Origin of the sequence: Caballeronia eucalypticola (genome assembly GCF_047608185.1) — a bacterium.
GTDB lineage: Bacteria > Pseudomonadota > Gammaproteobacteria > Burkholderiales > Burkholderiaceae > Caballeronia.
Window position 1 is genome coordinate 115,344 of sequence record NZ_JBLKRU010000012.1, and the last position, 87,884, is coordinate 203,227.

Annotated in this window: 78 protein-coding genes, 4 tRNA genes and 1 pseudogene (1 of these 83 only partly in view); 38 read left to right on the plus strand and 45 right to left on the minus strand. The window is 60.8% G+C overall.

The annotated features are described in order from the left end of the window. The 3 genes in view from cobT to cobC are tightly spaced (at most 7 nt apart) and all read left to right on the plus strand, a layout consistent with a single transcriptional unit that may run on beyond the window. A protein-coding gene (cobT, locus tag ACMX25_RS16360; protein WP_414951038.1) for a nicotinate-nucleotide--dimethylbenzimidazole phosphoribosyltransferase crosses the window boundary here: on the plus strand, window positions 1-725 show its 3' portion. It extends 331 nt beyond the left edge of the window; the window shows 725 of its 1,056 coding nt (coding positions 332-1,056); the start codon falls outside the window, past its left edge; its stop codon occupies window positions 723-725. Window positions 726-732: 7 nt separating this feature from the next. Next, window positions 733-1,494 carry an adenosylcobinamide-GDP ribazoletransferase gene (locus ACMX25_RS16365; protein ID WP_414951039.1) on the plus strand — a complete coding sequence of 254 codons (762 nt, stop codon included), beginning with the start codon at window positions 733-735 and terminating at the stop codon, window positions 1,492-1,494. Continuing rightward, the gene (cobC, locus tag ACMX25_RS16370) at window positions 1,479-2,051 is read left to right on the plus strand and encodes an alpha-ribazole phosphatase family protein (RefSeq protein WP_414951040.1); all 573 of its coding nucleotides are present in this window, start codon (window positions 1,479-1,481) and stop codon (window positions 2,049-2,051) included. The genes ACMX25_RS16365 and cobC overlap by 16 nt, the downstream gene beginning before the upstream one ends. A 4-nt stretch (window positions 2,052-2,055) precedes the next feature. Here cobC and ACMX25_RS16375 read toward each other — a convergent pair whose 3' ends face one another. The 4 genes from ACMX25_RS16375 to cobU are packed head-to-tail and all read right to left on the minus strand — an operon-like array spanning window position 2,056 to window position 5,482. Further along, window positions 2,056-2,994 (minus strand): cobalamin-binding protein, encoded by a 939-nt coding sequence (locus ACMX25_RS16375; RefSeq protein WP_414951041.1) that lies wholly within the window; start codon window positions 2,992-2,994, stop codon window positions 2,056-2,058. Between the two features lie 8 nt (window positions 2,995-3,002). Then, window positions 3,003-4,010: a threonine-phosphate decarboxylase CobD gene (gene cobD / locus ACMX25_RS16380; protein ID WP_414951042.1), complete on the minus strand. Its 1,008-nt coding sequence runs from the start codon at window positions 4,008-4,010 to the stop codon at window positions 3,003-3,005. Then, window positions 4,003-4,944: an adenosylcobinamide-phosphate synthase CbiB gene (cbiB, locus tag ACMX25_RS16385; protein ID WP_414951044.1), complete on the minus strand. Its 942-nt coding sequence runs from the start codon at window positions 4,942-4,944 to the stop codon at window positions 4,003-4,005. The genes cobD and cbiB overlap by 8 nt, the downstream gene beginning before the upstream one ends. A gap of 1 nt (window position 4,945) precedes the next feature. Then, a complete protein-coding gene (gene cobU / locus ACMX25_RS16390; RefSeq protein ID WP_414951045.1) occupies window positions 4,946-5,482 on the minus strand; it encodes a bifunctional adenosylcobinamide kinase/adenosylcobinamide-phosphate guanylyltransferase in 537 nt (178 codons plus the stop codon). Between the two features lie 76 nt (window positions 5,483-5,558). On the opposite strand from cobU, the gene ACMX25_RS16395 reads away from it, so the two are divergent. Then, window positions 5,559-7,043, plus strand: coding sequence for a cobyric acid synthase (locus ACMX25_RS16395; RefSeq protein WP_414951046.1), 1,485 nt, complete (start codon window positions 5,559-5,561; stop codon window positions 7,041-7,043). A gap of 35 nt (window positions 7,044-7,078) precedes the next feature. Here ACMX25_RS16395 and ACMX25_RS16400 read toward each other — a convergent pair whose 3' ends face one another. After that, entirely contained in the window at window positions 7,079-7,498 is a 420-nt protein-coding gene (locus ACMX25_RS16400; RefSeq protein ID WP_414951047.1) for a PaaI family thioesterase, read from the minus strand. Window positions 7,499-7,659: 161 nt separating this feature from the next. Here ACMX25_RS16400 and ACMX25_RS16405 point away from each other — a divergent pair, with 161 nt between their 5' ends. Beyond that, entirely contained in the window at window positions 7,660-8,286 is a 627-nt protein-coding gene (locus tag ACMX25_RS16405) for a ParA family protein (RefSeq protein WP_414951048.1), read from the plus strand. 96 nt (window positions 8,287-8,382) lie between these two features. On the opposite strand, the gene panD is transcribed toward ACMX25_RS16405, so the two are convergent. The 4 genes from panD to ACMX25_RS16425 all read right to left on the minus strand — a co-directional run bounded on the left by panD (window position 8,383) and on the right by ACMX25_RS16425 (window position 10,840). Then, complete coding sequence (gene panD, locus ACMX25_RS16410) at window positions 8,383-8,769, minus strand: aspartate 1-decarboxylase (protein WP_047896052.1); 387 nt, start codon at window positions 8,767-8,769, stop codon at window positions 8,383-8,385. 22 nt (window positions 8,770-8,791) lie between these two features. Beyond that, window positions 8,792-9,625, minus strand: coding sequence for a pantoate--beta-alanine ligase (panC, locus tag ACMX25_RS16415; RefSeq protein WP_414951049.1), 834 nt, complete (start codon window positions 9,623-9,625; stop codon window positions 8,792-8,794). A 118-nt stretch (window positions 9,626-9,743) separates the two neighbouring features. After that, window positions 9,744-10,649 carry a segregation and condensation protein A gene (locus ACMX25_RS16420; RefSeq protein WP_414951050.1) on the minus strand — a complete coding sequence of 302 codons (906 nt, stop codon included), beginning with the start codon at window positions 10,647-10,649 and terminating at the stop codon, window positions 9,744-9,746. Between the two features lie 2 nt (window positions 10,650-10,651). Further along, on the minus strand, window positions 10,652-10,840 hold the full coding sequence (locus tag ACMX25_RS16425) for a DUF3460 family protein (protein ID WP_414951109.1): 189 nt from the start codon (window positions 10,838-10,840) through the stop codon (window positions 10,652-10,654). Between the two features lie 613 nt (window positions 10,841-11,453). On the opposite strand from ACMX25_RS16425, the gene ACMX25_RS16430 reads away from it, so the two are divergent. Together ACMX25_RS16430 and ACMX25_RS16435 are read left to right on the plus strand one after the other, a co-directional pair. After that, complete coding sequence (locus ACMX25_RS16430) at window positions 11,454-13,187, plus strand: autotransporter assembly complex protein TamA (protein WP_414951110.1); 1,734 nt, start codon at window positions 11,454-11,456, stop codon at window positions 13,185-13,187. Between the two features lie 37 nt (window positions 13,188-13,224). Further along, entirely contained in the window at window positions 13,225-17,295 is a 4,071-nt protein-coding gene (locus ACMX25_RS16435; RefSeq protein ID WP_414951051.1) for a translocation/assembly module TamB domain-containing protein, read from the plus strand. 89 nt (window positions 17,296-17,384) lie between these two features. On the opposite strand, the gene metG is transcribed toward ACMX25_RS16435, so the two are convergent. Together metG and ACMX25_RS16445 are read right to left on the minus strand one after the other, a co-directional pair. After that, window positions 17,385-19,526, minus strand: a complete 2,142-nt coding sequence (metG, locus tag ACMX25_RS16440; protein WP_414951052.1) for a methionine--tRNA ligase — start codon at window positions 19,524-19,526, stop codon at window positions 17,385-17,387. A 398-nt stretch (window positions 19,527-19,924) separates the two neighbouring features. Then, window positions 19,925-20,581, minus strand: coding sequence for an OmpA family protein (locus ACMX25_RS16445; protein WP_414951054.1), 657 nt, complete (start codon window positions 20,579-20,581; stop codon window positions 19,925-19,927). Between the two features lie 271 nt (window positions 20,582-20,852). Here ACMX25_RS16445 and apbC point away from each other — a divergent pair, with 271 nt between their 5' ends. The 4 genes from apbC to ACMX25_RS16465 all read left to right on the plus strand — a co-directional run bounded on the left by apbC (window position 20,853) and on the right by ACMX25_RS16465 (window position 25,829). Beyond that, a complete protein-coding gene (apbC, locus tag ACMX25_RS16450; protein WP_414951055.1) occupies window positions 20,853-21,941 on the plus strand; it encodes an iron-sulfur cluster carrier protein ApbC in 1,089 nt (362 codons plus the stop codon). 234 nt (window positions 21,942-22,175) lie between these two features. Further along, on the plus strand, window positions 22,176-22,649 hold the full coding sequence (locus ACMX25_RS16455) for a superoxide dismutase family protein (protein WP_414951111.1): 474 nt from the start codon (window positions 22,176-22,178) through the stop codon (window positions 22,647-22,649). 211 nt (window positions 22,650-22,860) lie between these two features. Continuing rightward, window positions 22,861-23,430: a dCTP deaminase gene (gene dcd / locus ACMX25_RS16460; protein WP_414951056.1), complete on the plus strand. Its 570-nt coding sequence runs from the start codon at window positions 22,861-22,863 to the stop codon at window positions 23,428-23,430. 104 nt (window positions 23,431-23,534) lie between these two features. Continuing rightward, window positions 23,535-25,829, plus strand: coding sequence for an Orn/Lys/Arg family decarboxylase (locus ACMX25_RS16465; RefSeq protein ID WP_414951057.1), 2,295 nt, complete (start codon window positions 23,535-23,537; stop codon window positions 25,827-25,829). A gap of 72 nt (window positions 25,830-25,901) precedes the next feature. Here ACMX25_RS16465 and ACMX25_RS16470 read toward each other — a convergent pair whose 3' ends face one another. The 6 genes from ACMX25_RS16470 to ppc all read right to left on the minus strand — a co-directional run bounded on the left by ACMX25_RS16470 (window position 25,902) and on the right by ppc (window position 34,373). After that, on the minus strand, window positions 25,902-26,843 hold the full coding sequence (locus ACMX25_RS16470) for a bestrophin family protein (RefSeq protein WP_414951058.1): 942 nt from the start codon (window positions 26,841-26,843) through the stop codon (window positions 25,902-25,904). 130 nt (window positions 26,844-26,973) lie between these two features. Beyond that, window positions 26,974-28,380, minus strand: coding sequence for an argininosuccinate lyase (gene argH / locus ACMX25_RS16475; protein WP_414951059.1), 1,407 nt, complete (start codon window positions 28,378-28,380; stop codon window positions 26,974-26,976). 212 nt (window positions 28,381-28,592) lie between these two features. Then, window positions 28,593-29,360: an anti-sigma factor gene (locus ACMX25_RS16480; protein ID WP_414951060.1), complete on the minus strand. Its 768-nt coding sequence runs from the start codon at window positions 29,358-29,360 to the stop codon at window positions 28,593-28,595. After that, window positions 29,360-30,109: a sigma-70 family RNA polymerase sigma factor gene (locus ACMX25_RS16485; protein ID WP_414951061.1), complete on the minus strand. Its 750-nt coding sequence runs from the start codon at window positions 30,107-30,109 to the stop codon at window positions 29,360-29,362. The genes ACMX25_RS16480 and ACMX25_RS16485 overlap by 1 nt, the downstream gene beginning before the upstream one ends. A gap of 128 nt (window positions 30,110-30,237) precedes the next feature. Next, on the minus strand, window positions 30,238-31,083 hold the full coding sequence (locus ACMX25_RS16490; protein WP_414951062.1) for a helix-turn-helix transcriptional regulator: 846 nt from the start codon (window positions 31,081-31,083) through the stop codon (window positions 30,238-30,240). A 233-nt stretch (window positions 31,084-31,316) separates the two neighbouring features. After that, entirely contained in the window at window positions 31,317-34,373 is a 3,057-nt protein-coding gene (gene ppc, locus ACMX25_RS16495; RefSeq protein WP_414951063.1) for a phosphoenolpyruvate carboxylase, read from the minus strand. A gap of 347 nt (window positions 34,374-34,720) precedes the next feature. On the opposite strand from ppc, the gene hemC reads away from it, so the two are divergent. From hemC to ACMX25_RS16510, 3 genes are read left to right on the plus strand one after another with little or no spacing between them, the layout of a single operon-like run. After that, window positions 34,721-35,722 carry a hydroxymethylbilane synthase gene (hemC, locus tag ACMX25_RS16500; RefSeq protein ID WP_414951064.1) on the plus strand — a complete coding sequence of 334 codons (1,002 nt, stop codon included), beginning with the start codon at window positions 34,721-34,723 and terminating at the stop codon, window positions 35,720-35,722. Beyond that, complete coding sequence (gene hemDX / locus ACMX25_RS16505) at window positions 35,722-37,914, plus strand: fused uroporphyrinogen-III synthase HemD/membrane protein HemX (protein ID WP_414951065.1); 2,193 nt, start codon at window positions 35,722-35,724, stop codon at window positions 37,912-37,914. The genes hemC and hemDX overlap by 1 nt, the downstream gene beginning before the upstream one ends. Then, complete coding sequence (locus ACMX25_RS16510; RefSeq protein ID WP_414951112.1) at window positions 37,914-39,107, plus strand: heme biosynthesis protein HemY; 1,194 nt, start codon at window positions 37,914-37,916, stop codon at window positions 39,105-39,107. The genes hemDX and ACMX25_RS16510 overlap by 1 nt, the downstream gene beginning before the upstream one ends. Window positions 39,108-39,164: 57 nt before the next feature. Here ACMX25_RS16510 and ACMX25_RS16515 read toward each other — a convergent pair whose 3' ends face one another. The 6 genes from ACMX25_RS16515 to trxB form a co-directional block, all read right to left on the minus strand. After that, window positions 39,165-40,676, minus strand: coding sequence for a TolC family outer membrane protein (locus ACMX25_RS16515; protein WP_414951066.1), 1,512 nt, complete (start codon window positions 40,674-40,676; stop codon window positions 39,165-39,167). A gap of 66 nt (window positions 40,677-40,742) precedes the next feature. Further along, window positions 40,743-41,066, minus strand: a complete 324-nt coding sequence (locus ACMX25_RS16520; RefSeq protein ID WP_414951067.1) for a rhodanese-like domain-containing protein — start codon at window positions 41,064-41,066, stop codon at window positions 40,743-40,745. 156 nt (window positions 41,067-41,222) lie between these two features. Continuing rightward, the gene (locus tag ACMX25_RS16525) at window positions 41,223-41,876 is read right to left on the minus strand and encodes a protein-L-isoaspartate O-methyltransferase family protein (RefSeq protein ID WP_414951069.1); all 654 of its coding nucleotides are present in this window, start codon (window positions 41,874-41,876) and stop codon (window positions 41,223-41,225) included. A gap of 192 nt (window positions 41,877-42,068) precedes the next feature. Next, window positions 42,069-42,689: a trimeric intracellular cation channel family protein gene (locus tag ACMX25_RS16530; RefSeq protein WP_414951113.1), complete on the minus strand. Its 621-nt coding sequence runs from the start codon at window positions 42,687-42,689 to the stop codon at window positions 42,069-42,071. A gap of 2 nt (window positions 42,690-42,691) precedes the next feature. After that, window positions 42,692-43,558 (minus strand): Smr/MutS family protein, encoded by an 867-nt coding sequence (locus ACMX25_RS16535; RefSeq protein ID WP_414951114.1) that lies wholly within the window; start codon window positions 43,556-43,558, stop codon window positions 42,692-42,694. 235 nt (window positions 43,559-43,793) lie between these two features. Continuing rightward, a complete protein-coding gene (gene trxB / locus ACMX25_RS16540) occupies window positions 43,794-44,789 on the minus strand; it encodes a thioredoxin-disulfide reductase (RefSeq protein WP_414951070.1) in 996 nt (331 codons plus the stop codon). A gap of 368 nt (window positions 44,790-45,157) precedes the next feature. On the opposite strand from trxB, the gene ACMX25_RS16545 reads away from it, so the two are divergent. After that, a complete protein-coding gene (locus ACMX25_RS16545; protein WP_414951071.1) occupies window positions 45,158-47,479 on the plus strand; it encodes a DNA translocase FtsK in 2,322 nt (773 codons plus the stop codon). Window positions 47,480-47,501: 22 nt separating this feature from the next. Continuing rightward, window positions 47,502-48,170 (plus strand): outer membrane lipoprotein chaperone LolA, encoded by a 669-nt coding sequence (lolA, locus tag ACMX25_RS16550; protein WP_414951072.1) that lies wholly within the window; start codon window positions 47,502-47,504, stop codon window positions 48,168-48,170. A gap of 68 nt (window positions 48,171-48,238) precedes the next feature. On the opposite strand, the gene cytX is transcribed toward lolA, so the two are convergent. Next, window positions 48,239-49,591: a putative hydroxymethylpyrimidine transporter CytX gene (gene cytX, locus ACMX25_RS16555; protein WP_414951073.1), complete on the minus strand. Its 1,353-nt coding sequence runs from the start codon at window positions 49,589-49,591 to the stop codon at window positions 48,239-48,241. Between the two features lie 239 nt (window positions 49,592-49,830). On the opposite strand from cytX, the gene ACMX25_RS16560 reads away from it, so the two are divergent. The 5 genes from ACMX25_RS16560 to ACMX25_RS16580 all read left to right on the plus strand — a co-directional run bounded on the left by ACMX25_RS16560 (window position 49,831) and on the right by ACMX25_RS16580 (window position 54,305). Then, window positions 49,831-51,144 (plus strand): replication-associated recombination protein A, encoded by a 1,314-nt coding sequence (locus ACMX25_RS16560; RefSeq protein WP_414951074.1) that lies wholly within the window; start codon window positions 49,831-49,833, stop codon window positions 51,142-51,144. 185 nt (window positions 51,145-51,329) lie between these two features. Then, window positions 51,330-52,628 carry a serine--tRNA ligase gene (serS, locus tag ACMX25_RS16565; RefSeq protein WP_414951075.1) on the plus strand — a complete coding sequence of 433 codons (1,299 nt, stop codon included), beginning with the start codon at window positions 51,330-51,332 and terminating at the stop codon, window positions 52,626-52,628. Between the two features lie 155 nt (window positions 52,629-52,783). Continuing rightward, a tRNA-Ser gene (locus tag ACMX25_RS16570) sits at window positions 52,784-52,873 on the plus strand. A 141-nt stretch (window positions 52,874-53,014) separates the two neighbouring features. Then, window positions 53,015-53,341, plus strand: coding sequence for a hypothetical protein (locus tag ACMX25_RS16575; RefSeq protein WP_414951076.1), 327 nt, complete (start codon window positions 53,015-53,017; stop codon window positions 53,339-53,341). 469 nt (window positions 53,342-53,810) lie between these two features. Continuing rightward, complete coding sequence (locus ACMX25_RS16580) at window positions 53,811-54,305, plus strand: outer membrane beta-barrel protein (RefSeq protein WP_414951077.1); 495 nt, start codon at window positions 53,811-53,813, stop codon at window positions 54,303-54,305. A gap of 100 nt (window positions 54,306-54,405) precedes the next feature. Here the strand turns inward: ACMX25_RS16580 and ACMX25_RS16585 are convergent, their stop codons facing one another. Then, complete coding sequence (locus ACMX25_RS16585; protein ID WP_414951078.1) at window positions 54,406-54,642, minus strand: hypothetical protein; 237 nt, start codon at window positions 54,640-54,642, stop codon at window positions 54,406-54,408. Between the two features lie 402 nt (window positions 54,643-55,044). Here ACMX25_RS16585 and map point away from each other — a divergent pair, with 402 nt between their 5' ends. The 6 genes from map (at window position 55,045) to ACMX25_RS16615 (ending at window position 59,256) form a co-directional block, all read left to right on the plus strand. After that, on the plus strand, window positions 55,045-55,827 hold the full coding sequence (gene map, locus ACMX25_RS16590; protein ID WP_414951079.1) for a type I methionyl aminopeptidase: 783 nt from the start codon (window positions 55,045-55,047) through the stop codon (window positions 55,825-55,827). 211 nt (window positions 55,828-56,038) lie between these two features. Next, window positions 56,039-56,560, plus strand: a complete 522-nt coding sequence (locus ACMX25_RS16595) for a GNAT family N-acetyltransferase (RefSeq protein WP_414951080.1) — start codon at window positions 56,039-56,041, stop codon at window positions 56,558-56,560. A gap of 211 nt (window positions 56,561-56,771) precedes the next feature. After that, complete coding sequence (gene minC / locus ACMX25_RS16600; protein WP_414951081.1) at window positions 56,772-57,527, plus strand: septum site-determining protein MinC; 756 nt, start codon at window positions 56,772-56,774, stop codon at window positions 57,525-57,527. Between the two features lie 96 nt (window positions 57,528-57,623). Then, window positions 57,624-58,439 carry a septum site-determining protein MinD gene (gene minD, locus ACMX25_RS16605; RefSeq protein WP_031359135.1) on the plus strand — a complete coding sequence of 272 codons (816 nt, stop codon included), beginning with the start codon at window positions 57,624-57,626 and terminating at the stop codon, window positions 58,437-58,439. 9 nt (window positions 58,440-58,448) lie between these two features. Next, the gene (gene minE / locus ACMX25_RS16610) at window positions 58,449-58,703 is read left to right on the plus strand and encodes a cell division topological specificity factor MinE (RefSeq protein ID WP_031359136.1); all 255 of its coding nucleotides are present in this window, start codon (window positions 58,449-58,451) and stop codon (window positions 58,701-58,703) included. 286 nt (window positions 58,704-58,989) lie between these two features. Then, entirely contained in the window at window positions 58,990-59,256 is a 267-nt protein-coding gene (locus tag ACMX25_RS16615) for a YXWGXW repeat-containing protein (RefSeq protein ID WP_414951115.1), read from the plus strand. 205 nt (window positions 59,257-59,461) lie between these two features. On the opposite strand, the gene ACMX25_RS16620 is transcribed toward ACMX25_RS16615, so the two are convergent. Together ACMX25_RS16620 and ACMX25_RS16625 are read right to left on the minus strand one after the other, a co-directional pair. Continuing rightward, window positions 59,462-60,832 (minus strand): chloride channel protein, encoded by a 1,371-nt coding sequence (locus tag ACMX25_RS16620; protein ID WP_414951082.1) that lies wholly within the window; start codon window positions 60,830-60,832, stop codon window positions 59,462-59,464. Window positions 60,833-61,177: 345 nt separating this feature from the next. Next, window positions 61,178-61,357 (minus strand): hypothetical protein, encoded by a 180-nt coding sequence (locus ACMX25_RS16625; RefSeq protein WP_414951084.1) that lies wholly within the window; start codon window positions 61,355-61,357, stop codon window positions 61,178-61,180. A gap of 209 nt (window positions 61,358-61,566) precedes the next feature. On the opposite strand from ACMX25_RS16625, the gene ACMX25_RS16630 reads away from it, so the two are divergent. Next, complete coding sequence (locus ACMX25_RS16630; protein ID WP_414951085.1) at window positions 61,567-62,700, plus strand: OpgC domain-containing protein; 1,134 nt, start codon at window positions 61,567-61,569, stop codon at window positions 62,698-62,700. A 59-nt stretch (window positions 62,701-62,759) separates the two neighbouring features. Here ACMX25_RS16630 and ACMX25_RS16635 read toward each other — a convergent pair whose 3' ends face one another. Together ACMX25_RS16635 and ACMX25_RS16640 are read right to left on the minus strand one after the other, a co-directional pair. Next, window positions 62,760-64,076 carry an MFS transporter gene (locus ACMX25_RS16635; RefSeq protein ID WP_414951086.1) on the minus strand — a complete coding sequence of 439 codons (1,317 nt, stop codon included), beginning with the start codon at window positions 64,074-64,076 and terminating at the stop codon, window positions 62,760-62,762. A gap of 293 nt (window positions 64,077-64,369) precedes the next feature. Then, on the minus strand, window positions 64,370-64,849 hold the full coding sequence (locus ACMX25_RS16640; RefSeq protein WP_414951087.1) for a TonB family protein: 480 nt from the start codon (window positions 64,847-64,849) through the stop codon (window positions 64,370-64,372). A gap of 114 nt (window positions 64,850-64,963) precedes the next feature. On the opposite strand from ACMX25_RS16640, the gene ACMX25_RS16645 reads away from it, so the two are divergent. The 3 genes from ACMX25_RS16645 (at window position 64,964) to ACMX25_RS16655 (ending at window position 65,760) form a co-directional block, all read left to right on the plus strand. Continuing rightward, window positions 64,964-65,122, plus strand: coding sequence for a hypothetical protein (locus ACMX25_RS16645; RefSeq protein ID WP_414951088.1), 159 nt, complete (start codon window positions 64,964-64,966; stop codon window positions 65,120-65,122). A 217-nt stretch (window positions 65,123-65,339) separates the two neighbouring features. Further along, window positions 65,340-65,522 (plus strand): BrnT family toxin, encoded by a 183-nt coding sequence (locus ACMX25_RS16650; RefSeq protein ID WP_414951089.1) that lies wholly within the window; start codon window positions 65,340-65,342, stop codon window positions 65,520-65,522. Then, window positions 65,482-65,760, plus strand: a complete 279-nt coding sequence (locus ACMX25_RS16655; protein WP_414951090.1) for a BrnA antitoxin family protein — start codon at window positions 65,482-65,484, stop codon at window positions 65,758-65,760. The genes ACMX25_RS16650 and ACMX25_RS16655 overlap by 41 nt, the downstream gene beginning before the upstream one ends. Window positions 65,761-65,829: 69 nt before the next feature. Here the strand turns inward: ACMX25_RS16655 and ACMX25_RS16660 are convergent. The 5 genes from ACMX25_RS16660 to rph form a co-directional block, all read right to left on the minus strand. After that, a tRNA-Ser gene (locus ACMX25_RS16660) sits at window positions 65,830-65,919 on the minus strand. 126 nt (window positions 65,920-66,045) lie between these two features. Continuing rightward, a complete protein-coding gene (locus ACMX25_RS16665) occupies window positions 66,046-67,236 on the minus strand; it encodes an MFS transporter (protein WP_414951091.1) in 1,191 nt (396 codons plus the stop codon). Between the two features lie 40 nt (window positions 67,237-67,276). Then, on the minus strand, window positions 67,277-68,524 hold the full coding sequence (hemW, locus tag ACMX25_RS16670) for a radical SAM family heme chaperone HemW (RefSeq protein WP_414951092.1): 1,248 nt from the start codon (window positions 68,522-68,524) through the stop codon (window positions 67,277-67,279). Then, window positions 68,521-69,150 carry an RdgB/HAM1 family non-canonical purine NTP pyrophosphatase gene (gene rdgB, locus ACMX25_RS16675; protein ID WP_414951093.1) on the minus strand — a complete coding sequence of 210 codons (630 nt, stop codon included), beginning with the start codon at window positions 69,148-69,150 and terminating at the stop codon, window positions 68,521-68,523. Before rdgB ends, hemW begins: the two co-directional genes overlap by 4 nt. After that, a complete protein-coding gene (gene rph / locus ACMX25_RS16680) occupies window positions 69,143-69,904 on the minus strand; it encodes a ribonuclease PH (RefSeq protein WP_414951094.1) in 762 nt (253 codons plus the stop codon). Before rph ends, rdgB begins: the two co-directional genes overlap by 8 nt. A 328-nt stretch (window positions 69,905-70,232) precedes the next feature. Here rph and ACMX25_RS16685 point away from each other — a divergent pair, with 328 nt between their 5' ends. The 5 genes from ACMX25_RS16685 (at window position 70,233) to ACMX25_RS16705 (ending at window position 75,195) form a co-directional block, all read left to right on the plus strand. Further along, entirely contained in the window at window positions 70,233-71,165 is a 933-nt protein-coding gene (locus ACMX25_RS16685; protein ID WP_414951116.1) for a YicC/YloC family endoribonuclease, read from the plus strand. 7 nt (window positions 71,166-71,172) lie between these two features. Beyond that, window positions 71,173-71,838, plus strand: coding sequence for a guanylate kinase (gene gmk / locus ACMX25_RS16690; protein ID WP_414951095.1), 666 nt, complete (start codon window positions 71,173-71,175; stop codon window positions 71,836-71,838). Window positions 71,839-71,895: 57 nt separating this feature from the next. Then, window positions 71,896-72,099: a DNA-directed RNA polymerase subunit omega gene (gene rpoZ, locus ACMX25_RS16695; RefSeq protein ID WP_031359151.1), complete on the plus strand. Its 204-nt coding sequence runs from the start codon at window positions 71,896-71,898 to the stop codon at window positions 72,097-72,099. Window positions 72,100-72,161: 62 nt separating this feature from the next. Then, window positions 72,162-74,582 carry a RelA/SpoT family protein gene (locus tag ACMX25_RS16700; protein WP_299715770.1) on the plus strand — a complete coding sequence of 807 codons (2,421 nt, stop codon included), beginning with the start codon at window positions 72,162-72,164 and terminating at the stop codon, window positions 74,580-74,582. A gap of 121 nt (window positions 74,583-74,703) precedes the next feature. Continuing rightward, window positions 74,704-75,195, plus strand: coding sequence for a phage protein NinX family protein (locus ACMX25_RS16705; protein ID WP_414951096.1), 492 nt, complete (start codon window positions 74,704-74,706; stop codon window positions 75,193-75,195). 135 nt (window positions 75,196-75,330) lie between these two features. On the opposite strand, the gene ACMX25_RS16710 is transcribed toward ACMX25_RS16705, so the two are convergent. Next, window positions 75,331-75,407: transfer RNA gene (locus ACMX25_RS16710), tRNA-Arg, on the minus strand. 78 nt (window positions 75,408-75,485) lie between these two features. Beyond that, window positions 75,486-75,562: transfer RNA gene (locus tag ACMX25_RS16715), tRNA-Arg, on the minus strand. Between the two features lie 139 nt (window positions 75,563-75,701). Between ACMX25_RS16715 and greB the strand changes: the two genes are divergently transcribed. After that, window positions 75,702-76,262: a transcription elongation factor GreB gene (greB, locus tag ACMX25_RS16720; RefSeq protein ID WP_414951098.1), complete on the plus strand. Its 561-nt coding sequence runs from the start codon at window positions 75,702-75,704 to the stop codon at window positions 76,260-76,262. A 98-nt stretch (window positions 76,263-76,360) separates the two neighbouring features. Here the strand turns inward: greB and ACMX25_RS16725 are convergent, their stop codons facing one another. Both ACMX25_RS16725 and ACMX25_RS16730 read right to left on the minus strand, forming a co-directional pair. After that, on the minus strand, window positions 76,361-77,512 hold the full coding sequence (locus ACMX25_RS16725; protein WP_414951099.1) for a porin: 1,152 nt from the start codon (window positions 77,510-77,512) through the stop codon (window positions 76,361-76,363). Window positions 77,513-78,060: 548 nt separating this feature from the next. Beyond that, the gene (locus tag ACMX25_RS16730; protein WP_414951100.1) at window positions 78,061-78,339 is read right to left on the minus strand and encodes a hypothetical protein; all 279 of its coding nucleotides are present in this window, start codon (window positions 78,337-78,339) and stop codon (window positions 78,061-78,063) included. Window positions 78,340-78,730: 391 nt separating this feature from the next. On the opposite strand from ACMX25_RS16730, the gene ACMX25_RS16735 reads away from it, so the two are divergent. Further along, the gene (locus tag ACMX25_RS16735) at window positions 78,731-79,837 is read left to right on the plus strand and encodes an exonuclease domain-containing protein (RefSeq protein WP_414951101.1); all 1,107 of its coding nucleotides are present in this window, start codon (window positions 78,731-78,733) and stop codon (window positions 79,835-79,837) included. Here the strand turns inward: ACMX25_RS16735 and ACMX25_RS16740 are convergent. From ACMX25_RS16740 to ACMX25_RS16770, 7 genes and pseudogenes are all read right to left on the minus strand, one after another. Continuing rightward, entirely contained in the window at window positions 79,834-80,397 is a 564-nt protein-coding gene (locus ACMX25_RS16740; protein WP_414951117.1) for a chorismate mutase, read from the minus strand. The genes ACMX25_RS16735 and ACMX25_RS16740 overlap by 4 nt on opposite strands. A 314-nt stretch (window positions 80,398-80,711) precedes the next feature. Then, on the minus strand, window positions 80,712-80,858 hold the full coding sequence (locus ACMX25_RS16745) for a hypothetical protein (protein ID WP_414951102.1): 147 nt from the start codon (window positions 80,856-80,858) through the stop codon (window positions 80,712-80,714). Window positions 80,859-81,484: 626 nt separating this feature from the next. After that, window positions 81,485-83,038 carry a TolC family protein gene (locus ACMX25_RS16750; RefSeq protein ID WP_414951103.1) on the minus strand — a complete coding sequence of 518 codons (1,554 nt, stop codon included), beginning with the start codon at window positions 83,036-83,038 and terminating at the stop codon, window positions 81,485-81,487. Continuing rightward, window positions 83,025-85,054, minus strand: a pseudogene (locus ACMX25_RS16755) (FUSC family protein). The gene ACMX25_RS16750 and the pseudogene ACMX25_RS16755 overlap by 14 nt, the downstream one beginning before the upstream one ends. Continuing rightward, window positions 85,035-86,084, minus strand: a complete 1,050-nt coding sequence (gene mdtN, locus ACMX25_RS16760) for a multidrug transporter subunit MdtN (protein ID WP_414951104.1) — start codon at window positions 86,082-86,084, stop codon at window positions 85,035-85,037. Before mdtN ends, ACMX25_RS16755 begins: the two are co-directional and overlap by 20 nt. Then, the gene (locus ACMX25_RS16765) at window positions 86,081-86,350 is read right to left on the minus strand and encodes a hypothetical protein (protein WP_414951105.1); all 270 of its coding nucleotides are present in this window, start codon (window positions 86,348-86,350) and stop codon (window positions 86,081-86,083) included. The genes mdtN and ACMX25_RS16765 overlap by 4 nt, the downstream gene beginning before the upstream one ends. A 75-nt stretch (window positions 86,351-86,425) precedes the next feature. Further along, on the minus strand, window positions 86,426-87,784 hold the full coding sequence (locus ACMX25_RS16770; RefSeq protein ID WP_462686295.1) for an IS4 family transposase: 1,359 nt from the start codon (window positions 87,782-87,784) through the stop codon (window positions 86,426-86,428). Between the last annotated feature and the right edge of the window lie 100 nt (window positions 87,785-87,884).

The window sequence follows — 87,884 nt, forward strand, 5'->3', positions numbered from 1 at the left end:
TGGATGCGGGTGTGGCGAGTGCGTCGCCACCAGCGGCTGGTTTCGTCGATGCAGCGATCCGGCGTGGCGGTACGCGCAACTTCGCACACGAACCGGCGATGACGCGCGACGAAGTGTTGCAAGCCATCGAGCACGGCGCCGCGCGCGTGCGTTTTCACGCGGCGCTCGGGACCAATGTGATCGGCTTCGGCGAGATGGGGATCGCGAATACTTCGGCTGCAGCGTGTTTGATGAGCCGGATCTGCAACGTCGAGATCGATGCCTGCGTGGGTCGCGGCACCGGCCTCGACGACGCCGGCCTGAAGCACAAGCGCGATGTGCTTGCTGCGGCTTTGGAGAAACACGCGGCATCGACCAATCCGCTCGATACGCTGGCCACTTTCGGCGGCTTTGAAATCGCGATGATCGTGGGTGCATTCCTCGCGGCGGCTGAAGCGCGCATGACGATTCTCGTCGATGGTTTTATCGTGACGTCGGCATTGCTTGTGGCTCATGCGCTAAACCCCGCCGTGCTCGACTACTGCGTGTTTGCGCATGCATCGGATGAGATGGGGCACCGGCGCATGCTGGAGCATTGCAACGCTGCGCCTTTGTTGCAACTTGGGCTTCGTCTCGGCGAAGGCACGGGCGCCGCGCTTGCATTGCCTTTGTTGCGCGCGGCCGTGGCGTTCATCAACGAAATGGCGAGCTTCGAATCGGCTGGTGTCTCCGACAAGGCCGTGTGATTCCGTCATGAACCGGCCATCGCAGGAACTCCGCTATTTCTTCACGGCGCTCGGGTATTTCACCCGCGTGCCGGTACCGCGTTGGGTCGGTTTCGAAGCGCATTATCTGAACGCGGCGGCTCGCTATTTTCCGTTGATCGGCGCGCTGGTCGGCGGCCTCGGCGCGATCGTTTATCTCGCTGCGATTCAGGTGTTTCCGGCGGGAGTGGCCGTGTTGTTGTCGATGGCGGCAACGCTGCTGGTCACCGGCGCGTTTCACGAAGATGGCCTCGCCGATAGCGCCGATGCCTTCGGCGGCGCCTACACGCGCGAGGACGTGTTGCGCATCATGCACGACTCGCGGATCGGCGCATTCGGCGCGATTGCGTTGATCGTCGCGCTGGCGCTGAAATGGCAGACATTGGCCACGATGTTGCCGCTGCGCACCGCATGGATGATCGTCGCGGCGCATGCGGCAAGCCGCACGTTTGCGATCAGCTATCTCTGCACCCTCGACTATGTACGCGCCGAAGGCAAGGCAAAACCTGTCGCGCAGAAGATGAGCGCGAGCGCGTTCCTGTTAGCCGCTTTATTCGGATTGCCGTGGCTTTTCTGGCCTGACTGGCGGCTTGGATGCGTGATGATCGTGGCGCTTGGTGTGCTGCGTTTTGCCATGGGACGTTACTTCGTCAAGCGCATCGGCGGTTATACCGGCGATTGCCTCGGCTTTGCGCAGCAGATCTTTGAACTCGCTATCTACCTCATTGGACTCGGATGGATCTCGTCCTGATTCGCCATCCTGCTGTTGGTATCGACACCGGGATTTGTTATGGCCGCACCGATGTCCCGCTTCTAGCCGATGCGGCCGTTTCCGCGCGCGTGCTCAGTGACAAGTTGGCGCTGCTGAAAGTGCCTGCGGTTGAGGGCTTTTGGCACACAAGTCCGTTAAGCCGATGCCGCTTGCTTGCCGAAGCGCTCAGTCCCATTCAAGCCGATCCACGTTTGCAGGAACTCGATTTCGGCGCTTGGGAAGGGCAGCGCTGGGACGGCCTCGATCGGGCGATGCTCGATGCCTGGGCAGCGGATCTTGAACACGCGCGCGAGCATGGCGGCGAGAGCGTCGCGCAGTTCGCCGCGCGGGTGATTGCCTGGTTCGATTCCGTTTGTTGTGCCGATTCCACCGCCCCAATTCACGCCGTAACGCATGCCGGCGTCATACGTGTACTAACTGGCCATCTACTCGGCGTCCCGCGCGCGAACGCAATTCAATGGCCGCTGGATTTCGGTGCGATCGTCTGGTTGAAACGCGTGCGCAATGAATGGCTGCTGGTGCGCTGGAACGCCTGACGCGTTACTTCGGGCGTCGTGTTCTGGCGACTTCGAGGTCTTCGCATAACGCAGTCGCGCCGAGCGCGAGACGCGGTGTCGGCCGGTTGATCAGGTCACCATCGATACCGAACAAATTGTTGCGCGCGACGGCTTTGATCGATGGCCATTTGCGCCACGCATCCAGCGACGGCAACGCATGTTCCGAGCTTGTCGCGCCCGGCGTGGCCGTCACAATCGCTTCGGGATTAGCTGCCAGCACGGCTTCAGTCGAGATGGTCGGCACCAGCGGTTTAAGATCGTTGAACACGTTGTGGCCGCCGCATAAATCGATCACTTCACTAATGATGTGCGTCCCGTTGAGCGTCATCAGCGGGTCGTCCCAGACCTGATAAAACACGCTCACCGGCGGGCGATTTGCGTAACGCGTCCGCAAGCCGGCGATGTTGTCGCGGAACGCTTTCGACGCCTTATTCGCCTCCGCCGATGTCCCCAGCAGAACGCCGAGTTTATCGATGGTGACGGGGATATCGTCGAGCTTGTGCGGCTCGCTGAAAAACAGCGGCACATGCAGTTCGCGCAATCTGTCGATCTGGCGCATTGCGTTGCCGTGACGCCAGACGACGATCAGGTCGGCCTTCATCGCGACGATGCGTTCGAGATCGAGCGATTTGTTATCACCGACACGCGGGATGGTTTTGGCTTGCGGAGGATAGTCGCTATAGCTGACCGCACCGACTACGCGCGCGCCGCCGCCTGCCGCGAACAGGAGTTCGGTGACGTGCGGTGCAAGGCTCACGATGCGCTGTGCGGGGGCGGTGAGGGTGACGGTGGCGCCGGAGTCGTCGGTGACAGTGAGAGCTTCGGCTTTTGCTTGGGCCGATGCAAATATCGCAGCAATGGTGAAGGTCAGCGTGAGGAAGTGGCGCAAAGTCATTGAGGTGGGTTGGTTTGGATGCGTCATTCAATCGCTCAGCGGATCGTTGCAACGGAAGCCTTAAACGCCTCCTCAAACCTCGCCCATTCCTCTTGAGATCCCGTCAACCCGATTCGCAAACTCGGCAGCGCGCCACGCTCGAAGAGCCGCGTCCAGATTCCGCGCGTGGCCAAAGCGTGCTGCAACGCCGCCGCTTGATCGGTCTCGAACCAAACAAAAAGCGGCGTCGCGTGAGAATCGAAACCTTGATTGCGGACTAACGTTGCCAGCCTTGCGCTATCGCGAGCCAGCGTAGAGCGAGTCTCCGCTTGCCATGAAAGATCAGCGAACGCGGCCTGCACCGCGTGTCGCGCCGGACCGCTTACTGTCCACGCACCGAGCGTTTCTGAAAGCGCATCGCGCAAGGGGGCCGCCGCGAGGACAAACCCCGCGCGAATCCCGGCCAACCCATAAAACTTGCCGACCGAGCGCAGCACGACCAGCCCCTCCCGCCCACTCTCCGATGCCAACGACGTGGCTGCATCGCCGTAGGCATCGGCGAATGCTTCGTCAACGATCAGCGTGCCGCCGCGCGCCGCCAATTGCTTGTGCCAATGAAGCAGAACATCGCGGGCAATCAGGTCGGTCGCAGGATTGTTAGGATTCGCAACGATCACATAATCGATATCGTCGTTCAGCTTTGATGATGCGGCGTCAAGGCCGACGATTCGATGCCCGGCGCGTTCGAACGCAGGCGCGTATTCGCTATAAGTCAACGGCGCGACCGCCGCAACGCCAGGCTGGAACAAGCCCGGCAACGCACGAATCGCAGCTTGGCTACCCGCAACCGGCAGCGCCGCCGGTGCGCCGTAGTGGCGCGCGGCAAGCTCGGCGAGACCATCGCCGTCTTCGGGCAAACGGCGCCATGCGTCCATTGGCACAGGCGGAACCGGATACGCACGCGGATTAATCCCCGTCGATAAATCCAGCCAGTCGCCCAGCGCAATGTCGTACCGATGCGCAGCTTCCCGTAGATTCCCGCCATGCCGGATAGGTTCAGCCATGGACCCCCACGCCCGTGAAAGCCAACACTAGAAGTATCGCGAGCCAGAGCAGCGTCGTGCGTTCAACCAGCCGAAGCGCCGCCACCACATGCACTGGTGCGGCGGTCATGCCGAAACCAAGTACGGGCCGCGTTTCCAGCGTGCCGTGGTAGATCGCCGAACCGCCGAGCAGCACGTTCAGGCTCCCCGCGCCGGCCGCCATCACCGGCCCCGCGTTCGGGCTGTCCCACAGCGGCGCTTGCGTGCGCCAGCAGCGCCACGCCGTGCGGGTGTCGCCCATCAGGGCATAGCTCGCCGCCGTGAGCCGCGCGGGCACGAAGTTGAGGACATCGTCGAAACGGGCGGCGGCCCAACCGAAACGCAAGTAACGCGGCGTCCGATAACCCCACATCGCGTCGAGCGTGTTGGCAAGGCGGAACATCAGCGCGCCCGGTCCGCCTGCGATCACGAACCAGAACAGCGCGCCGAAAATTGCATCGTTGCCGTTCTCCAGCGCCGATTCCACGGCGGCGCGGGACAGCGCGGCTTCATCGGCATTCGTGGTGTCGCGCGAGACGATCCGCGCCGTCAGCTTTCGCGCGGCGGCCAAGTCGCCAAGCCCGAGCGCGCGGGCGATGGGCGCGATGTGATCGCGCAAGCTCTTCGCGCCGAGCGAGAACCACAGCAGCGCGACATGCACGGCGCACGCGGCGGCGAACGGCAGCGCGCTCACGAGAATCCAGCTCACCAGCACCGGCGGCACGACGGCCAGCAACCACGCGAGAATGCCCGCCGGCCGTGCCCGGAAACCCGTATTCATCTTTGCTTCGATGCGCGTAGCAAGCCGCCCGAACGCAACCAGCGGATGCCGCGTAGCCGGTTCGCCGAAAATCCGGTCGATCACGACGCCGGCAATGGCGAGCATCGCCGTGACGTAGAAGGAGAGCAGCAGCATGTCAGCCTTTGAGCACGAGCGGCAGGCCGGCGACCATCATGGTCACGTGCGTGCTCGCGGCGGCGACGCGCTGGTTGAGCCGGCCGAGTTCATCGACGTAAAGGCGCGTCACCGACCCCATGGGCACCACGCCCAGGCCGATCTCGTTGCTCACCACGATCACCTTGCCGCGCACTTGCGATAGCGTCGCGTCGAAGTCGCTGAATGCTTGCAACGGCGGGCCGTCGGGCGTGCTTCCGTCGGCTGGGAACAATAGATTGGCGAGCCACAACGTCAGGCAGTCGATCAGCACCACATGACCTTCGCGATCCAATTCGCGCAACACGCCGCCCAGATCGAGCGGCGCTTCGACCAGCGCCCAATGCGCCGGCCGGCGTTCGCGATGCTGTTCCACGCGCGCGGCAAATTCGGCATCGCCAATCCGCGCCGTTGCCACGTAGGTAACGGGCAAACCGCTGTCGGCGGCGAGCCGCTCGGCGTAAGCGCTCTTGCCCGAGCGCGCGCCGCCGAGAATGAAAGTAAGGTCGGGTGAAGTCATCGCAATATTGTACCGGCGGGCGCTACCATAGCGGCTTCCCGCAGAACCAATGAATCCGATGACGACGGACACCCCCATGCAATTCGCACCGCGCGGCACGCTGATGATCCAGGGCACGACCTCCGATGCCGGCAAGAGCACGCTGGTCGCGGGCCTGTGCCGGCTCGCGCGGCGCGGCGGCATGCGGGTCGCGCCGTTCAAGCCGCAGAACATGGCGCTGAACAGCGCGGTGACCGTGGACGGCGGGGAGATTGGCCGCGCTCAGGCGCTGCAGGCGATCGCGGCGGGCGTCGATGCGGAAATCGACTTCAATCCCGTGCTGCTCAAGCCGACCAGCGATCGCGGCGCTCAGGTGATCATCCACGGCCACGCGCACGCGAATCTGGATGCCCGGGCGTATCACGAGTACAAAACCATCGCCTTCGATGCCGTTCTCGCCTCGTACGCCCGGCTTCAGCAGCGTTTTGACGCGATCATCGTGGAAGGCGCGGGAAGCCCGGCCGAGGTGAACTTGCGAGACCGCGATATCGCCAACATGGGGTTTGCCGAGCGCGTGGATTGCCCGGTGGTGCTGGTGGCGGATATCGACCGCGGCGGCGTGTTCGCGCATTTGCTGGGGACGCTCGCGTGTTTATCGGAGACGGAAAGGGCGCGGATTCGCGGTTTCGTGATCAACCGTTTTCGTGGCGATATCAGCCTGTTGCAGCCCGGTCTCGACTGGCTTGAAGTGCAGACCGGCAAGCCGGTGCTGGGCGTGGTGCCTTATCTGCATGGCCTGACGCTGGATGCAGAAGACATGTTGCCGAGCCAGTTGCGCACGCGGGGCGATGCCGGCGGCGAAGTGTTGAAGGTGATCGTGCCCGCGTTGCCGCGCATCAGCAATCACACGGACTTCGACGCCTTGCGCGCGCACCCGCAGGTCGATTTCTCCTACGTTCGTGCGGGGACAGCGCCGCCATCGGCTGATCTGATCGTGCTGCCGGGGTCAAAAAGCGTGCAGCGTGACCTGGCGTGGCTGCGTGAAAACGGCTGGGATCGCGCGATCGAGCGGCATCTTCGATACGGCGGCAAGGTCTTGGGCATCTGCGGCGGCATGCAGATGCTGGGTCGCACGGTGGATGATCCGCAGGGGTTCGAAGGACCAGCAGGCCGAGCGAACGGGCTGGGCTTGCTGGAACTCGACACCACGCTGACGGCGGACAAGCTGCTGGACAACGTTACCGGCCGGTTGACCTTAAGCGCTGGCGCTACTCCAGCGCCCGTGCGAGGCTACGAGATTCATATGGGCCGCACGACGGGCGCAGCGCTCGCCCGGCCTGCCGTCATGCTCGACGGCGAGCGTCCGGACGGCGCGATTTCCGCCGATAACCAGATCGCCGCAACTTATCTGCACGGCATCTTCGACACGCCCGAAGCCTGCGCGGCGCTGCTCGCATGGGCGGGTCTGCGCAATGCCGAGGCGCTCGACTACCCGGCGCTGCGAGAGGCATCGCTTGACCGTCTGGCCGATACGCTCGGTCAATCGCTGGATCTTGACGCTATCGGCGCGATGTTCGCCTGAACGACGCGCGCGATCTCGCTTGCCGCGGCGCCAGGTCAATACAAGATCATCTGCGTGCATCGAAATAACGCGATGGTCTTGCCCTCGCCGTTCGTCACGATCGCGTCCCACACATGCGTGCTGCGGCCCAGGTGAACGGCTGTCGCCTTTGCCGTGATGACGCCGTCGCGCGCTGTCCCCACGTGATTGCTCTTCAGTTCGACGGTTGTAAAATTCTTCGCGCCCTCGGGCAAATGGGCGATGCAGGCGTAGCCGCAGCAGGTATCGGCGAGCCCGATCACCGTCGCTGCGTGCAGGAAGCCGTTCGGCGCAAGCAATTCGGGGCGGACGGTCAGTTTGCCGGTGAGCGTGCCGCTTTCCAGCGATACCACTTCCACGCCGAGCAGATCCGGCAGGCAACCGCGCTGGCGTTCGCGCAAAGAGTCAAGGGTGATGTCGGGGCGCAGTGCGGCCATGTTGCGGAGTCCTTGAAGTTAAGCGGCGTTGTTGACGCGCATGGATTGAAATTGGCAAATCCGATAGTATCAACGGCTCGAACTTTTCACTTAATGCAGCGCTTACAGCACGCCGGGATTGTCCGGTGTCGGGCGCGGCCGACAACGCGTGGATTGAACCTATGACGGTGATCGTGGTGGCGAATCCGAAGGGCGGCGTGGGCAAGAGCACGCTGTCCACGAATCTGGCTGGTTATTTTGCGGCGAACGGCGAATGGGTCGCGCTCGCGGACCTGGACAAGCAGCAGTCAGCCCACGGCTGGCTGGGCTTGCGCCCGGACACGCTGCCGAAGATAGAAGAGTGGAAAACAAACGTGGACGCGCCGTCGAAGCCGCCCAAAGGGCTGGAGAAGGCGATTATCGACACGCCTGCCGGGATTCACGGCACCCGTCTCGCGCTGGCGCTGGAACTGGCGGACAAGGTGATCGTGCCGTTGCAGCCATCCATGTTCGATATCCTCGCCACGCAGGAATTCCTCGAACGGCTGCAGAAAGAGAAGGCCATACGCAAGGGGACCATCGAAGTCGGCGTGGTGGGTATGCGGGTGGACGCGCGGACGAAATCAGCGGATCAGTTGCATCGGTTCGTGGAAGGGCTTGACCTGCCGGTGCTGGGTTTTATCCGCGATACGCAGAACTATGTGCAGGTCGCGGCGCACGGGCTGACCATCTGGGACGTCGCCAAAAGCCGGGTGGAGAAGGATATCGAGCAATGGCAGCCGATTATTGAGTGGGTGTCGAAGAAGTAGAAGTTGATGGTGGCGACCCCGACGCCTATAAAAAAACGCCGGTTGACTGTGACAGCCAACCGGCGTTTTTGCGTCTTGTCTTGCGCCGTGCCCGATTCAGGTCCAGTTCTGCGTGGGCACGTGATCGCGGTTTCCCTTGATGCGGTTCTTTTCATCGACGAACACGAGATCCGGCTTCCAGCCTGCCTTTAGTTCCGCCTCATCGACCAGCGCGAACGCGGCAATGATCACCAGGTCGCCCAGTTGCGCCCGTCGTGCGGCCGATCCATTCAGCGAAATCATCCCGCTGCCGCGCTCGCCTTTGATAGCGTAGGTCGTGAGGCGCTCGCCGTTGTTCACGTTCCAGATGTCGATTTGCTCGTTTTCTACCAGGTTCGCGGCCTCCAGCAAATCCTCGTCGATGGCGCACGAGCCTTCGTAGTGCAATTCGCAATGCGTCACCGTGGCGCGGTGAATCTTCGATTTCAAAAGCGTTCGCTGCATCCGTTTCTCTCTCAAACTTCGTTCAAATTTCCAGGTTATCGATCAAGCGCGTCGTGCCCAGTTTCGCGGCGGCGAGCACGACGAGCGGGGTCGCGGTATCGGCCGGGCCGGGCGGCAGCAGGTCCACACGCCTTCTCACCGCGATGTAATCAGGCTGCCAGCCACGCTGTGCGAGCGATTCCACGGCTTCTTTTTCTATCGATGCAAAGTCGCGATTGCCCGCCAATACCGCGTCGCGTACGCGATTCAGCGTTTTTGCGAGGATGGGCGCCTCGGCGCGCTCGGCTGCTTGCAGGAAGCGATTGCGCGAGCTGAGCGCCAGGCCGTCGGCGTCGCGCACGGTTTCAGCCGCGATGATTTCCGTAGGCAATGCAAACTGGTGGCACATCTGCCGCACGATCATCAGCTGCTGATAATCCTTCTTGCCGAAGACAGCCACGCGCGGCTGCACGCACGACATCAGCTTCATCACGACGGTACACACGCCCTGGAAGAAACCCGGGCGGAATTCGCCTTCCAGGATGTCGCCCAGATTGGTCGGCGGATGAACGCGATACTGCTGCGGCTCTGGATAAAGATCGGCTTCGGTCGGCGCGAACAGCACGTACACGTTCTCGGACTGCAGCTTTTCGATGTCGTCCTGCAGCGTGCGCGGGTATTTATCGAAGTCTTCGTTCGGCCCGAACTGCAGCCGGTTCACGAAAATGCTGGCAACCACCGGATCGCCATGCTGGCGCGCGAGCCGCATGAGCGACAAGTGGCCCTCGTGCAGATTACCCATGGTCGGCACAAAGGCGGTTCGGTTCTGGCCGCGCAACTGGTCGCGCAGTTCATGGATCGAGCTGATGACTTTCATCTAGCGGGTGTCTCCTGGCGGGCAGCTTGAAAACGCTGCTCCAAGGCGAAAGAAAGGGGAAGGGCGCGGCGCCGCTCTTGCGCTGCCAACGGGCCACGGAAGGCCGCGCCACGGAACTTTAAGCCGGCGAATACGCGAGTCTCACGTAGATGGGCGCATACGGCTCGGCCTGAGTGATTTCAATCAGCGCTTCACGCGACAGTTCCAGCATCGCGATGAAATTCACCACCACGACGGGAACACCACACGACGCGTCGAAGAGGTCGCCGAATTCCATGAAGCGGGCATTCTGCAGGCGTCGCAGGATTGTGCTCATGTGCTCGCGCACCGACAATTCCTCGCGCGAGATCTTGTGATGCTCGACCAGCCGGGCGCGCTTGATGACGTCGGCCCAGGCGGCGCGCAGGTCATTTGCATCGACCTCCGGAAAGCGTTGCGCCGAACTCTGCTCGACGTACACCTCTGCCCGCAGGAAGTCGCGGCCCAGTTGCGGCAGGTGATCCAGGCGCTGCGCGGCGAGCTTCATCTGCTCGTATTCCAGCAAGCGCCGCACGAGTTCGGCGCGCGGATCTTCCGCGTCCTCGCCCGTATCCGCCTTTTTCACCGGCAGGAGCATGCGCGACTTGATCTCGATCAGCATGGCCGCCATCAACAGGTATTCCGCCGCGAGCTCCAGGTTGGATTCGCGAATCTGGTCGACGTAGCCCAGGTACTGACGGGTCACGTCGGCCATCGGGATGTCGAGAACGTTGAAATTTTGCTTGCGGATCAGGTACAGCAGCAAGTCGAGCGGACCTTCGAACGCTTCGAGGAAAATCTCGAGCGCGTCCGGCGGGATATACAGGTCGGTCGGCAGCTTCCAGAGCGGTTCGCCGTACAAATGCGCAAACGCCACGCCGTCAATGGTGTTCGGCGTGGAGTCGGTCGCGGGCGCGGCTAGCGCCGCGGCGCGATCATCCTTGCCCGGATGCCCGGGGTGTCCCGAACGCTCCGGAGCTTGCGGCGCCTCGCGGGCGGCACTCACGTTCAGAAGTTCTGGTAATAAACGTAGGGCGTTTGTTCGACTCGCGATGTCTTGATTTCCGAGCGCTCATCGAGGTCGATAGGCTGCTTGTCCCACAGCAGCGCACGGCCCTTGCGCTGCTCTGCTTCGAGCGACGGTTTCTGCTCTTTCATCTGATTGATGAACTGGGTGATGTCCGACAGGTACATGATTCGACTTCCGTTGGCTCAGAGCGATTCGAAAACGGGCGCGGCGGAGTCTCCAGGCAAATGCTGCCATGAGTTCCCGCCGTGATTCATCGCGATTTTACCGCAAGCGTCAGGCAGCGGAGCGGATAACCGGACACATCGGCCAATCGGGCTATTGGCGCGACCATGCCGGCAACGATATTCAATGACAAAACGATGTCAATTTTTGAAGCAGGGCGGAACAAGCTCTGCACGGAGCCGTCCAAGGCGCACCTCTGCCATTTTCGGAAGTGGTGGGATTAAACGGGGCGGCGATGGGCCGAATGCTGTCCGATCGTCCAACCTGTCGCCTTTTGGGACAGCCGGCCGCGCCGATGTGGTGAAATAGCGCCTGCTGGAATGGCGCTCGGCGTGTGTGCAACACCGCGCCGGCATCGAGCCGGCATCGATTCGTCAGCGAACGCCGGCTGTCCCGTCTCACCACGCAGTCCCATTAATTCAACCCCGGAGGTCACGTTTGGCGGGGCGCCTGTTTGATCCGCTGCGCTTCAAGCGCGGGCAAGCCGATGACCGGCGGCTGAAGCCGCCGGTCATCGCGTCGTCGAAGGCGCCTTCCCGTGCGTGGTGGTGTTCACTCGTGCGCCGTGTCGTCTGGTCGCTCCATGCGCTGGCATTATTTGCCGTCGCCCAGCCCGCGCACGCGAAATACGATGTCGATATCGACGCGCCGCGCAGCGTCCGGTCGTTGTTGAAAGACCATCTGGATTTGTCGCGTTTCAAGAAGCGTGACGACATCAGCGACGAACAATTCGACTTCCTGGTCACGGCGACGCCGCAGGAAGTCCGCGATCTGGTCGCGACCGATGGTTATTTCTCGCCAATCGTGCGAACCGACGTGAAACATGACGGCGATAAAAAATCCATCACGATCAGCGTCGATCCCGGTCCGCAGACCAAGATCGCTTCCGTTTCGCTGACGTTCAAGGGTGCAATCACGACTGAAGACCCCGCGCAGGAAAATGCCGCGCGGCTCGCGTTTTCGGTGAAAGAAGGCGATCCGTTCTCGCAAAACGCGTGGGACGACGCGAAGAATGCCGCGCTCAAAGCGCTGCAGGCACGCCGGTATCTCGGCGCGAAAATCTCGCAATCGAAGGCGCGGGTGAATCCGCGGACGCACATAGCGGATTTGTCGGTGACATTCGATAGCGGCCCGACCTTCACCTTCGGCCAACTCGACATCAGCGGCGTCCGGCGTTATCCGGAAAAGATCATTCACAATGTGAACCGGATTCATCCCGGCGATACCTACGACGTCGCGCGCGTGAACGAGTTGCAGCGGCAGTTACAGAACACGCCGTATTACGCGTCAGTGGCTATCGACGCGGATAACGACGTCAACAAGCCGAACGAAACGCCGATGCACCTGAAGGTCAGCGAGTATCCGTACAACAGCGTGCGCTACGGCGTGGGTTACGCGACAGATACCGGTCCGCACATCCAGGGCGCTTACAGTTACCTCGATACCTTCGGCAAGGCGTATCCGTTCACCATCTCCGGCCGCCTGGATCAGACCCAGCAATACGGCCAGGTCCAGCTCGCGATGCCACCGGACGGCCGCACGTGGGTGAACAGCGTGCTGGCTTCGTACACGAACACGAATGTATCCGACACGCGCATTTACAGCGCGCGCGTGGGCGTGCAGCGCACCCGCTCGCTGCAGAACATCGACACCACGTTTGCGCTGCTGTTCTATGACGACCGGCTGACGCAGAATGGCGCGCCGCCTTCGACCGCGCGTGCGCTCGTGCCAACGTGGCAATGGGTGCGACGCAACGTGGACGATCCGCTGTTTCCGCGCTCGGGCAACCTGATCCGGGCGGAAGCGGACTTCGCGGTGAAGGGCATTCTCACCGATCAAACCTTTGGCCGCATTTACACCAACCTGCTGCAATACCTGCCGCTCGGCAAGAGCGACCTGTTCGTGTTCCGCGCGGAGTTCGGCGGGGTGTTCACGTCGGGCAGCTCGAACGGCGTGCCCGCGTCGCTGCTGTTCCGGGCCGGCGGCGCGAATTCGGTGCGCGGTTATGGGTATCAGAGCATTGGTAATGACGTCGATGGCTCCGTCTTGCCGACCAAGTACCTGATGACCGGCAGCTCGGAGTACCAGCACTGGTTTTCACACGATTGGGGCGGTGCGGTGTTCTTCGATATAGGCACCGCCGCCGACACCTGGAAGGAGCGCGTGTTCGAGCCGGGCGCGGGCGTGGGCGTGCGCTGGCGCAGTCCGGTCGGGCCGGTGAACGTGGATATCGCGTATGGCTTCAAGAACCGGGACATCCGCCCGTATCTGACGCTTGGAATCGCCTTTTGATGAATTTGCCTGGATTTTTTCGATTGTTCCTTCAAGCATGAGCGACCAGAACGGCCAATCCTCCGCAGACCAACCGGACCCCTCCGAGGACCGGGGGGACGGCGCGTCTGAAAACGGAACGCCGGCTCCGAAGCCGCGTCGCGGCGGCTGGCGGCGCCTGGCGAAATGGCTCGGCGGCATTGTGCTGGTGCTTGTGCTGTGCTTCGCGCTCGGTGTCGCGATGATCCTGTACGCCGTGAACAGTGAGCGCGGGACGCGCTACGTGTGGCAGGCGGCGACGTCGTTGCTCGGCGGCCGGCTGAGCGGCACGCTCGACGGCGGCGCAATAGCGACGGGCCTGCGCTTGCGCAATGTGCACTGGAAGAGTCTGGACGGCAATGGGACGGACATTGCCGTGGACGAGGTTTCCGGCAAGTGGGAACTAACGCGCGCGCCGTTGCGTTTTTCTATCGGTTACTTGCATGTCGGGACGGTCGATGCACGCATTGCGCCCTCGCCGAAAGACACCAGCAAGACCGAGTTGCCGAAGGATTTACGCTTGCCGCTCCAGCTTGCCATCAGCGATGTCACGCTCGACAAGCTGCGCCTCCACGAAGGCGCGACGACCACCGAATTCTCGCGGCTCGCGCTCGACGGACATAGCGATGGCCGTCATCACGAGGCACGCATCCAGCGTCTCGATACGCCGTTCGGCGCCATCACGGCCGCTTTGAAACTCGACGGCGGCGCGCGCCCGTTTCCGCTGACGGGCGATGCCGGTTATTCGGGCGAGGTGAGCGGCGAAGCCGTGCAGGTCGCCGCGCATTTGACGGGGTCGCTGAAAAATCTCACCGCCGATATCAACGCCAGCGGCTTGAAACTCAAGGGCCAGGCGCACGTTGAGGCGGCGCCGTTCGGCGACGTGCCGCTCAAGCGCGCGCTGGTGACCATCGATCACGTCAATCCGCAGGCATTCAGCCCGAGCGCGCCGTTCGCGGACCTCGCGTTGCGGACGGAACTGAAGCCCGATCCTGCTACGCCGAACGCGCTGGTGGTGACCGGACCGATATCGATCGTGAACGCGAAGCCCGGTTCAGTCGATAAGCAACTGCTCCCGTTAATCGATGCCCACGCGAACGTGAAGCTCGATGCATCGGCGCAAATTATTTCCGACCTGAACGTGCGGCTGCTGAAGGACGCGACCGTCACCGGCGGTGGAACGCTCAAGGGCGGAACAGGCCAGTTCGATTTGAAGGTCGCGCAACTTGATCTGAACGCAATCGAGCCGACCATCCGTCCGACGCAGTTTGCCGGTCCAATCGGCATTAATCTCGATAACGACAAGCAGACCATCACGCTGGATCTCAACGATCCGAAAGCGGCGTTGCGCGCGCAAGGCAAGGTCACGCTCGACGCGAAACAAACCGCGTTCGATGGCGTAAAACTGAGCGTAGGAAAAGGCCGTATAGAGTTGAGCGGCGCGCTGCAAAAAGACATTCATTCAAGCTACGACCTGAAGGCGAAGCTCATCGATTTCAATCCGCTGCTGCTGACGGACGAACTGGTCGCGAAGCCTCCGGCGAAGGGATCTTCTGCAGCAAAGCCGAAGCCGGCGGCGGCGAAATCCCGGCCTATTGAAGCCCGTGTGAACGGCACGCTGTCGGCCGCGGGCGTACTCGCGCCCACTCTGACTACCAAGGCTCAGTTCAAGCTAGGCGAGAGCGTCTACGACAACCTGCCGCTCACGGGCGCGGGCACGATCCAGGTCGTGGGAACGCGCATTCTGCCGAGCACGGCAACGCTTTCGGTTGCGGGTAACAACGTCGATCTAAACGGCAGTTTCGGTGCGCCGAGCGATCGCTTGCGTTTTCGTATCGATGCACCGCAACTCGAGCGCCTGGGCTTCGGACTAGCAGGACTCGTCAAGGCCGATGGCGATATCACCGGTTCTTTCGCGCATCCAAATCTGGCGGCCAACTATCAGGCTGACAGCGTGGTGTTCGGCGCGAATCGCGTGGGCCATGCGGAAGGCCGGGCCGAAGCGCGCGACGGCGCGAACGGCGCGCTGGTGTTTACGCTTCAGGCCCGCGATGTCGCTGCCGACGGCGTCGATCTTCAAAGCCTGGATGCAAACCTCAACGGCACGCGCGCCAACCATACGCTCAACGCGACCGCTGTCGGCAAGGTGCGCGGCAACGCGGTCAACCTGACGCTGTCTGCAAACGGCCGCCTGACCGATGCGCGCGACGGCGCGCATTGGGACGGCACGGTGACGCGTTTATCGAACAAGGGCACGCCGAACGTTAACCTCGACGCGCCGCTTACCGTGAGCTACGCGCCTAATCACGTGGCGCTGGGCGCGACGCGGTTATCGGCGGAAGGCGCGGTGCTCAACTTGAAATCGTTCGCGCTCGATGGCGGGCGTATCAGTTCGGCTGGCCAGTTGACGAATCTCTCGGTGGCGCGGTTGCTGGAAATTCGTCAGGAACTGGAGGGCGGACCGCCGCCCGCGAGGACCGATCTGGTCTTCGACGGCGACTGGAATTTCGCGCTCGGCGCCACCGCAACCGGCTACGCGCAACTGAAGCGGCGGTCGGGCGACGTTTCCATCGACGCAGCCCGCGGCGTCGCGGCGCTCGGCATCACGGACATAACCGCCCGCGCGGACTTCACGGGCGGCAATCGGCTCAACGCGACGGTGCACGCGCAGGCGACACGGATCGGCGTGATCGATGCGAACATCCACACGAACCTGGTTGCGCGCGACGGCGTGCTCACGGTCGCAGACGAAGCGCCTCTGAGCGGATCGATTGACGCAAACGTCCCAACGCTGCGCACGACCGGCGGGCTGTTCGGCCCGGCCTATCTGCTCGATGGTCAGGTCGGGCTCAAGCTGACCATCGCGGGGATTGTCGCGAAACCGACGGTCTCTGGCATGCTGACCGGCGACAAGCTGTCGGTCACGGTCATCGATCAAGGCGTGCAGTTGAAGGACGGCGTGATCCGGATTGCGTTGTCGGAGAATCTTGTCGATTTCCAGCAGGTCGAGTTTCACGGCGCCAGCGGCACGTTGCGCGCGACCGGCAAGGTGCGGCTGGATCAGCAGCAGCCAGACCTCACCGCCAGCATCATCGCGGACAAACTCGAGCTATTTGCATCGCCTGACCGGCAATTGCAGTTGTCGGGCAGTGCAACGGTGGCGAACGCGGGCCTGAAGGGCGGCATGGCAATCGATGGCAAGTTCACCGTCGATAAAGCGCTCTTCGATCTGCCGGAAAAATCGGCGCCGTCGCTGGGCGATGATGTCGTGGTCGAGCGTCCCGACGGGACGGTGAAGGGTGAGGACCAGCACGTTGTGGAGACCGGCCAGAAGCCCGTGGGCGCGTTTGCGCCGCGCGCGAATATCGATATCAATCTTGGCCAGAAATTCCGCTTCCGTGGCGCGGGCGCCGACCTTGGTTTGGCTGGCACCATCACCGCCATGAGCGCGCCGAACATGCCGCTGCGGGCAGTCGGCAACGTGCGCGTGACGCCGGGTTCCACCTATACGGCGTTCGGGCGGAAGCTGGGCATCGAAAACGGCTTCTTCACGTTCAACGGACCGGTCACGAACCCCGGCATCAACATTCTCGCGATGCGTCGCAATCAGGAAATCGAGGCCGGCGTGCAGGTGACAGGCACCGTGCAGTCGCCGGTTGCCAAGCTGATCTCAGAGCCGAACGTGCCGGATAACGAGAAGTTATCGTGGCTGCTGTTCGGGCATGGCACGGATCAGGGCAACAACATCGGCCAGCAGAGTGCGATGACGAATGCGCTTGCGTTGCTTGGAAGTTCGCAGGGCAAGCGGATTGCGCAGACGTTCGGGCTGGACGAGTTTTCTATCGGAACGAGTGAGGTGGGACTGACCGATCCGCAAGTCGTGATGTTGTCGAAGGCAATTAATGAACGGCTCGTGCTCGGTTATGAGCAGGGTCTGCAATCGGCAAGCAATGCGATCAAGGCGACGCTGAGCCTGTCGCGGTTCTGGTCAATATCGGCATACGGCGGCACGTTCCAGGGCATGGATCTGCTCTACACGCGGCGCTTCGATTCGTGGTCGCGAAGGAACGGTCCGACAGAGGGTAAGTAGGTTGCGGACCGCATGAACGTGAAAAAGGCCGTATTCAACGTGAGTTGAATACGGCCTTTGGTTGTACGTTTTGTTCCATCCAAATACTTTTACTTCACGCGCATGCCTGGCTTCGCGCCGCTGTGCGGCTCAAGAATATACAAGCCCGGTTCGGCTTTTTCGTCCTCAGCGGAAGCGGCGAGCACCATGCCTTCCGACAGCCCGAACTTCATCTTGCGTGGGGCGAGGTTCGCAACCATGACCGTGAACTTCCCGATCAGGTCCTGCGGCTGGTACGCCGACTTGATGCCGGAGAACACGTTGCGGGTTTTTTCCTCGCCGATATCCAGCGTCAGTTGTAGCAGCTTGTCCGATCCTTCGACCGCCGTGCAATTCACGATCTTCGCGATGCGCAGATCGACCTTGGCGAAGTCGTCGATGGAAATCACGCCTTCCGCTTCGGGTTCCTTCACCTTCGCTGCCTTCTTAGACGAAGAAGCAGGAGCGGGCGCCGCAGCAACCGCTTGCCCCGGCGCGACCGATTCCTTGTTTGCCGCAATCAACGCTTCAATCTGCTTCGGATCGACGCGCGTCATCAAGTGCTTGTATGCGTTGATCGGCTGCGAAGAACTGAGCGGCGTCGAGACATCTGCCCAGGCCAGCGGCGCGATGCCCAAGAAACCTTCAACCGATTCCGCCAGTATCGGCAACACCGGCTTCAACGCCAGCGACAACAAGCGGAATGCTTCCAGGCTCACGCTGCACGTTTCATGCAGCGCGGCGGCGTTGGCTTCATCCTTGGCTTGATCCCATGGCTTGGCGGTATCGACGAACGCGTTGACGGTATCGGCGAGATCCATGGTCGTGCGCAACGCCCGCCCGTATTCACGCGCCTCGTAAAGCGCGGCGATTTGCGGCACAGCGGCGCGCAATTGCAGCAGCAGGGGATGATCCATCGCGCTGTCCAGCACACGTCCTTCGAAACGCTTGATCAGGAACCCTGCCGCCCGGCTCGCGATATTCACGTATTTGCCGACCAGATCGCTGTTCACGCGCGCCTGAAAATCCTCGAAATTCAGGTCGATGTCTTCCATCGTGTGGTTCAGCTTCGCGGCGAAGTAGTAGCGCAGCCACTCGGGGTTGATGCCCGTATCGATCACGCTTTTCGCCGTGATGAACGTGCCGCGCGACTTGGACATCTTCGCGCCATCGACGGTGAGAAAGCCGTGAGCGAACACGTTCGTCGGCGTGCGATGACCGGAAAACTCGAGCATCGCGGGCCAGAACAGCGTGTGGAAATACAGGATGTCCTTGCCGATAAAGTGATACTGCTCCGTCTTCGATCCCGGCCGGATCCATTCCTCGAAATCGAGGCCGCGCGCATCCGCCAGATTCTTGAAACTGGCGTAATAACCCACGGGCGCGTCTACCCACACGTAGAAATACTTGCCCGGCGCACCGGGGATTTCGAAGCCGAAATACGGCGAGTCGCGCGAAATATCCCAGTCGGCGAGTTTGGCGTCGCCTTTATCGCCGAGCCATTCGCGCATCTTGTTCGTGGCTTCGGGCTGCGCGAGTCCGCTGACCCAGCCGCGCAGGAAATCTTCGCAACGCGGGTCGGAGAGACGGAAGAAATAGTGCGTCGAGGTCTTCCGCACGGGCGTGGCGCCCGACACCACCGAATACGGGTTGATGAGATCGAGCGGCTGATACGTCGAGCCGCAGACTTCGCAGTTATCGCCGTATTGATCCTTCGCGCCGCACTTCGGGCATTCGCCCTTGATGAAGCGGTCGGGCAGGAACATTTCCTTGACCGGATCGTAGGCTTGCTCAATATCGCGCGCTTCGATTAGCCCGGCCGCCTGCAGTGAACCGTAGATGGATTCGCACAGCACGCGGTTTTCTTCGGCGTCGGTGGAGTAGTAGTTATCGAAGGAAATGCCGAAGCTGTCAAAATCGCGTTTGTGCTCTTTCCCCACGCGCTCGATCAACTGCTTCGGCGTGATGCCTTCCTGCTCGGCGCGCAGCATGATGGGGGTGCCGTGGGTATCGTCGGCGCCGACGTAGTAGACCTCGTGACCGTGCATTCGCAGCGAGCGCACCCAGATATCGGTCTGGATATATTCGACCATATGGCCAATGTGAATCTGGCCGTTCGCGTAAGGGAGCGCGGACGTGACAAGAATCCGGCGATGCCCTGGGGTGGCTGACGCCGCTGCGGAGACGGATGGTGACGAGGTGGGTGCTGACATGAGGCGCTGGCCCTGCGGTTGAAGAATTCAGTGATTGCGTGAAAAAGCGAATCACGATTCTAACAGCCACGCGTCTTTCGTTCGCACTCGGCCAAGGGCGGCAAGGGCTGCCGGGGTAGGCGAGCGCTCTCTCGCACCAAATTCCAGACGAAAAAAAACCGGGGCGATTAACGGATTAACGGCCCCGGAGCAACAACGACAAGAGGAGAATGGTACGTGGCGGCAAAGCCAGCCACCTACCGTTAATACAGACACGGACTGCTGGAGCAAAGTTTCAAATATTTTCGTGTCGGCGGCGAGTTTTCTGCGGGTTCCCCGCCTGTTCTCTATTCAGCCTTGAAACGAATTGAATCTCCGACCCCAACTACCGCGCCAATCCCCCCTGTAAACCAACCGTCTTACTGAACCTGCCCCGGCTGTGCAGTCGCGCGCAGATAGATTTCCACGCGACGATTCTGCGCACGGCCAGCTTCAGTGCTGTTGTCGGCGATAGGCTGGGTCTGGCCCATGCCTTGTGCCGACAAACGCTGACCAGCCACGCCGTGGCTAGCCAGATACGAAGCCACGCTTTGTGCACGATTCTGCGACAGCGTCTGGTTGTACGCCGGCTGACCCGTGCTGTCCGTATGTCCAACCACTTGCGCGATCAGCTCGGGATGCTGCGTGAGCGTCTGCGTGACCTGGTCGAGCACTGGCGCGAAGCCGGGCTTGATGGCGTAGCTGTTGGTATCGAACGAAATCGAGTTCGGGATGTTGACCTTCAGCGATCCATCCGGCTGTTCCGTTACCTGCGTGCCCGTGCCCTGAGTTGCGCCGGTCAGCTTGCCCTTGATGGCCTGCCAGTTGTAGCCGGTGATGCCGCCCGCCGCTGCGCCTACGCCCGCGCCGATGGCCGCACCCTTGCCGCCGCCAAAGATGGCGCCAAGCGCTGCGCCGGAGGCCGCACCAATGCCCGTGCCAACGGCGGCGTTATTGCCTTGCTGGGTTGCGCAGCCGGCGACGAGCGCGCCCGCGACGGCGATTACGGTCAAGCGGGTCATCATTTTCGAGTTCATGTGTTCATTCTCCAGGATACCAATCAGACAAAGCCGGCATCGACAGCTGGAAGGGCCCCCGTAGGGTCTTCCGGCGCGTCGTAACGGCTGCCACTACAATACCGCCAAGGATTCAAGCGATTATAACGATGCGTCCCCGAATCATGGCAGCGTGGGATAGTGCATCGCCCAGTGCTGCGGCGCAACGTGGTGCAACAATTCCTTTCAATTTCATACTTTGCGTGCGGACAATTCGATCCGCCAAAGCAAAAAGCGTTCCCCTGGAGTTTCGATGAGTCTTGATCGCGCCCAGATCGATACCGCACTCGGCGGTTTGATCGATCCTAATACCAGCCGCACTTTCGCGGACACGAAAAGCATCCGCAGCGTGGCCGTGGACGGGGCGAACGTCACCGTGAACATCGTGCTGGGTTATCCGGCGAAAAGCCAGTTCGACACCATTCGCACGCTTGTGGCGAACGCCGTCAGCGGCGTGCCGGGCGTGGCCGGCGTACAGGTTACGGTCACCTCGCAAGTGGTCGCGCACGCGGTCCAGCGCGGCGTAAAGCTGCTGCCGAACGTGAAGAACATCATTGCGGTCGCGTCGGGCAAGGGCGGCGTCGGCAAGAGCACGACCGCCGTGAACCTGGCGCTCGCGCTGGCCGCGGAAGGCGCATCGGTCGGCATGCTGGACGCGGATATCTACGGTCCGTCGCTGCCCATGATGCTCGGCATCACCGGCCGGCCGGAATCGCCCGACAACACGTCGATGAACCCGATGATCGGCCATGGCATCCAAGCCAACTCGATCGGTTTCCTGATCGAACAGGACAACCCGATGGTATGGCGTGGCCCGATGGTCACGTCCGCGCTCGAACAATTGCTGCGCCAGACCAACTGGAAGGACCTTGATTACCTGGTCGTCGACATGCCGCCCGGTACCGGCGACATCCAGCTCACGCTCTCGCAGAAAGTGCCCGTCACGGGCGCGGTGATTGTCACCACGCCGCAGGACATTGCGTTGCTCGATGCCAAGAAGGGCCTGAAGATGTTCGAGAAAGTGGGCATCCCGATTCTCGGTATCGTGGAGAACATGAGCACGCATATCTGCTCGAATTGCGGCCATGAAGAACATATTTTCGGGGCAGGCGGGGGCGAGCGGATGTCGAAGGAATATGGCGTGCCGGTGCTCGGCCACTTGCCGCTCGATATCGCGATCCGCGAGAAGACCGATGCGGGCCAGCCGACGGTTGTCTCGGAACCGGATAGCAAGATTGCAGAGGCTTACCGGTCGATCGCGCGCAAGGTGGCTATTTCGATTGCCGAACGCCAGCGCGACATGACGTCGATGTTCCCGAGCATCGTCGTGCAAAACACTTAGGCGACACGAGGACGCGGGCGATTTTGGCGGCGCGTGTCGCGGTATCATGTCGCCTTGATTGGCGCGGCCAGGTGAACACACGGGGTGGTCGCGGGTCGCCATGAGGATCGCATGAAACAAAGATTCGACGGGCCTGAATCGCGCAGACTGCCTGCTGCGAGTCACCCGGTCCCGAGCCTGATACTAAGTTTGAGCACGGCTGCATGCACCACGGTCACCGTGTTGGCGAGTGTCATGCTGCTCGGCGGCTGCGGCCTCCTGTTCCAGAACCACGAAAAGCGTGCCGATGCCACGTTGCAGCCTACCGGCGGCAATGCCGCGACTGGCACGGTCACGTTCATCGAACGCTCGGATGGCGTCCAGGTGTCTTACAACCTGTCGGGAATGCCGCCCAATAGCGAGCACGCGCTGCAGATTCATGAACGCGGCGATTGCATCATCCCCGCATCTTCCGACGGCGGTCCCGTATTTGCGCCCGCGTCCGAACGCAGTGACTCCGGTTCCAAGGTCGAAGGTGACCTCGCCAGCATTCGCGCCGATGCAAACGGTACGGCGACGGGTTTCATCGTTGCGCCCGACGTGTCGCTCGACGGCGTGCGCTCGGTGTTGTCGCGCGCTATCGTGCTTCATCGCGACGCTGCCGACTCTTACGCCGTCGTGCCGCACGGCGCCGGTCCCGCACTCGCGTGCGGCGTGATCCGGCAGTGATCTTTCAATGAAATCAGGCCGTTGCGGCGCGCGGCCTGGCCTGTTGGCATAGCCGCGTCGCACATCCCGCGCATCAAGTAAAATACGCGCTTCTCGTCTGGTCTGGCTGGCTTCGGCGTGCTTCTGCATTTATCCCGAGTCTCCGGCCGCGCCCTGTTTCAAGCCCGGCGGCCTCTTTCCAAGCCGCCTCTTTCGTTGGGTAGCGTTCCCTATGAGCATCAAGTCCGACAAGTGGATCCGGCGCATGGCCGAAGAGCACAACATGATCGAGCCGTTCGTGCGCGATCAGGTGCGGGTGTCCGAAGATGGCCGCAAGATCGTGAGCTATGGCACGTCCAGCTACGGTTATGACATTCGTGTGGCAGACGAATTCAAGATCTTCACCAACATCAATTCGACGATTGTCGACCCGAAGAATTTCGACGAGAAATCGTTCGTCGACTTCAAGGGCGACGTCTGCATCATCCCGCCGAACTCTTTCGCGCTTGCGCGCACGGTCGAGTACTTCCGGATCCCGCGCTCATGCCTGACGGTTTGTCTCGGCAAATCCACGTATGCACGCTGCGGGATCATCGTGAACGTGACGCCGTTCGAGCCCGAATGGGAAGGATTTGTGACACTGGAATTCTCGAATACGACACCTTTGCCTGCCAAAATCTACGCGAACGAAGGCGTGGCGCAGGTTCTCTTCTTTGAAAGCGATGAGATCTGCGAGACCTCATACGCCGATCGTGGGGGCAAGTACCAAGGGCAAATCGGCGTAACACTGCCGAAAACCTGACGTTTCTTGATCATCAGAAACGTCGTTGCAACGCTTTTTGAAAGACCGCTGGACTCGAGCATGCACAACTCGGTCAGCGGTCGTTCCATTTGGAGATTCGCCGCATGAAGTTCCGTTTTCCCGTCGTCATCATCGACGAAGATTTTCGCTCCGAGAACATCTCGGGTTCCGGCATCCGCGCGCTCGCCGAGGCGATTCAGGGTGAAGGCGTCGAGGTGCTCGGGCTGACGAGTTACGGCGACTTGACATCGTTCGCGCAGCAATCGAGCCGCGCGTCGTGTTTCATCTTGTCGATCGACGATGACGAGTTGCTGCCGTATGTGGATAACGTGGTGGTGGCCGAAGGCGATACGCCGGAGCTGGCCTCTGCAATCGTTGCGTTGCGCGCGTTCGTGCAGGCAGTCCGACGACGCAATGCCGACATCCCGATTTTCCTGTACGGCGAAACGCGTACGTCGCGGCACTTGCCCAACGACATCTTGCGCGAGCTGCACGGCTTCATTCACATGTTCGAGGACACGCCGGAGTTCGTGGCGCGCCACATCATTCGCGAGGCGAAGGTCTACCTCGACGCGCTGGCGCCGCCGTTCTTCAAGGAGCTCGTGCAGTACGCGGAAGAGGGTTCGTACTCGTGGCATTGCCCGGGGCACTCGGGCGGCGTGGCGTTCCTGAAGAACCCGCTCGGGCAGATGTTCCACCAGTTCTTCGGCGAGAACATGTTGCGGGCGGACGTCTGCAATGCCGTCGATGAACTCGGCCAGTTGCTCGACCATACCGGCCCGATCGCGGCGTCCGAGCGCAATGCGGCGCGCATTTTCAGCGCGGACCATTTGTTCTTCGTGACCAATGGCACGTCGACGTCGAACAAGATTGTCTGGCACGCGACCGTTGCGCCTGGCGATATCGTCCTGGTCGACCGCAATTGCCACAAGTCGATCCTGCACGCGATCACCATGACCGGGTCCATTCCCGTGTTCCTGACGCCTACTCGCAATCACTTCGGCATTATCGGACCGATTCCGCGCGACGAATTCAAACCGGAAAACATCCGCAAGAAGATTGAAGCGAACCCGTTCACGCGTGAGGCGCTGGCAAAAAACCCGAACGCAAAGCCGCGCATTCTGACCATCACGCAAAGTACCTATGACGGCGTGATCTATAACGTCGAGATGATCAAGGACCTGCTTGGCGATTTGCTCGACACGCTTCACTTCGACGAAGCCTGGTTGCCGCACGCCGAGTTCCACGAGTTTTATCAGGACATGCACGCCATTGGCGCTGGGCGTCCGCGTACGGGCGCGCTGGTGTTCGCCACGCACTCCACGCACAAGCTGCTCGCGGGGATTTCGCAGGCGTCGCAGATCGTGGTCCAGGACTCCGAGAACAGCACGTTCGACAAGCATCGTTTCAACGAGGCATACCACATGCACACGTCCACGAGCCCGCAGTACGCGATCATCGCGTCCTGCGACGTGGCCGCAGCCATGATGGAGCCGCCGGGCGGCACGGCGCTGGTGGAGGAGTCGATCGCGGAAGCGCTCGATTTCCGCCGCGCCATGCGCAAGGTCGACGACGAATACGGCGACGAATGGTTCTTCAAGGTATGGGGACCGGAAGCGCTCGCGGAAGAGGGCATTGGCGATCGTGAGGAATGGGTATTGAAGCCGAATGACCGCTGGCACGGTTTCGGGGCGCTTGCCGAAGGCTTCAACATGCTCGATCCGATCAAGGCGACCATCATCACGCCCGGACTGGACGTGGACGGCGAATTCGGCGAGACAGGCATTCCGGCTGCCATCGTGACGAAATATCTGGCGGAGCACGGAATTATCGTGGAGAAGACCGGGTTGTATTCGTTCTTCATCATGTTCACGATCGGCATTACGAAAGGCCGTTGGAATTCGATGGTCACCGAGTTGCAGCAGTTCAAGGATGACTACGACAACAACCAGCCTTTGTGGCGTGTGTTGCCGGACTTCATTGCGCTGCATCCGTCGTATGAGCGCATGGGGTTGAAGGATCTTTGCGAGCAGATCCATAGCGTTTATCGGGCCAACAATATCGCCCGGCTGACCACCGAGATGTATTTGTCCAGCATGGAACCGGCCATGAAACCGTCGGATGCTTATGCGAAGCTGGTGCATCGGGAGATCGATCGTGTACCTATCGATGAACTCGAAGGGCGTGTCACCAGCATTCTGTTGACGCCGTATCCACCGGGCATCCCGTTGCTGATCCCGGGCGAGCGGTTCAACAAGACGATCGTCGATTATTTGCGTTTTGCGCGTGAATTCAACGAGCGTTTCCCGGGCTTCCATACGGATATCCACGGCTTGGTTGGGGAGATGATCAATGGGCGCATCGAGTATTTCGTCGATTGCGTGTCGCTCGAAAAATAATTGGACGACGTAGGAATGGTGGAATGACAAAGGCCCGCGAATGCGGGCCTTCGTTGTCAATGCGCAGGCTTCTCAGGTAACGATAAACCGGCGCGCTGCCACGCCCGGCTCCGGCAACGCCTTCGGTGGTCGCGTGAACGCCGGGTCAGCGGTCATATCGTAGAGCGCGGATTCGAGCAAGTCGCATAGCGCGGTCAACGCCAGGTCGTTTTCTTCCAGGCCGAACGGATCTTCGATCTGCGCGGCAATCGCCTCCAGCGACATGAACGCGTACGCGACCAGCAGCGCGAACAACGGTGTGAGCAGACCGGCTCCATCGACAAGCCCGAACGGCAGCATCACGCAGAACAGATACACGGTCCGGTGGATCATCACTGAATACGAGAACGGCAGGGGCGTCGATGCCAGCCGTTCGCACCCGCCGATCACGCCGGACAACTCGTTCAGGTTTTGCTCGAAGGCGAGCTCGCCGTAGCCGTCGAGTGCACCTTCGCGAGCGCGCGTGCTCGCCCATTCGCCGAGCCATCGCAAGATCAGTGACGAGCGGTATTGCGCTTGAACGACACGTTGATAAAGCGCCGGCGGGAGGCGCGTGGCGAGATCGGGTAGGGGATCGGTGCGGCGCATTTCGTGGCGCAGCGCGTGACCGAGCGCACCCATTGTCGCGATGAACTCACGCGTGTGTTCGGTTTTGACGCCGCGCGGCAGCGTCAGTGCTTGCCGCGCAATTGAACGGCCGTGGATCAGCAACGAACCCCACAGCTTGCGGCCTTCCCACCATCGCTCATAACTCGCGCTATTGCGAAAGCCCAGGAACACGGCGAGCGCGATACCTACCAGCGCGAACGGTGGCGTGCCGAGCCCGACCGGGTAATTGCGCACGTGGTCGTGCATCACGATCGCCGCGACTGACAACACGAAGATCAGCGCGAGGCGCGGCAGGAGTTGCGGCAACACGGACCCGCGCCAGACGAACAGCATGCGGAACCAGTTGAGCTTGGGACGGATGATCATGGGTGATCCGAAAACAACGGAGGTGATTGCGTGCCGGGCAGTTGCTACGCGCGAATGTAGCCACATCGGCTACGATCGTAGCCAAATTAGCTACGATCGGTCCCGCAATGTGCTTCGCTGGCTGCCTTAATTACCCCAGCGCCGCGCGCGCCGCCTTCGCCGCCGCCCGAACCTGTTCCGGCGCGGTTCCACCGGCGTGATTCCGGCTGGCGACCGAGCCCTCCAGCGTGAGGTACTCGAACACATCCTCGCCAATCAAACTCGCCACGTTCGGCAATTCCGCGCGCATTTCATCGAGCGTCAGGTCGGCCAGATCACAGCCGCGGTCCACGCAGATACGCACAGCCAGCGCCACCGCTTCGTGCGCATCGCGGAACGGCAGGCCACGTTTAACCAGATAGTCCGCGAGATCGGTTGCCGTCGAGAAACCCTGCAGCGCGGCTGCGCGCATGGCGTCCGGTTTGACCGTGATACCCGCTGCCATTTCGGCGAAGATGCGCAGGGTGTCCGAGACGGTATCGACGGTATCGAACAGCGGTTCCTTGTCTTCCTGATTGTCCTTGTTGTACGCGAGCGGTTGGCCCTTCATCAGCGTCAGCAATGCCATCAGATGCCCGTTCACGCGACCCGTCTTGCCGCGCGCGAGTTCGGGCACGTCCGGGTTCTTTTTCTGCGGCATGATCGACGAGCCGGTGCAGAAGCGGTCAGCCAGGTCGATGAAACCAACCCGCGGGCTCATCCACAGCACGAGTTCTTCGGAGAAGCGCGACACGTGCGTCATGATCAACGCAGCCGCCGCTGTAAATTCGATGGCGAAATCGCGATCCGATACGGCGTCGAGCGAGTTTGCGCAGATGCCGTCGAAGCCGAGCGTCCTGGCCACGGCGTGACGATCGATCGGATAACTCGTGCCGGCAAGCGCCGCTGCGCCAAGCGGGAGACGGTTCACGCGCTTGCGGCAATCGAGCAGACGTTCACTGTCGCGGCTGAACATTTCCACGTAAGCCAGCAGGTGATGACCGAACGTCACAGGCTGCGCAACTTGCAAATGGGTGAAACCGGGCATGATCGTTTCGGCGTTTTGCTCGGCAATATCGATCAGCGCACGACGCAGCGCGACCAGCAATTCACCAATCAGGTCGATCTCGCCACGCAGCCAAAGACGGATATCGGTTGCCACCTGGTCGTTGCGCGAGCGGCCGGTATGCAGGCGTTTGCCGGCATCGCCGATAAGCGCCGTCAGCCGCGCTTCGATGTTCAGGTGCACGTCTTCCAGGTCGAGTTTCCACTCGAATTCGCCGCGTTCGATTTCGCCGCGGATCTGCGTCAAGCCTTTCTGAATGGCCTGAAAATCCGCATCGGCGATAATTTTTTGCGCGGCCAGCATGGCGGCATGAGCCAGCGATCCCTCGATATCGACGAGCGCGAGGCGTTTGTCGAAGAACACCGATGACGTGTAGCGCTTGACCAGATCGGACATTGGTTCGTTGAAGCGAGCCGACCAGGCTTCGCCTTTTTTGTGCAGTTGAGACGTCATAGTGATGTTCGTAAGAGGGCGGAAAGTCGATGGCAGGCGGCCGGGCGTAGCCCAATCCGGATAGAAACCCGCAGAATTGGCGATTTTACAGGCAATGAGAACGGGGAACCATCGAACGGAGGGAAGCGGGCTGTCAACACGCGCATGCAAGGCACAAAAGAAAAAGGAGCGTCTCGGCGACGCTCCTTAGCTCTTTAGTCAAACAACAACCGTCACGCTGCCGGAATCACCTTGCCCGTATAGACGACCGGGCCGGTCGGCCCATTCGGATTCGGCGATCCGCCGACAGGTTCCACCGACACCGCCAACATCGGATACGCATTCACAGTAGCCGCTTTGAACCGCGCGGTTCCCCCGACTGGCAGCACGCCGAGCGAAACCGGGTGTCCTTCCTTGGGCAGGCCCCAGAGTTGCATGGATTTATCGGAGGGATCCGACGAGCCGCTCAAACGCCGAACGATGACCTCGGAAGTCCGGTCGTCCCAGGTGACGAGCATCCTCGGGTTCGATTTGTCATCGGCAAGCGTGGCGACATAACCAATCTGCGGCTCCTGCGCGACTTGCGGCGCGGGCGCGGGGGCTGGCACCGGCGCGACCGTCGACAGTTCGCGAATGGACACAACCAGCGCAATCGCTGCGATCGCGGTAGCGGCGATCGACCAGCCACGCCAGAACGACAGGTTCTCGAACCAGCTCGGCTTCGGCCGGGAAACCGGCCGGGCCGCGGCCGCGTCGCGCCGGGCGTTCACCAGGTTCAAGCGTCGCTCGATCGCTGGCCAGATCTCCGGCGGCGGCGCGACCGCCGGCCCGAGTTCGGTCATTGCCGCTAGTCGCAAACGCCAGGTTTCGACGGCCAGGCGTATCGCCGGATCGTGCTGCGAAATAGTTTCAAACCGTCTGCGCGATCCCCCGCGCAGCACGCCGAGCGTGTACTCGGCGGCGAGTTGGTCCACCAGGCCTGCGTGTCGATGCAGATCCATCACAGACCTCCCAGGCACGTCTTGAGTTTTTCGAGGCCGCGCCGAATCCACGACTTCACCGTGCCCAGCGGTACTTTCAGGACATCGGCCACTTCGCTGTGGCTCTGGTCACGCAGATAGGCCAGCGCCACGGCCTGTCGCTGATTGGCTTCGAGCCGCCCCATGCAGATGGCGAGTTGCCGCGCTTCCTGGCTCATCAACATCTGGTCGGAGGGATCTGCCTCATTGGTGGGCAAGGTATCGTCCAAAGCGTCGCTCCATTCTGTTTCGGCGCTTGCCCCGTTGGCCTTTTGCCGCCGTAAATAATCGAGGGCCCGGTTGCGGACAATAGCCGCCATCCAGGTCATCGGTGCGGAGAGGCCGGCTTTGTAGTCGCCCGCGTATCGCCAGATATTGACGAACGCGTCCTGTAAAACTTCTTCGGCCCACTCACGCTTCACCAATATACGAAGCGCGAGGCCAAACAGTTTCGAGGAAGTTAAATCGTAGAGCGCGCGCAACGCGGCGGCGTCTTCGCTGGCGACACGATCGAGCAGTTGCACGAGGGTGTCGGGGGTCGGGTCGTGGGGGAGTGTTGTCGTCATGGGACCGGTCGGGTGGGCGGCGCGATTGATCTTACAGAAATAATTCTTTCGAATCGCACAGGTTTTTTTGCATCCGGATGCATCCGTCTCGTTTTTGCCTGCGTAACAACGGATACGAGCCCCGCGGCGCGCGAAACAATCAGCGCTGGCCGCACAGCTCACCATGTGTCCCCGTTCTCCTGCGGCCCTGCCGGGGAGAAGCGGCTTTGCCCGATCGTACCGGTCGGGCATTTTTTTCGGCTATAGGATGCGCAGAAGCATGCCGATAGCCCTGATTCGTATACCTGAACTAGCTATTCTCGAATGCGTTCCGCCGCGTCCGAGCCCACCAGTATCACCAGCTTCAAATCCTCCCGATGCGCCGGCTTGAACGTAATCTGGTCAAACACCAGGCGCCCGCGGGTTGGATGATTGAATTCCCGCGTACCGCCTTCCCGTTCGCCCACGTCTTGCGACGCCCAAAAACGGGCGAACGCATCGCTGGCGGCGCTGAGCGAATCGATCAGCGCGCGCGTGGGAGCATCGTTCAGATGGCGAATTGAATCCGCCCGGAACTCCGCGACCAGCCTTCGCGCGCGCGTTTCCCAATCGACGATCAAGCTTTGCGCCCCGGGCGCGGTAAATGTGAAGCTAAGCAGATTGCGCTCCTGAACGTCGTCCAGCCAGCCGGTGAATAGCGATGCCGCCTGTGCGTTCCAGCGCAACGCGTTCCACTGCCGGTCGAGGACGTAGGCGGGCGCATCGATCAGTTCCACCGATTTCAGCAGCGCTGCCGGCGCGTCCTGCGCTGCCGGATCGGGTTCGGCGGGGTCGCGCTGGGCGGCCAGTTCAAAGAGATACGCCCGTTCGGCCCGTGATAACTGCAACGCCACGGCGATGCGCGCAAGCGCGTCGGCGGAGGCGGACACGGGCCGTCCTTGTTCGATCCACGTGTACCAGGTCGGACTGACGCCGCACAACTGGGCGACTTCTTCGCGTCGCAAGCCGGGCGTACGGCGGCGCGGACCGGGCGGCAGGCCAACGGCCATTGGCGACAACCGTTCCCGATGCGCACGGATGAAGTCGCCAAGAGCGTGGGCTGGGGTGGCGTCGAGGGGCGGGGCGGCGTCGGTGTTGTTGGCGGTGGGTGACAAGGGCATGAGGCTCAATACGCACTTTGGAAAGTCGGGCAACGGCTCGTATTGTTTGATACCAGAATAACCGCTCAACTTGTACCGGTACAAGAGGGCGCTATTGTAGCGTCGCGGCTGGCAGGGAAATACTGACGAAAACCTGTAGGGACCGTGAAAACTTACGGCGACGAAATGAAAAAGCCGGCTTGTATGACACGAGCCGGCTTCTTCGATGAAGCAATCACCTTGCTTTCGCTATCTCACCCCGTATTACGCAACCCCGCCGCAATCCCGTTGATCGTCAAATGAATCCCGCGTCCTAACCGCACGTTGTCATCGCCCGCGCGGTGGCGTTTCAGCAACTCCACCTGCAAGTGATTCAGCGGATCCAAATAAGGAAAGCGGTTTTTAATCGACCGCGCAAGCAGCGGATTATTCGCGAGCCGCTCGTTGTTCCCCGTGATTTCCGACAACACGTTCGACGTCCGCTCCCATTCCGCCACGATCCGGCCGAACACGTGCTTGCGAAGCTTTTTATCGGTGACGAGCTGCGCGTAACGCGATGCCACCGCGATATCCGTCTTCGCCAGCACCATGTCCATGTTCGACAGCAAATTCGCGAAGAACGGCCAGGTCTTGTGCATCTTCTTCAGCGTCGCGAGACGCTTGGTGCGCTCGGCGGCGTCGGGCGCGGCGTCGAGGAAACCGGTCACTGCACTGCCGAACCCATACCACCCGGTCAGAAGCAAGCGGCATTGGCCCCACGAGAAGCCCCACGGAATCGCCCGCAAATCTTCAATCTTCCGTTGCTTCGGATCCTGCAGTTTCCGCGATGCCGGCCGGCTGCCGATGTTCAGCTCCGCGATCTCCGAAATCGGTGTCGATTCGAAGAAATACTCCTTGAACCCGGGCGTTTCATAAACCAGCGCGCGATACGCAGCCATTGCCGAATCCGACAAGGTCTGCATGGTGGCTTCAAACAGCGGCAACTGCGGCGGCGTGTTTTCGTGCGGCAGAAGCGATGCTTCCAGCGTAGCGGCAACCACGAGTTCAAGATTGCGACGCCCGATCTCCGCATTGCCGAACTTGCTCGCGATCACTTCGCCTTGCTCGGTCGTGCGGATCTGGCCATCGACGGTGCCCGGCGGCTGCGACAAGATCGCCTGATACGTCGGACCACCTCCGCGGCCGACCGTACCTCCGCGGCCGTGAAAGAGCCGCAGCGTGGTCTTGTGCTGCTTGAACAAAGCGACCAGCGCCAATTCCGCGCGATACAACTCCCAGTTCGACGTGAGGAAACCGCCGTCCTTGTTGCTGTCGGAGTAACCGAGCATCACTTCCTGCTCGCCGCCTTGCAGTTCAACCAGCTTGTCCACGCCCGGCAGCGCAAAAAAATCGCCCATGATGTGCGGCGCATTGCGCAAGTCGGCAATGGTTTCGAACAGCGGGATCACCATCAGGCCATCGTGCGCGGGATCTTTCGCGTGTCCGAGCCGCCCTTGCAGCAAGCCCGTTTCCTTCTGCAGCAACATCACTTCCAGCAAATCGCTGACCGTTTCCGTGTGCGAAATGATGTAGTTGCGCACCGCGCGCGTACCGAATTTCTCGCGCGTGACGCGTGCCGTTTCCAGCACGCCAAGTTCGCTCTTCGCAAGATCCGAGTAATCGAAATAGGGCAGGCGCAGCGGCCGTGGTTGTGCCAGTTCGCTCAGCATCAACGCGACTTTATCGGCTTCCGGCAGCGCCGCGTAATCGTCCTCCACGCCCGCTCGCGCGAGCAGTTCCGCGATCACGGCTTCGTGGATATCCGAGCTTTGACGCAAGTCGATGCTAGCCAGATGGAAGCCGAACACCTCGGCCGCGCGCGCCAGCGGCGACAAACGCGGCGCCGACAAATACTCACCGTGATGCGCGGCAAGCGATTCGATCAGCACGTTCAGATCGCCTGCAAATTCCGCCGCCGATGCATACGGTTTCGCCGGATGACGGCTACGCGCCGCGACCACGCCCGTCCCGAGCCGCTCGTCGGCGCTCGCTACCAGCCGTGCATACACGCCGATCAATGCGCGCCGATACGGCTCATCAATCCGATGCGCCGACGAATCCGGCGACGCATCGGCGAGCGCCTTCAGTGCATCGCTGGCGCCGGCCAGCAAATGCGATACCGACAATTCCGCGCCCAGCCTGTGCACCTGATCGAGATAATGTTCGAAAATCACGGTGGCCTGGCGCGTGATGGCGTGTACGAGCGTGGGCGCGGTGACGTTCGGATTGCCGTCGCGATCCCCGCCAATCCAGCTGCCCATTTGCAGGAACGGCGGCAGGCGCGCGGGCAGGCCGTGCTCGCTCAGCGCGGCTTCAATATCGGCATAAAGCGCGGGAATTTCTTCGAGAAACGTCGCGTGGTAATACGAAAGCGCGTTTTCGATTTCATCGGCAACGGTCAGGCGGGCGTCGCGCAACATCCGCGTTTGCCAGAGCGATGTCACGCGCGAGCGCAACATTGCTTCGTTCTGCGCGCGTTCGCGCGCGGTCAGTTCCTGATCGCGTTCGGCCAGCAACCGCGCGACTTCGTGCTGCGCGTCCAAAATGCTCTTGCGCGAAACTTCCGTCGGGTGAGCGGTCAAGACCGGGACGATCAGCGCATCATCGAAAAACTTTTGCAGCGTTTTTTTCGCCGACTTCGCGTTCGGGCTCGCCTTCAGGCGTTCGATGGCATAAGCCATCGTGCCGGGCTGCGGCGTGGAACCGGCGAGCGCATGAATCCGGCGGCGCCGGTTGTGATGCCGGTCCTCCGCGATATTCGCGAGATGCGAGAAATAGCTGAACGCGCGCACAACGCTCACCGTCTGCTCGGGCGACAGCGATTTCAACCGCTTTTCCAGCGTCTGCGACGCCTCGTTGTCTTCCTCGCGTCGAAACTTCACCGCTGTCTGACGAATCGTTTCCACGACATCGAACACTTCGTCGCCTTCCTGCTCGCGCACCACGTCGCCGAGCAGGCGGCCGAGATAGCGGATGTCTTCGAAAAGCGGCTGGTCCTTGTCATCGCGGGCGCGGGAAGGAGCTTTGCCGTTCTTCGCGGCTTTTGCCGGCGCAGGCGCAGCCGCAACCCGGCCGTTCGTCACGCGTTTCGTCGTGCCGGTCGCAGCCGTTTTCACGGGGGCGGCGGATTTGGACGCCTTGCTGGCAGAAACGGTAGCGGCGGCTGTGCGGCTACGAACGGCGGGCGTCGTAGCGGGCGCGGCGGAAGAAGCATCCTTCGATACAGCGTTGCGGCGGGGGCGGGCGTTGCGCGCCGATCCGGGAGACGTCACGTTGAATTCCTCTTGAAAGCCAGAGACAGGATACCGGGGCGGCCGAGCGCCAGAAAAGACAAAAGGGCGCGAGACCGCCGGCCGGTGCGACGTTCGACTGCTTTGCCATGCCTCATTACACCGTAGCCGACGAAACCCGAGATAACGAGGGCGTCCAACCGCGATCACACGATAAAATGCGTGCCCCGGCGATGCCGCGCGATGCGGCATACCCTTGCTGTCTCCGTCCTGCCGCCTTGCTCGAAGCCCGCGCCGTGGCGTTCGGGCGCGGGGTCCGACTGTAATTGGGCAATGGCGTGCGTGCTACCATTGTTTGTTATCCATCCCGTCATCCGATTGACTTTGCAATGAACTCCGAGACGCCTTCCACGCCACCGCCCGACACTCTGGTCATTGCCTCGCGGGAAAGCCGTCTAGCCATGTGGCAGGCTGAGCACGTGCGGTTTGCGCTGCACAAATTATATCCATCTTGCGACGTCAAAATTCTCGGAATGACGACACGCGGCGATCAGATTCTTGACCGGACCTTATCGAAGGTCGGCGGCAAGGGCCTGTTCGTCAAGGAACTGGAAGCTGCGCTGGCCGACGGCCGCGCCGACCTGGCCGTGCATTCGCTGAAAGACGTGCCCATGGAACTGCCTGACGGTTTCACGCTGAGCACGATTCTCGAACGCGAAGACCCGCGTGACGCCTTCGTTTCGCCTCACTATGCGTCGCTTGAAGAGTTGCCGGAAGGCAGTATCGTGGGGACGTCCAGCCTGCGCCGCGAAGCCATGTTGCGCATGCAGTTTCCTCATCTCGACGTCCGTCCGTTGCGCGGCAATCTCGATACCCGGCTCGGCAAACTCGATCGCGGCGATTACGCGGCCATCATCCTCGCCGCCGCCGGGTTGAAACGCCTTGGCCTCGAGTCGCGCATTCGTGTGAATTTGCCGGTCGAAATCAGCTTGCCGGCCGCCGGGCAGGGCGCGCTGGGCATCGAGATCTGCACCGGCCGCGACAATCTCGCTGCTTGGCTCGCCCCTTTACACCATGAAGCGACGGCCGCCGCTGTCGAAGCCGAACGGATGGTGTCGCGCTCGCTCGGCGGCAGTTGCGAAGTACCGCTTGCGGCCTATGCCGACTGGCGCGACGGCGTGCTGCATTTGCGCGGATGTGTATCCACCGTCGACGGCACGCGGGTCTTGCGCGCCGAAGGCACCGCCCGTGCCGCCGACGTGCAGGCCGCGCTGGATCTCGGCAGCCGCGTGTCGGCCGAACTGGAGGCGCAGGGCGCAATGGAGATCGTCCGTGAGTTGAGCACCGCGAGCGGCGCGCGTATTCCTCCTGCTGCCTCGCCTGCCGACTGATGGCGAGCGCTCAGGGATCTGCCCAACCATCGGCGCAAGGGCCATCTGTGCGACCGGCTGTTGTCGTCACGCGTCCTTTAGGCCAGTCGGCCGCCCTGCTGGCGTTGCTTGAGCGCGCCGGTTTCGAGTCAATCGAGTTTCCGCTCATCGATATTGGTCCCGTGACCGATGCCGCGCCGCTGCACGCGGCGCTCGGCGAGCTGTACGCACCCGCGCCGCTTGGCTTTGCGCTGGTGGTGTTCGTATCGCCTAATGCAATCGATCACGCGTTCGCCGCGCTCAATTCAGCGTGGCCTTTGCAGATTCCTATCGGCGTAGTCGGCCCCGGCAGCGTGGCCGCGCTCGGCCGGCAAGGCGTGACGGCGCCGGGTTATACGATCATCAGTCCGGCGACTGGCGCAACGGCGACCGAAACGCCCACGGACCCCCGTTACGATTCCGAGGCGTTGCATGCGGCTATCGAAGCGCATTTCGGCCTTGGGGGTCTCAAGGACAAACGTGTACTGATCGTGCGCGGCGATGGCGGCCGTGAATGGCTGGCAGACGCTTTGAGCGCTGCGGGCGCGACCGTGGAGAAGGTCGCGGCGTACCGGCGGATCGTGCCGGAACCGTCCATGCGCGACTGGGAGCGCGTCCACGCATTGCTCGCCGGCGTCCCGCACGCGTGGCTGCTGACGAGTTCGGAAGGCGTGCGCAACCTTGAAGAGCTCGCCCGCGAGCATCTCACTGTCGATGAAACCCTCACGCTCAAGCACGCGCCGCTGGTGAGCCCGCATCCGCGTATTGCCGAAGCCGCGCGGCAAGCGGGTTTTGATAGGATTACGGTGTCCGGCGCCGGCGATGAGCGTATCGTGCAGGCGCTTGGCGGCATCTTTGCGAAACAACAAGAACCCGAACAAGAATCCGACGCGCAGGTTGCAAAAGCGCAGGAACATGGATACAAGGCCTCGACGGCAGCGCCGTTCAGCCGGTCCAGTCAAACCAACCAGGAGTCCGCGCCGACGGATTCCAGGCCGGCTTCAACGCCGGCTCACCAACCGGCTCAATCACGCATGACTGATTCGAACGACTCAAGTAAAACCGCCTCGCAGTCCGCTACGTCGACTCCGCCCCCGGCGTCGAACCCGCCGAATACGCCGTTCACGCCCTACGAGTCTCAGCCGCCGAAACAGCGTGGCGGTGGCACGGGCACTGCGCTGCTGTGGCTGGTGCTGCTGATTGTCGTGGTGGTCGCGGGCGTGGGCGGCTTCATGCTCAACCGCAAGTTCGATCAGCGCGACGCGCAGTTCGCGCAGCGTCTTCAAGCGAACGACGCGCAAACTTCCGCGCTGCGCTCACAGGCCGATCAGGCCGCCAGTTCTGTAACGGCCATCAATACACAGATCATCCAGTTCCAGGGCAAGCTCACCGACGCGCAGGCGCAAAGCCAGGCGCTGCAGCAGCAATACCAGGATCTCGCGAGCAATCGCGACGACTGGACGCTCGCCGAAGTCGAGCAGATTCTTTCGAGCGCGAGCCAGCAGTTGCAGCTCACCGGCAACGTGCAGCTTGCGCTGTTCGCGCTGCAAAGCGCGGACACCCGTTTGGCTGCGACCACGGGTCCGCAGATCGTGACTATCCGCAAGGCTATCGCTCAGGACATGGACAAGTTGCGCGCAACGCCGTCCACCGATCTCACCGGGCTGGCCATCAAGCTGGACACGGCCATCGATCAGATCGACTCCCTGCCGCTGGCCGGGGAAGCGCCGATCACGCCGGCAACAGCCCACGCCGATACGCCGCGCGACACCGCCGCCATCGCTGCCAAGACGGGCCAGCCGGTTTGGAGAGTGTGGCTGGAGCAGATTGCCAGCGGTATCGGGCAGCAGTTGTCGAGCCTTGTGTCGGTGCGTCGTATCGATAACGCCGACGCCATGCTCGCTTCGCCGGATCAAGGTTATTTCGTGCGCGAAAACGTGAAGCTGCGGTTGTTGTCGGCGCGCTTGTCGTTGTTGTCGCGCAGTGAACCCGCGCTCAAGTCGGATCTTCATGCCGCCGACACCGCGCTCGGCCGGTATTTCGATCAATCGTCAGGCAAGGTCAAGGCGGTTCATACGCTCTTGCAACAAGTCGATCAGGCGTCGCTCGCGGTCACCGTGCCCGATCTGAACGCGAGTCTCGCGGCGGTCCACCAGTTCAAGCGAGGCGGATGATGACGATGCGCGGACTTATCTGGTTTGTACTGCTGTTCGCGGCAGCTGCGGGCCTGGCGCTCGTTGGCGTCTTCGACGGCGGGCAAGTGCTGCTGGTCATGCCGCCTTATCGCGTGGATATATCGCTGAATCTGTTCGTGGTGGCGCTGGTCGTATCGTTTATCGTGATCTACGCCGTGTTGCGCGCCATTCGCAGCGTCTTGAAGATGCCACAGCGCGTATCGGCGTACCGGACCCGCTCGCGGCTCGCGAAGGCAAATACCGCGTTGCGCGATGCTATCGGCCACTTGTATGCCGGGCGCTTTTCGAAGGCGGAGAAATCCGCACGCGATTCCCTTATCGCCGATGAAAACGCCGGTGCCGCCGGGTTGATCGGTGCCAAGGCGGCGCACGAAATGCACGAATACGCGCGTCGCGACGAATGGCTCGCCAAGGTTCAAGGCAGCGACTGGCAGGACGCGCGTTTGATGGCAACGGCCGACATGCGTGCCGATGGCCGCGACGCGGACGGCGCGCTCGTTGCGCTGACCGAGATGCAGGCACAGGGCGGCCGGCGCCTGCATGCGCAGCAGATTGCGTTGCGCGCGCAGCAGCAATTGAAGAACTGGGGCGAAGTGCTGAAGCTGGTCAAGACGCTGGAGAAACGCGAGGCGCTGCATCCGGCGGTCGCGGTGCGTTTGCGTCAGGTCGCGGCGGAAAATCTGCTGCGTGACCGGCGACATAACCCGGACGCGTTGCTGGAGTTCTGGCAGTCGTTATCGGCGACCGAGCGGCAATCGCCGCGTCTTGCCGATCTTGCCGCCGAACTTCTGATCGCGCTGGATCGAAGGAACGATGCACGCAAGATTGTTGAAGAAGCGTTGAATCACAATTGGGACGCACGCTTGTTGCGGCGATATCCGGATTGCGCATCACCGGGCGACGCATTGCCGTTGATCCAGCGCGCCGAAGCCTGGCAGAAGGAGCGCACCGAAGACGCGGACCTGATGTTCACGCTCGGCCGCTTGTGCCTGCATCAGCAGTTGTGGGGCAAGGCGCAGGCGTTCCTGGAGTCGGCGTTGAAACTTGCGGACAACGAACCGTTGAAGATTCGCACGCATCGGGCGCTGGCTCGTTTGCATGAACAACTCGGCGATAGCGAAAAGGCGAGCCTGCACTATCGCGAGAGCGCGCTCGCCATGAACGTGGTTTGATTTTTTATGAATGTTAAAGAAAACGCGGACTTTTCTTGAAGAAAAGCCCGCGTTTTTTTATTGCGGCATAGAACGACGGCCAACCGCGTTGGTTCCACGCGCCGCCGCGCCCGGATGCGGCACGCTGGGCGCAACGGGCAACGCGGTCAACGCGGTGTCATCGGTGGGCGAGAGCAACATGTTTAGCGAGAGCACATCGCTATCGGTCAGGCTGGCCGTCGATGCCTTCAGCTTGAGCGAGTTAATCAGTGTGTCATAGCGGGCTTTCGCAAGATCGCGTCGTGCCGAAAAGAGCTGGTCCTGCGCGTTGAGTACATCGATATTGATCCGCACGCCCACCTGATACCCGAGCAAATTCGATTCAAGCGATGTCCGCGCGGATTGTTCAGCGGTTTCGAGTGCGCGGACCTGTGCAAGTCCACTCGATACCCCCAAAAATGCCTGTCGCGCCGATAACGCCGCCGAACGCCGCGCGGCATCCAGATCTGCTGCCGCCTTGTCTTCCAGCGCCAGCGTCTGGCGCACGCGGCTTTGCGTGGCCCCGCCTTCGTACAACGGAATGGTTAGCTGAACGCCAACGGTCGCGTTGGTGTAATACGCGCCGTAATTGCCCAGTTCGGCTGCAGCCGCCGGCACCTCCGGCGAGATCGTATTCGCGCCGCTGCCAAAACCGCCGCCGAAATTCCCGCCGAAGTTACCGGCGCCGGCCGCCCCCAGACTATTTCTCCCGTAACTCGCGATCAAATCGAGCGTGGGATAGTGGCCGGCCTTCGCCTTCAAAGTCTCGCGCTGCGAGTTCGCCACGGCCAGTTGCTTGAGCACGACCTGATAGTTCGCGTCGCGCGCCATCTCGACCCATTGCTGCATGTCGGCGGGAACGGGTGGTGGCAGCGTCACGCCGCGCGCGAGGCCATCCACGCGCATCACCGGGTGCCCGACGATTTGTTCCAGCGCCGCCAGCTTCACCTCGAGATCGTTCTGCGCCGCAATTTCCTGCGAGATCGACTGATCGTATTTGGCCTGGGCTTCGTTGGTATCGGTGATGGTCGACTGGCCGACATCGAATGAGCGTTTCGCCGATTCAAGCTGCTCAGCAATCGATGCTTTTTGCGAACGCACGATTGCGACGCTGTCCTGCGCGGAAAGGGCGTCGAAGTAAGCCTGGCCTAGCCGCACGATCAGGTCCTGACGGGCGGCGGCGAACTGCGCCTGAGCGGTCGTCAGCGCAATCTGGCCTTGTTGATACCCTTGCCAGCTCGCGACGTTGATGAGCGGTTGCGTGAGCGAAACGGTGTAACCGTTGCTGTTTCCCGTGGTCGCCGGGAAACCCCCGCCAAGTTCCGTGCGCTGCTCGCTGGCGGTCACCGATGCCGACAATTGCGGCAACAGTTTCGCGCGGGCTTGCGGCAATTGCTCGCTGTCGGCGGTGAGACCGGCGCGCGCGCTCTGGAGCTGCGCGTCGGTTTCAAGCGCTTCATCGTAGAGCTGGTTGAGACTCACGGCCGAGGCCGGCGAGCACGCAAACCCGGCGCCGAGACTGCATAGCGCGAGTGCGAACATCGGGCGCATGGGATTCGTCCGGGACCGGTAAGCGGAAGGGGAGACGACTAAAAAGGCGGCGCGAAAGCGGCCGGATCAGTACGTGGGAACGGCTGGGTCGACCTGACGCGACCATGCGTCAATACCGCCGAACAAGTTGAACACCTGCGTAAAGCCGCGCGATTCCAGGAACATGCCGACCTGCGCGCTACGGGCGCCGTGGTGGCAGATGCAGACGATCTGCGCTTCGTCGTCGAGTTCTTCGCTGCGCGCGGGAATATCGCGCATCGGGATGGCGACGATGTTGGCGAGCTTGGCAGTTTCGAGTTCCCACGGTTCGCGGACGTCGAGCAGGACAGGGGCGGGACGCGATGTATCGGCGAGCCATTCGGCCAGTTCGGGTGCGGACAGGTTTTGCATGGGATTCCGGTGAAAGTGGTTAGCGACAGCGAGCCGGGCGGCCCGATGGTGCTATCCGCACAAACAAAGGTGCAGCTTGCAACGTGATGCTTCGGACTCGCCGCACGGACGATCAAACTAACACCAGCGCGAGTCCGAATGTGAAACGAAGCCGTATCAGAACTTGAAGCGCGACGGTTGCACGGCGTTCTTGAGCGGCGGGATCAGCGTTTCGAAAATATCGGCGACGCGGAATTGCTTTTCGTCCACGCGCGTAATGATTTGCGCCTTCATGACCGGCGCGGTGCCGACAAACGCCGCCAACCGGCCGCCAATCTTCAACTGATCGAGGAATTCCTGCGGCATGACCGGGAGACCGCCCGAGACGCAGATGACGTCGTAGGGTTCGGTTTCTTTCCAGCCCAGCGCGCCGTCACCGAGCACGACCTGCGCATTCGATACACCGTTCGCGGCCAAATTTTCTGCGGCCAGCTTCGCAAGTTCGGGCTCGATTTCGATGGTGGTCACCGAACGGCCGCGCGCGGCGAGCAACGCCGCCATGTAGCCGGAACCAGCGCCGATCTCGAGCACGACTTCGTGCTTTTTCACAGCCAGTTCCTGCAGCACGCGCGCTTCGACTCGCGGAAACAGCATGTGTTGACCGGTGGGCAGCGGAATTTCGAGATCCGCGAACGCGATGTTGCGATACGCGGCCGGAACGAAGTTTTCACGCTTGACGATCGACAGCAGGTTCAGGACGTCCTGGTCCAGCACATCCCAGGGACGGATCTGCTGTTCGATCATGTTGAAACGCGCTTGCTCGATGTTCATGTTCAGTCTGCGGGTCGATCGACCGTTGGGGTGGAGTTGACGTAACGAGTTAAGACAACGAGTTGACGAAAAATGCAATGCCGGAAATATGGCGAAAATCGAGGAGAGATTGTAGCAAATCACCGGCGGCTTTCGCTGGCGCGTGTGGCGAGCCCGGCGTGGCGGGGCGCCGCGGGACATTGCTTCGATGAATCAGTGCGGCAAACGAATGTCCAGCTTGAGCGTGAGGAGCCGTGCAACCAGGATAAATCCGGTCGACACCAGCACGTTGTACACCCCTTGCAGCCCGAGCCAGTCCAGTCCGAGATACACCCAGCAACCCGCCAGCGCACACACCGCATAGGGACGCGAGTCGCGCAGGATCAGCGGCACCTTGTTGCACAGCACGTCGCGCATAATGCCGCCGAATACCCCTGTCACCACGCCCATCATGGCCGCCGTGAAGGCGGGCATCTGCGCATCGAGCGCAACTGAGGTCCCCGAAATGCTGAACAGGCCCAGTCCGATGGCGTCCGCAATCAGCAACGCGCGTTGGTCGAACAGGCGTGTGGTCGTGCGCAGCAGGAACGGCGCGGAAATTGCCATGAAAAAGATGACGATGACATAGTCCTGATGCTGGACCCAGTAGAACGGCCGGCGCGACAGTAATACATCGCGCATCGTGCCGCCGCCAAAAGCGGTGGCGAGCGCCACCAGGAAGGCCCCGACAACGTCCAGCCGGCGCTTTCTCGCTTCGATCAACCCCGAGATTGCATACGCGAAGATCGCGAACGCCTCCATGATCGAGATGGCCAGCGTGAGCCTGGGATGCACGATCACGGTCCCTTTCGCTGGTCGCGCTGGTCGCGGCTGTTGCCGGAGTCATGCGGCCGGTGATCCCGGTCCTGCGGATGACTGTGATGATGCGGTGAGCTGGCCGGCTGGAGCAGCACGAGCACGGCGCCCTCGCCACCATCGTGCGGCCGCGCCTGACAGAATGCGATCACTTCCTCTTTCTGTACGAGCCACGCGCGCACTTTGCCCTTGAGCACCGGTTCCCGTCCGATCGACCCAAGTCCCTTCCCGTGAATCACGCGCAGGCACCGCAGCCCACGTTTCACCGATTCACGGATAAATTCCGACAGCGCCTCGCGCGCCTCTTCGCGCCGCATGCCGTGCAGGTCGAGTTGTGCCTGCACGATCCACGCGCCGCGGCGCAGCTTGCGCACCACTTCCTGCCGCACGCCGTGGCGGCAATAGGAGAGGGAGTCGTCGGTATCGAGCAGGCTTTCGGGATCGAATTCGTCGGAGAGCGCTTCGTGCAGGACGGCTTCTTCGTCCAGGCGCGTCTGCAACGGCAGCGGCGACGGCGGCACGCGCGGCAGCGGCATGCGGGGCGGGACTTTCAGCGGCGCCACCGCGCCGATCGAACGACGAAAAATATCCGCGTCTGCTACGGCTTCGCGCTCGGCCATTGCGGCCGCGGCGCGTTGTAGCTTGCGTTTGACCGCAGCGGCCTCGAGCGTGCTGCGTAACGCGCCGAGCCCGGCGAGGCCATCGCGTTTCAACGCCGCCGACACTTCTTCCGGCGTCGGCGCAGCGGCCTTCGGCAAGGAGTCGGGCGAACCGGATACCGACGCAGGCGCAGCGTCGCGCTGGCGTTTCGGCTTGGGTTCGTTCGGATGGGGCAGGTTCTTGGGCATTGCACGGCAGAAGAAAACGCACGGCGGCGGAACACGGTTCACGCCGCTCCAGAAACCCTTTTTAACATGGGAAGGGGAAAAATCGGCGGGGCGGGTGTTTTCTTGCCTGTTTTTATCCGGCGCCTCGTTCAACTTACATCGCGTGCCAAACGAAAACGCCGGCCGGATCCAGAGGATCGCGACCGGCGTTTCTTCGTGCCCGGCAGGCTAATACGGGCACTAACTCTCTCGCTGCTTACCGTTCCGCTTCGGCGCTCATCGAATGCACGGCGGGATTTTCATTGATGCTCTCAAGATAGCGCTGTGCATCGAGTGCGGCCATGCAGCCCGTGCCGGCACTGGTGACAGCCTGGCGATAGATGTGGTCCTGCACGTCGCCGGCGGCGAACACGCCCGGAATGCTCGTGCTCGTCGCGTTACCCTGCAGGCCGCCGTGCGTCATGATGTAGCCGTTTTTCATCTCAAGCTGGCCCACGAACAGGTCCGTGTTCGGCTTGTGGCCGATCGCCACAAACACGCCTTGCAGCGGTACGTCGCTGGTCGTGCCGGTTTCGGTGCATTTGATCCGCAAGCCGGTCACGCCGGACGCATCGCCCGTGACTTCGTCCAGGACGTGGTTCCATTTGATGTCGACCAGGCCTTCCTTTTCCTTCGCAAGCAAGCGGTCGATCAGGATTGGCTCCGCGCGGAACTTGTCGCGACGATGAACCACCGTCACCTTCTTGGCGATACCCGCCAGATACAGCGCCTCTTCCACGGCCGTGTTGCCGCCGCCGATCACCGCGACTTCGCCATTCTTGTAGAAGAAACCATCGCAGGTCGCGCAAGCCGACACGCCTTTGCCCATAAACGCTTCTTCCGACGGCACGCCGAGATATTGCGCCGATGCACCCGTCGCAATGATCAGCGAGTCGCAGGTGTACTCGCCCGAATCGCCGATCAGGCGGATAGGCCTTTCGGTCAGCTTGGCGGTGTGGATGTGATCGAAGACAATTTCAGTGTTGAAGCGCTCGGCGTGCTCCAGCAAACGCTGCATCAGTTCCGGACCTTGCACGCCCAACGGGTCGCCGGGCCAGTTTTCGACGTCGGTGGTGGTCATCAGCTGACCGCCTTGCGCCAGGCCCGTGATCAGCAACGGCGACAGGTTGGCACGCGCCGCGTAGACAGCGGCGGTGTAGCCGGCGGGGCCGGAACCGAGAATCAGCACTTTTGCGTGTTTGGGCGATGACATGAGAGCAATCCGTTGTGGTTAGGGCCGAACCGTTGATCTGCGTTGATCCGATCAGCGGTTCATATCGAGTAGCGCGCGGACAGTGGAAAAGTCGCTCGTGACGGCGAACCGCATGCCACGCGCTGCTGCCGTTGACCTGTAGTTAGGTGCGAATTCGCCATTATAAAGGGCGTAAAGAACGCTCGCCGAGTGATCCTTTCAATCGCGGTCATAGCGCGATTCGCGGCTTGCAGCGTGTAACGCGTGTGTTACAGGGTGAAACCGCAGACCATTTTTGCTCGATCATCGCAACGCAGCGTTTACAATGCGTCATTAAACCTGTCGACCCGCTGCGCGCCGTGCGGTGGGTCAGAAAGCCTTACGGATCAATGGCAAAAGCTACCTATTCTGCAAGCGCGCAGGCATTGCCGCACCGCATGTCGCGCCTTTTCACCGAAATTCGATGGATCTTGCAGGTCGCGCTCTGCGTGTTCCTGCTCATGGCGCTGGTGAGTTACAGCCGCCACGATCCAAGCTGGACGCATGCCGCGCAAGTCGACCAGATAGCCAATTGGGCCGGCCGCGTGGGCGCGTGGACAGCAGACCTTCTGCTGCTTTTGTTCGGGCTGTCCGCCTATTGGTGGGTCGTCCTGCTGGTGCGGCGAATCATCGCGAATTATCGGCGGATCACGAATCACGAAGCGGCTGACGATGAAGCGCCAGTGAAAGATCGCACGTGGCTCGCCGAGGCGTTTGCGTTCGTGCTGGTGCTGGTGGCCAGTGACGGTCTGGAAGCACTGCGGATGTGGTCGCTCAAGGTACAAATGCCGCGTCCAAACGCATCGGGCGGCGTGGTCGGTGAGGCGATCGCGCATGGGATGTCCCACGCGTTGGGTTTCACCGGCGCTACGTTGTTCCTGCTGATCGCGCTGGCGATCGGCTTGTCGCTGTATTTCAACTTCTCCTGGCTGTCCGTCTGCGAAAAAACCGGCGACGCCATCATGGCCACCATCACCGGCGCGAGGATGCGCCGTGAGGCGGGCCGCGACCGCAAGCTGGGCGAAGTGGCGGCCGAGAAACGTGAAGGCAAGGTGGTGCGCGGGCGCGTGAAGATCGAGGAGCAGGAGCCGGTGATGATCGTGCCGCCGGTCGCGCTGGCCAAATCGGCACGGGTGGAGAAGGAAAAGCAGGTGCCGCTTTTCACCGATCTCCCCGGCGATTCCACGCTTCCCCCGCTGGCGCTGCTTGACGCTGCCCCGGAAGTGAAGGAAACCATTTCCGCCGATACGCTCGAATACACATCACGGCTGATTGAGAAAAAGCTCAAGGATTTCGGCGTGGAAGTTGCCGTGGTGGCGGCCTATCCGGGTCCGGTCGTGACGCGCTACGAAATCGAGCCGGCAACGGGCGTGAAGGGCTCGCAGATCGTCGGGTTGGCGAAGGATCTGGCGCGCTCGCTGTCGCTGGTCTCCATTCGGGTGGTCGAAACTATTCCGGGCAAGAATTTTATGGCGCTGGAGTTGCCGAATCAGCGCCGCCAGACCGTGCGCCTGTCCGAGATCCTCGGTTCGCAGGTTTATGCCGATGCCGCTTCGCCTTTGACCATGGGTCTGGGCAAGGATATTGGCGGCAAGCCGATCTGTGCCGACCTCGCGAAGATGCCCCACTTGCTGGTCGCGGGTACCACGGGTTCGGGCAAGTCGGTGGGTATCAACGCGATGATCCTGTCGCTGTTGTACAAAGCCACCGCCGACGAAGTGCGCATGATCCTTATCGACCCGAAGATGCTCGAAATGAGCGTCTACGAAGGCATTCCGCATTTGCTCTGTCCGGTCGTCACCGACATGCGGCAGGCCGGCAACGCGCTCAACTGGGCTGTGGCCGAGATGGAACGCCGCTACAAGCTGATGAGCAAGATGGGCGTGCGTAATCTTGCAGGCTTCAACAACAAGATCGATGAAGCCACGAAGCGCGACGAGAAGATTCCTAATCCGTTCAGCCTGACGCCGGACGAACCGGAACCGCTTAATCGCTTGCCGACCATCGTGGTCGTGATCGACGAACTCGCCGACCTGATGATGGTGGTCGGCAAGAAGGTGGAAGAGCTGATTGCACGGATCGCGCAGAAAGCGCGGGCTGCGGGGATTCACTTGATTCTCGCCACGCAGCGGCCGTCGGTCGACGTGATCACCGGTTTGATCAAGGCCAACGTGCCTACGCGGATGGCGTTCCAGGTGTCGTCGAAGATCGATTCGCGGACCATCCTCGATCAGCAAGGCGCGGAATCCCTGCTCGGGATGGGCGACATGCTTTATCTGCCGCCGGGCTCAGGGTTGCCCGTGCGTGTGCATGGCGCGTTTGTGTCGGACGAAGAAGTGCATCGCGTGGTGGCCAGGTTGAAGGAGCACGGCGAGCCGAACTACATCGAAGGTATTCTTGAAGGCGGCGTGCTGGGCGATGGCGAGGACGGTGCGCCGGGCGGTGCAGGCGCGGGCGGCGGAGAAGGCGAAGCCGATCCGCTTTACGATCAGGCCGTCGAAATCGTGATCAAGAACCGGCGCGCATCGATCTCGCTTGTGCAGCGGCATCTGCGGATCGGTTATAACCGGGCAGCACGGCTGCTCGAACAAATGGAAAATTCGGGACTCGTTTCGTCGATGTCCTCGAACGGCAATCGCGAAATCCTCACGCCGGCGCGCGAACCCGAATAAGGTTATCTGGAGAGTTTTATCTATGCAGTCAGTTTTGAGATCGGCGTTGAAAGCCGTCGTTTTGGGCGCTTCCTTGTTGGTTGCGTCGCAGGCTTTCGCAAGCGGCACCGAGCAGTTGAAGGCGTTTATCGCGCAGGTTCACTCGGCGCATGGCAGCTTCGTCCAGCGTGAAGTGAAGGCGCCGAGCAAGGCGGCGGCATCGGCTACACAGGGCATGGCCGCCCGCATTGGCGGCACGTCGAGCGGCACGTTCACGTTCGCGCGGCCGGGCAAGTTCATCTGGGCGTACGACAAACCCTATGCGCAAATTCTGCAGGCCGACGGCGACAAGCTCTATGTCTACGACAAGGACTTGAACCAGGTCACGGTCCGCGCGCTGGGCAACGCGCTGGGGGCGAGTCCTGCTGCGATTCTTTTCGGCAGCAACGACCTCGACAAGAATTTCACGTCGCGCGACGCGGGCGTGAAGGATGGCATCGACTGGCTGGAACTGACGCCTAAAGCGCAGGACACGCAGTTCCAGCAGGTCGGTATCGGCTTCAAAAACGGCAATCTCGAAGCGATGGAATTGCATGACGTATTCGGCAATGTCACGTTGCTGACCTTCTCGAACATCGAGAAAAATCCGCCGCTGAAAGCCGATCAGTTCAAATTCGTCGTGCCCAAGGGCGCAGACGTGATCAACGGCTGACGCAGCGCACGCTGCTCGGTTTCACGCGAGCGTCAGGATCGGATGGTCCTCACGCTTCAAATATTCGCTCAAGTCGCCGAAGACCGTTGTTCTTCCCGTCGACCCGACACCAACGCCAGATAAGCCAGCGCGCCCACCACGAGCGCCGGCAGCGTTGCGCCAAGATTCGGCAGCCACTGATTGATCGCGTGATACGCCGCGATTCCCAAGGCCCACGCAATAAACCCGCTCACATGCCAACCGCCCGAGAATCCGTACGGGCCGCGCGGATCGGTGAGTGCGGCGACGTCCACTCGACGTTTCCTCACGATAAAGTGATCCACCAGCACCACGCCAAATAGCGGCGCGAACACCGAGCCGATCAGCAGAAGGAAGTTCTGATACTTGCCCATCTGCACAAGCAGCGCGATCAGCGTGCACAACGCGCCGAACGCCGCCGACAGCAACGGCACGCTCGCCTTCGCCCAGAAGGTGCCGGTGGAGACGGCGGCGGAATGGATATCGGCGAAAGCGTTGTCGATTTCATCGATGAGAATCAGCAGCAGCGCAATCCCGCCCGCCGCTTGTGCCAGCGCGACTGTCAGCAGCGCATCGCCGCCGCCCGCTGCCAGGCCGTAGAACGCGCCCAACGCGTAGAACCAGATGTTCGCGATTCCATATCCGAACAGCGTGCCGCGGAACGTGCCGCCGGCGCTGCTTCCGAAACGCGTGTAATCCGCGATCAGCGGCAACCACGACAGCGGCATTGCAACCACCAGGTCGATACCCGCGCCGAACGGCATGTCACCCGTGCCGGGGCGGTTCATCAGCGCGCCGAAGTCTTGTTTCGACAGCAGATTCCACGTCAGCCAGCCCGCGCCCCCGAGCAGCAGCCAGATTCCCCACGTACGCAAGAAGCGCCGGACGAACGAGAGCGGACCGGTGATCGCGAGCGTTGTCGCCAGCACGCCGAAGATCAGCGTCCAGATCAGCGGCATGGACAAGCCGAATGATTGTTTGGCGAGGGCATCGGCGGAATCGCGCATCACGATGATTTCGAACGAGCCCCAGCCGACCAGTTGCACGGCGTTGATGACTGCAGGCACGGATGCGCCGCGTAGCCCCAGCGTCGGGCGCAACGACGACATGGCAGCCAAGCCCGTGTCCGTGCCGATCACGCCCGCGAGCGCCAGCAGGACCACGCCAATCACCGTGCCGATCACGATGGCCGCGAGCGCATGCGGCAGCGACATGCCCGGTACGAGCAGCGCGCCGGCCTGCGCGACCAGCAAGCCGATGCCGAGCGAAAACCACAGCGCGAAGGCGTCCGATGTGCCAAACGCGCGGCGCGCGGCGGGGACCGGCAAAAGCGGCGCGTAAGTCGATGCACCGGTTTCGCCGGCCGAGTCCCTGGTATTCCTCGCTTTGTTCCCTTGTCCCATTCGCGTTTCGTCCTTATCTGTAGGGCTTGGCCCGGTTCATGCGCGTTTCTTCGGTTCGTCCGCGGCTGTCATAATCACCCGTTGCGACGCGATTCGCGTTTTTTCGAGGCGAAACGCCCATTTTGAAGCAGTGGCGGCGTCTGTCTCGAAAAGCGCACGATTATCGCTGCCTTTGCCCGAACTGCACTACTTAGATCGACCAGATCTACCAGACCCATTTGGAAACCTCCCAGAGCGCCATGTTCGAAGAAAACCGTGCCAATGTTCCGCTTGCCGAGCGTCTGCGTCCTCGCACTATCGACGAGGTTATCGGCCAGAAACACCTGCTCGGCGCCAGCAAGCCGCTGCGTGTCGCGTTCGAGTCCGGCGAAGCGCATTCCATGATCCTCTGGGGGCCGCCGGGCGTGGGCAAGACCACGCTCGCACGCTTGATGGCAGCGGCGTTTCACGCTGAATTCATCTCGCTGTCGGCGGTGTTGTCGGGTGTGAAGGACATTCGTGAGGCAGTCGAACTGGCGCAGATTCATCGGGCGAACGGGCATCAGACGCTGGTGTTTGTCGACGAAGTGCATCGCTTCAACAAGAGTCAGCAAGACGCGTTCTTGCCCCACGTGGAGTCGGGCTTGTTCGTGTTCGTGGGCGCGACGACCGAGAATCCATCGTTCGAGGTGAATAGCGCGTTGCTCTCGCGAGCGGCTGTTTATGTGCTGAAAAGCCTTGAGGCGAGCGAGCTGATCGAGTTGCTCGACCGCGCGCAGGGCGAGTTGGGCGGTCTTACTTTCACCGACGACGCCCGCGACGCGCTGATCGGCTCCGCCGACGGCGACGGCCGGAAGCTGCTCAACAATCTCGAGATTGTCGCGCGGGCGGCGGCACAGCAGAAGTCGACGCATATCGACGGAGCGTTGCTGGGCAGCGCGCTTGCCGAGAATTTGCGTCGTTTCGATAAAGGCGGCGACGCGTTCTACGACCAGATCAGCGCGTTGCACAAGTCGGTGCGCGGCAGTAATCCGGACGCGACGCTTTACTGGTTTTGTCGAATGCTCGATGGGGGCGCTGACCCGCGTTATCTGGCGCGGCGCATCGTGCGCATGGCTTGGGAAGACATCGGTCTCGCCGACCCGCGCGCGGGCCGGATTGCACTCGATGCCGCCGAAACCTATGAGCGGCTCGGTACCCCAGAGGGCGAGCTGGCGCTGGCGCAGGCGTTGATTTATCTGGCGGTCGCGCCGAAATCGAACGCGGGCTACAAGGCCTATAACGAAGCGCGGCAGTTTGTCGGCAAGGATCAGTCGCGCGGGGTGCCGGTGCACTTGCGCAACGCGCCGACGAAGCTGATGAAGGAGCTGGGCTACGGGCATGAATACCGTTACGCGCACGATGAACCCGACGCGTTCGCGGCGGGGGAAACGTATCTCCCGGACGGCATGCGCGACCCGCATTGGTACGAGCCGACGCCGCGCGGCCTGGAAGGCAAGATCGGCGAGAAGATGGCGAGGCTGGCCGAGATGGACGCGCAATGGCGGCGTGAGAACAAGGCCGGGAAGAAATAATCTCAGGCGCTCTGAAGCAGGCATTGTTGATGAATAGCGCCGCCACCGATTTCAAGACAGGCTTTTCTGCAACGGAAAACGCCTCGAACGCCAGGCCGAACGGCTAACGTGGTTATCCCGCGCCAATAACCTTTCGGTGCTGAGATAAAATCGCGGATTCGCACCTACTAAGAACCGGCCCTGCCATGCTCGACATTCAACTTCTGCGCAAAGACCCCGACGCTGTCGCCCAGCGCCTGGCCCAACGCGGCTACACCCTCGACGTCGCGGCTTTCGCGGCACTGGAAATCGAACGTCGCAAGATCCAGACGCGGACTGAAGAACTGCAGATGCGTCGCAACACGTTGTCCAAGCAGATCGGCGCAATGAAGGGCCGCGGCGAAGACACGGCTGCGGTGATGGCGGAAGTGGGCGGAATTGGCGAGACGATGAAAGCGTCGTCGGCGCAACTCGACGACATCCAGAAACGCCTCGCCGACCTGATGCTCGGCGTACCGAACTTGCCGCACGAAAGCGTGCCGGTTGGCCGCGACGAGACGGAAAACGTCGAGCTGCGCCGCTGGGGCACACCGCGGTCGTTCGATTTCGAGGTAAAGGATCACGTCGATGTAGGCGCGCCGCTCGGACTCGACTTCGAAACCGGCGCCAAGCTCTCCGGCGCGCGTTTCACGCTGCTGCGCGGGCAGATCGCGCGGCTGCATCGCGCGCTTGCGCAATTCATGATCGACACCCATACGGAGCAGCATGGTTATACAGAGGCGTACACGCCGTATATCGTGAATCCGGAGATTTTGGTCGGCACGGGACAATTGCCCAAATTCGCCGACGACATGTTTCGGGTGGAGAAGGGCGGCGAAGAAAACACGATCACGCAATACCTGATTTCGACCTCCGAAATCTCGCTGACAAACACGGTGCGCGAAAGCATTCTCGAAGGCTCTGCGCTGCCGGTGAAGCTCACCGCGCATTCACCCTGCTTCCGCTCTGAAGCGGGTTCGTATGGCCGCGATACGCGTGGCCTGATCCGCCAGCATCAGTTCGACAAGGTGGAAATGGTGCAGGTTGTGTCGCCGGAAAAATCGTACGACACGCTCGACGAAATGGTTGGTCACGCCGAAGCGATTTTGCAGAAGCTTGAATTGCCGTACCGCGTGATCACGCTGTGCACGGGCGACATGGGATTTTCAGCGACCAAGACGTTCGACCTGGAAGTCTGGCTGCCGGCGCAGAACACCTATCGCGAAATTTCGAGCTGTTCGAACACTGAAGCGTTCCAGGCTCGCCGGATGCAGGCGCGGTTCCGCAATGCGCAGGGCAAGCCCGAGTTTGTGCATACATTGAATGGATCGGGGCTGGCGGTCGGGCGCACGCTTGTTGCTGTGCTTGAGAACTTCCAGAACGCGGATGGATCGGTGACGGTGCCGGCGGTTTTGCGCCCGTACATGCGGGGTGTGGAAAAACTGGAAGTGCCGAAGGCAGAGTGAGCGCGGCGCACAGAGTCGGCGTGTTGTAACCAGCTCACGAAAAGGGGTTGGAAATCGATTCCGAGTCGTCTATAATCTTTCTCTTCGCTGAGCATCGACCCGTTCAGCGAAGGCCGCGAAGCGCAGTAACAAGGACTAAAGCGGTTGCAGTAAATGGAAAGGTGGCAGAGTGGTCGAATGCGCTGGACTCGAAATCCAGTGTACGTTTAGGCGTACCGTGAGTTCGAATCTCACCCTTTCCGCCAAATTCAAAAACCCCCGCTGATCGAAAGATCAGCGGGGGTTTTGCATTTCCAGGGCGGCGAGAATCTCTCTTAAAGTGCGCGACTTGACTATCAAATCCATCTGCGGCGCGCAACGCTCAGCATTTCGGCAGCGAACGCTCTATGTCCAAGGTCGACTTGCCGTCAGTATTCCTGCCGGCCGAGCTCCGCGACAGGTTATTCGATGTCCGGCAAGCCCAGTTGTCCGGTTTCTCAATACTTGGCGTCGGCCTCGCTGACCGGTCATCGGAACCCGACGCGGGCAGTGGGGCAGATTCCAGTTGTGGCGCTCCGGTAATCGAGGGCGATCGATACACATGTACAGGTGCCACCGACAGCGAGAGGGGATTGTCGGCGGGCGGTGTGACTTGTCGGGCGGTCTGGGCGCCTGCAGCGGAGCAAAGCGATGCAGCGGTCACAGCTGTGGCCAGCAAGCTGCCGCCGAGGTAAAGAGCGGGGTGGTTCATACGTGCATTTCCGTTGTAAGGATCCGATAGCGGACGCGGTCGCAACGGGCACATCCGACAAAGTCGACGCGTTTCGTGAAACGAAAACGTGAATTCGCTTATTCAGCCTGATTGAGATCGCGGGTTATATCAATATCCGGTTCAATTCATTAATTCGTTTCATTTCGTTGAGTTAATCGCATTGACGTGAAGTTGACGTGTGTTGCGAATTGATCACATAACTATTGCAGCCTCTGTTCCTTCGATGCGCTTGCCAAGCAAAAGTCTATAAATAATAACGCTAAAAATATAACTAAGAGCACTCCGATTGGTCCCGCGCGTCCTTGCAATTTAATCTTTCGCTTCGTTGCAAGATTCATCTCGAAGAAATTCCTTGAATCTTATTAACAGTAAATGTGCACGAACGTGGCAATTAGCGTTGCTTTTCAATTTAATGTTATGTATCAATTCCCATGTCCAATTTAAAGAAGTTTTTTGCCGCGCTGGTCATCGCGCTGACCGGTATTTCGTGCGCTCAAGCGAGCGAGTTTGCCGGCCCCTACGCCGGCGTCAAAGTCGGGGAGAACTGGTCTGACGCGTCGGGCGTCGTGAACGTCAGGTCCCACGCCACGACTTTCCCCGGCCTGACTGCAGGCTACGGGTTTGATGTAAAGCAGTTCGTGATTGGCGCAGAAGTGTTCGCGGATTTCCACCACGGTTCGACCACCTTTAAGGACGGTGGCGTGGATCTCAAGTTTGGAATGCCATTCAACACGGTCATGCCCTATGCACGTTTAGGCATGACCGGAACCTGGCCTAATGCGCGCCTTCATGGTGGTTTAGGCGTTGAATATAAGTTCGTGAAGCAATTCAGCGTCGCGGCTGAATGGACGGCCGATTCAAGTCGCCACGACGGAACCAAACGCCGTAATGACAGCGTGACGGTTGGAGTTCACTACTACTTCTGATTGGCTTAATGGTTTCTTAAGCCGGAAAAATCTAAGCCGACAAAAAATCCCCGAAGAATAATCAATCGTCGGGGATTTTATTGGTTGATGCCATTTGATTTCAGGTCGTGCAGCGCGCTATATCGAAGCGCATTTCAGGCTCGGGCAATCCGCCATAATCTTCCGAAGATTTCTGCACCTTTACCGTCGATCCATATTGCGACGGCGTGAGCGTAACCAGCCACGCGTTCGGCCCAACCAGCAATTCCGAGGCGCTACCCAGCTTCGATGTGGACACCGAAGGCAGCTTGTCCTCAAGGCAATTCAATACGTCACGTGATTGGCGATGCGACGACACGTAGATCACCGGACTAGAAGCGCGAAGTTCAGGAACGTTGGTGGAACTGCACGCAGCAAGCACAAGTGCAGACGCAACTAAGGGGGCAAACGGGACAACTCGGCGTAAGAGCATAAGCAATGGGCTTCAGTAGAGACGACACAACAAAAGAAGCAACAACGGAATCAACAAAACAGAACAGAATCAAGCCGCAAATCAAGGGCCAAAACAACCAGCGCCACGCAACCTGAATCAAGCCGGACCAAGCGTAAAGCATGACGTCGCGCACCCGCAAGACAATCGCGCAGGCCATCGAAAAAAGAGCGGAAAAGCGTGCGATGCTATCATCGCCGGCATCCTGAATTAATGCGTCCGCGATACATCGATATCAATCGATATCGCGCGCCGACACACCAACGCTCCATGGCCATTACACTCAAGTCGCCTGCCGACATCGAAAAACTGCGTATTTCCGGGTGCTTGGCCGCAGAAGTCCTCGCGATGATCGGGGAGCATGTGCAACCGGGCATCACCACGGAAGAACTGGATGCGATCTGCAACCGGTTCATTGTCGAAGAACTGAAGGCGATTCCCGCAAACGTGGGCTACATGGGTTTTACCAAGACCATTTGCACGTCGGTGAATCACGTGGTCTGTCACGGTATTCCCAGCCCTCGCGCACTGAAGGACGGGGACATCATCAACATCGACGTCGCGATCATCAAGGATGGTTATTTCGGCGATACCAGCCGCATGTACTACGCCGGTACGCCGAGCGGCGAAGCCAAACGGCTGTGCGACACGACGTATGAAGCGATGGTTGCCGGCATCCGGGTAGTGCGTCCGGGAGCCACGTTGGGCGATGTGGGTTATGCGATCCAGTCCGTCGCTAATCGCGAGGGCTATTCGATCGTGCGCGAATATTGTGGACACGGCATTGGCCGCGTATATCACGAGGATCCGCAAGTGCTGCATTACGGACAACCGGGCGCCGGAATGCGTTTGAAGCCGGGCTTGGTATTCACCATTGAACCCATGGTGAATGCGGGCCGCGCTGCAACGCAGCAATCGCGTGATGGCTGGACCGTGACTACCAAGGATCGGTCGTTATCGGCGCAATGGGAGCACATGGTTGTGGTAACCGACGATGGCTTCGAATTGCTGACACCGTGGCCCGACGGAACGGGCGAATACGCAGCACCTTGATACGCAGCACTCTGAATGCACGTCGATGCACCGTAAAGCATCATGAGACAAACGAGGTGGCGGGCTGGGAGACCCGCGGTGAAGGTACCTCACGCCTCGGATTGCAATAATGATTTGACTCGTACGCCTGTTCGGTTGAAGCTATTAAATAGACCAAGCCGGCTTAAGAAAGCTTAAGAAGCTTGTGAAAGCTTGAGAGAAAAACACCCGCATGAGTCCTTCACTAACTGTTCGCAGGATCGCCGCGCATCAAGGTGCAGTCCTGCGCGAGCTTCGCACGGCCTCATTGCGCGAGGCGCCTTACGCGTTCGGTGAGACGCTGGAGGAGGCCTTGTCCGCCGACGTCGCAAGCTTCGACGAAACGGCCGATCGCCACGCGAATTCACCCGTCACCGCGTCGTTTATCCTGTACACCGAAGGTCATCCGGCGGGCTTGGTCGGGGCGTTTATCGATGAAGCGCCTGCACCGCGTGCATTCGTCTATGCGTTGTGGGTGGCGCCTGCTGTGAGGCATTTGCGCGGCGGCGAGCTGCTCGTGAATGCCGCCACGCAATGGCTCGCCGAGCGGCGCGTGCACGACGTCTTTGCCTGGGTCACTGACGAAAACCGCAACGCCATGCGTTTCTATGAGCGCCTGGGCTTTGGCCCTACCGGCGAACGCCGGCGGATTCCAGCGCATCCCGAGGAATACGAAACGCTGCTCGTGCGCCGAGTGACCGATCACATTACGTGAGTGATCACGTGACCTGAGCAGTTGATCTGCCATCGTTCTTCGCAAGTGGATTCGGTCACGGCACGCGTGGCTTGGTCCTCCCGGCTCATCTCGCCGTCCCCTGTCTTGCCACTTTCGTTCACACCATGCTGCCCGCATTTGGGCGGCAATCTGAAATATTCCGTTTGCTTGCGTCACGCCTGTAAAATACGCAAAATTTTTGGCTTTACCTATGTCGCTCAAAAAAACGCCCTTTTTCGAATTGCGCAGCGGCTCTGTCGACACGCTTCTGTTTGTCGTCAAGACTACCGACCTCGACGCGCTGCGAACGGAACTTACGCGGCGCTTCGAGGCGACTCCCGAGTTTTTCGCGAACGATACTGTCGCCATCGACGTGCGCCGTCTGGCGGCCGACGAACGCATATCGATCAGCGAACTCGCGGCGTTGCTCGGCAGCGTGCGCATGCGCCCGATCGGCGTAGTTGCATCGGCGGACCAGGCGTGGGCGTCCGAAGGCGCGCTGCCGCTGCTTGAAGCGCGCGACCGGCGCGGTGCGCCGAAGCCGTCGGTGGACGCGGGTGTCGAGAACACTGAGGCGGCCGCCGTGATCGAAGCGGCCGTTGCACAAACGCCTGCGCCCACCGCGCCGGTGCCGAAGACGACCATCATCGACCGGCCGTTGCGTTCGGGCCAGCAGGTCTATGCGAAAGGCGATCTCGTCGTGCTCGGGCTCGTGAGCTACGGGGCGGAAGTGATCGCGGAAGGCAACATTCATATCTATGCGCCGTTGCGCGGCCGCGCGCTCGCGGGCGTACACGGCAACCTCGACGCGCGCATTTTCTGCACGTGTCTGGAGCCGGAACTGATCTCTATCGCCGGCATCTACAGGACGATGGAAACACCGCTTGGCCCCGATGTCTTGGGCAAGCCGGTGCAGATCTGGCTCGACGAAGAAAAACTGATGATCGAACCGCTGCGGCTGACCTGAGAGGCCTGAGAAGAGTCAGCCAGGCGCGCCTGATGGGGACGGCGCGCTCTCGGATGGCACGCGAGCGGATTTAATTGACGAACACAAGGTACAGGAATGGCAAAAATCATTGTGGTGACTTCGGGCAAGGGCGGCGTCGGCAAGACGACCACCAGCGCGAGCTTCGCATCGGCCCTCGCGTTGCGCGGGCATAAAACGGCTGTTATCGACTTCGATGTCGGCCTGCGCAATCTCGATCTCATCATGGGCTGCGAACGCCGCGTGGTGTACGACCTCATCAACGTGATCCAGGGTGAAGCGAACCTCAACCAGGCGCTGATCAAGGACAAGAAGTGCGAAAACCTCTTTATCCTGCCGGCCTCGCAAACGCGCGATAAAGACGCGCTGACGCAAGACGGCGTCGAGAAGATCATCAACGACCTGATCGCGATGGACTTCGAATACATCGTCTGCGACTCGCCGGCGGGGATTGAATCGGGCGCGTTGCTGGCCATGCATTTCGCCGATGAAGCGCTGATCGTGACGAATCCGGAAGTGTCGTCCGTGCGTGACTCGGACCGCATTCTCGGCATTCTTTCGTCGAAGACAAAGCGCGCGATTGAAGGTAAGGAGCCGATCAAGGAACATCTGCTGATCACGCGCTACAACCCGAAGCGCGTAAGCGAAGGCGAGATGTTGTCGCTGACCGACATTCAGGAAATCCTGCGGATCGAACTGATCGGTGTGATCCCTGAATCGGAAGCCGTGCTGCATGCGTCCAATCAGGGATTGCCGGCCGTGCACCTCGATGGCACTGATGTGGCTGAAGCCTACAAGGACATCGTTTCGCGCTTTCTCGGCGAAGAAAAGTCCCTGCGCTTCACTGACTATCAGAAGCCAGGTCTGTTGCAACGCATCTTCGGCAACAAGTAAGGGGACGCAATGTCGATTCTTTCGTTTTTGCTGGGCGAGAAAAAGAAGTCCGCTTCGGTCGCGAAGGAACGCTTGCAGTTGATCATCGCGCACGAGCGAGCGGGCGGACATGCTCCCGCCGATTATCTGCCGGCGTTGCAACGAGAACTCGTTGCCGTGATTTCCAAGTACGTGAAGATTTCAAGTGACGATATCCGGGTCAGCCTCGAACGTCAGGACGATCTCGAAGTACTCGAAGTGAAAATCGAAATTCCATCGGTTTGAAGATGGATGACGGTTTCAACCTGCGCCGAAGTTTTTTCTCGGCGCGTTGCATATCTAAAAGCCGGAATCGCATGATTCCGGCTTTTTCATTTGTGCGTCTGCATTTTTAGGTCGCATCGGCGACTTACATCAATATTCCGTTGCAGTTTAGCCATCGCCGTTACACGGGCGCTGTCGGCTAAACCGTGGGCTCGCGCATTGAGTGTGTATCGCCGCGATATGCGGTGACCAACTCAAGAGGCCGATCATGAAAATGCGTTTGTTCATTGCCCAGGCGGCGATTGTTATGGCCGGCGTCGCGGCGGTAGCCGGAAGTGTGTCGGCTGAAGTGCTTATCGTGGCGCCGAATGCGCCGCCGCCCGTGCGCATAGAGTCGGTTCCGCCGGCTCGCGTGGGTTACGTCTGGGATAACGGCCACTGGCGCTGGGAACACGGACAATACGTGTGGAATCCAGGGCATTGGCAAGTCGAGCGCGTGGGGTATCACTGGGTGCCGGGACACTGGATCGCACGCGGCGGTGCGTGGCGCTGGATGCTCGGGCACTGGGCCTGAAGCGCCAGTAACTCGCTAGCTTCATGGGCGGCGGCATACGCGCCGCCCGAATCCAATGAACGCGTTCCGGAGTTCCACATGAAAACCAGACTACTGATTATTGGCTTCCTCGCGACCTTGCTGGCAGGCTGCATTGTCGTGCCGGCGCATCCGTATGCTTATCATCCGGTGCCGCGCGTCTACGTTTATTAAGTTCGCCCGAGCTTTATTTGGTGACCGGCTCTTCGTCCTCGACGGGTGTTTCCGGCAGTTCGGGCGATGCCCGCGGCACCGCCAAGGGCAGAGGGGTCATATAGCGCTCAGCCAACGCTTCGTACAGCGGCGGCGAAAAGAAGCGCGACACCCGGCTCGCAATCAGCGCTGTCGCCATGAGCGAAATCACGAGCGCATGACCGTTGATCATTTCCATCACGATCACGAACGACATGATCGGCGACTGCGTGACGGCTGCGAGATATCCCACCATGCCGAGCGCAATCAGCATCGACAGCTGCATGTGGCTGAAGACCATATGAAGCACATTGCCGAAGCCGGCGCCAATCGATAACGACGGCGCGAAGATGCCGCCCGGAATGCCCGGCAGGTATGAGCCGATCATCGAGACCATCTTGAGCAGCGGATACAGCGGCGAGAGCTGCTCATGGCCTTCCAGCAATCCGCGCGCTTCGGCGTAGCCGCTGCCGAAGGTCGTACCGCCCGACACGAGCCCCACCACGGCGATGATCAACCCGCACAGCGTGGCGAATACAACCGGGCGCGTCGCGTGCATCTCGCGCAGACATGCCGGAATCCATTTCGACGTGTTGAGCAGCAACCAGCAAAACACGCCGCCCGCGACGCCAGTCACGATGGCCGTGAGCAGCACTGCGACCGCCAGCAGGTTGGGGAAATGCGCGTTGACTTCGATGGTGCCGAAATAGGTGTAATTGCCGTTCAGGCCGAGCGCGACGATACCCGCGAGGATGATGCCCGTGATCAGCACGCCGCTCGTACGTGCTTCAAAGCTGCGCGTCAATTCTTCGATCGCGAATACGATGCCGGCAAGCGGTGTATTGAACGCCGCGGATAAGCCGGCTGCCGCGCCAGCCAGCACGAGTTGCCGTTCGATGCGGGCGTTTGAGCGGGGAAACAGTCGTCGCAGGTTGTACATCAGGGCGGCGCCGACCTGGACGGTCGGCCCTTCGCGGCCGATGGTGAATCCGCCGAGGATGGCGATAAACGAGATCCCCATCTTGGCGATCAGGATGCCGGGCGACAACAGTCGAGTTCCCAGTCCCGGCGGACTGTGCAACACGGCAATGACCTGTGGAATGCCGCTGCCTTCCGAGCCGCGAAAGAACTTGCGGGTCAGCCAGACGGATAACGCGGCGACTGCGGGCGTCAGGATCAGCGGCAGCCAGACATGGTCGTGCTGAACGGCGCGGAACGCGTTATAGCCCCAATCGATGAGCTTGGCGTACAGCACCGCGACCAGGCCGACCGCGATAGCGCCAACCCAAAAGATCCCGTAGCGGTGCCACAGGCTGCGCGCACGTCGAAGCGTAAATCGGGGGAGAGAGCGTATTGCGCGAATCATATGCGGTGAGCCATGCGACCGGCTGTCGGCAAAGCGGCGATTATACCGACTTGTCTCAAATCGAGCCGATTGACGCCTGGCGTTGACAATCCTGCTTGTGACCCTGCTTGTGATCCTGTAACTCGCTTTCAAAAAGAAAACGGGGCGCAGCTAAAAGCCAGCGCCCCAAAACACTCTCGTCGGGGTGGCGAGAGTGGAGAGAAGAGCGTAATTAAAAGGTAATGCTTTATTCAGGTATTCGAATGATTCTCAGGTGGTTCGCAAACGTTTCAAAAACGGGCCAGGGAGATTGAAAGTTTTATCGATTAATGTGTATTTGGCAGGACGTGAAGTGCTTACTGAAGCTCAGGTCGTGATGACTTCAAAAGCGACCACGGCAGCGATGGCGCCGGCGTTGGCAATCAGCGCCTGCAGCACGATTCCGCGCCAGCTCGTCGTCCGGAAATGCACAGCCAGCATGAGGGCGGTGAATAACGCGATGGCAATTATCGCAACCGCATCAGCACTTTGCAGATGAATTCGCATAACACCGGCCTCACGAATATTCGATCTTTTGTCGAGTGTTTGTTGAGTATAGGCAGCAGGGGCCGGTACGCAAGTTGCATAAAAATACGCGAGCGCCGGTCGCTGTATTTATCTAATGATCTGATGGGAATTTTCCGGGCGCAGTCCGTACTAACCCGAATTGGTGTTTTCCCGTGCAGGGCAAAGGTTTATCCACGGAGTTGTATTTTATGAATTCCCCGAATCGCCGTTCTCTCGAAGTGGATTTCTTCCGGGGAGTCGTGCTGCTGATCATTGCCGTCGATCACATTTCGGGAAGCGTGCTGTCCAAATTTACACTCCATAGTTATGCGTTCTGCGATTCCGCAGAGGTATTCGTGTTCCTGGGGGGATATGCATCGGCAGCCGCTTATACAACGCTTGCGGTGAACCGGAGTCACGGGGCCGCGCGACTCCGCTTTCTGAAACGCAGCTGGGAGATTTATCGCGCGTACCTCTTTACCGCCGTGATGATGTTGCTCGGCGGGGCGCTGTTGATGTGGATGCGTGTCGACACCCCGATGCTGCAGATCACTGAATGGCCATCGTTCCTGGCCCGGCCGCTGGGTCTCACGTTCGATGTCGCTACGTTGCGGCATCAGCCGTATTTATCGGCCGTGTTGCCTATGTACGCCATGTTCGCGCTCGCTGTGCCGTTTGTGGTGCCATTGGCTGAACGCAAGCCGGTTGTCGTGCTGTTCGGGAGCCTTGGCGTGTGGCTTTTTGCGTCATCGCTCGCGCAATGGCTGCCGTCGGCTTACGCGGAAGGGTGGTCGTTCAACCCGTTTGCATGGCAACTGATGTTCGCGCTCGGCATCCTGGCGCGCGTCCAGCCAATTCCCGCTGAATTCCACGATTCGAAAACCGCGCTCTGGATGACGCGGGCGGCGATTGTCGTGTTCCTGACGTTCGCGTTCGCGAAGCTGTTCCTGGAGACGCAAGCGCCGCCCGGATACATGAAGCAGAACCTGGCGAGCTTGCGGATTGTGAGTTTTGTCGTGATCGCGTGGCTGTTTGCTCAGGCGGTGCACGCCGGATGGATCAAGGCGCTGGCGAAGAGTATGCCGAGCGTGGTGAACATCGGCAAGCAAGGACTCGTGTGTTTTATTGCGGGCGCGTGCATGTCGCTGGTCATCGATACCGCTTTGCGGCTCGTGTCGTTCGGCCAATTCCAGTGGATAGCGGGGCTGGGCGGCGACGCTATCGCGATTGGCAGCCTGATCTGGCTTGCGGCCTTCTGGCGCGACCGTAAAGAGGCGCAACGGGCCCGACTGCCGAAACGGCAACCGGTGCCGTTGCACGCGACACATCGGCGCGACCGGTGAGGAGTTTGAACCATGCGTGCCGGTGAGCTCCACAAAGTCTCGCCGGCACGCAATCAGTGCTAGGAAAGCTTGATATCCCGCGTTTCCCGCATGCACAGCACACCGAGCAGGCTGATCGCTGCCGCGACCGACACGTACCCGCCGACCCACGCTAAACCGCCGCGATTCGCCAGCAATTGCGCAATGTACGGCGCCACCGATGCCCCCAGAATCCCGCCCACGTTATACGCGACGCCCGCGCCGGTATAACGCACGTTAGTCGGGAACAACTCGGGCAGCAGCGCGCCCATCGGGGCAAACGTCACGCCCATCAGGAACAGTTCGATGGTGAGAAACAGCGCCACTGCGAAGGTGTTGCCGCTGCCGAGCAGCGGGGCCATCGTGAAGCCGGACAAGATGGCCGCGATGCAACCCACGATCAGCACTGGACGCCGGCCGAATTTATCGCTGGCCAATGCAGAAAGCGGCGTCGCGATCGCCATGAAAATTACCGCGAAACACAGCAGGCCGAGGAATTTCTCGCGCGTGAAATGCAGCGTCGAGACGCCGTATGACAGGGAAAATACCGTCGAAATGTAGAACAGCGTGTAGCAGACGATCATCGCGATCGCGCCGAACAGCGTCGGTTTCAGGTATTGGCTGAACAACGTCGCGATAGGCACGCGCACGCGTTCCTTTTTCTCGATCGCCTCGCGGAACGCCGGGGTTTCGGCAATTTTCAGGCGCACGTAAAGTCCGAGCGCCACCAGCACCGCGCTCACGATGAACGGAACGCGCCAGCCCCAACTACGGAACTGTTCGTCGGTGAGCGAGAGCGCCAATCCGAAGAACAATCCATTCGATGCCAGGAACCCCACCGACGGCCCGAGTTGCGGGAACATGCCGAACCAGCCGCGCTTGTTTTGCGGCGCGTATTCGGTGGCGAGGAGCGCTGCACCGCCCCATTCTCCGCCGAGCCCGATGCCCTGGCCGAAGCGCAAGATGCACAGCAGCACTGGCGCCAGACTGCCGATGGACGCGTAGCCGGGAACAAAGCCAATCAGTGTGGTCGACACGCCCATCACGAGCAGTGAGGCGACGAGCGTTGATTTTCGCCCGATGCGATCGCCGAAATGGCCGAAGATAAACGAGCCGATCGGCCGCGCGATAAACGCGATGCCGAACGTGACGAACGCCGACAACGCTTGCGCCGCGGGCGAGCTATGCGGGAAAAAGACCGGGCCGATAACTAGCGCGGCGGCGGTCGCGTAGACATAGAAATCGTAGAACTCGATCGCCGTGCCGATAAAACTCGCGAAGATCACGCGGGAACTGCTCATCTTCGCGTCGCTGGCAGGCGATGCGGGTAAGGAGCCCGAGGGTGAGGCTGATGACATGACGTCTCCGGTTCGCCCTTCGTGTCGCGCCCGGGAATGGGGACGCGCGTCGGGACATTTTGTATTCAGTGCGCAGCGTTGCGTGGTGTGGCGATATAAGCGAACGGCGTTGGACTGCGCGCGGTGTGTCGCGGAGTCGACCGGTCAGGCGCGTCGATCAAGCGCTGGATGGGCGGCAGCGACGGCTTTGCCGGCATGGCCGGCGGGGGGTATCAAAAATTATAACGACCGTGCGCCGCGGCGGGCAAGGAAACCTTGTTGATGAATGCACCAATAGTTCCACTTAGCTCCGCTTAATCGATGGTTGTCGCCTGCGGTGAATGGACGCTGCGTAGCTGGAACTGGCCGTTATCGTTGAAGAGCCAGTCTTCGAACAAATCGAGCTGGCCGTTGCCGTCGAGCAGACGCGCGGGCGGCGTGGGCAATGGCGACGATCGCCGCAGCGACGCGAGGGCGGTGGCTTCGGCTTCGTCGTCGCCATTGGTCCGATAAACCGACGACCGGATTACACGGCCGTTGCGATCCACGGTGAATGCGACCACGACGAGCGAGCGCAGCATTGCTTGCGGCGTGCCTTTGAGTACCAGCGACGGATTGCGCTCGAAGATGTGTCGCGCGACGCGCACCTTGTACTGATCGAGCGTAGCGCCGCTGACGGCGGCGGCTGGTTTGGGTTCGAGCGCGCTGGGCGGCGGCGTGATCGTGCAGGCGGCGATGGTTGCCGCAATCGATAAGGTGAGCGCGATGCGCGCAATTTTAAAATTGGAGGTCATGACGGGCGAGGCTCCACGAATTCGTTGCACTCATACCTAACAATACGCGGCTGGTCCGCGTCTTGCTGCCCCATTTTGCATGTCCACTGCATTTTGATGCGCAAGGAGAAGACCATGAGCAACGAATCCGTTGATGTGAAAAACCCGAAGCCCGCCGAGCACAGCGATAACGAGGCAAGCAAGATGCCGGATCGCGCCGATGACGACCGTACGCAGGCCCCAAGCGATAAGCCTGGAAAGAAGCCGGGGGAGGGCGAGCCGGACGTGGGGTGAGGTTTGGCGCGTACGCTTGGTCAGTTAAAACCCGCATCGGAGACATTGCGGGTTTTTTAATAATCGTGCCGCTAGTTTGTACTAACAAAAAATGACCTTGCATTTTTATTTCTGTTAGTACAATAATTCGTTGGGAATTATCTACGACAGTGAAGCGCGCCAAAACTCTCGATGAGCGCGGACTGGATTCGAGCTTGCTTCGCAGGTTTTTGCGGGCATGACGCTGACGCAGCCAGATTTGCGCCGCAATTATGGGGAGCAACGATTCACGACGGCGGGCTGGTTGGATGGCCGGATCGTCGTGTTGTTCTGGACGCCTCGCGGCGAGGATCGCCGCATCATAAGCATGAGGAAAGCAAATGACCGCGAAACTAAAAAAATCGCCGCGCACTTGGGTTGATCCCGACGACGCGCCTGAAATCACCGACGACTGGATCGCGGGTGCGGACTTGCGCAACGGCAAGCAAATAGTCCGGCGAGGAAGACCGTTGGGAAGCACGAAAACACCGACGACGGTTCGCTTGGATAACGACGTACTCGAAGCGTTTCGCGCGACAGGGCCGCGTTGGCAATCGCGATTGAATGCCGCGCTGGCGGATTGGCTCAAAACCCACTCACCAGACGAACTGGCGGTGTGACGTGCCTAAATGGGAAAGCGAGAGGAATTTTGCAGCAGAGGATTGCAGACAAGCCGGAATGCCGGTTTTTGGCGGAAGCGGTGAGATTCGAACTCACGGACGAGTCACCCCGTCGCTAGTTTTCAAGACTAGTGCCTTAAACCGCTCGGCCACGCTTCCACGCTTTACAGACAAACTTTCACGCACAGCAACTACAAGAAATGCGCGCTCCAACCGCGTCGCACCTTTCCGGCAAGGCGCGTATTGTAGCGCAACTTTCCCCGCCGTCCAGCAGGCAAAACCGACTTAACCTTCCAGCGACCTGGTCGCGCGCAAACCGGGAAACAATCGCATCCATAACAACGCAACGGCGATCGTTCCTACGCCGCCAATCAGCACCGCTGGCACCGCGCCGAACAACCCCGCCGTCATCCCCGACTCGAACTCGCCCAACTGATTCGATGTCCCGATAAACAGCGAATTGATGGCGCCCACGCGTCCTCGCATATCGTCGGGCGTTTGAAGCTGAACGAGCGACATGCGCACGACCACGCTGATGACATCGGAGGCGCCTAGCGCGGCCAGCGCGATCAGCGAAACGTACAGGTTCCGCGATAACCCGAACACAATCGTCGCAATGCCAAACGCGATCACGCCGCCGAACAACGCCGTTCCGGCGCGCTGTCGCAGCGGAAAATGCGCGAGATAAATTGATCCGATCAGCGCACCGACGGCAGGTGCCGCGCGCAAGACGCCGAGCGCCCACGGCCCGGCGTGCAGGATATCGTGCGCGAAAACAGGCAGTAACGCCGTGGCGCCGCCAAGCAACACCGCGAACAGATCCAGCGATAACGCGCCCAAAATGACAGGCTTGCGCCGGATGAAGGCGATGCCGGAAAAGAGCGACTCAAACGTCAGGGGCGTGCGTATGCGCACCACTTGTTCAATTTTTATCGATGACAACACAGCCGCCGCCCCGATGAACGCCACGGCAACCGCGCCGTACACCGTCAGCGCCCCGAGCCCGTAAAGCAGACCACCCATCGCCGGTCCGAGGATCTGTGCGGTCTGGTTCGCCGATGTCGACCACGCGGTCGCGTACTGCAATTGCGAGCGCGGAATCAGGTTAGGCAAAAGCGCGGCCATTGATGGCGACTCGAACGCGCGCGCCGATCCAGCGATTGCAGCGATCACATAGATCAGTTCCTGGCTGGTGACCCCGCGCCACGTGGCGATGCACAGCGTCAGCGCGGCCACGCCCTGGATTGCCTGACAGACGAACGCGATCGTGCGCCGGTCGTAGCGATCCGCGACATGGCCGACGACCAGCGTGAGCAAGAACATCGGCAGGAATTGCGAGAGACCGACGAGCCCGAGTGCGAACGCGCTGTGCGTGATCGAGTAGATCTGCCAGCCGATAGCAACCGACATCATCTGGAACGCAACCGATGACATCACCCGCGCGCTCCAGAAGAGCGCGAAGGGACGGTGACGCATGACGGAGCCGGTGGTCAGGCCAGGGGCGGGCGCGTCCAATTTAACGAACTTCCTTGATGTTTATCGACGGCGTGTCCCGGAGAAAGAGCGCTTGCAAGTCGTTGAGAAAATCCTGGCCGCGCTGCGTAGGCGCAATGCGTTCGATATCGCGCGTAATCAAGCCACGGCGTTCCGCTTCGACCAGTCCCGGCTCGATCGCGGACATCGCGAGTCCGGTTCGTTCATTGAACGAATGCACTGGAAATCCTTCCACTAGCCGCAACGTGTTCAGCATGAATTCGAAGGGCAAGTCGCGCGGCCCGACTTCGTGCTCTTCCTGTATCGCCGCGCCGCCAAGCGCTTCATCCATGTACGTTCCTGGATGTTTGTATCGAACCTGACGCACGATTTTTTGCGGGAACGACAGCTTCGTATGTGCGCCCGCACCAATGCCGAGATAGTCGCCAAAGCGCCAGTAGTTCAGGTTGTGCTGGCTCTTGCTGTGCGGTTTCGCATAGGCCGACACTTCGTAGCGCTCGTAACCGGCTGACGCCGTGCGCTCATGAATCCAGTCCTGCATGTCGGCGGAAGCGTCGTCGTCGGGAACGGGCGGCGGGTACTTCGCGAACATCGTGTTCGGCTCGAGCGTCAGGTGATACAGCGATAAATGCGGCGGCGCGAAACTGATCGCTGTTTCGATATCCGCGCGGCATTCATCCAGCGTCTGCTTCGGCAGCGCGAACATGAGGTCGAGGTTGAAGTTATCGAAGTTCTTCGCCGCTATTTCCACTGCCTGACGCGCTTGCGTTGCATCGTGAATCCGGCCAAGCGCCTTCAGATGTTGTTCGTTAAAACTTTGGATTCCTATCGATAAACGGTTCACACCGCTTGCCCGAAATTGCGCGAACTTCGCGGCTTCGAAGGTGCCGGGGTTGGCTTCGAGTGTGATCTCGGCGTCGGCATCGAGCGGCAGCAGCGCTCGGGCATCGGAGAGAAGGCGGTCCAGTCCTTTCGCCGACAGCAAACTAGGCGTCCCGCCGCCAATGAAAATGGTGTGCACCTGGCGGCCCCAGACCATCGGCAACGCGCGCTCGAGATCGGCGCGCAAGGCATCGAGATAACGATCCTCAGGAAACGTCTCGCCCTTCCACTCGTGCGAGTTGAAATCGCAATACGGGCATTTGCGCACGCACCATGGGAAATGTACGTACAACGACAGTGGCGGCAGCGACGTCAGCCGAATACTGCCCGGCGACGTGAACGCCTTGACCACGTTGATCGCCTGGGGACCGCTCGAACCAGCCGTCACGATATTTCCTTCAGCCGCGCGAGCAATTGGCGAAGCGCAATCGCCCGATGGCTGCTTGCGTTCTTCACGGCGGGATCGAGTTCGGCGGCGGTTTGTCCGAGCAATGGCACAAGGAAATGCGCGTCATAGCCGAAGCCGTTCGCGCCGCGCGGGGTATCGATGACTTCGCCGTGCCAGCGGCCTTCCGCAATCAGGGGTTCTGGATCGTCGGCATGACGTACCAGCACGAGGACGGAGAAGAAATACGCCCGCCGATCTGATTCATTGGCCAGATCCTTCACGAGCCGCACGTTGTTCGCGATATCGTTTTTCTCGCCGCCGTTGAGCAACTGCGCATAACGCGCCGAATACACGCCAGGTGCGCCGCGCAGCGCATGCACGCAGAGGCCGGAGTCGTCGGCGAGAGCAGGTAATCCCGTCGCCGCCGAAGCATGCCGCGCCTTCGCCAGCGCATTTTCGACGAAGGTCACATGCGGTTCCTCGGCTTCCGACACACCGAGTTCGCCTTGCGTCACAAGATCGATGCCCGCGGTGCTCAGCAGAGCCGCGAATTCGCGCAATTTGCCCGGATTATTCGACGCGAGCACAACGCGTGTCAGCGCGCTAACGGCATCAGAATCAGACATTGAGCAGCTCCAGCGCGATCTTCTGCTTGGCGATCAACGTTTCGATACCGCTTTGCGCCAGATCCATCAGCGAGTTCATTTCGGCGCGCGTGAACGGTACGCCTTCAGCCGTTCCCTGCACCTCGACAAAACCGCCGGCACCGGTCATCACGACGTTCATGTCGGTGTCGCACTGCGAGTCTTCGTCGTAGTCGAGGTCGAGCACCGGCTGGCCGTTATACACGCCGACCGAGATCGCCGCGACAAACTGATTGATCGGCGATTCCGCGATTTTGCCGGCGGCCAGCAACTTGGTCACCGCGTCATGAGCCGCGACAAACGCGCCCGTAATGCTTGCCGTGCGCGTGCCGCCGTCGGCCTGGATCACGTCGCAGTCAATGTGCAGCGTGCGTGCGCCCAGCTTGTTCAGATCGAATACGGAACGCAGCGCGCGCCCGATCAGGCGCTGAATCTCCTGCGTACGTCCGGTTTGCTTGCCGCGTGCGGCTTCTCGGTCGTTACGCGTATTGGTGGCACGCGGCAGCATGCCGTATTCGGCGGTGAGCCAGCCTTGATCGCGTCCGCGCAGGAATTCGGGCACGCGCTCGGAAATGCTCGCGGTGCAGATCACTTTGGTATCGCCGAATTCGACGAGCACCGACCCTTCCGCATGCTTCGTGTAGTGCCGCGTGATGCGCACGTCGCGCAATTGATCCGCGCGACGGCCGCTCGGGCGGTTGAACAGGGCAGACGGGTTCAGCGTGGAGTCGGTCATGGAGGCGGCAAAGTGAAAAAACGCAGTGAAAGGAGCTTGGGCGCGCGATAAAAAACGCGTAAAAATCGCGCTAGGTTCGAATTTTATCCGCAATCGGAGTGAGCGTCCGGGGCAGCGTCCCGTATTGATCCGCACGCGCTGCACAGCGGCATTGCGTTTCCAGGGGTGGGATCGGCAAAAATGGGATAATGCCAGCTTCCTCGCCCGGCCAACATTGCCTGCCATTTCGCGCAGCTACACGCCGGGCGTTTCGAAGCGAACTGGCCGCGCGGTGCAGGCAACAAACAAGCAGCAACGCCGCCACGGCCTTCAAATTACGGACGCGACAATGATCTACAGCATGACAGGCTACGCCAGCGCCACGCGCGAAGTAGCGTCGGACGGCGCGGGCGCCAATGGCTCGGGCGTGGGGGTATCGGTGGAATTGCGCACGGTGAATTCGCGCTTCCTCGACATGAATTTCCGCATGCCCGAAGACGTGCGTGTCTGCGAGCCGCAATTGCGCGAAATGCTGATGAACAAGCTGTCGCGCGGCAAGGTTGATATCCGCATCAACCTGAATCGTGCTGAGCAGACGACCATTGCCGGCGTGCTTAATCGCGATGCGCTGTCGCAACTCGCCGCGCTGGAGCGCTCGGTGCTGGATATTTTCCCCGATGCCGAACGCATGCGCACCGGTGAAATTCTGCGCTGGCCGGGCATTTTGTCGGAGAGCGGGGTATCGGCGGAAACGTTGCGCGACGCGGTGCTGGCATGCGGCAAGCAGGCGATTGCTGAACTTATCGATGTCCGCGCCCGCGAAGGCGCCGCGCTTAGCGCCGTGCTGATCGCGAACGTGACGGAAATGGAAGCTATCGTGGCAAAGGTCACGCCGCTCGTGCCGGAACTGATCACGAAACATCAGCAGAAGATTGTCGAGCGATTGCAGGATGCGCTTGGGATTGCATCGCCGGAAGGTACCCAAACCAGCATTCCGCGCGAGGAAATTGCGGAACGGATTCGCCAGGAAGTGACCATTTATGGCATCCGTATCGACATCACCGAGGAATTGCAGCGGCTCTCCGCGCATCTTGCGGAAACGCGCCATGTGTTGCAGAAGGGCGGGAAGGTGGGCAAGCGGCTCGACTTCATGATGCAGGAGCTGAATCGCGAAGCGAATACGCTCGGGTCGAAGGCGGCTGCGAAAGAACTAGCGGATTCGTCGATGACGCTCAAGTTGCTCATCGAACAGATGCGCGAGCAAGTGCAAAACCTGGAGTGACGCTGCCATGAACGACGCACAACGCAATACCTACGCCGGTGTTTATCCGGGCAACCTGTTCATGGTCGTAGCGCCGTCGGGCGCGGGCAAGTCGACGCTGGTCAACGCGCTGCTGGCGCAGGATCAGGCAATCCGTCTGTCCGTGTCGTACACCACGCGCGAACCGCGGCCGGGCGAGGAAAACGGCGTTCAATACCATTTTGCTTCCGTCGATGACTTCATGGCGCGCCACGCCGCCGGCGAGTTCCTCGAAAGCGCGGAAGTGCACGGGAACTACTACGCCACGTCACGCGTATGGATTGAAGAGCAGATGAAAAGCGGCCACGACGTGCTGCTTGAAATCGATTGGCAAGGCGCGCAACAGGTCAAGAAACGCTTTCGCAATGCGGTGGAAATCTTCATCCTGCCGCCGTCGCTGGACGCGCTTGAAGAGCGCCTGAAGAAGCGTGGCCAGGACTCGCCGAACGTGATCGTGCGGCGTTTGCTGGCCGCCGGCAGCGAGATGGCACATGCGCCGGAAGCGGAATACGTGCTGATCAACGAGAACTTCGAGCGCGCGCTCGGCGAATTGCAGTGTCTCGTTGCTGCCACACGGCTACGTTTTGGTTCACAGTACGCCCGTCATACGCAGTTGTTTGTGGAGTTGGGCATACACTCGCCGCACGCCGAGTGAACGGGGCTTTCCGGTCACATAAGGTAGAATGAAGAACATATCGAGAAGGAATCAACCATGGCCCGCATCACCGTCGAAGACTGTCTGAAAATGATCCCCAATCGCTTCGAGCTTGCGCTCGCAGCAACGTATCGCGCGCGCCAGCTCGCTCAAGGCCATACGCCGAAGATCGAAAGCCGCGACAAACCGACTGTTGTTGCGCTGCGCGAAATCGCGGCCGGCCAGGTCGGTGTCGAGATGTTGAAGAAGGTTCCGGTCTGATTAACGGTCCGGACGTCTACGCGACTTGTTACTAACCGCGTCAGCTAACCACGGAGGCGACCATGAATCCTGTTCCATCGTCCGTCTCTGTGGATCCGCATAACGACGTCCTCAGCACAGAGTCTCATTCTCAGAATCACGCGCACGATCATGACACCGCTCATGATGCCGATTCGCCCTCGGCGGCGCGCAAGTACATCGACGCAGTCCTCGAACAATCGTTTCGCCATCTGTTCGGGCCGACTGCCACACCGGAAAAGCCACGCCGCCACGACGTCGTTTCCATTGCGAAACTGACCACCGAGCTGGCCGCGTATCTTTCGCCGGAAGAAATCAAGCAGATCAAGCTCGCTTTCCATTTCAGCGATGAGGCCCATCTTGGGCAATATCGTCAGAGTGGCGAGCCGTATATCACGCATCCGGTCGCGGTCGCGGAAATTTGCGCCAGCTGGAAACTCGACGATCAATCGATCATGGCGGCGTTGCTGCACGACGTGATCGAAGATCAGGGCGTGACGAAGACCGAGATTGCGGAGCGTTTCGGGCCGAAGGTTGCAGAACTCGTCGACGGCCTGTCGAAACTCGACAAAATGGAGTTCCGCAATCGCGAGGAAGCGCAGGCGGAAAACTTCCGCAAGATGCTGCTCGCCATGGCGCGCGATGTCCGCGTGATTCTCGTTAAGCTGGCGGACCGGCTGCACAACATGCGCACGCTGGGCGCGGTGCCGCCGGAAAAACGGCGTCGCGTGGCGCGCGAAACCATCGACATCTATGCGCCTATCGCGCATCGGCTCGGGTTGAACAACACGTATCGCGAGCTGCAGGACCTGAGCTTCGCGAACTTCAATCCGCATCGATACGCCACGCTCGAGCGCGCCGTGAAGGCCGCTCGCGGCAACCGGCGCGAAGTGGTGGGCAAGATCCTTGAAGCGGTCCAGCGCACCATTGCGGACGCGAAAATCAAGGCCGACGTGACCGGCCGCGAGAAAACCATCTTCAGCATTTACAAGAAGATGCGTGACAAGCAGTTGTCGTTCTCGCAAGTGCTCGACGTCTATGGCTTTCGTGTGGTCGTGGATACCGCGCTCGAATGTTATACGTGCATAGGTGCGCTGCACGCGCTCTACAAACCGGTGCCGGGCAAGTTCAAGGACTACATCGCCATTCCGAAGGTGAACGGCTATCAGTCGTTGCACACCACGCTGGTGGGGCCGTTTGGCGCACCTATCGAATTCCAGATCCGTACGCGCAAGATGCATGAAATCGCCGAAGCGGGCGTGGCTGCGCATTGGCTGTACAAGAATGGCGGCGCGGATCTGAATGACGTGCAAAAGCGTGCGCACCAATGGCTCAAGTCGCTACTGGACATTCAAAGCGAAGCCGGCGATTCAAGCGAGTTCCTCGAACACGTCAAGATCGATTTGTTCCCCGATGCGGTCTACGTGTTCACGCCGAAGTCGAAGATCATGCCGCTGCCGCGCGGCGCGACTGCGCTGGATTTCGCGTATTCCATTCACAGTGACCTGGGCAATCAATGCGTCGCGGTGAAGATCAATAACGAGTTGCTGCCGCTGCGCACGGAATTGAAGAGCGGCGACATTGTGGAAGTGATCACCGCGCCTTATTCGAAGCCGAATCCCGCGTGGCTTGGCTTCGTGCGTACCGGCAAGGCGCGCTCGGCCATTCGTCACTATCTCAAGACCATGCGGTTGAACGAATCGGTTCAACTGGGCGAACGGCTGGTCGATCAGTGCCTCAAGAGTTATGGATTGGCGTTGTCGGAAGTGACGCCGGAAGCGTGGGAAAAACTGGCGCAATGGACGGGCAATAAGAGCCGTCAGGAAATTTTCGCGGATATCGGCCTTGGCCGGCGCGTGGCCGCGGTCATGGCGAAGCGCATCGAAGTGCTGATGACTGGCCGCGACGACGACGATTCCCCGCGCGAAAGCTTCAGCACGAACACCGCGCCGCCGGTTGTGATCACTGGTACCGAAGGCATGTCGGTACAGTTGTCGGCTTGCTGCCGCCCGATTCCCGGCGACGACATCATGGGTTACATCGGCATCGGGCTGGGTATGGCGATCCACACCACCGAATGCCGTGTGGCGCAGCGGATTCACAAGCGCGATCCGGGCCGATGGATCGACGTCGCCTGGGCACCGCAGCCAGGCCGTCTGTTCGATGTCGCCATCAAGGTGCTTGTGAGCACGTCCAAGGGCGTGTTTGCCCGCGTGGCGGCTGATATCACGTCCGCCGATGCCAATATCGTGCACATTGCCATGGACGAGGATGTGACGCAGGAATCTACCGTGCTGCGTTTCGTGATCCAGGTGAGCGATCGTGTGCATTTGGCGAACGTCATGCGGCGCGTGCGCACGAATCCGGACGTGATGCGCATCGCGCGTGAGCGGCCGAGTGACGAACCGCATCATCGCAATACCGAAGGCGGCATGCGGATCGATCGCGAACGCGGCGATTATTGACGCCTGGCGTTCGCCCCGTGGCGCAGCGGCCGGCAGAGTCTGGGTTTGCAGCTGATCTGACTTGCCGCCACTGGAAAGCGACCTGCGTGCCTGTACCCATTCTGCGTACACAGGGGCACTTATGAAAACATCAGAACTGGAAGGCGCCGAGCTCGATTATTGGGTCGCGCGCGGGCTGCACGACTTTATCCGCGAAATTCATTTCACCGATGGTGGCCAGACGCTCTCGATCCGTGGCAACGACCGCGGCCGGGCGTGGGACGGGCGCTTCCTGCCATCGACGTCATGGGAAGCGGCATCAGTGGTGCTCGAGCGCGTATGCTGCCTGGAGATGAAGGACCACGGACGCGGTGAGGTCGTGTGCACCGCGGTATTCGGCAAGGCCGGTGCGGAAGTGGAAGGGCGCGGACCGTCGTTGCGCATCGCGTTGCTGCGGGCTTTCCTGCTACATGCGTTCGGAGACACGGTTGACGATGAGTTTCCGCATCGTTCGCAGATGTTGCTTGGAGAGCGCGCTGAGCCGATTGGCGAGCAGAGTGGGGCGGCAACCGTTGAAGATGCGCCGTTGCCAGACGGGCGTATAGGCGATATCGGGTCGACTGCGCGGCAGTAAATGCGTTTGTTGCGCCTCGCGCGCCCCGTGAAATCTTGCCGGGCGCGCTCGACGCGATCTCCGGCAACGAACGCACTTAGGCATTCCGTCCGCACAAACAAAAAGGGCCTTCCGTGAGGAAGGCCCTTCTAAAACTGGTGCGGCTGGCAGGATTCGAACCCACGACCCCTTGGTTCGTAGCCAAGTACTCTATCCATCTGAGCTACAGCCGCGCATGAAGCAGAGTAATACAAAAAACTGATGCAGGAAATGCTTGCTTGAAACAAAACAACTAAAACACTTTGAAGAAGTGGTGCGGCTGGCAGGATTCGAACCCACGACCCCTTGGTTCGTAGCCAAGTACTCTATCCATCTGAGCTACAGCCGCACGCGAGACCAAGAGTATAGCCAAGCTCTCCCAAAAAAGGAAGGGTCCCGGCTCGATTTCTGTGATGCCGATCGCCTTCGTGTTACCGTGCACTGGAGCTATCTCGCTCCTCTTCACGTCATTTTGAGCGGTTTGCACCATGAACAAAGCATTTGTCAAAGAATCAGACGAGAGCGATGAAGACCTCGACCTCGAACAACCTGTCGGCGTGCCGCCCGGCACGAAGAACTACATCACGCCGGCAGGGCACCAGCGCCTGCGTGACGAGCTGCTGCACCTGCTGGACGTCGAGCGGCCCGATGTCGTGAAACTGCTTTCTTGGGCGGCCTCTAATGGCGACCGGTCGGAGAACGGCGACTACATCTACGGCAAGCGGCGCTTGCGTGAGATCGACCGGCGAATTCGCTTCCTGACCAAGCGTCTCGACAAGGCGGAAGTGGTGGACAGCAGCCGCCAGGAAAATGTCGACCAGGTGTTTTTCGGCGCAACGGTGGATTACGCCGGTGACGATGGCGAAACGCACACGGTGACCGTCGTGGGCGTAGACGAGGTCAATCTGGATGTGGGGCATGTGAGCTGGATCTCGCCCATTGCCCGTGCGCTGCTCAAGGCCAAGGTCGGCGATACCGTCACGCTGCACACGCCCGCGGGTGTGCAGCAAATCGATATCCTCGATGTGCGTTATCCGTCGAAGGCCTGATGCGGTTGATCTAAAGCGCTAACGCAGGGGAAACTCAGGACGAAAAAAAGGCGCCGCAAGCGGCGCCTTTTTCACATCGGTACAACCTGGAACAAGACTTAGAAACGGTGGCGAATGCCAACCGTTGCCGAGACTTGGTTCGGGGTCGACGACATGCCTACGCCCGTGATCGGAGCGCCCAGGCCATTGCTCAGGTCGATCGCGTGAACGTATTCGCCTTGCAGGTACACGTCCGTGCGCTTCGACAGCGAGTAAGCCGTTTGCAGAGCAAACGTATGGAACGACGGCTTTTCACCATCAAGACGTGCGTCCGTGTACGTGTACTCACCAGCCAGGCTCAATGCCGGGGTCAGTGCGTAACGGCCGTTCACTTCATAGTTGTTGAAGCGAGCGTAGTTGTTCGTGAAATTAACGCCTGCGCCGCCGGTTGCTGCACCCGTGATGCCAACTGCGTCTTCAAGCTTCGTTTGCGTGAACACGAAGCCAACCGTTGCCGGGCCGAACGCGTAGTTCAAACCAGCACCGAACGTGCGCTGCAGGCCTGCCACGAACGTGTTGTCGCCAGCAACTGCGCCGTTAGCATTGGAGATTGCCGCAGCAGCTCCAGCACCGGTTACGTCGTTGTTCAGTTGCAAGTAAGCAGCAGCGATGTTCAACGGACCGTAGTTATACGATGCGCCAACGCTGTAAGCACGGTTGTTCGCGAAGCCAGCTTGCTGGTTCGAGAAGCCATACTGCGCGCCGAACTTGAAGCCAGCGTAGTTCGCGCTCTGGTACTTGACCGAGTTGTTGATACGGAACGAGTTGTCGAGGTTGTCGTTGTCGAACGGGTGGGCGAACTGCGTGCCACCGTATTGCGTGCCGGTCAGAGCCAACGGGCCGAGGTAATCGACCACGGAGTCATACTGACGACCCAACGTCACAGCACCGTACTGCGTGCTCGACAGACCAACGAATGCTTGACGACCGAATTCACGGCCTTGTTGACCCAGCGTGCCGTTAGCAATGCTGAAGCCGTTTTCCAACGTGAAGATTGCCTTCAGGCCACCGCCGAGGTCTTCAGCGCCGCGCAGGCCCCAACGGCTGCCGTTCACCGAACCGCTGGTTTCCTTGAAGTTATGCGAGCCGCCTTGGTTGTTCGTGTACGTCAGGCCAGCGTCGATCAAACCGTACAGCGTCACGCTGCTTTGAGCATGAGCGGCGGTTGCAAATACGCCCGACAGGGCGGCGACCATGAGAGTCTTTTTCATCTTTGTAACTCCGAGAGCAATTTGGGTCTGACAACCCAGGCTTGAAGGAAACCTTCACTCCGACGCGCTGCGAGAGGCGCTGTCAGGTGATTTCGTGTATCGAAAGAAGACACAGTCGTTTCCGGACCAGACGAAGTGTAAAGACGGTGTTACAGCGTTGGCATTCCGATTTACGCAATAAAGTATTCTGCGATCGGCAATGATTAAGAAACGCAATCTAAGCCTTTACTGGCAAGGCTTTGCGGGAGAATGGCGGGGGTGAATGCGATGTGTCAACAGACGTTCGTTGCGCAATTGCGACATGCGCTATCGTTAAAATACAACGCCAATAATCCTAAATGTCGATTGTTGACGGAACCGCAATAGATGATTGCCAGAACTGTAGATGATCACCAGAAGACGTGCCGTTATACTTTAACTGCTGCTTTCCGAAGCAGACTTTTTCGTTGACGGAAAAGATCTCCAAACCTTGTCGGCGCGACTTCCCAGTCGCGCTTTTTTTTACCTGAACGGGCTTGATGGCCATAGCGCGTTCAGGTGCGCGTTACTTATATAGTTGCTTCCAGCACTTCTTCAGGCATCCCTTCAGCCTTATTCGCGGCGTCGGGTGATTCAGCGCCGTCGTTGCTATCGAATGTGGGTGGACTCGATATTGTCCAGTCTTCCATCACATATCGACGAGCGTCCATTGGCGAGGACAGAAGGTTTTGCCAATGGTCGCCATGCCACGCCGGGTCAAAATCCAGAGCTGAATGCGATTCCACTACTGCCTGGGGAGCGACAAACGTCCTGATCCACGAAAACATGCTTTTGAGTTCGGTCGTCACAGCAATGACCTCCTTTAAAGTGTTTGCGGTACAGGTTCATGATGCCCATAGTCGATTTCGGTAACAAGGCTCGTTAACGCTTACGATTCGATAATAATGGTTACAATCTCAGTAAATATTTCCTTTTAGCGGATAGGGGCGGTTTATTCCGGAATTATTACGACTATTGTTTTCCTGGATTCGAGAGCGCATGTGGAATCGGCCTGCGAAGCTCCCCTTGCGCCGAGCCGCCTCGCGACTGAATCGGTACTGAACTGCCGGGGCTCGAATGGACGTGAGCTAAAATGCCCGATCGATACGCCGTTGTCCTGCGCGGATCGCGTCCATTCCTCTTTTAGCGGTCAGCGTTGTGCTCCCAATCGTTACTACTAATAGTGTTAGCTCAGAACCGATGGTTTTCGTCGATCTCGAAACCACCGGCGGCACGTTCGGCGTGAATCGCATCACTGAAATCGGCGTGGTCGAGGTTGGGCCGGCTGGCGTCACGCAGTGGAGTTCGCTTGTTAATCCAGAGCAGCCAATTCCATTCTTTATCCAGCAACTCACCGGCATCAGCGATTCGATGGTGCGCCACGCGCCGACGTTCGAATCCATCGCGCATGATTTGCTGGCGCGTCTCGATGGGCGGCTGTTTATCGCCCACAACGCGCGGTTCGATCACGGCTTCCTGCGCAGCGAGTTCAAGCGCGCGGGCATCAAGTTCCAGCCCGACGTGCTGTGCACGGTCCAGTTATCGCGCACGATCTATCCGACGGAGCGCCGGCACGGACTCGACGCGTTGATCGAACGGCACGCGCTTGTGCCCTCAGCGCGCCATCGCGCGTTGGCCGACGCCGATCTGCTCTGGCAATTCTGGCAGCACCTGCACACCACTCATTCCGCCGATACCCTGCGCGCGCATATCGACCAGGTGACGCGGCGTTTCCGTCTGGCGGGCGATATCGACGAAGACACGATCGAACGGATTCCGGCGGGTTGCGGCATCTACGTGTTCTATGGCGAAAACGACGTGCCTTTGTATGTGGGGCGAAGCGTGCGCTTGCGCCAGCGGGTGCGCGCGCATTTGTCGGGCGTGAAGCGCTCGGCGAAGGAGCAACGGCTCGCGGAACTCGTCCGGCGCGTGGAGTGGAGCGCGACGGGCGGCGAGATTGGCGCGATGCTCGAGGAAGGCCGCTCCGTCGCACGGCTCGGACCGGCGCACAATCGCGTGGTGAAAACGCGGCGCGACGATCCTCGCGGCGCCCCGTGGACGTATCCGGGTGCTATCGCCATTGAGGAGGCGGACGCCACGACCGGGGCGCGAGTCTGGCATGTCGTGGACGGTTGGCAGTTCTTTGGCACGGCAACATCGCTGGGTGACGCTGCGCGCTTGCGTTCGTCCGCGGAATTGGCGAGCTTCGAGTTGTCGACTTACCGGATTCTCAGCGAGCGATTGTCGCGCGGATTGATCGTCGTACCGCTCGGAACCACCGTTCCTGTGAGCCGAGAGCCGGCTTAACCTACGGCGCCCACGCCCCCGGCAGTGCACACATGCGAGAGCGCGCGCTCGAGCGGCGCGTTCTGGGCAGAATCGTAACGTGTGAGGTGCTTCCAGCGCGCAATGCTTTCGGCGAGCCGCGACGGACAATCATCGGTGTGACGCAACGGCTCCACGCGAGCCAGCGCGGTGAGCAATGAATTCGTTATGCGATCAAGTTTCGGCCGTGTTTCGCTAGCGAGGTCCGGCGGTGTCCCTTCAGGCGGCCGCGATTTGCGCCAGTTATCGAATAGTGCGTTCTGCACGTCCTTGCTCGCCTCGATCTGATCCCGGAAGAAAGCTTGCGCAAACGCGGGATCCATGCCGGCGGATTTCGCGCGCTTGTCGATACTTGCCAACAGCGCGGCTTCGCGGGGTTCATCGGTGATCGGTTCGTGGCGCGCCCACTTCCAGCGCGCGACCGGCTCGGCCAAGGCGAGACGTTGCGACGATAAAGCAATGAGATTGGTGAGCGGTGTATCGTCGCCATCGGCAAAAGCGGCCGGCTGAAATATAACGATAAGCGCCGGGACAGCGGCCATTGCAGCAATGGTTCGCAGAGTGCGCGAGATGCGAGTGGAAAGCATGATTGATCGATAGCGTGCAAAGATCTGCAGCTTAACCCATCGTGTTTGAGACATTCATCTTGCGCGATACAAGAGGGTCATTCTGGTTGGCCTGATGCAGTTGGCTTTGGCTCGACGCCCACGCGCCTTTACGCCGTTGTGACTAAGAGGATGCCGCGCTGTTCAAGCGTGCGAAAACCGCAGCCTGTTCGATGTCCGCACATAGATCGCCCACGGCTCACGCGCGTTAAGCGCACACGCGTTGAGCCCACCCCAGCAACGTTGCTCAATTACTTCGGGTCGCACTGGTTGCGCTGTTCGTCGAAGAAAGCCCGGACGTATTCGGGCAACTCCGCGAGGAATTCAACTGCGACCGGTTCTTGATCCGGACATTGCACCTTATCCGGTGTCGGAATTTTGGTCGGCTTGGCGTCCATCACTTTCTCTCCTTGTATGGGTCGATTATCAATCTCGACTCTGGATTCCTGCTAGCGCCGAATGCGCCGGTGGAACTTTTGCCGCTTGCTCTGTTGCTTTAACGGGACACCGGTGAGATGACTCAGGCATGTCACAGTTAATTAATGGCTCAGTTCGTGTATCCCCGATGACGCAATTCTCCGTCGTCTCCGTTTTGCAGTGAAAACCCGGCCATACACGGTTATCGCTATTACTGAGTTCTGCTGCTGCGCGGCAAATATTTCGCCAGGCGTTTCAAAGTCTATCGGGCGCGCTTCGAACGTCGCCGCCGATGGCGTGAGCCCCCTATCACGCACTCCTTCCTAATATTGATAACGGCAATAAATCCGCCCGGTTGACCGATTTATTATCTTTTAATGGAATTTTCTCTAAGTGATGTCCGCAAGCGTACACACGAACAGGTTTATGTTCGCAAATCGGATAAATCCGAAGCATCGCCGATGCGACGTGAAAAGATCGTTTTGCGCCGACGTGTTTGCGATGAATTATCAATCGCATCACAATCGTTCACTTGAAGCGTTACTTTAAGTTAACGGCCCGAGGCAATACTGCGAGCGGATATCGATGAACTCGACGCTCTCAGCCTTCAGCGCCAGCCCGGCTCCGTCGGCATCGAATCGATCGCACCAGTCGCCAGCGCGAGCGCGGCCGCAGCCGAAAGCGCGCTGCTGTAGCTATCCGCGTCTGCGTTCGTTGCAGCCAGCAGTTGATTCTGTGCGAGCAGCGAGTCGGTGACCGACCCGATCCCTTGGCCGTACGCGTCGAATGCGGCGTCGTAAGTTGTCTGTGCAGCGGCCAGTAACTCCTTGGCGGCAGCGTGCGCGGTGAGGCTCGTCTGCAGCGTGTTCTGTGCGGCAACAATTTGCCGGACCGCTTCTTCGCGGCTTCGGGCGAGGCGGGTCGATGCGCTGTCGGCGTCGTTGCGTGCCTGCGCGAGTACGGCCTGACGCAAGCCGCCGTCATACAGTGGAATCGTCACGCCCACGATCACGCTGCCGCCGTACCGGCCGCCGCTCAGATTCAGCGTCGGCAATTGCTGACCAATGGACGGAATCCCTGAAATTGATGAACTGCCGGTGTTGTACGCGCCGTTAGCCGAGACAAACACCTTCGGCATGAATTCCGATTCGGCTGCCTTCACCCTCGCCAGGTTGATCCGCTCGGCGGCATAGGCGCTCAGCACGTCCGGCCGCCGGGCGATGGCGGAAGACACGATCTGCTCGATCGAGTCGTTGGTCGGCGCCGGAAGTGCACGTGCCGGCATTTCCGCGATCCTCGGTTTCGACAGCGGCGAGATGCCCATCGCCGAAATCAGCGTCAGATAGCTGTTGCTTTCGGCCCCCTGAGCCTGGATCAGCGCGAGCTTCGCCTGCGCGCGATTCTGATTGGCCTGCGCTACTTCAATCACAGTGCCAATGCCATGCCGGTAGCGCGACTGCGCCGCAGCGAGGATGGCTTCGGCATTGCCGAGACCTTGGGCTGCCGTGGCGACGCGGGCACGCGCGGCCTGGTATCCGTAGAACGCGACGCTTACATCGAAGATCACCTGCTGGTGAAACGCGGTGAAGCCGATATTCGCGACCACCGATGCCTGCGATGCAGCCTCGAGGCGCGCGGCGCGTCCGCCGAAATCGAAGAGCAGCCATTGCAGCGTCACCGCCGAAGTCGTGCCATGTCCCGTCCCGGCGGTTGATGAAGCATCGGGCACGGACGAGCGCACATTCTGGGCGCCGGCGTATTGCCCCATTGCCGCCACGGACAGTTTGGGAAGGTAGGCGCTCTTCGCAATGCCGGCCGCGAGCGCCATGTTGCGTGCATCGTTCCAGGCGATGCGCGTCAGCGGGTTCGCCGATTCAGCGAGGTCAATCAGTTCGGCTAGTTCGTAGGCATGCGCCGGGTCGAATGCCGGAGGAGGGGGCAGCACGGCGAGCGCGGGGTTCGCGGGTAACACGTAGCCACGGTTCGTTGCAGTCGATCCAGTCGATACCGCTCCCGGCACGATGGCGCCGCTCGCGTCCGTCTGGGGTTGCCACGGACGGTCAAGGCTTTCGGGCGCCATGTCCACGGAGGACGTGGCGCAGCCGGTCAAACTCGCTGCGGCCAGGATCGCTAGTGCGAATGAAGGGTCAAGCCGGAGCATGAGTCGTAAAGTCCTTCGCCGCCATGTTTGGCGCGGCGTGTTGGAGTTGAGCGAGGCGTGTGTCGCCCAGGTGTAGCAGCGCGGCAAGTGTTTCGTCGGTTGCGGCGTCGGCGTTCGCCAATGGCTGCCGGTCGGTTATCGCGCCCGTCTTGGGCGGCTGTTGCGGCGGATTGCCGGTAACCTGGCTGAGCCAGCCGGCGAACGCGGCATCGCCCGGTCGCCTCTCGGCAATCAGGAGCATGGGTGCTTCGAGCGCGCCGAGCCTTGCCAGCGCGCTGCGACGTTCGGCAAGCCACTGTGGCTCCGGACGAACCCATGATGGTTCGTAGCGCATCAGCGCCAGGTCCTGTTCCAGCGCGCCGTATTGCGCCATCGCGCTCGGGGCCTGCGCGCGGCGCGTGGCGGAATTCCCCGGCATGGCGAGCCGCTCCCACCGCTGCTGCAGCGAGCTGAGAGCGGTATCGACGCGCTCAGCCACGCTGACCGGCCACACACGGGTAACGATCAGATACACGACCACGTTGCCGATCAGGATCCCGATCGTGCGATCCCGTGCGACCGTCAGGTCGAAGCCAGGCCCGGCGCCCTTGATCACGCACATGAAGAAGACCAGCGCAATCTGAAATCCTGCATAAGAAATGCGCGGCGAACCAAAGGCAATCTAGGCCGAAAGCAAGGCGCCGAGGAACACGATACCCATCAACCCGACGACAGAGGTCATCGCGGGAATCACGAACACGATCGCTGCGGTACCGAGGAGCGCGCCCGCGATGCATCCGGCGATGCGCAGCGTCATTTTCTCGACGGTTTCAGCGGTGGTGCCAAGCGACACCATGTAGACAGTGATGAAGCAGGTGTGGATGCCGGACCAGTTGAGTTGCGAATAAAGCAGATAGCAAAACACGGCCGCCGCGGTGGTTTTCACGGCATAGCGCACTTGTTCGGGATTCGTGAACGCGTCGGGCAGGAAGAATCCGCCATGCTCGTTCGGGGGCGGGGCGCTGTCGGCCTGTGGTTTGTGATCGACATCGACATCGACATCGACATCTACTACAGCGAAGAAAGTGATTGCGTGCTGCAGTTCTTCAGCCACGACGCGCGCAAGCGGCGTCAATTCTGTTGCGGCGGGCAGGCTGAGTTCGATATCGACCGGATAACCTCCCGCTTCCAGCATGCGTGCCATGCTCTCCAGCGTGTCGATGATCGGCATGACGAACGATGCCGGCAGCCGGCTCGACGGTTCCCGGGCCGCGAGATCCGCTGAGACCAGGATCGCAAATGTCGATGAAACGGCTTGCCGCAAAGGGGCGATATCGGCACGTGCCGACGATCCGTCGAGCGCCGAAAGCGTCAGCCACGAGCGCATCTGCGCATCGCCTTTGCGCAGGCAGGCGTTGAGCGCGTCGCGCGTTGCATCGGGTTCGGCGAGGCTTTGGGCCGCGAGCCGCAGGTGCTTCGCCAACGCGCGGCCGGCAAGCCGCCGCGGCGACGGTGCAAGCGCCAGGTTCACGCAGATCGACACCCCGATCGGAATCCCGACCATCACCCAGGAGTAAAGCAACGCACGGGTCGCCGCTTCGCCGAACGGCATGCTGCCAAGTTCGTCGAGCGTAAATCCGACGATCATCGCAACGATCGCACCGACCGGCCGCAGCTTGCTCGCCGACGTGACGAACAGCAGCGCGTGCGAGAGCCCCGCGATGCACGCAACCCGCCAGACCGGATCTTCGAGTGCGAATATGGCCACGACCGTTATCAGCGCGACCACCAGCGTGACCAGCACCAGCATTGCAGACTCTGCACCACGCTGAAAACCCGGTCCGGCTGGTTCAGGAAAAACACGACGTAGGCCGAGATGGCGGCTTCCGGCGTGCCGTAGGCGCTTGTCACGAATATAGTCAGCGCGCAGATCAGCGCGACGCGGCAGGCCATTTCCGCTCTTCCCGGAAAGGGCGCAAGCAGTTTCAGCAGGTCGGCCGCGCCTGGCCGGGCAAGATCACCGGCAGGCTGCGCCATGCCGGACCTCGACTAACGCGCTCGCACCGACCCGGACCAACCGGGCGGCCGGCTCATCCAGAAGCACGCGCACGGGGAAGCGTTGAGCAACCCGCACCCAGTTCACGGACTGTTGCACGACGGGCAACGCGCGCGGCAGATTGACCCGGTCAGTATCGGCCACGCCCGCGCCGATGCCGACCACCTTGCCGTGGATCGCCTGGCTCCGGTCGATCATTGAATAGACGGTCGCGCAATCGCCGGGCTGGATCGCGCCGAGCGCCGTTTCCCGGAAGTTCGCGACGGCGAACCATTCGTCGGCGGCGATGAGCGTGAATATCGATTGATTGGGCGCGACTGTCTCGCCCGCCAGCACCGAGAGGCCCGTGACAAAACCGTTGTGCGGCGCGTGCACAACGGTTGAGTCGAGGCTGTGCTGCGCGAGTGCCAGCGCTGCCTCGCGTGCGCGCACCAGGGCCATGGCGCCCGACTCGTCGCCTATGGTCTGCGCGGCCGCCCGCTTTTGTTCTTGTGCCTGCTTGAGCGTCAGCTCGGCATCGTGCTGTGCCACTTGCGCCTGGTCTAGCTGCTGGAGCGGAACGTATCCTTTTGCTGCGAATGGCGTTAGCCGCTGAACGCTGCGCGAGCTCAGTTCGTAGTTGTGCGCTGCCTTGCCGGTCTGATCGCCCGCGATGACCGCATTCGCGCGCTCGCCGACCAGGGTCCTGCGGCGCGTGTCCAACGCCGCGCGCGCCAGGTCGAGATCGCCCTGGGTCTGCGCCACGAGGAGCTGATACGGATCGGGATCGACCTCGAAGAGCACGTCTCCTTTTGTGACCCGCTGGTTCTCCGCGACGGCAAGCCTGACGATCCGGCCGCTCACCGGCGAGGCGATATGCACAACGTCGGCATCGATTGTTGCGTCGTCCGTTGACGGATACCGGCTTGACCGACTGGATGCGTAAAACAGCGCGGCAATACCAAGGGCGACGATCACGCACGCAGCCACGCGGCCTTTGAAAGCGTTTTTGCGCAAGCCGGTTATTTTCATGGGAGTTGTCCGGTCATCGAAAGCCAGATAACCACGGCAACCATCAAGCCGATGGCCGCACAGACGAAGAGCTGAAACGGGACGATTTGCGCCCATCCAGTCAAGACGGATATCCGATGCGCAACGAGCGCGCCGACTAGTCCCAGCAGGGCACTTAGCAGCCAGAGCGGAAAATACGCACCAAAGACTTCATAAGACGGTGCGCCGTGCGGCGCACAACCCTGCAAGGAAAGACACAGGGATGCGACAGCCGGAAGATACTGCATGCGATCAGCATTCCGGTTGCGGGCGTTTTTTTGTTTCGGCGTTAGCGACATTGCGGCGCGGTATGGTGCATTCCCTTATACAGAAGTGTCGTCACCATCGTCGTCGCGTAAGAGGCGCAATGTTTTTGCAGCGACATGAACTTCTCTGAGGCCGAGCCAGATGGTCTTTGCTCCGGGTTCGCCATCGCCCTTGCGGCCCAGGAAACCTCCCAGGCGCGCGATTAGTCGCAATACTTCGTTGAGCTTCGGTTGGGCCGGCGCTCGGGTTTTCGTGAGCAGGTAGGCGGCGCGAATTTCATCGGGATCAAAGAACAGGTGCGCGTCCAGATCCGGGCAGGTTCGTCCGAGCCGCATCAAATAAGCCACACGCCAAGCCACCACCAGAAACAGCGCTAACGCGCGCTCGAGCCGTTCGATCGTGCCCAACTGAAGCGCCTCGACACGGCACGCGTTCTTCAGGATGTTGAACAAGATTTCCACTTCCCAGCGCGCTCGATACCAATCGATCAGTTCGACTGCCTCCTCCACCGTGCTGGCCGTGCGATTGGTCAACAGACGCCATTCGATCGGCTTAACGCCCGCAGGAGCCTCGAACTCGCGCGCGACCAGGCACGTCGCAGCGATGCACTTGCCTTTGCCCGCGGGCAACTCCACGCGTTGCACCCACAGATGCTGGCGCACCGTGCGTGCTTTGACGCCATGGCGCGAAGCCATCGTGAAGGCGATTTGCCCGACAGCTTCCCCACGGCTCGTGCGCTCCCACAGCTTGTCTCCCTCCGGCAGGCAGCGATTATGAGCGGCTCGTACCAGCCAGTCGGCCGGCGTGCCCAGCTCCTGCGCTCGCAACATCAGCGACATCAGATCCGCTTCGCGGTCGGCCACATACACCAAACGCGTGGAGGGCAGGCTCGGCGCCATTTCGGCAATGCGCTCATAGCCCTCGATCCAGCGCACACTCTCCTTGAGTCCGCCACGCTTGCCGGATTCGTCCTTCTTCTCCCGCGCCCACATCCACGCATCCAGAATGCCCAACGGCTCGCGCTGCGGCGTAACCGCGTAGGTCGGGTGCAGATACATGCCCCGCTGGGCTTCATAGCTCAGCGGCCCGAGTCCGATCGCGCCTTGTCCATTGAAATCCAGCTCTGATGTGTCCTGCACGCAGAGCACGACACGATGGGCCTGCATGCGCTCCTGCGTCTGCTGCCAATGCGGCTCCAAAATTGCATGCCATTCGACCTTGTCGTTGTCGAAGAAGCGGTACGCCGCCATCGTCTCGCCCCAGCCCTGGCATGCCTTGGGCACGCTGGCCATCGGGTCGGCCGCCATTCTTTCCATCAAAAGCCTCGCTCGCTTGTTCAGGCGCGCATCGCCGAGCTCGAGCTGTTTGAATTCCGTCTGGGTCCAGGGCGTCGATTCGGTGACCAATGCGTCCACTCAAAAAGCAAGAGTAAACGCGATCCGCTGAAAGTTTACAAGCGCAGCGCTACGTCATTGAAAGTAAACGCGTTCTTCCGCGCACGACGCCTTGGGCTAC

Excerpts from the sequence above, each read along its gene's own strand:
- trxB (WP_414951070.1), bottom strand. The coding sequence starts at position 44,789 with ATGTCATCGCCCAAACACGCAAAAGTGCTGATTCTCGGTTCCGGCCCC.
- ACMX25_RS16645 (WP_414951088.1), top strand. The coding sequence starts at position 64,964 with ATGAGCAACGAATCCGTTGATGTGAAAAACCCGAAGCCCGCCGAGCAC.
- ACMX25_RS16735 (WP_414951101.1), top strand. The coding sequence starts at position 78,731 with ATGGTTTTCGTCGATCTCGAAACCACCGGCGGCACGTTCGGCGTGAAT.
- serS (WP_414951075.1), top strand. The coding sequence starts at position 51,330 with ATGCTCGACATTCAACTTCTGCGCAAAGACCCCGACGCTGTCGCCCAG.
- rpoZ (WP_031359151.1), top strand. The coding sequence starts at position 71,896 with ATGGCCCGCATCACCGTCGAAGACTGTCTGAAAATGATCCCCAATCGC.
- ACMX25_RS16685 (WP_414951116.1), top strand. The coding sequence starts at position 70,233 with ATGATCTACAGCATGACAGGCTACGCCAGCGCCACGCGCGAAGTAGCG.
- hemC (WP_414951064.1), top strand. The coding sequence starts at position 34,721 with ATGAACTCCGAGACGCCTTCCACGCCACCGCCCGACACTCTGGTCATT.
- rph (WP_414951094.1), bottom strand. The coding sequence starts at position 69,904 with ATGACCGACTCCACGCTGAACCCGTCTGCCCTGTTCAACCGCCCGAGC.
- apbC (WP_414951055.1), top strand. The coding sequence starts at position 20,853 with ATGAGTCTTGATCGCGCCCAGATCGATACCGCACTCGGCGGTTTGATC.
- ACMX25_RS16470 (WP_414951058.1), bottom strand. The coding sequence starts at position 26,843 with ATGATCATCCGTCCCAAGCTCAACTGGTTCCGCATGCTGTTCGTCTGG.
- ACMX25_RS16400 (WP_414951047.1), bottom strand. The coding sequence starts at position 7,498 with ATGGCCGCACTGCGCCCCGACATCACCCTTGACTCTTTGCGCGAACGC.
- map (WP_414951079.1), top strand. The coding sequence starts at position 55,045 with ATGGCCATTACACTCAAGTCGCCTGCCGACATCGAAAAACTGCGTATT.
- ACMX25_RS16725 (WP_414951099.1), bottom strand. The coding sequence starts at position 77,512 with ATGAAAAAGACTCTCATGGTCGCCGCCCTGTCGGGCGTATTTGCAACC.
- ACMX25_RS16435 (WP_414951051.1), top strand. The coding sequence starts at position 13,225 with ATGAGCGACCAGAACGGCCAATCCTCCGCAGACCAACCGGACCCCTCC.
- ACMX25_RS16560 (WP_414951074.1), top strand. The coding sequence starts at position 49,831 with ATGTTCGAAGAAAACCGTGCCAATGTTCCGCTTGCCGAGCGTCTGCGT.
- rdgB (WP_414951093.1), bottom strand. The coding sequence starts at position 69,150 with ATGTCTGATTCTGATGCCGTTAGCGCGCTGACACGCGTTGTGCTCGCG.
- ACMX25_RS16750 (WP_414951103.1), bottom strand. The coding sequence starts at position 83,038 with ATGCTCCGGCTTGACCCTTCATTCGCACTAGCGATCCTGGCCGCAGCG.
- lolA (WP_414951072.1), top strand. The coding sequence starts at position 47,502 with ATGCAGTCAGTTTTGAGATCGGCGTTGAAAGCCGTCGTTTTGGGCGCT.
- ACMX25_RS16575 (WP_414951076.1), top strand. The coding sequence starts at position 53,015 with ATGTCCAAGGTCGACTTGCCGTCAGTATTCCTGCCGGCCGAGCTCCGC.
- ACMX25_RS16625 (WP_414951084.1), bottom strand. The coding sequence starts at position 61,357 with ATGCGAATTCATCTGCAAAGTGCTGATGCGGTTGCGATAATTGCCATC.
- ACMX25_RS16455 (WP_414951111.1), top strand. The coding sequence starts at position 22,176 with ATGCTGCTCGGCGGCTGCGGCCTCCTGTTCCAGAACCACGAAAAGCGT.
- ACMX25_RS16630 (WP_414951085.1), top strand. The coding sequence starts at position 61,567 with ATGAATTCCCCGAATCGCCGTTCTCTCGAAGTGGATTTCTTCCGGGGA.
- ACMX25_RS16635 (WP_414951086.1), bottom strand. The coding sequence starts at position 64,076 with ATGTCATCAGCCTCACCCTCGGGCTCCTTACCCGCATCGCCTGCCAGC.
- cobD (WP_414951042.1), bottom strand. The coding sequence starts at position 4,010 with ATGGCTGAACCTATCCGGCATGGCGGGAATCTACGGGAAGCTGCGCAT.
- ACMX25_RS16740 (WP_414951117.1), bottom strand. The coding sequence starts at position 80,397 with ATGGCCGCTGTCCCGGCGCTTATCGTTATATTTCAGCCGGCCGCTTTT.
- ACMX25_RS16520 (WP_414951067.1), bottom strand. The coding sequence starts at position 41,066 with ATGCAAAACCTGTCCGCACCCGAACTGGCCGAATGGCTCGCCGATACA.
- mdtN (WP_414951104.1), bottom strand. The coding sequence starts at position 86,084 with ATGAAAATAACCGGCTTGCGCAAAAACGCTTTCAAAGGCCGCGTGGCT.
- ACMX25_RS16525 (WP_414951069.1), bottom strand. The coding sequence starts at position 41,876 with ATGAACATCGAGCAAGCGCGTTTCAACATGATCGAACAGCAGATCCGT.
- ACMX25_RS16515 (WP_414951066.1), bottom strand. The coding sequence starts at position 40,676 with ATGCGCCCGATGTTCGCACTCGCGCTATGCAGTCTCGGCGCCGGGTTT.
- ACMX25_RS16620 (WP_414951082.1), bottom strand. The coding sequence starts at position 60,832 with ATGATTCGCGCAATACGCTCTCTCCCCCGATTTACGCTTCGACGTGCG.
- panC (WP_414951049.1), bottom strand. The coding sequence starts at position 9,625 with ATGAAAGTCATCAGCTCGATCCATGAACTGCGCGACCAGTTGCGCGGC.
- ACMX25_RS16485 (WP_414951061.1), bottom strand. The coding sequence starts at position 30,109 with ATGGTGAGCTGTGCGGCCAGCGCTGATTGTTTCGCGCGCCGCGGGGCT.
- panD (WP_047896052.1), bottom strand. The coding sequence starts at position 8,769 with ATGCAGCGAACGCTTTTGAAATCGAAGATTCACCGCGCCACGGTGACG.
- ACMX25_RS16580 (WP_414951077.1), top strand. The coding sequence starts at position 53,811 with ATGTCCAATTTAAAGAAGTTTTTTGCCGCGCTGGTCATCGCGCTGACC.
- ACMX25_RS16445 (WP_414951054.1), bottom strand. The coding sequence starts at position 20,581 with ATGAACTCGAAAATGATGACCCGCTTGACCGTAATCGCCGTCGCGGGC.
- gmk (WP_414951095.1), top strand. The coding sequence starts at position 71,173 with ATGAACGACGCACAACGCAATACCTACGCCGGTGTTTATCCGGGCAAC.
- cytX (WP_414951073.1), bottom strand. The coding sequence starts at position 49,591 with ATGGGACAAGGGAACAAAGCGAGGAATACCAGGGACTCGGCCGGCGAA.
- argH (WP_414951059.1), bottom strand. The coding sequence starts at position 28,380 with ATGACGTCTCAACTGCACAAAAAAGGCGAAGCCTGGTCGGCTCGCTTC.
- ACMX25_RS16640 (WP_414951087.1), bottom strand. The coding sequence starts at position 64,849 with ATGACCTCCAATTTTAAAATTGCGCGCATCGCGCTCACCTTATCGATT.
- ACMX25_RS16465 (WP_414951057.1), top strand. The coding sequence starts at position 23,535 with ATGAAGTTCCGTTTTCCCGTCGTCATCATCGACGAAGATTTTCGCTCC.
- hemDX (WP_414951065.1), top strand. The coding sequence starts at position 35,722 with ATGGCGAGCGCTCAGGGATCTGCCCAACCATCGGCGCAAGGGCCATCT.
- ACMX25_RS16745 (WP_414951102.1), bottom strand. The coding sequence starts at position 80,858 with ATGGACGCCAAGCCGACCAAAATTCCGACACCGGATAAGGTGCAATGT.
- minE (WP_031359136.1), top strand. The coding sequence starts at position 58,449 with ATGTCGATTCTTTCGTTTTTGCTGGGCGAGAAAAAGAAGTCCGCTTCG.
- minD (WP_031359135.1), top strand. The coding sequence starts at position 57,624 with ATGGCAAAAATCATTGTGGTGACTTCGGGCAAGGGCGGCGTCGGCAAG.
- ACMX25_RS16395 (WP_414951046.1), top strand. The coding sequence starts at position 5,559 with ATGCAATTCGCACCGCGCGGCACGCTGATGATCCAGGGCACGACCTCC.
- greB (WP_414951098.1), top strand. The coding sequence starts at position 75,702 with ATGAACAAAGCATTTGTCAAAGAATCAGACGAGAGCGATGAAGACCTC.
- ACMX25_RS16595 (WP_414951080.1), top strand. The coding sequence starts at position 56,039 with ATGAGTCCTTCACTAACTGTTCGCAGGATCGCCGCGCATCAAGGTGCA.
- ACMX25_RS16365 (WP_414951039.1), top strand. The coding sequence starts at position 733 with ATGAACCGGCCATCGCAGGAACTCCGCTATTTCTTCACGGCGCTCGGG.
- ACMX25_RS16615 (WP_414951115.1), top strand. The coding sequence starts at position 58,990 with ATGGCCGGCGTCGCGGCGGTAGCCGGAAGTGTGTCGGCTGAAGTGCTT.
- ACMX25_RS16765 (WP_414951105.1), bottom strand. The coding sequence starts at position 86,350 with ATGCAGTATCTTCCGGCTGTCGCATCCCTGTGTCTTTCCTTGCAGGGT.
- dcd (WP_414951056.1), top strand. The coding sequence starts at position 22,861 with ATGAGCATCAAGTCCGACAAGTGGATCCGGCGCATGGCCGAAGAGCAC.
- ACMX25_RS16655 (WP_414951090.1), top strand. The coding sequence starts at position 65,482 with ATGACCGCGAAACTAAAAAAATCGCCGCGCACTTGGGTTGATCCCGAC.
- ACMX25_RS16650 (WP_414951089.1), top strand. The coding sequence starts at position 65,340 with ATGACGCTGACGCAGCCAGATTTGCGCCGCAATTATGGGGAGCAACGA.
- ACMX25_RS16705 (WP_414951096.1), top strand. The coding sequence starts at position 74,704 with ATGAAAACATCAGAACTGGAAGGCGCCGAGCTCGATTATTGGGTCGCG.
- ACMX25_RS16665 (WP_414951091.1), bottom strand. The coding sequence starts at position 67,236 with ATGCGTCACCGTCCCTTCGCGCTCTTCTGGAGCGCGCGGGTGATGTCA.
- cbiB (WP_414951044.1), bottom strand. The coding sequence starts at position 4,944 with ATGCTGCTGCTCTCCTTCTACGTCACGGCGATGCTCGCCATTGCCGGC.
- ACMX25_RS16510 (WP_414951112.1), top strand. The coding sequence starts at position 37,914 with ATGACGATGCGCGGACTTATCTGGTTTGTACTGCTGTTCGCGGCAGCT.
- ACMX25_RS16545 (WP_414951071.1), top strand. The coding sequence starts at position 45,158 with ATGGCAAAAGCTACCTATTCTGCAAGCGCGCAGGCATTGCCGCACCGC.
- ACMX25_RS16535 (WP_414951114.1), bottom strand. The coding sequence starts at position 43,558 with ATGCCCAAGAACCTGCCCCATCCGAACGAACCCAAGCCGAAACGCCAG.
- metG (WP_414951052.1), bottom strand. The coding sequence starts at position 19,526 with ATGTCAGCACCCACCTCGTCACCATCCGTCTCCGCAGCGGCGTCAGCC.
- ACMX25_RS16405 (WP_414951048.1), top strand. The coding sequence starts at position 7,660 with ATGACGGTGATCGTGGTGGCGAATCCGAAGGGCGGCGTGGGCAAGAGC.
- cobU (WP_414951045.1), bottom strand. The coding sequence starts at position 5,482 with ATGACTTCACCCGACCTTACTTTCATTCTCGGCGGCGCGCGCTCGGGC.
- cobC (WP_414951040.1), top strand. The coding sequence starts at position 1,479 with ATGGATCTCGTCCTGATTCGCCATCCTGCTGTTGGTATCGACACCGGG.
- ACMX25_RS16700 (WP_299715770.1), top strand. The coding sequence starts at position 72,162 with ATGAATCCTGTTCCATCGTCCGTCTCTGTGGATCCGCATAACGACGTC.
- ACMX25_RS16480 (WP_414951060.1), bottom strand. The coding sequence starts at position 29,360 with ATGGATCTGCATCGACACGCAGGCCTGGTGGACCAACTCGCCGCCGAG.
- ACMX25_RS16375 (WP_414951041.1), bottom strand. The coding sequence starts at position 2,994 with ATGACGCATCCAAACCAACCCACCTCAATGACTTTGCGCCACTTCCTC.
- ACMX25_RS16490 (WP_414951062.1), bottom strand. The coding sequence starts at position 31,083 with ATGCCCTTGTCACCCACCGCCAACAACACCGACGCCGCCCCGCCCCTC.
- minC (WP_414951081.1), top strand. The coding sequence starts at position 56,772 with ATGTCGCTCAAAAAAACGCCCTTTTTCGAATTGCGCAGCGGCTCTGTC.